The sequence below is a fragment of the Paenibacillus planticolens genome, assembly GCF_013141725.1.
GTDB lineage: Bacteria > Bacillota > Bacilli > Paenibacillales > NBRC-103111 > Paenibacillus_E > Paenibacillus_E planticolens.
In genome coordinates this window covers 56,423-170,555 of the sequence record NZ_WHNZ01000015.1, presented here as the reverse complement: position 1 = coordinate 170,555, position 114,133 = coordinate 56,423, and the positions used below count along the sequence as shown (strand labels likewise).

The following is a 114,133-nucleotide window of genomic DNA, read 5'->3' as shown; positions in this document are numbered from 1 at the left end:
GGTTTCTCTCTACTAGTCTACCACAAAAATCGACAGGCTTGGTATCTATCCGAGAGAAAGATAATTTTACCTAAACTAAGAAAAACCGTCAGTTTATCCTTACCTGAGGGTCTTATTCGTTAACGGAACATTCGGATTGTTGTTTATGCTTGCTGCCCCATTCTTTCATTAGCAAAATAATCGGCGTCAAGGTTTGACCGAACTCCGTTAATGAATATTCCACTTTAGGAGGCACTTGATGATACACCTCTCGATGAACAATGCCGTCTCCTTCCAGCTCACGCAGCTGTAAAGTCAACATTCTTTGTGAAATAGATGGACAAATTCGTTTGAATTCATTGAATCTTTTGGTCCCGTCGATCAAGTGATAAAGAAGTACGCCTTTCCATTTGCCACCGATAATATCTAATGTATATTCAACCGGACAGCCGTCCTTATTCTCCGTGCTGCCATGGCCATTTACACGATCGCGCATAATTGTTTGACGCCTCCTTAGTATACAAATTGATACTACATCACACGAATGTGCGTACTTCCTATTTTAAAACGAATGAGCTACACTGACAACATAGCAACTATTGTAATAGGAGATGATCATTTGACTTCCAAAGAAACAATGAAAGCCGTTGGACTTTACCGCTATCTGCCTATTGAACATCCGGAAAGCCTCCTAGACGTAGAAATTGAAAAACCTGTACCCGCAGGCACGGACCTGCTTATCAAAGTCAAAGCCATCTCCGTGAATCCGGTAGACACCAAAGTACGTGCTCCCAAAGAGAAAACGGAAGCCGCACCTCGTATTCTGGGGTGGGATGTTGCAGGCATTGTGGAACAAACCGGACCGGATTGCACATTATTCCAGCCGGGGGATGAGGTGTATTACGCCGGCAGCATAACGCGCCCAGGTGGGAACAGCGAGTTTCATCTCGTGGACGAACGCATCGTCGGCACGAAACCGAAATCGCTGGATTTCGCCGAAGCCGCCGCACTGCCGTTAACAGCTATTACCGCTTGGGAAGCGCTGTTCGATCGGCTTGGCCTGTCACGGAATCAGGAAGAGAATGCAGGCAAATCCATACTGATCATCGGCGCTGCCGGGGGCGTAGGCTCCATTGCCACGCAGCTGGCGAAGCTGGCCGGACTAACGGTTATCGGAACGGCTTCCCGCCCCGAATCGGCGCAATGGGCGAAGGAAATGGGAGCCGATCACATCATCTCCCACTATGATGCTTTCTTGGGTCAATTGAACGCCATCGGTTTTCCAGGCGTGGATTATATTTTTTGCTTAAACAGCACAGGTCTCCACTGGCAGAACATGGCCGATGCCATCGTGCCGCAGGGCACCATTTGTTCCATCGTAGAAACGGACCAGCCGTTGAATATGAATTTGCTGAAAAACAAGAGCGTCGCATTCGCTTGGGAGTTCATGTTCACCCGTCCGATGTTCCAAACAGGGGATATGATCGAACAGCATAATTTGCTGAACGAAGTTGCCCGGCTGATCGATAACGGAACACTGCGTACAACAGTGACTGAACGCCTAACGCCGATCCATGCGGCCAACCTGCGCAAAGCGCATGCGATGCTTGAAGCAGGACGCACGGTGGGCAAAGTTGTTTTAGAGCATTTTGAGGGTAAATAAACAAGCGGGGTTGCCTCAATCCGAAGGCGAAGGAAGTTAACTGGAAAATCTCCCTCTAAATGGCTCGAGTGATGACCTCGCAGGGATAATAGAAGGAAAAACTCCCGTTAATTTGACCGGTCTTCGTAGATTCTCACGAAATCGGTGCAAATAGAGGGAGTTTTTCCTGTTAAATCGATCTGACAAGCTTCTACAGTCAAATTAGAGGGAACTTCTCCCATTATTTTGACCATAGAAGCATACCCGCACAAGGGGCTGTCATATAAATCATGGAAATGACTGGGACAGCTTCTCAAGTGATCATCTACGCCCCAATACCCAGATCGGGTGGCTTTGCTTACCCCTTTCGCATAGGAGAAATCATTCCGATCCGAGACTCCTGTCCACGCTCCCAACTGAATCCTCCCCATTCATGGCAGGATTTAATTGCCTGGCAATCGCCAAGTCCAGCAGCCCCCGCTCCGTTTGCCGCTCTTCCAGGCTTTCCACCCATAAACGTATCAAATCGTTCATCTTGGCTGCGCTTTTTACCGGAATTTGATGCTTCGCATCCTTAAAGAAATAGAGCGAGCTATGAGGCAGCCCTTCATGTAGCAAGTTTGCATATCGATGAAACGAGCCGTCCTTCTGACCGTAAATCAACAGCACCGGGTGCTGAATATTCCCGAGCCGGTTCGTACAAGTATAGCTAAGCGCTTGCTGAAAATACGTACACACATTGTCAGGCGTATCGCTTTGTGAACTCTCGTATAATTGACGGGAGATCGACGCATTGTCCGCATTCCCGTTGGTGATCGCTTTGACCAATAGCTTCATAAGCAGATCGGAGCCGGTCATATGACAAGCCATCCACGCTCTGATTTTGTTATAGACATCCGTTAATTCCGACATGCCGCTGACCACGATGCCCCCCAGAAAACGTTCAGGGTGCTCCAGCAGCGCTTCCAGCACGACCATTCCGCCTGTAGAATAGCCGCACAGAAAAGCTTTCTCAATCCCCACATGATCGAGCAGCATCCTAATATCCTCCGCCACTAGTGGTATGCTGACCGGGCTCTCCGATGCCTTGCTGGACCCGTGCCCGCGAATGTCAAAAGTGATCACCTGGAAGTGCTGGGCTAACTGCTTTTTTTGATAAAAGAAAACCTCTGACGTCAACAGAGGCGAGTGAACAAACACGATCGGGGTGCCGGTTCCTGAAATCTCATAATTCAGAATCGTCCCGCTTAAATTGGCAAAAGGCAAAGTCGCATCCTCCGTAAGGTCAAGTTTCAAGAACTTCACCTTATCGTGACCAACTCTGCCTTCTTTTATGACTTCAGAACATTTTGAAACCTTTGATACGCAGCGTTTTGATAGCTGATCCGCTAAGTATAGCGCCAACCAAACCGCCGATGGCCGGAACGATATCCACAACCGTGAAGCTCTCACCGCTCGACAAGAAAGACGCGGAACCCATCGACCCGTAGATCACAACTCCGATAATCAAAGCGATGAACGCATAGAGCGGGAACCACGTGGTCTTCATCAGCATGTTCAAAATAAAACCGATTCCAAAAAATAACACCATCATTAAGACAGTGGCGATAATCATTTGCAGCAACGTCTGTTCCTCCCTGGTAGAAACGATTCCTTTTCTTATTATTGTAATCCACCAAATGGCACAGGTAAAGTGTACACAAATTGAACATTTATTTCTTCACCCTTTGTTCATTTGCCCTTTCTCCATGAATTGGATACAATGTAGGGGATATTAGCCTTGAATGGAGGAACACTCATGAGTGAAGCCGTACAAACGCTGGAAGGCTGGTATGCGCTCCATGATTTCCGTCTGATTGACTGGAACGCATGGCATGCCGCAACCCCGCAAGAGCGTAAACATGCAACCGAAGAGCTGAATACATTCCTATCCGAATGGCAGCAAATTGAGAACGATAAACTAGGCAGCACTGCCGTATACAGCATCGTGGGTCAGAAAGCTGACTTTGTTTTCATGCAATTGCGCGAAACGCTTGAAGAACTGAACGATCTGGAAAATGCTTTTAATAAATCCAGCTTCGCCGCTTTTACAATCCCGGTATATTCCTATGTTTCTATCGTTGAATTAAGCAGCTACCTAGCTAAGCCCGGCGTCGACCCTTCGGAAGATCCAGAGATCCAAGCACGCTTGAAGCCTGCTCTGCCTAAAGCGAAGCACATCTGCTTCTATCCGATGAACAAGCGTCGCGAAGGCAACGACAACTGGTACATGCTCCCTGCGGACGACCGCAAAACTATGATGCGCAGCCACGGCATGATCGGCCGTACATACGCGGGCAAAGTGAAACAAATCATCACAGGCTCTGTCGGACTGGACGATTGGGAGTGGGGCGTAACGCTGTTCTCCGATGATCCTTTGCATTTCAAAAAGCTCGTTTACGAAATGCGTTTTGACGAAGTGAGCGCACGTTTCGGCGAATTCGGCGATTTCTACGTGGGCAATCTGCTTACACCTGAGAAATTCACTAAACTCATTACTGTTTAAAATAAATTAAAAAAGAAAGCCTGCTCTTCACAAGAGCAAGGCTTTTCTTTTTGTTTATTCCTCATCCTCGTCGTCACGAAGCGCAGCGGCAAGTTCGGCTTCCATCTGCGCTTTGCGTGCGAGATACTCTTCCGTATCGCGGTCACGCTGACGACTCTTTTCCTTCAACCGTTCAATGGCCGGAAGTATGAGAATATCGATTTCTTTTTGTACAACGGCTACATGATCGTAACGTTTCTCAGCCTCTAGAAAGTGGCCGACCTCGATCAGTGCGTTGTAACGATCCAGTTCATCCCGGGTAAGAAGTCCTCTTACTTGGACACTGCAGTGCCGCATGGCGATCCCCCCGTTTACGAATGATGACTAGAAACGCCCTTTGCGAATAACGAGCGGAATTCCGCCAATAATGTAGAGGTATCGCATATCAACCACTTTTTTCATCATGGCTGCCACGTTGCCTTTGAGTTTGCGGGAACCAACGATACCGATCGCTTGGCCTTTGCCTAGGGATGCAACCGTACCTTTGTTGGAGAATTTGAAAGTTTTCATTTGCGAACCGCGAATGGAAGCAATCAGGTTATGAGCGACAGCTTCACCTTGCTGCATCGCGATTTGCGCTGTTGGAGGGAATGGTCTGCCTTCATCGTTCATGACGATGGAACAGTCGCCTACAACATAGATATTGTCGAATTGAGGGGCCCGCAGGAACTCATCGACTTTAATTCTGCCGCGCATCGTTTCAAAACCGGCTTCATCCAGCATGTGGTTACCGCGGATACCGCCTGTCCATACAACCGTAGCAGCTTTAATAAACTCATCGCCCGCGATAAGAACACCTTCCGGTGTGCATTCTTTAATCGCTGTACCGATTTTGAACGTGATGCCTTTGTCTGTCAAAACTTTCATCGCGTACTCAACCAGCTCCGGATCAAAGCCCGGCAATGCGGTTGGAGCCGCTTCAATATTATAAATCTTCACGAGGGAAGGATCGACGTCGAACTCTTTGCAAAGCTGTGGAATACGATCTGCAAGCTCACCGATGAACTCAATACCGGTAAAACCGGCTCCACCGATAACGAATGTCAGGTAATCCTTACGATCCGGCTCACGCTTGTACTTCGCGAATTGATACTCAATGTGCTCGCGAATAAAGCGGACGCTGTTAATGCTGCGAATATTGAGCGCATTTTCTTTAAGTCCAGGGATACCGAACGTTTCAGCTTCGCCACCAAGACCGATAACTAGGTAGTCGTAAGAAAGCGTACCGTCTTCGAGAATAACTTTTTTCTCATGCGGACGGATTTGCGTAACAGTCGATTTCACGAAATCCACTTTGAACTCGTCGATTAGTTTCAAAATGTTCACGCGTGCATTTTCAGGATTATCCGTCCCTGCCGCAGGCATATGGAGATGCGTGGTAATGTAATGATAATCATGCTTGTTAACGAGTGTTACATCAGCTTCATTGTAATTTAACTCTTTTTGCAAACGAATTGCAGAAAGAATCCCGCCATACCCGGCTCCTAGAATAACGATTCTTGGTATTCTACTCATGTTTCTCTCACTTCCATATCCGATTTTATTGTCCCATGGTTTCTCTATCTTGTGAAAAATTACACAAACAGCTTCAAAGGTGGTATATTGCTTCTAGTTTGCACTCACACGTAGTGATTTATGATGAAACAGAATGAAATTCGTCACAACATGGTAAACCGATTCTCATGATATAATATAATTTTAATTAGTAAAGATCAAGTGCTATTTTGGCTTAAAATCAAGCTTACAGCCCATTCTGGCTTGTCCAACCATTGTAAGCATTACTTATCATATTTATAAGCGAATTATATAAAGAAATCACACTTTTCTGTTTCCTTCATTTAAAGAGACGTTTATAATGAAATAATGATTGTGGCAATTCTCAGAATTATCGCACATCAAAGGAAATGAATCGGAGGAGTTTAATCATGATCGAGAGAGAAACTAATCAAGACATCGTCGATATTATCGTCATCGGCGGTGGCCCGGCCGGTATGTTCGCATCCTTCTACGCGGGTATGCGTCAAGCATCCGTGAAAATTATTGAGAGCATGCCGCAGCTTGGCGGACAACTCGCTGCTCTATACCCTGAGAAGTACATTTATGACGTAGCCGGATTCCCTAAAGTAACGGCGCAAGATTTAGTCAATAACTTACTCGCTCAAATGAAACACTTTCCAATAGATGTATGTCTGGAAGAGAAAGTACACCAAGTTGTCAAGAAAGAGGAGCGTCTCTTTGAGATCACGACGGACAAAGGCACTCATACGAGCCGTGCAGTTATTATTACCGGCGGAGTAGGCGCATTTGAACCACGTCGTTTGGAACTTCCGGAAGCTGCGCAATTCGAGAAAAAGAACCTTCACTATTTCGTAAGCGATCTGAATGCTTTCGCCGGTCAAAAAGTAGTGATCAGCGGCGGCGGCGATTCCGCGGTAGACTGGGCGCTTATGCTGGAGCCGGTTGCTGAGAAAGTAACGCTTATCCACCGCCGCGATAAATTCCGCGCTCACGAACACAGTGTCGATAACCTGATGAAATCCAAAGTAAATGTCGTAACGCCGACAGAAATTACGAAACTTCATGGCAGCGACCGTATTGAGCAAGTCACGCTCAAAGATATTAAATCCGGCGAAGAAACGGTTCATGATGTCGATGCCGTTATTGTAAACTTCGGATTCGTATCCTCCCTTGGACCGATTGCCGAGTGGGGCCTTAACATCGAGAATGGCTCGATCGTCGTTGATTCCAGAATGGAAACCAACATTCCGGGTATCTTCGCTGCCGGGGACATCACGACATATCCTGGCAAATTAAAATTAATTGCTGTTGGCTTCGGCGAAGCACCTACGGCGATTAACAATGCTAAAGTTTATATTGACCCGACGGCTAAACTTTCACCAGGACATAGCTCGAACTTGAAATTTTAATCAATCTACATAAAAAGGGGTATTCTATTCCTAATCTTCGGATTAGGAGGAATACCCCTTTGTCTTATATATGTCCGGTTTGCAATGGCTTGCAGGAATTAACCACCGAATGCCCCGTGTGCTCGCATGCTATGTGTGATGGCGGGAGACTAAGCGACTACCTCGGTCCCTACTCCCCATATCGGGAGATTGACGGGCCCTCGATGTCGGATTCGGACAGCACACTATCGGGTCATGATGATCAATGCCTTCATTTGCTCAATTGCCCCGATTGTTCTCACAGTTTAACTATCCAGGTACAATATCTATGAAAATGCGCTTCTCGTAGATGATCAATACGTTCACAAGCTCTAATTCAGAGGAGTTCCATCCTTGATGTAGACTTGCAGTTTCAAATTCCGTCTCTGAATTTCGGCGAGCAATAAATCAACAAAATCTGATTCTAGTCTTAAGTCTAGTGCTTTGTAATAAGAGTCGATCAATGTTTCGTCGCTAATTTGTCTCACTGAAATCACCTTTATTCTATAATTTGTAATTATATTATCATGGGGTTAATAATAGAACAACTGTTCCTTTATCCACAGAATAGTGTGCATATCCTGTGGGTAATTTGTTGATATCCCTCCTAAACGTTATAAAAGCTTGGGGGATATTGTGTATAAAGTTATACACACGCTTGGCAGCCCGGCATTCGATAAAAAAAATTGATCACTATTTTCTTACAAAACGTTGTAAAACTTAATGTTCCCTTCATATAGTTCACAAATTTGAAAAGAAATTTTAATCGCCAGTTAATATTCATCGCTTACAATGTTAGTAGAAAGTTAAATAAAGGAGTGATTGCCATGATCGTCTATGATATTGTACTGAATGGTGAAATCAAAGAAACGATTAAGCCCAAGAAGAACCGTTTGAAAGAAATCTATTCGTTTATGTTAGAGCAAAGCAAACTTATGAAAGCTAAATATGGCGAAAACGTCAAAATTAAAGGCCGCATCGTGTACTAGGAATCTTTCCCCGTCACATGCGGCTCTTTTTTTTTCAACTATGTTTCTTAGATTAAGCCTTTACGATGCAGCACCGTTAACAATCGGTAAAAATCATAGCTTCCATCATTGGGGGTATCGATAAGACCCGCTTTTACCGCCGCGTCCACCGCACCCTTGGCCCATGCCGGAACTTCTTTCAGCGACGCTTGCCCCTCTAATGCGCTTACTCTGGTTTGTAAGGCTGCTATTTGCGCCTGCAGTTGCTCTAACATTTTAATAACCTCCTCATCATACCGCGTTAATCCGTTGCTTTGAATCAAACTATTCAGCTTGCTTGCATAAGCAGTATCCGTGGCGTATCCGCTGTTTTGCAAAGCTTGCGTTTGTTCTCCTGGACTTTTGGCATTACGAACAGTTACATAACGTGAAGACTGAAATAGCAGATCTTGATCCCTAAACCCTGCTACAATCGTAGGATACGCGCGGAAATCACTAGGCACGTTGTCGTAGCGCGTTCCGTTTATGATTTCCCAGGTTAATGCCGAAACCCGGTCACCCTGCCAATATGGCGTAAGCACGCCGTTGCCCACCTTATAACCCACCAAATTGTTCCACGCATTCACAGTTCCACCTGTCTCCAAAATCGCCTGTGCGATGCGGACTGAAGGGAAAATCGGAGAATTTTCCAAGCGCAGCTTTACAGCAATCGGCACAACGAGCTCGATAAATGCTTGTCTGGTTGCCATACACTCACCCCACTTCCTAGTGTAAGCTAGCATACTCTCAATCTATTTTATTCTTCTATGAGAAAAAGGTTCCACTTATATGATTCAAACCCACTTTACTTTTACCTTACGTTAAGGTTTATTAAGTGAAGGGAGGGTTGATTTTATTATGAAAATCAAAGAATTAGCAGCTAAACTTAACATTTCTCCAAGAGCCATTCGCTTTTATGAACAAAAAGGGCTGATCTCTCCGCATAAACAGGAGCACAATTTATATCGAACATTTACGGAAAAGGAAGTATGGCGCTTACAGACGATTATTTCCTTAAGAGAAGCTGGGATGACAATCGAAGACATTAAAGCAGCATTGCCTCAAGCTGACGAAGAAGACCAAGAAGATACCGAACAACTGCAATATTATTTGGAAATGCAGCGATCCATCATCTTTTCCCAGTGGCTGGAGCTGAAACAGATCATTGAAACAACCGATACGATGATCGATCTTTTGAAACATCAACCAACCCTTCCTTTAGACGGTATTTTCCTGCTCGCCGAGGGATCCAAAAGGTTAAGAGAGACCAGGAAAAATTGGAGCGACAAATGGAATTTCGACCATCAAGCCCAAACACATGACAACAATGTTACTAATAATGATAGAGAATATAAGGACTATGAGAAAGCTCTTCAACTAACGGCTGACTGGGTGGCTCCAAAAGCAGGCGAACGAGGACTGGACATCGGCACGGGAACGGGGAATTTAGCGGCAAAGTTCCTAGATAAGGGCATTTCAATGGCAGGTATCGACCAATCCAAAGAAATGCTAAAGCACTGTGGGCGCAAACATCCTCAAATGGAGCTAAAGCTTGGGAACTTTCTTGCGATCCCCTATTTGGACGGACAGTTTGACTTCCTTGTAACCAGCTTTGCCTTGCACCATATTTCCGATGAACAGAAAGTGCTGGCTTTAAGCGAAATGCGCCGCGTATTAAAGCCGCACGGTCGAATATGCATCACGGATTTGATGTTCGTTAATGAAGCGCACAAAGAACAGTACATTGCTGATTTAGAGCAACTAGGCAAGAACGATGACATCCAAATGATTCAAAATGAATACTACGCGATGAGTTCCCTACTACTGAACTGGTTTGAAGAAAACGGTTATATCACAAAACATAGACAACTGAATGAGTTGTTGACTATTGTTTATGCGGTTCCAATTCGATAAATAAATGCTTGACCTTCTCCTTACGTTAATCCTTACGATGTTTATGCAGCGATAACTTAAGGAGGAAATGAAACAATGCCCAACCATGAAGAAATTTATCAATCACAGGCGGAAACTTATGATCTGCTCATTTCTAAGCAGCCCAGTCTCTTGGATGTCATCGAAGCCATTCAGCCAGTTGAAGGCCTGGACATCCTGGATCTGGGAGCCGGCTCAGGGAGACTGACCTGTGTGCTCGCTCCAAAAGCTAAATCAATCTTAGCGCTTGACGACTCAGAAGCCATGTTAAACGTAACGGCAGCTAAGCTTCAAAAAGCCGGCTTGCACAGCTGGAGCACCCAGGTTGCCGATCACCGGGCTCTCCCAGTCAGTTCGGGCAGCTATGATTTAATTGTATCCGGCTGGAGCATCTGTTATTTAGGAAGCACAAACCTTCCTGACTGGGAACGGAATATCCGGCAGGTGATGGCGGAGATCAAGCGCGTTCTTCGCCCTGGCGGCAGCGTTATTATTTTCGAGAACTTCGGAACGGGTTCAACGGCTCCCAATCCGCCGAGTTTTTTGCAGGCCTATTTTGAAATGCTTGAAAAGGAATTCGGTATGTCCCATACGTGGATTCGGACTGATTATGATTTCGATAGCTTGGAAGAAGCTGAGCGGCTGAGCAGATTTTTCTTTGGGGATGATCTAGCTGACCAAGTTGTGCAAGAAGGATGGCGGCAGCTTCCGGAGTGCGCAGGAGTTTGGTGGCTCCGCTAGAGGGTCTCGGCGGTAGAGGGCCGGAGTCGGGGACTGCTTTACGGGGCTGTAGAGTGGGAGGCGTTCGGGGGATACGGGTACAGCGCTACAGAATGAGTGTACGGGGGACTGCTTTACACGGCCATTTAGCGCGGGGTGTTTGGGGAACTACAGGGCACTATTTGTACGAAATTGGCCTTCTTCTCGCTCTGGGGGAAACTACAGGGCCTTATTTGCCTCAGGAGCCCTCCTTTCTGCCGAAAACGGCAAAATAGAGGACTGTAGTTCCCTTCCACCTGCGAAAACCCTGTTTTCGCCAAAATAGCGGACCACAGTTCCCTCTACTAGCTCGCGCATACCGATAGCTGCAAATAAGACGCAATAAAGAGTTACCCCCGAGTGGTCTACTCCAGAACGGATGGATTTATTCAAAACACACCAAAAAGGGCAACCTCCCGGTTACCCCTACAATAAATGAATGCTTCTATAGGACTCAATTCATCTCTACTCGGTTCCGATTAACCATAGAACGATTCAAGGATGCTTTTCACCAATAAGAACGGAAGAACACCAATTGAGATAAAAGCATAAAAAAATCCTTGCAGAAAATTTTTGAATAGTTTCACAAAAATCACTCCTATCATTTTCGTCTAATTTGTGAACTACATCAAGTATACTCCTTCTGCAAGAGAGAAATATGAAAATAAGATTAATTCTTTAACACCTCGTCCCGAAAAAATAACATAGAAAAAAAAGAGAGCAGCCTTAGGCCGCTCTCAAATTTTCTTTAAGCTTCAACTTTATCGTCGCACTTCTCAACCAAGCCCTCTTCGTCCTTCACTTTGAAGGAAGAGCCGCACCCGCAGGATGCTACGGCATTCGGGTTATTGATGGAGAAACCACCGCCCATGCCTGCATCCGTATAGTCGATCTCAACGCCGTACAAATATTTGGAGCTATCTGCGTCCACCACAACCTTCAGGCCGTGAATGTCAAATTCTTTATCATCATCCTTCTGATCATCATCGAAGCCCATGCCGTAAGAAAAGCCGCTGCAGCCGCCTGCTTTGACGCCTAGTCGCAAGAACAGATTCGGTGATGCTTCAGAAGCCAAAAGTTCTTTAATTTTATCTGTCGCTGATTCGCTAATGTTAATCATAACGGAAATCCCTCCTTGATGTTCTCCTGCAAGGAAAACTGGCATTATTCATAAGTTTCGTAATGCTTACTATCAAGTATACTCCTATTCAATGCATTGCTCAAGGGCATCTGCATAGACATTCCAGCCATTGTTGCCATAAGCTTACTGCTTCCGTTGTAGCGCATAATATTGCAGCAGTAACTGATCCAGCTTTCGACTGGCTTGCTGTACATCAGGGTGCAGGAAACCATATTCAGTGCCTAAGGTCACCATTTGGTCTCTAAGCTGTTCGATAGCTATATCCAATCGTTCCTGCGGTTCGGTCACAAAATATGTTAGCACGATATAATCACCTTTTAACCCTACGTAATCACATTGCAATAGTATACAGGAATTTGTTAATATTGGGAATAATATTTTTGTGAATCTGCCAGCAAAACTTGTAGATTAATAAGATTGTCAATTTATGTCCATGTTCATCATATTGCCCCCTCCCTACGCGGAGGTTTATAATGGTTAGGATAGTTTGTACGTATGGTAACACAGTAGAGTGATTTTGAACTATTAGGAGTGAGCTCCTGAACCGAACTGGCTGACAGGTATGCGAGCACTCACACCGCAAAGGCGCATGTGATCATCTTCAGATGGATGCGTCGATTCTGTATGAGCTTTATTTTGAATTCATAGGAGGAAAAATGATGAGTGTTATTACCACGGATCCGATCAAACGGATGGCGGAAATCGCCGATAAAGTTGAGCACGGTCAACGTCTGTCGTTGGAAGACGGATTGTTCTTGTACGAATCGGATGATCTTCTGAGCATAGGACAAATGGCAAACAAAGTAAATACACGATTGAACGGGAACAAGGTTTATTTTGTGCAAAATATGAGTTTGTATTTCACGAATGTGTGTGAGGAACATTGTGCTTTTTGCCATTTCCGCCGCGATGAAGGCGAAGAAGGTGCGTACACGCTAACGCCAAGCCAAATGCTGGATTATGTAGCGGAAAACTTTAATCCGGAAATTAGAGAGTTTCATATCAGTCAAGGGCATAACCCTCATCTGCCTTTTGAATATTACGTAGATTGCATTCGCCAATTGAAAAATGCCTACCCCGATGTGACGATCAAAGCTCATACCGCGGCAGAAATCGAGTTTTTCTCACGGATTAGCGGACTAAGCTACCGCGATGTTTTGAAAACATTGATGGATGCAGGTCTGTCTACACTGCCTGGAGGCGGAGCCGAAATTCTAACGGAACGCTACCGTTCCAAAATGAAAGTGGAAAAAGCCTCTTCAGAGGAATGGCTGGACGTTCACCGCAATGCCCATTTGCTGGGAATGAAAACACACGCTACGATGCTGTACGGTTCGATTGAAACCAAGGAAGAACGCATTCGTCATATGATGCTTCTTCGTGAACTGCAAGACGAGACGAACGGTTTCTTGGTATTCATTCCAAACTCGATCCAACCGGCCAGCAAAAATGCAGGCCTCAAAAGACGCGTACCCGCATGGGACGAGTTGAAAACCATCGCCATTAGCCGGTTGATGCTGGATAACTTCCCGCATATCAAAGCCTATTTCATTAATATCGGTACCAAATTGACCCAGCTCTCTTTCACCTTCGGTGCTTCTGATGCACACGGAACGATCGTGAAAGAAAAGATTTCGCACGCAGCCGGCGCGCTTTCCCCGGAAGGTCTTACAAGAGACGAGCTTGTCTGGTTAATTCAAGGGGCTGGACGCACTCCGGTTGAACGTGACACCTTTTATAATGAAATTAAAGTGTATTAGTTATACTAGAGAAGAGAGATCAGTGGAGAAGGGATACCTAGTGTTATGAAAAAGTTTGTAATTCTCGGAGGAGGTTATGGCGGTCTGACCATAGCCTTGAACATGCTGGAGAAAGATTTACCGGAGGATACTATCCTGGAAATGGTTGACCGCAGCCCTTTTCAAGGACTAAAAACGGAATATTACGCGCTTGCTTCAGGTACGATTGCAGAAACGCATATCCGTGTTGCTTATCCGGAAGACCCTCGTTTGCTGCTTACTTACGGAGAAGTGTTGGCAGTAGATTTGGAGAAAAAGGAAATTCGTTTCGAAGACAGAGAGCCTCTCACGTATGATTGGCTTGTAATCGGGCTAGGCTGTGTAGATAGCTATCATGGCATTATCGGGGCTAGTGAGTACTCCTCCAGCATTCAAACGCTGGCACAGACCCGCGCCACATACCAGCGCATTAACAACATTGTGCCATACGGCCAAGTATCCATCATCGGTGGCGGATTAAGCGGCGTGGAGATGGCTTCTGAATTAAGAGAAAGCCGTCCTGATCTGAACATTCGACTGATCGACCGCGGGCCAAGTCTGCTGTCTGCCTTCCCAATCAACCTGCAGCAGTATGTCCGGGAATGGATGATTGAGCATCACATTGAGCTTCGGCCTAATGTTTCCTTAGTTCGTCTGGACGGCGGAGATTTGTACAACGGGGATGAAATCATTCGAACAGATGCTACAATTTGGACAGCGGGCATTCAGCCGAATCCAATTGTTGAAGCTTTGAATGTTCCCAAAGACCGTCAAGGCCGTATCTTGTTAAACGAGTATCACCAAATCCCGGAACATCAAGAAGTTTTCGTTGTCGGTGACTGTGCCTCCCTGCCATTCTCGCCAAGCGCACAAGCTGCGCAAGCGCAAGGCAAACAAATTGCCGAAGCGATGCAAGCGATCTGGAAAGGCGAGACACCGCGACTTGGTAAAATTAAGCTCAGAGGGACACTCGGTTCACTAGGTAAAAAAAGCGGATTCGGCATTATGGGCAAACGCACGCTGATGACGGGGAAAATCGCTCGTATGCTAAAAAGCGGCGTCTTATGGAAATCGAAGCGTCACTTCGGTTGAGTCAGTCACTTAACAAATCGTACATCGCTTCAATTTCTTTAATTTTCGCCAGGATGAGTTCGTGAAGTTGGTCTGCGCTTTCCGCGGCAACGATCTCGCCATTCAAAAGAGCATAAGGCTCCATGTAACACTGTCCGCAATTGCCAAGACAGCCGTATTCAATGACATCGTAGTCGGGATTTTGTTCTAAAGCTTTCATGACTTTCTCGGTACCATTGTGCATGTTGCTTGCGCAAAACTCTATGATAGGTCTCATAATAAAAATTCCACCTTATGCGATATATTCAAGTTGAAAACCATTTTCATTTAATCATTATTGTAATATAATATATAAAGAAAGGAGATGAATCAAATGTCTGAAAAAACAAAAGAAGCTATTTATGATGAAGTCCTTGAGGTTTTAGATAAACTTCGTCCTTTTCTACAACGTGATGGCGGTGACGTGGATCTCGTTGACGTAGAAGACGGTATTGTGAAACTAAAACTGATGGGTGCTTGCGGAAGCTGCCCGAGCTCAACGATCACGTTGAAAGCCGGTATCGAACGCGCATTGGTTGAAGAAGTTGAAGGTATAACAGAAGTCGTGCAAGTGTTCTAATACGACTATATCATAAGAAAGAGCTTACCTCTATGGTAAGCTCTTTTTGCTACGCTAAGCTATTTGCGCTGATTGAGCACCGGCAATGGCTGAATCGGATCCAACCCTCCGGATATATCCATAATGTTGCCCGTAATAAAATCAGATGCCGGCAGACACAGGAATTCGATGACTCTGGCCACATCCTCGCCAGTCCCCGGTCTACCCACCGGCGTCTCGCCATCGACCTCCAGACGGGCCTCCTGCATCGTCTGTTCTTTATGCTTGCCCCGAATATCGCCCGGACAAATCATATTAACCGTAATCCCATGGCTGGCTTCTTCTTCAGCCAACGTTTTCGTAAAGGAAACTAAGCCCACCTTCGCTGCCGCATAAACGGCTCGATGCGTCCAGCCTCTGGCTTCGGCCGCTTTTCCAAAGCCAAAATGGATAATGCGCCCCCACCGCTTCTCCCTCATCATAGGCAGAACCAAATGGTCGAGCTCCATGACGCCGAGCAAGTTGCCGCGCATCAAATATTCAATCTCATCCACGCCGTAGTCGGCAAAAAAGCGCCGCTCCCTGAAAAAAGGTCCCGCATTATTCACAAGAATATCAATCGGGCCAAGCTTAGACGCCGTATGCTCCACCATTCGTGCGATATCTTCTCTTTTAGCGACATCGCCTTGAACCGCAATACTGCGGACGCCAAGAACTTCCAAGTGATGGACGAGCTCAGCGGCTTCCTTCTCGCTATTTACATAATTGACAGCGACTTGACAGCCCTGTTTAGCCAAGGTGATGGCGGTCATTTTGCCGAGTCCTTTCGCACTGCCTGTAATAAGAACCGTTCGGCCTCTTAATTCCATGGTCCTCTTACCCCTTTGCAATACTAGCCGTAATATAAGAGAAAGCTATTGATAAGGTTCGGCACACCATTTCAAATCCCTGCTGGAGATCGGCAACATTTGATTTTACATTTTCAACATGGATGCGATCGCCGGGAAAAGGTTCCTTCTGCATCAGATCGTCCAGCATTTCAGCGTTAATATAGTGAATTTCCATATTTCGTTGATTGCGCAGCCGGTCGAGCGGAGATTTATAATCCATTTTAAGATTGTACAGTTGAACCTCCAGCGCGCCTTGAATCCTTTTCTCATGCATCTGCCGCAGTACGGTAAAGTAGGAATACCGCGATTTCAGCGCCTCTGTTTTCAACTCAAATAAATCATTCATGAACGTACCCAATTTGTCCAAAATGGAGAACAGCCGAATAAAAGCATTTTTGAAAAAGTATACAAAAAGACGATACGCTTCCATCTCCTGCGGATTCATGTCCTCCAGGAAGGCTTTATCGATATGTTCGGCATAACGCTCACAACAGTATTTGCTCTGCTCCAGCTCATCGAGTGCGTCAATGAATCCTTTGCTCCAAATCGCTTGCCGGTGATACTTCGAATAATCCGCAGCGGCTCGGCGATGCTCCTTCGATTCCAGATGATCGATGAACGCTCTCACCGCATTGCCGGCTTCCAGCAGAAGCCCGCTGTCTACCCGTCTTGGTTCATGGAACAAAACTCGCAGCATAGGTACCCCCCTTATTAAATGCTTGCCGTCTCTCTATTTTCACAGCTAAAAAGGAAATAGCCTTCTCTGCAAGAAGGCCTCCTCTCCCGCCAAAGCAGCTCTGCCTTGCTTCCAAGGGGCCAGCCCACCGGGGCTTATGCTTTGCGGTCATATAACGTAAGTACGCATAAATAACATAGAAATCCGAACATACAAGCAACGATAACAGCATGCACCATGCCGGTAAACAAATAAGCGACTTCGTTCCCCATCGACCAAGTGACCACAGCCCCGCTGATGACTTGAAGGGAAACAAGGATGAGTGACCATTTGCTGCCAAAACGCAATTTATCTGAGCTCGAGTAATAACGCTTCGCTTGCAAGTATAGAAACAGAATACATACAAACAGCAGCAAAGCCGCTATCCGGTGAGTAAAGACAATGCCGGTGGCGCCGCTAAGCTCAGGAATGACTTCTCCGTTGCACAAGGGCCAGCCTGAACATCCGCCTGAAGAAACGGTATGACGGACAAATGCACCCAGATAAACAACAACGTAGCTGTAAATCGCCGTTATCCAGACGAGCGCTTTAAAGGAACTGCGGATGGTTGTATCTCTTTGAAATTGACCCCAAGGTGTAAACACAAGCGCGAGCAGCAAGGAAAACGCAAAGGCCAGAAGGGATAAACCGAAATGCAGCGCCAATACAAGGGAAGACTGAGGCCAAACGACGGCCATTGCTCCCATGGCAGCTTGGACCAACGTCATCAACACGGTCCCCGAGATGAAAATTTTCGCATCTTTCCGTTTTACATAACGAAACACTAGAATGAATGTGGCAATCAGAATGAGCGTCACGATACCTACAACCAGTCGATGGCTGTATTCGATAAAGGATGATATCGTATGCGCCGGGACGAATTTCCCATGACACAGCGGCCACTCGTCTCCGCAGCCTCTGCCTGCGTCAGCCTTTGTAACCAAGGCGCCCATTGCAAGAATGAGAAACATGCCGATGGCGGACAAATTCGCTAGCCTTTGAATCAGTTTTTGCATGATTGCACCTACTTTTATGTCGTGACTTCCGTAGATCTTGCCCGAATGAAGCTGGTTCGATTTCAATTATAGCTTTAAAAAGTTGGCAAATCCATTCGCAATTGTTACAAAGCTCCGAAACCACCGCGGAACGGCCAAAGTCGTGGCAAAGTTGTGATATTCCGGTTGTTTTAGCAAAAAAACGACTCTGCTTAGAGCCGTTTCTTTCACTTTATTCTAAGGAGCAAGTGCGCCGGATACCTCTAGGGCCCGGTCTAGGAACTGCTCAATTTCTTCACGGGTTTTGCGTAATTTGCTAACGAAACGTACGAGTTCTTTGCCCTCGCGGAAAGCGATAAAGCTTGGAATGCCAAGAATGTTCAACTGCTCGCACAAGTCGGGCACCTCGTCACGATCCAGTTCAACAAAGGTGATACGCCCCGCATAAGCCTCTTCCAACGCAGGCATGAAGGGATTGATATAGTGGCAGTCTTTGCACCAGGTTGTTTTGAAGACGGCAATGGTTAGCGCGGACTGCGAGATTTGTTCTTGAAAAGCTTGTTCATTTGAAATTTTTAACATAGGAGCACCTCACTGCTTAGGAATTTATTAACTTATAGCATACCCTAAATAGGGTGTCAAGATATACGGCCCAGCAATAATAACGGGTTTTTGACGTTAATATCTCCTTATTTTATAGGAACCCGCCTATTGTTCGAATCCATTCCGCGTTTGTCCATTCCGCAGGTATATATTGGCACATAAGCATAAGAAGGAAAGAGTAAATAGATACGGACCCGTACTGGGAGGGATAAGATGAATCATCTGCAAAGTAAACTAGGGACAAAGAAAGAATCCAATGAATAACGGGTTGCTTCGGAATATGGCGTGCTTATTCTTATTTGGGTCACTTCTTATTCTCCTTCAAACGAATAACTATACGCTGTTAATTTTATGGGGAGTATGCACCGGGCTGCTTTCCATTTATTTGCCTATGAGATTTATTTCAATAACGGTACTTTTGGGATTCGGATTCTTTATATATCTGTTTGTGAATTTACATTGGATTACCTCTGCTCATCCTGAGGAACTGCACATTTTGTTGAACAGGTTGTCGTTGATTTGTATCATCATTCCGTTGTTTGCCTTCTCTCTGATTTCCAAAATTCCTTTTATGCATTATTGGAAGAAACCGCAGTGGAATAGAGAGATTCACGTCCCTTTGATATGGGCGGGTTTCCGCCAAACTAAAGTAAAATTGTTTCTTATTATCGCGATAATTATTACCTTTTTCACTTTTTTGCCATTTGTAATTCTTAATGGCTGGAATTCCATGCAAGAAGCTTGGTTATTCGCTCTAATTTTTGCCATAACAAACGCGTTGTTTGAAGAAGTCATCTGGCGAGGAACTCTGTTAAGCCGGTTTTCCGAACTTTTTGGGGATAAATGGGCCGTTATTATAACCAGCTTAGGGTTTGGATTACAGCATTATTCCTTAGGATTCTCCTGGGCTGTATGTATCGCTTTTTCTATTGGAGGCTTTTTTTTCGGAGGAATTACAATCAAATCGAACAGCATCGTCCCTGCAGTAATTCTGCATTTGTCCATTAATGTCCTTATGGTTTTTAGCGGTTTGTTTTAATACCTAACCTATATAAAAGGAGTGAGAATTGAAGTGAATACGAAGAAAAAGGGATTTACAGACAAAGTTATTTTCATTCTTGGACTAACACTAGGGAGCGTATTTGCATTTGTTCTTGTGGTTGGCGTCATTGTTGCGATATTTAAATTTTATTTGGACAGCAAAAAACAACCTGCTCAAATTCATGCCATCCCGTTAGTTGATGAGCCGGAAGTGGAGCTGTTTGGCGAAATAACAAAACGGAACACTCCTTTAACCGAGGGTGAGCAACCATCGACTTAATATCCTGTCTCATTTTTCCAGAAGGAGGTGAAGCATATGTCAAAGGGAAATCAAGACTTCTCAAAAATTTTCAGCGAAATTCAGCGAGAATTCACTCATTTCGCCAGCAGCTATGCAAAAGCGGTGAAAAGCGGTGCGAATACGGTTGGGAAACAAGTCATAGATGCCGTTGATAATATGGATCAGCCGGCTAATATTGTTGCATCGAAATTGATAGCGGCTGTTAAAAGCGGTGTGAAAAATGCCGGAGAACAGATGATAAATTCAGGAATTGATTACGTCAATCACATGAATACTAAAAAGAATAAAGAGTAAACAAAATAAGGAGTACCTCCCCAAATCTTGAAGTGCTCAGCAAGCTGCCAAACACCAAGATGAAAGGATGTTCTCCTGTTTTATCATTGTTTATCACGAAGAGCTGACTTGCCTTAAACGGTGAATGACGACATCCGGATTAAAATATTCAAGCATTTGAATCCCCGGCTTAAGTCCGAAATAAATCGAGTATCGCTTGTAAGGTACTTTTTTGCAAAGGTCAGGAAAACGAAGCTGAATTGGCTTTTGGAACAGATCAACCGCTTCTTCCCCGCTTTTGAGCCCGGAGTCAAGCACTTTTCTAAACGATTGCAAACCGATTGTGCTGATTGATTTACCAATTCCCTCCTGCTTGTGCGCTATCTTCTCAAATAAAGTAAGCGGCACATTCTTCGAATATACAACAGCAATGTTGTGAGAAACGATAAAACGGCTCTTATCGCTTATCAAGATAGATTCTCTAATATAATATGGCGCACCGGAGGACTCGCCCAAAAGATCGGCATGCACTTCATTGATTTGCTCTTGCCGAATGACTGTAATGAGCATTTTTTCATCCAATAATGTTTCCAGCAGATCCGTTGTCCTTCCGTCCGTCACCAAAAGCATATCAAATATCAATCCCTGTAAAAAATCCAAGAGCCCTTCCCCGTCCTGCGAGTTCATGTCAATAGAAGTAATGTCTGTCATTCGCCCACCTCCATTAACCCAAATGTTTGTGCTCCTGAGCAACAATTAATGATATAAGCCTGAATGAAGGAGCCCCTTCCAGAACGTATTAAACTCAGGAATGTTTAGTTGTTGATTCGCATCCGAGAGTGCGGCCTGAGGATCAGGATGCACCTCGACCATGATCCCATCGGCTCCTGCAGCAAGAGCAGCCTTTGCACAAGCTAGCAGAATATCTTTTCTGCCTGTTGAATGCGTGACATCTACGAGCACAGGCAGATGGGTCTCCTGCTTTAAAATCGGAACGGCAGAAATGTCGAGCGTATTTCGAGTCCATTTTTCATAAGTACGGATACCTCGCTCAATCAACATGACCTGATCATTCCCGTGATACAAGATATACTCTGCCGCATAAATGAACTCTTCCATTGTTGCGGAAAGGCCGCGTTTCAATAGGACAGGCATATTGCATTGGCCGACGGCTTTCAGCAGATCGAAGTTCTGCATATTACGGGCGCCAATCTGAAAGATATCGATGTAAGGGGCTGCTTTTTCGATTTGTGAAGGAGTCATGATTTCGCAGATACTCACCATATCGACTTCATCTGCCACTTCCTTCATGATTTTCACCCCTTCTTCACCGAGGCCTTGAAAATCATACGGTGATGTTCTCGGTTTGAACGCTCCACCGCGCAAAACGGTAACACCAGCATCCTTCAAAGCGGCCGCAACCGTCAGCAGCTGATTTTTGGATTCTATTGAACATGGACCGGCGACCATGATATGCGAAGAACCGCCGATTTCGATATTTTTGACACGGATGATCGTATCTTCACTCTTCGATTGGCGGCTTACGAGTAATTTTCGGCGAGTCGTTGCTTCCTTTTTCACTTTCGGGAATGATTGGATGATCTCCTTAAATAAGTGCATGAGCGTTTCATTATCAAGGGGGCCAGGATTATTGGCAACAAGTTCAATGAGAGTTTGCTGTACGTTGACCAGATCAGCTTCAGTCATGCCTAGTGTTTCCTTTTTGTAATAAAGTTCACCAACCATACGCGCCCGCTCGCTTAGCAGTTGGAGCAATTGCAGGTTTAAACCATCCAACTGAGTTTGTAATCGTTGCATTTCTTCACTCATGGCGCTCACTCCCTTTTAAGCTTTTGAATATATACCGGTTTAATCGATGGAACGTTACTTACCAGATCGGCGCGGTTGAGCAGCGCAGTGTCATTAATGAACTCTACGGTAACAGGCACTTGCAGCATATGACATAATTGAGAACAGATATCCTCTTTCGACCATTGTCCTGCATGATGCGAATCCAGGAGAACTTGCAGCCCATTCTCTTGCTCCAATACCTTCCAAGCATCGGGAACAGGAGACAAGGAATAGATGGCTTCCTGGATATCAAACGCATCTAAAATCGTATCACCCAGGCGAATTCGATCCTTACTCCTGCCATAATGCTTCAACGTGTCCCCGGAACGGCCGCAAGCACACAAGGATGGCTCGACAGAGATAATATCTTCATTAAAGTATCGCAGCAGTGGAGAGCCCTGAAGGGAAAGCGTTGTAATCGCCGCAAATCCCTTTTCCCCTTGAGGAGTTGCACCTCTGCCATCATCTTGCAGCACTTCCACAAAAAAATCCTCTTCCACGATGTGCATCGTGCCACAACTACACATAGCAGCAATATTCGCAGTTTCAGTGGATCCATACATATTAAATACCGGTACGCCCCAGATCTTTTCGATATGCTCTCTGCGCTTGTCGCTCATCAACTCTCCTGCAACACAAATGGCTCTCAGAGCAGGAAATTCCTTGCTTGGATCAGTACCGACTAGACGCGCTGTTTCGGCCAACAGCTCCATTTCGCGAGGAAGTCCAGCCATGACAGTGACACTCAGACGCTTCATAAGATTCAGCACTCTGGGATATGGCGTAACAACCGTACGTGAGCTTGCGGGAACGACCCCGGCGCCCGACTGCCAGGCTGCTTGCTGCATTAAGAACGCGGGGAGTGCCATCGCATATGGAAAGCGGATCAATACAAGATCTTCATCTGTCAGCTGAACACCGCATTCCTTAATTTGTCTTCCGCCTACCGTCAAATCCTCATAGGTGAACCAGGAAGCGGAGGGTTCGCCTGTCGTTCCGGTTGATTCGTGGTATTGCGCGACCTCTTTCATTTCAACGGCTAGGTGTCCGAAAGCCCCGGCTTGCAGAAGATCATTTTTGGTTGTCAAAGGCAGTGTTTGTATGTGGTCTAAACCAAGAACATTGAGTTTATAAGAGGATAATTTTTCCTTGTACAGAGGCGAATTGGTAAGACGTACTAATAACTCCTTGAATTTTCGCTCCCGCTCCCTATTCTTGTCAGTCATAAAGGTACCTCGCCTTCTATTTCTCCGGTTTTGACTCATGCAATACCCTAATCGCTTTGCCAAACGTGCGCGGGATATCGTGTTTAATTTCAACCTCGCAGTCAACTCCCAATCGCTCAACCATATGTGTGCGGACCTTCGCTGCTAGTTGTTCGTCGGTTAAATTCGTGCGAAACGGCTCAGCTTCGATCTTTAACACTCCCTTACTCAGCTTGAATTGATACCACAAGCTCACATCCGGAATCTCCATAAGGAAATGTTCGATCAAGAACGGCGAATAGTCCACACCCCCCAGATTGAGCATGCTCTCCATTCTGCCTCTCAATTGCAAAACATCCAAGGTACATCCGCAAGCGCATTTAGATTTTTGCAATAAGCCGATATCCCCGGTACGATAGCGTACCATTGGCATTCCTTCGCGCAGAAGGGTCGTTACGATGATCTCCCCCGTTTGACCGTAGGGGAGCTTTTTCTCTGAAACGGGATCAATAACTTCTACTTTTACATGTCCTTCCATCACGTGGTACCCTCTATGCTCACTGCATTCAACACCGACTACCCCGCATTCCGTCGAGCCGTAGAAAAATGACACTTCACATCCCCACCATTTTTCCAGCCGCTCGCGAAAGGTGTAAGAGCATCCTTCACCCGTAAGCACAATTTTTTTCAAACGAATATCCTCACCCAGTTTAATGCCGAAGCGTTCGCTTTCTTCCGCCAAGAGTGCTGCATAGGAAGGGGTTGTAGCCAGGACTGTAGCTTTATATTCCTTCATCAATTCCAGTGACTTATCAACGGGAGCCATGTATCCGCCTTTTCCAAGCGAAAGGATCGCTGTCCCGAAGGCAAATTGGTACAGACGCTGAAATCCAAGACCGGGCAGTGCAAACTCGTAGGGCAACGCGATTGCTGCGACATCCTCGTCTGACTCCTTGAACAATTCCAAATATTTGGGCAGCAAATCGTATATATACTGATCAGCCAACGTATAGGAAGTGTAGATCGGCTTTCCTGATGTTCCGCTTGTGAGGTGAACTTGACCGATTTCTTTTGGATCAATGCATAAGATCTTCTGTTTATCTCCGCGTATGACGTTCTTCTGGAGAAGCGGTACAGAAGCTAACTGTTCGAGATTTTCGATTTTGGGTTCCGTAAAGCCCGCTTCGTCAAGCTTTGAACGATAATATTCGTTATGATGCCAGACATGAGCAAGCGTAGCGTTAATCGCTTTTAACTGATAGTCTTCAATTCGTTCCCGAGGCAGCTTTTCAATGGTTATCCCTTCATCATCCAACTGCTTGAAAAAATCTTTGAATTGTTCTAGATGAGATGAATGCTCGTCAATAGAAACTGTCATCTTATGGGATTGAAATTTCATAAAAAAGCCCCCCTATCCATTTTCCATTGTGAATACACTTCCTACGAGTAAATCGTTACATTTACTATGTGAGAAACGACCCAGGTCACAAAAAAACGATTGAAACTATCAATCGTTTTTTCTTTGAACTCAAATCCCTGTTAGACTTGAGCCTGCTCGTTCTCCCCTGAATTCTCTCTAGCTTTATTAGCGTTTTTTCTTGCTAATTTCTTCTCTGCTTTTTGAGCTTTCTTCTCTTCTTCGATTTTTTCTTCTGCTAATTTCTTCTCTGCTCTTTGAGCCTTTCTCTCTTCTTCGACTTTTTCTTCAGCTAATTTCTTCTCCGCTCTTCGAGCCTTTCTCTCTTCTTCGATTTTTTCTTCAGCTAATTTCTTCTCCGCTCTTTGAGCCTCTCTCACTTCTTTACTCAATTTCTCATCAGCCATATGCTTATCCCTCCTTCCTTCCTATTCTTTATAAAATGCAAGAATGGATTGGCTTGACTCTGGCAAACGAACATTTTTATAGAACTAAGTCTTTCATCCATACCTCTCTGTGCAAGGATTACATATTATATCAAGTATAATTCGTTAAAAGTTTTGGGGAGGGGGTTAATAGGTGTTGCTCTACGGATTGGAGAAGGATCAAGATTTTCAATATCTTGACACAAAACTTCTGGTAAGCTGTCCAGCCAGCGGTCCGGATATGGGAGGATTATGGTTGCTTGACTTTAAGCATAATTCCTTAAAAAAACTGTATACCGGCAGTTGTTTGGGAATGACATGGGTTAATGAAAGATTAATCATGACAACGGACGACAATCAAATTATTGCTCTGAATGATCAGTTCCAAATCCTTTCGAAAACGAAACACCGGAATCTCGACTTCCACGGTATTGCAAAGTTTAAAGACAAAGTCGTCCTGATCGCAGAAACGGCGATAAATGCAATCGGCTGCTACGAGGCAGATACTTTCATGCGATTAGGAGAAATTCGATTCAATACGGTAGATAAAGACATCCATCATATCAATGACATTTGGTTAGAAGGCAATACCTTATATGTTTCAATGTTTTCTACCCATGATAAATGGTATCTAGACCCGACGAAAAAAAGAGGCGGAATTGTTGCCGTCGACCTCTCTGACTTTCAGCCCGATCAGCAACTCTATGTAAACCCAGCGAATCATCTTGTAGTTGAGGATTTATATATGCCCCATACGGTAATGGTGCATAAAAACCAACTAGCTTATTGCGATTCCATGACGTTTCGTGCCATCACTGGTGAACAGACAATGATTCAAGCAGGAGGCTTTACACGTGGACTAGCAATAACGGATCATACGGTCTTTATCGGGCAAAGCAGAATGAGACATGTTCTACGAATACCCCATGAGTTCTCAAACTGCAGCCTAGAAGGCGGAATCTATGTCTACAATCCCGAATTTAGAATCTCCCGTTTCGTATCGCTTCCGGCGCAGCAGGTATATCAGATTCTAATCATTTATCCGGAAAATCGGCAGGAGGCAAGTGCAGATGGAAGATGACATCACACATAAGAAAGATTTCAAAGAAGCCATAAAGCTTCTCAGTAAAGGGGTAGACGGAGACAAAAAAGCAGCGAACAGCGCATTTGAGAAGTTCTCAAAGCTCCGTGAGATCAACCCTGACAGTGCAATGCTTGAAGCCTACTACGGCAGCTCTGTAGCTCTTGTCGCTCGAGATGCCGTTCATCCTTTGGAAAAAGCGGATAAAGCACAAGAAGGATTGGATGCCTTGAATCGGGCAGTTTCTCTGGATCCGCAACGGAAAGAAATCCGGTTGTTACGCGCGAATGTTTGTGTGCGGCTGCCGGAATCTTATTTTCATTGTTCGAAAATGGCGATCGAGGATTTCACTTTATTGCTGAATCTCTATGAAAAAGATGCCAGTTACCTTCCCCAAAAGCAAGTTAGTGAAATTCTGAAAAATCTAGCTGAAGCCTACTATAATGTCGGTAAACCGGTCGAAGCACAAGTGGTCTTGCAGCGTCTCGCCAAACAGAACTCGAAGAATAAGTAACGGATAGCGCCGTAAAACCAAATACACGAATTCAGTTCATCATCTTACCGCAGAGAGGATGCAATCCATTGACAAACGAAATCCCAAAAAACGTTAAAGTTTCAACCTTAAATGACATAGCCGTATCAGAGGAAAAAAATGTGCTTTCTCCCGCAGCTGCGTATACGGAGAGACTCGACCATGCCATTAGTCTGTGGAGGGATGGCGCGGATGGCAGTGTAACCGCCGTTCAAGAAGCAAACCGCATGCTAGAACAGCTGCGTTTGGATTATCCGGGCAACCCGCTTGCAGATGCATACCATGGCAGCACAATGATTTTAACCGCTCGTGATTTAACGAAGCCATTGGAAAAGTTAAGATGGTCGAAAAACGGATTGAAGCTTCTCGACAAAGCAGTGGCCGCTGCTCCTCAGGACGGCATGATCCGTATGCTTCGCGGTAAGGCCGCGTACATGCTGCCAGAAAAGCATTTCCAACGGACGCAAACAGCGATTGAAGATTATGTCTTTATCATCAATCAGGAGCTCCACCAAGAGGGCTTTCTTGAAACTGAAGAGTATTCGAAACTGATCTACGAACTCGGAGACGCGTACTACCGGATCGGCCGGAACCAGGAAGCTGCCGTTTACTGGAGAAGACTGGAACAGCAAACGCAGGATCCAAAATATCGAGATCTCCTTAAGCAAAAGCTGCAATCCTTAGAAGGTAAACCTGCAATTGAATTTATTCAAGAAAACGTTAGCCCTACCTCAATTTTGGTAGGCAATCTAGCTCAAGCCGCAGGCACCGCACTCCAGCGCTGGGCTAGAAACGAGTCGGAAAAAGCAAGGAAGGAACGAGAGAAAAAGGAACGAGAGAAGCGGGAAAAAGAGAAAAAGGAACGAGCGAAAAAGGAAAGAGAGAAAAAGAAAAAAGATGAAGCAAGGCGCAGACGTAACAAGAAATAACAGAGCTTCCGAGTGAACCTATTTGTCCGAGAGGAGGTGAAACGCATGTCAAACGATCGCAATTTTATGAAAGTAATGGTTAGAAATGTAGGGAAAGAGTCCAGACTTCTCTTGGAGACTGCTTTGAGAAGTGGAGCTACGAATGTTGGCAAACAACTTTTAGATGCATCGATTGATGTAAATCAGCCTTCCGATATTCTTTTCGATAAGGTGCTTACTGCTCTTAAGAACGGTGCCCATGCTGCTGGTCAGGAAGTGATGCTATCGGGATTGAATCGCATTAGGGCATTCAATTCAGCGGAGTCTGCACCAGATTCAGAAAAATGAGTTGAGCAACTCTAGCTAATAAGCGTAGGTTGGTAAGTTCTACATGGAAAGGCCCTAAGCCTGTTGGCTTAGGGCCTTCTCCGGTTTCTTAAGTGCTACCGTTTCTAACAAGTTGTATCATTTCAGCAGCTCCTATATGTTGAGGGTCACGAATTAAAGCTTCTTCCAGCGCATAGATTGCTTTCTCTGGCTCATCCATTTTGATATAGCTTTCGGAGAGAGAGACCCATACCTCTGCATCATCCATTCCTTGGCCGATGCAGTAGAGAAATTCTTCAGCAGCTAAGGCAGGATCTCCTCCAAGCATATCCGGCGTATTTAATAATCTTGCGCCGTTCATTCTTCTGGCGAGCGGGAGTGTCGGATCGAGTTTGAGAGCAACTGCGATCTGGCTTTCCAACAACGCGAACAACTTCATTTTATCCACCAAGCTCCAAACGGCTTCGATTTGACGTCCATAAACTGCAGCCAGCCAAGCATGCACTTCCGCACTGCCGGGATCTAGTTCTGCCGCCTGCTCGATTATTTCCCGCGATTGCTCGAACTCGCCGTTCTTGAACTTACCTAAACCGCGGTCAAGTATGTCGCGCGCTACCGGCTTCATGGAAGAAACCTTCAGTATGCATTCATCCCTATCAAACTGCGCGCGTAATTCTCCAAATCCCCGCTCCCGCTCGTTCTTGGGCATCGCACACGCTCCCTTCAAAGTGATCCAAGCCTACTATTCAAACGTGTTACCGTTCATAAGGAGCTAAACGCGCTTGACTTCAACTTTCATACTAAAAAGTTAAAAGTCCGCATAATAACAGCAATTCAATACAATGTTAAAGGATTTCACAATGGCTAACAATCGACAACTGCCTAGTTGCGTCAAAAAGAGAACCCAACATTTTGAGCATAACGATAAACGAATATCATTTACATTATTAGTAAAAAGTGATATCATATAAATATCATAACAATATTTAAATGATGACTATCCAACTGGAAAGGGTGTTGCTTGCATGAAAGAAACCAAAGCATGGTCCATCAATGGATTTCTTGGTATTTTGTTATTTATTATTGGCGGAGGGCTTGGGATTCTACTCCTTACGCAGGAACGTTTTGTGCCAGGGGTGATTCTCATTGTACTGGGAATTATTTTCGTTTCGACGATTACGGCTGTTCAGCCCAATGAAGCTTCAGTCATTACTTTCTTCGGAACCTATTTAGGCACGATCCGTAAGAGCGGGCTATGGCTCATTGTCCCTTTTTCCAACAGAAAGAAAATATCCTTGCGGGTTCGCAATTTTAACAGCGTCAAGCTGAAAGTTAATGATATCGAAGGAAATCCCATTGAAATCGCGGCTGTCGTCGTATTCAAAGTCGTCGATACGTACAAAGCGCTTTTCGATGTGGACAGCTACGAGAAGTTCGTTGAAATTCAAAGTGAAACCGCGCTGCGCCATGTTGCCAGCAAGTATCCGTATGACCGCTTCGACAACGATGGCTATTCACTAAGAGGAAATGCCGATGAGGTTGCCGCCGAGCTTAGCCTTGAGCTGCAGCATCGCCTTTCTGTGGCAGGCGTCGAGGTCATGGAATCGCGCCTGACTCACCTGGCGTACTCAACGGAAATCGCCAGCTCCATGCTGCAGCGCCAACAAGCTTCTGCTATTTTGTCCGCCCGCCAAATCATCGTAGACGGTGCCGTCGGCATGGTTCAGATGGCCATCAACCGCCTCGAAGCCGAAGGTTTGCACCTCGATGAAGAGAGGAAAGCGGCCATGATCAACAATTTGCTGGTAGCGATTGTATCGGACCGCGCGGCAAGTCCGGTCATTAATACCGGCACGCTGTACTAACGGGCTTCGCTATGGCTCCTAAAAAAAACTTTGCGCTCCGGCTCGATCCTAAGCTCTATGAAGCTTTGGAGCGCTGGGCGGAGGACGAATTCCGGAGCGTCAACAGCCATATCGAATATTTGCTTCGGGAATCACTTCAGCGCGCGGGCCGTTTGCCGCGGCCAAATGCGAGTCAGCCTCCTTCGGAGAACTCGGTTGAATAAAGGTTAATTCTAGCTATTAGCAAGCAAAGTAGCTGTCCCCAGTCATTTCTATGACTTGTGGGACAGCTACTTTTGTAGTTATGCTTCTGTGGTCAAAATAAGGGAGAAACTCCCGCTAATTTGACTGCAGAAGCATATCAGATCCATTTAGCTGGAAAAACTCCATCTATTAGCAACGATTTCAAGAGGATCTATTAAATCCGTTCAAATTAACGGGAGGTTTTCCTTCTATATTCCCGGGGAGGTCATCTTTCGAGCAATTTAGAGGGAGATTTTCCTGTTACTTGTGGGACAGCCTTTTATTATTTTACCGACATACCATCGAAAATTAGATTGTTAGCTTCCAAATCATCTTTGCAGCAACTACGCCTTGATAGACAATTTTTCCTGTATCTAAATCTACAGCAATTAAAAACGGACTTCTGTCGCCGTACAAATTCACATAGAGCCGGTTATCAGCTAACTGTTTCGATTGAACATGTAGCCCAACTTAAAAAACCATCTCAAAAACTTGAGATGGTTTCCTTTCTATGACCTACACGACAACCGTAATCGTCGGTGCAGAAATCGTCGGCTCAACCGTAATCGTAGAGCTCGCCGATGAGAAATCGGCCACTTCGAGAACAACTGGCGTACCGGCTACAGCTTGTGTTGTCGCTAATACCAAGGATGCCGTTGTGAGAGTGGACAAACCACCTTCTTGCAGCACACCGTTGACGTATACATTGTAGTATCCATCTGTCGGCGGTGCAGGTAGTGCCACAACCGGGTCGCCATTATCATCAAAGAAGCTTGCCGCCAAAATCGTTGTATCCGTCGTAATCATACCTGACGTAAGCGTTGCATTAAATCGCGTCACAGCGGGATCTACTGTTGTTTCAACCGTACCTCCTGTCGCTACCGGTGCGGTAGCTGTGGCGGTCACATAAAGTTTGATCAGAGACGCTGCCATCATTTCACCCCCTTCCTTAACCACTATTTATAGACACGGATGCTCTGTACAATGATGGGAACTCCTTTTTCCGGAACATCTTCTGAGGTTAAAGTCAATGAGCCTGTACGTATGCGGTACAGGGTGCGGGGCTGCAGGACTCCGTTTACGAACACTTGTCGATAGGAGGTGATTTTTGGGCTGGGAATGCATTGAAACCCATATCCGGGGGTCTGATCTTCATTCGTGTACACCCTTTTCTCACCATCGGAGACGGCATAAAAGAAGTAGGTTCGCGCTGAATATTTGATCTCTCGGTGTTTGATTTTTTTGGCCGGTCGCTTCTTTCGCCGTTTTGTCGCGTATTTATGACACGAACAACTTGTCACATGCAAATCGAAACAGATGTGAATCACCCCGCAAACGTTCGCTTCAGATGCTTCATTGTATGCAGGAGCCAATCCCAATAATTGGATTTTATTCTCAGGGTCTTCCCCCATTTCTGTTCATCGAAGCCATATTCCGGTTCCAGTTTCACATAGCTGTGCGTGAATGAGCCAACAATAAGGGAAGCAGACAGGTAACGCTCGAGGAGGTTAGGATGATGAGAGCAGCAAGTTTAGACGCCATTCCCTTGTCGAAAGCCATCGTAGAACGATTGGAACAGGACTTAGCCAGGCAGTTATCGCTGCTTCGTGGCGGTGTAGAGCCATTTCCCATCGCTTCTGACGAGAAATCGCTTTTGGAGCACATCCGTACGAGGACCCGGCAGGAGAACCGAAATAACGTGACGCGCACAATGGCCTATTGGGCCTGCTACCAGGCAAACCCTGAGCTTCACTGGGCGCTGCTTGCCCACATGGTTTCCCGGTGCGGCGGCTGGAACATGACCGATCTCCGAGGCGATCTTCTGCCGCATCTCATCGACGCGGACCAGGCTGAGCATTTGTTTGCTTTTCTGGAGCGTGCCAATGGCCTTATTTTTCAAGATGCCTATCCGCAGTTGCTGCTTTACGGGGAAAGTAAGAAGCGAAAGAAAAACCTGTTTCACCTGCTCCCCCATTTAAATATCTCCATGTGGATGGTGCCTGTTTGGGATGAATTTTGGACGAATCAGGACTCCGCCGCGCTGACGATTGCCCTTATTGTGAATGAACAAAACTATATCGAACAGCGCATTGTTCAAAAGGAGCATTTTCAGCAAACCGTTCTGCATAAAACGTTTTTTAAAAGCCAAGGATGGCTGCAATTGAATCTAGTCGGCTTTCCCTATTGGTCCTTGTCTACGCAAAGGGACTTTCCCCAGCCCCGTTTGGCCGGACTCATTCTCGAAAACTTCGCCGACTTAACTGAGCGCATCGAATTCGGCAAAAGCCTTTATGCTCTGCTGTTCGGAGTTCCTGAAGTGCTGCAGGGTGTATTGCGTTTTGCTGATGCAGCACAACACACCGGTTCGCGTTCAGACTACTGGCCGCACTTATTTACTCCCATACAAAAAGCCTCTCCCGATTATCCTTATCAGGAGAGGCTGGATGGCTGCTTCCTCAAGAAAGGAAGCCTGCCTTTATATAGTCCTGCACTTGCGGCTGCATGGCCGGATAGACCGCTGATGCCTGTGGAGCCTGGCGACTGGTTTCAGGAGGCCAGCAAGCCTCTGACGCATATGCGTCCCATCGCAGTGCCTCAGCCCTATGATGTAACACAATCCATGTACGCAGGGCTTAACAAGATTGAACTCGCCATTCTGGCTGCGCAGGCTATGAACGTCCGATAAGACGGCTTGCTTTGCCAATCAGCTTCTGTATAGGCGCTGGAAAGTTCTTCACATCGTCCTTCGTAACAACTCGCGTAAGCATCAGCATCAGCGGGTATAAGGCAGCTGTGAAGCCACACACTAGCACCGCATTGATGCCTTCATTGATCCGGTACAAGCTTGTTGGCTGCACATACGTATGAGTCAGCCATTCAGCCGCGATACCAAGACCGGCAATGACGACAATCGAAATCGTCAGCCCCACGAAGCGCCTTCCGAGAATCGTGAAGCTCACCTCTTTGCGCAGCGTGCGCAGATTGAGCCATGACATTGCGATAAAGCAAAGTCCTGTGGAGCCGATGATGCCATAGATGCCAAGCCACGGAGCAAGCAGGAAACTTCCTGCCAGCTTAACCGCGATACCGACGCCAACATGAAGCATCAGCGGTTTCATCCGCCCCATCCCCATCAATACCGCCCCTGAGGTCTGCATAACAATTTGGAACATAGCGCCTAAAGTGAGCAAGGAGATCATATAAGGCCCATGACTCATACCAAAGGCTGTATCCTCATGGCCGAACATAAAGAAATCGAGCGGACGAGCCGCAATCGCGATAACGAGCACCGCCGGCAATCCGGAAAGAATAGAGAGCTGAAGCACCCTTGTCGTCTGATGGCCGACCTGCTTCATATCTTTGCGGGAGTAAGCTGCCGAGATGATCGGAACGACCGATTGACTGAGCGCGATGGCCAAAATAATCGGGATCCCCGCCAGGGATTGCGCACGCCCTCCGATAATACCGACCAACCCAAGCGCTTCGCTTCGGCCAATGGTCCCCTCTAAGAGCGGGATGATAATCGACGTATCGATCGCATAAACTAAGGTCACCGTCACGGAGAAAATGACGATAGGAATCGACAGCTTCAGCAGGCTGCGATAAATCTCGCTGTAACGCGCCGGCGATGATGCCAACGCATGTCCGGCAGCCATTTCATTAGCTGCGGCGCGAGACACATTTTCCTTCAGGGAAGCGGCATCTCTGCGTTTGAGCTTCATCGCATAGTAAAGCATAACGGCAAGTGCTGCGATTCCGCCCATCACCCCGCCGAAGGATGCTCCCGCTACTCCCCAGCCTAAGCTGATGTTTAATAAAATAAAGGCCAAACCAATCGAGGTGACCAATCTGAATATTTGTTCCACCACTTGTGATACCCCATTGGGCATCATGTTTTGTCTGCCTTGGAAGTAGCCGCGCATAATCGCAATTAGCGGAAAGAACAGCATCGCCGGAGCGATGGCGCGAGTGGCCAGCGTAGCATCCGGTCCGCCATGTGAAATGTGTTCCGCATAAATAGGCGCAAAAACATACAACAGCGCAGTCATGAGCACGCCCGCAACAATGGCAAACCAAATCGCCGCTCGATAAATGCGCTCTGCTTCCGCAGGACGGCCGATCGCGTATTTCTCCGATACCATTTTGCTTAGCGCGCTGGGAATGCCCGCGGTTGCTACAACAAGGAGAATGGAATATAAATTAAAAGCTATGGAATAACTGCCCATTCCTTCTTCATGCAGCAGGTGGACCAGCGGAATACGCTGGAAAACGCCGAGAAACCGCGCTACAAGCGCGGCCACGGTGAGAATGAGCGTCCCTTTTACAAGAGAATCTTTGGTTTCCTTCGTCAAGTTCGTTCCTACTCTCTAATCCCGTATTCAAACCAACATCCTGTTCAATTACAAAACCCATATTAAGAAAAGAATAATCATCGCCAGCTGCAGCACGATTTTGACGGCACTGCTTGCAAAGAAACCGACGACGGAACCGATGCCCGCGCTAATGGCTTTTTTCCAATTGGTGCCGATGATGATCTCTCCAATTACTGCGCCCAGGAAGGGACCGATGATTAACCCAAAGGCAGGTATGACAAAAGGCCCTATGATCAAGCCGATTGTGCTCCCGATCACTGCCGCTTTCGAGCCCCCAAACTTCTTGACTCCCATAGCACTGACTGCATAATCCGCAACCAAAATAATAATGACAATTAGGGTTTGCGTTGTCCAGAACACCCAGCCGAACGGTTCAAAACTTACTAGCCAGCCATAAATGAAGAACGCCGCGTATATCGCTAGAACACCGGGCAGAATTGGATATACCGCGCCTATCATGCCTACGACAAATAATAGAATGACCAAGCTCCAGGCTAAAGCGATCATATGCTCATCTCCGTCCGTGATTGTTCTGGTTTAGAGTCTTATTGCGTCTGCAGCATATACGTCTGTATGATTTTGGCAACTGCGCTTTCTTCATTCGTTACCGTCGTAATATCCGCAATCCGTTTCACTTCATCCTGTGCATTGCCCATAGCAACACCAAGACCCGCTTCGCGAATCATCGTGATATCATTCTGGCTGTCCCCCATCGCAATGACTTCCGACATCTGAATGCCCAGAAGCTGGCAGACGGCCTCCACACCGCTCGCTTTGCTGATGCCGAGAGGATTCAACTCAATATTCGAAGGATGGGAATTGGTGATTTCCAGCGTTCCCCAGCTCTCTGCGACCTCGCGAATCCGCTGCAATTTCTCCGCATTTTCCGTGAAAAATCCGAACTTCAGCCACTCGCTGTTCGCGATGTCGAAGCCTTCGCGCTCGCGGTTGAAGACGCCTTCGACCGAGTACGCCCACCACCAGCAGTCATACTCTCCAGCCAGCTTATGCAACCGGCTGACGGTTTCCGCAGGAAGCAGCGTCCTCCGAAGCAGCTTGTCCGGCTTTTCCCACACTTCGCTGCCGTTTACCATCACCATGGGTGTAGACAGTCCCAGTTCCTGAATATAAGGCATCGCGCTTACGATGCCCCGGCCGGTCGACATGATGACAATTTTGCCGGCCTCCGTTGCTTTCCGTATAGCGGCTTGATTCTCCGGAGATATTTTCTTTTCCTCATTCAGCAAGGTGCCGTCCATATCGAGGGCGATTAACTTAAAAGGTCCCACGTTCCCCATCTCCCGTCTATCCTTATGTCGTCATTCGTTGACCTAGTAGGCAGCGAGCACTTTCTTAGGCAGCTCTTCCATGAATGTCATATGCCAGAGGGCAAAAATATAGATCGTCCAAATACGGCGCGCATAATCGCCCTGCCCGTTCCGGTGCTTCTGCAGCATACGTTCAACCGTGTTCATATTTATATAATCTTCAATCCCGCTTGCTTTAATTTGCTCTAACAGCACATCGCCCATCGAACCTTGCATCCATTCGCGCAAAGGTACCGGGAAGCCCAGCTTCGGACGATTCAGGATCGGATCCGGGATGATGCCTTCCATCGCTTTTCGGAAAATATATTTCGTCGTTCCACCCGCAATCCGGTACTTCGCCGGTATGCGGCGCGCCACCTCGAATAGCTCCTTATCCAAGAAAGGAACCCGCAGCTCAAGGGAATGTGCCATCGTCATCTTGTCCGCTTTCATGAGGATATCGCCTGGCATCCACAGATTCATGTCGATGTATTGCATGCGGCTCACCGGGTCGAGATGTTTCGTCTTGTTGTAGTAATCTCCAGCGATCTGCACCGGATTCTTATATGCCCGCAGCATCTCATGATCGAGGCGCAGCACTTCCGCTTTCATATCCTCCGTGAAAATCTTCGCGTTGCCGAGGAAGCGCTCCTCCAGCGGCGTCGTCCCGCGCAAAACATAGTTGCGCCCCTTCACGCTGCCGGGCAGCATCCGGGCGAAGCGGTTCAGCATGCGCTTGATGCCGAGCGGCAGCTGATCGATCGGCCGCAAAGACTGCGGCTCGCGATAAATGCGGTAGCCGCCGAACAGCTCGTCCGCGCCTTCGCCGGACAGCACAACCGTCACGTGTTCACGCGCAAGCTGCGCCACGTGATAAAGAGCTATGGCCGAAGGATCGGCGACAGGCTCGTCCTGGTGCCAGATCGCCTTCGGCATTGTGCTGAAGAAGTCATCCTTCGTGATGACTTTGTCGTAATGCTCTGTCCCCAGCGTCCTAGCCGTTTGGGCGGCGATCGGCGTTTCGTTGTTGGCTCCTTCGAAGCCAACGGAGAACGTGCGGATCGGCTCGATGTTCCGCATATGGGTGGCGATAGCCGTGGAGTCGATCCCGCTGGACAAGAAGCATCCCCGCTCCACGTCACTGACCATGTGGTGCTTGACGGAGTCTTTCAACGTTTCGCGGATTTGCTCCACGTAATAGTCAAAAGGACGTTCCTCCGGCTCGAACATCGGATCCCAATACTTATGTATCGACATTTCACCGTCGAAAGTAACCTTCACATAATGAGCTGGCGGCAGTTTATGGATACCGTGAAACATCGTGTTAGGCTCAGGCACATACTGAAAGGTCAAATAGTTCAGCAAGCTGTCCGTATGGATCAACCGGTTCATGCCGTCCGCAGCAAGCAAGCTCTTAATTTCAGAGCCGAACAAAAACTGACGGTCGTTGACATGATAATAAAACGGCTTAATGCCGAAATGGTCTCTCGCTCCGAACAGCTGCTTCTTTTTCTTGTCCCAGATGACAAATCCGAACATGCCGCGCAAATGCTTGACGCATTCCTCTCCAAACTCCTCATAAAGGTGAACAATCACCTCTGTATCGCTATGCGTGCGGAATTGATGCCCGCGTTCCTGCAGCATTCCGCGCAATTCTTTATAATTGTAAATTTCTCCGTTAAAAATGATCCATACGGAGTCATCCTCATTGGCTAACGGTTGATGTCCTTCTTGAATATCAATAATGGACAACCGGCGAAAGCCAAGACCAATCCGATTATCCGTCCAAAACCCGGAATCGTTAGGTCCCCGATGCACTATCACATCTGTCATTTGCTGCAGCATTGCAACCGTTGGTTCTCTATCTTCAAAATACATTACTCCCGTTATCCCACACATGGTGAAACTCACTCCTCCGCACCATTCATCAAACTATCTCTTTCTCGACTACCGATACATTAGTATACCATATCCGTCCGTCATACTGGAAATAGGATGAAAGTACGTAATCAGCCCTCTGTCATAGGAAAATGAAGGTAATGATAAGTCTTTTTAATGAAGCCGTTAATCGCGTCGTTTTCATGTTCCACCCCACCTTTCTTTTCTCCGTGCACAAAAGTTTACCACATGCAACTTTCGGGGTAAAAGAAGGTCTTCCCCCTTACATCAGCATATGCTTAAGGATGGAGAACGGTGCAATAGTTTGGAGTGTGGAATCGGGGGCACCAGTAACTGGTGGGCTTTTTGATCATGGCCTTGCGATTGGAGGGAACTATGATCCGTTATTTCTCCAATAAACTGCCATTTGGAGTTTGAGTGGGAACTATGATCCGCTATTCGGTGGTATTCGGCTCAAATGTTAGGATTCCGAGCGAATAAGACCCTGTAGTTCCTCCTAAACGGTTGAAACGTCGTTTTTCGCTCAAATAGCGGACTTATAGTTCCCTTTCGCGAAAGGAACTAGCATAATCTGATTACTGGGTGGGGGGGCGGTGGATCGGTGCCTACGTGTTGCGGGGTTGCGGGGTTGCGGGGTTGCGGCGTTGCGGTGTTGCAGCATTGCGGCGTTGCAGGGGTCTGGGGGTCTGGGGGTCTGGGGGTCTGGGGGTCTGGGGGTCTGGGGGTCTGGGGGTCTGGGGGTCTGGAGGTCTGGAGGTCTGGAGGTCTGGGGTCTGGGGTTGCGGGGTTCCATCTTTCCGTCTTTCCATGTTTACATGCTCTCGTGCTTCGGTGTCTCGGTGACTCGGTGTTTCCCTACACCACTGTTTCCATGTCTAATGGCTCGGAATCCCAGTATCTACGCATCTAAGCGCTTCAGTGTCTCGAGCGTCTCAAGTACATACCTCCCCTGACCTCCTACCAAGGCTCCTTCCCGCCGCCAAACTTCGTCTAAATACCTTCGTTGGCAGACGAAATTGACCTAAAATCCAAGAGCAACTCATAAAAACCTCCAAACCCACTTATTTAAAGTGGGTCTGGAGGTTTTTGCATAAGTTCCTCTATTGGTTGAACTTAGTAACCTGCATTTTGTACATCAAAATTGCCAAGGAAGCCGCGTTTTATATCGTTTACCTGTAAAAAGTACAGGTAATTTCACTGCAAAGCAGCGAATCCACGATTTCCATAGAAATTACATGTAGGAAATGCAGGTAATCCCGTAAAATACGCTCCGCACGCCAAATTTACTGTATGTTTTACAGTTAATGCTCTCGGAGCTGTTCTTACAAGGCCTCTTGCAAGGCCCTGCCCACCTACCAAGGCTTCTTCCCGCCGCCAAGCTTCGTCAAAATGCCATCGTTGGCCGCATCGTACGCCTGAAAGATTTTGGCCGCAATCGGGGAGGCTCCATAGCGCCCGTATCCGCCTTCCGGCACGACGACCGCGACGGCCAGCTTCGGATTCTCCACCGGCGCGAACGCGATGAACACGGCGTTGTCGATCGTACCGCCGGAGACCGCTTGCGTCGACGTTCCTGTCTTCCGCGCCACGTTATACGGCAGCTCCTCGATGCCCTCGGCGCCGCTCTTCATACCATGGATGATCGTATTCCAGTCATTTTTGGCAAACATAGCAGTAGAGTCATCCAGCACTTCAGGCTCCACTTTCTTAACTAGTTCGCCTTCGAAGCTGCGAATTTCGTCTACGAACAACGGCTTCATCCGTTTGCCGCGGCTGCCCAGTGTGGCAGCGAACTGCGCGAGCTGCAGCGTTGTCGTTTTCTCGTTCTGTCCCCAAGAAGCATAGACCATGGCAGACTGATAACTGTCTTTCTTGGCGTTCTTGGTAAAGTCATTGGAACCGGCATTTTCGCCGGGCAAGCCGCTTCCGGTTTTGACGCCTATGCCGAACTTCGCTAAATATTCCGCCCACTTGTCGGTTACCGCGGGATTTTCGCCTCCGTATTTCGAATAAAACGGGATGCCGACTTTGGCCGACATGTACGTATTGGACGAATGTTCGATGGCGCTGGAGGCATCTAAGTTTCCATATGCCGTTTTACCTGAGTTAGAAATTGAACTTGTAGAATTGGCCTTACCAAAAGTAAAGGTACCCGAATCGTAATAATATTGATTGGAAGGCGTAATCAATTTTTCCGTTAAACCGATTAACACCGACAAAGGCTTAATCGTGGACCCCATGAAGACGATCGACGAAGGATGTTTCGGACGCTCTTTGTCTGTGTATTTCGGATACGCGGTTGTAATCGACCCATTGGCAATATAAGATCCTATGTCATCGAGAGTAGCTTGCGAAATGCCGCCCGTCCAATCGTTCGAATTGTAATCAGGGAAATTGGCCATAGTGACGACGCGCCCTGTATCCACTTCCATAGCAACCGCATAACCGGCCTGCGCATTCACCCCATACTTGATATAAGAATCATTACGGGCATAAGGGGAGTGCAGAAAATCAAGCTGCTCTTTAATCGCTTTTTCAGCGGTTTTCTGAATGTCCTTATTGATGGACAAATACAAGTTATTGCCCTTGGTTGGCTTTGTTACGGTCGCTCGGCCGATAATTTTCATCGCGGCATTAACAGGGTAAATTTTGGACCCGTTTTTCCCGCGAAGCTCGTCTTGGTACATGCGCTCGATGCCATCGAAGCCTACATTTTCGGTATCGAGATATTCCTTGCTGTTCTCGTTATCTTTGTACATCTCTTTCGCTTTATCGGTGGAATACGATTTCAGGTATCCAATTAATTGCGGAGCAATCGTCGTTGTGCCATCATCGTCCAATTCATAGGTCCGGATGCTTTCCTCCGTTACTTCCAACCACTTGAATTCATCCCGGTGCTCAAGCAAATACGCGATTTCTTTATTGGACAAATCGGTCTTAATTTTCCGCGGAACCCAGTAATAACTGGGATCTTTCACTTTGTTCTTGTTGATATCATAGCCAAGGTCCATGGCCAGCACGATGTCCGCGGGTTCCAGCTTTTTGGAATCCGGTTTGCCGTATTTATCGAAAACGTCCGTTTTCAGCCTAGTAGCCATGCGAATAACTTCATCTTTATCCTGCTGAGACGGCTCAATCCGGAAAAACAAGGACTGCACGGGGATGGTATAAGCAAGAGGAGATTTCGTTGAATCATAAATGTTGCCGCGGATAGGAGCAATCTTATTGGTCTGATTCGTATTGGTATTCTCAGCCGCTTTCAAATCTTTGGCTTGAACGAATTGTAAAATGGCCAAACGCACGATGAGTACGGAAAATAATAAGAACGTAACAAAGAAAAAGATATTGATCCGAAACGAAAAGTGCCGTTTCTTGGTGATTTCTTTTTTCTTGGGATCATCCATTATGGATGGCTTCATTCACACTCAGATCCTTTCTTACACAATTGCTTGTTGTTCTTCAAAAAGCTCAAGCAGGGATCTAATACCCCTCCCGGTATGGTAGTCATAACGAATAATGCGGACCGCATCGATACCGACTTGAGACGGCGCCCAAACGTCATTCGTTTCATGATCGCCGATATACAGCACGTCTTTCGCTGCTAATCCCGCCTTCTCTAAGGCTAACTTAAAAATCGCCGGATCCGGCTTCTCGAGGCCAACCTCTGTCGACACAAGCACAGGATCAAAATAGTGTAAAATCCCTTTATCCTCTAAAATAGCTTTCAACGTAGGCGCAAAATTGCTAATGATTCCAATTCGAAAGCCACCGGCTCGAAGCCGTTCCAGAAAAGGCTTAACATCCTCAAATAACTCATAATACTCGGGCGCAGTATAGATCTCGTACAATTCATGACAGCATTTGAAGATCTCTTCCTCTGTCCACTCCTCATGGATGCCTAGTTTATGAAGCACGTATTTATATAGATTGACCCAGAATTCACGATCTGACTCTGGCGAACACACAATGAAATTATCCTGTTTATTCACATAATAAAAAAGACGAAAAGCTTCTGTAAAAAGTTCACTGATGATAGCCTCATCACGGTCAACGGACCGGACTTGCAAGTACTGCTTCAAAATCGTTTGGGCTGCAGGAATCGTTAATAGCGTGTCCCCAGCATCTAAGTATATCATAGGGTATTCATGAATGGGTTTAGACATACGGACTCCTTCATCCTCTCAAAATAATACCTTATTAGTTTACCACATTTACTTATAGATGAGAAAAACCACGAAAGATCTCCTCAAAAATGGTTCACATGCTTAAGCAAATAAAAAAAGCCCCCCTCAGATCTCCGAGAGAAGGCCTCCTTGCTTGTATAAGCTTGCCGTATAATTAAGCATCTTTAATATGCGTCTGGTCAAAATTTGGCGGATTGAACCAGTTTCCCCCACTGGCCACCCAAGTGGAATCGAGCGGCACCCAGCGATTGGACTCCTTCAGGTACACCTCATTCCAAGCGTGAGGTCCGTAGCTGCCCTGCCCGTCATAACCAAGGCCCGTTACAACCTTCACATCCAGGCCTACGGCTCTCGCCATTTGGGCATACAGTCTTGAGTAGTCGATGCATACGCCTTCTTTGGTATTGAACGTATCTTCCGGCGTCTGTTCCTTCCAAATGCGCTGTTCTTCATACAGCTTCACCTTATCCCAATCGTAATGGACCCTGCTGCCGACCCAGTTGTAAAGCAGCTTCGCCTTCTCCTCGTCCGTCGATCCCCCGGCCGTTACTTCTTTGGCTGCATCTACGATATTGCCGGGAACCTTCGCATCCAGAACTTCATATTTCCGTTGTAAAATGTTTGTGAATTCCTGCTCCACCGCGCGGGTAAACACCGGCGCCTTGTCGGCGATGAAATCGCCCGTGAAGGGAGAAATCACTTCCTTCGCCCCTTTTTGATACATCTGTGAAGATTCAATGTACGGCGCGATCATGGAATGCGGGAATAAAGTCACGTAAATAAACAGCACGGCGATGAGAATAAGAGCTCTTGCAAAACCTGCGACAGACCCTATGGCACCGCCGGAAATCGAGGAGAGAATCGAACTGCTGCGCTCCCGATAAGGATCGCGATGGGCCAGCCATCGACCGATCAACGGATCAATCAACAAATTCAGGAACTGTTTCACAATCAGATAGCCGAGCAGGAACAAAACGCCGAAACGCAGCAGCGGGAAATCACGTATGCTTGTTATAGCTGTATAATACGCTTGTTTAAGCGCGCTAATCTCTACGGACGGTACTTGCAGATTTTGATCTTTCAACCAGGTTTGAATCCATGGCGAAACGAGCCCAACACCTTTCCACGCAACAAACATGGACACGATGACGACGGCCGCCTCCACGAGCATGGAGAGCAGATGTTTGGCAGACCCGGACCCGCCCCGGAAAATACCTTGTAAGACGGAACCTGCAAAAGTGAGCACAATCACAATGGATATGAAATTGATTGAACTGGCTTTGAGCCATGTAATATCCGTCATGACCGCTCACCCTCCTTCGTATTAACCTTTTCTATTGCCCTGCGTTTTTCTTCGCCTGATCGATAAAAGCATTCAGCGCTGCATTCGCATTCATCTTGAATGTTTTGCCAAGAAAGGTAACTTGCACTTCATCCGATCCCGCTTTGCCTTCCACTTTCAGGCTCTTCGTCGTAACGAGAAAGGAACCGTCAGGATTTGCTTTGAATTGCGCTTCTTTCGCTTCGGCAGTCAACGTGCTGATCGCTTTATCTTTGACCTCATCGCCAACCTGGGCTACGACGCTTGCCCCAATATCCTTTATTTTATCCGTATAACTTGATCCGTAAACGATGAGGGCGCCGACAACGGCAATGACAACAATCCACTTCACGACAGTTTTCACAATCCCTATAACGATAAATAAAACAATAATAGCAGCTACAAGTAAATACCAACGATCCTGTGCAAATGTAATCCACTGATCCAAATGAACCCCTCCTATTTATCCAAAAGTCCCTACCTATCATACTACAGGGAATCCTTAGTCTTCATCTCTTTTTTTCCTTAGCTGCGCTAATTTCCGCTGAATCTCTTCTGTTTGATCGACTCTGCCCCGCGTTTTGCGAAAGGACTGCCGCAGGCGGAATACTAGAAAAACAGCAACACATGCGAGTAAAACAATCACATAAGCATCCATAACTTCCTCCCGTTAGAATTGTGTCATTTGCGCCGAAAGGTCATATCCATCGGACGAGCGGCGTACATCTTAAGAAAGAGACAAGACTATCTAACGAGGTGGTGAGCACATGCGCACAGCCCTTTGGCTGTACTTATTTATGTTTGTTGCTTTTTTTGATTTGCACGCGCAGTACCCGATTCTTTCTCCTTTCGCCTTATCCTTAGGAGCGGCACCTTCCTTTATTGGGCTAATTATGGGCGTATACTCGATCACGCATTTACCGGGCAATCTTATGGCTGGCTATGGCGTGGACAAATACGGCAGTAAATATTTCATCGTCTTTAGCCTGATTGTAGCAGGGATCATCTTACTTTTTCAATCCAACGTCAAAGATCCGTGGCACCTGCTTTACATTCGTTCCATTAGCGGCTTCGTGCTCGCCTTCTTATCCCCGGCCTGCCTGTCGTTGCTCGCCCGCATCGCCAAAGACAGCATCCAACAGAGCAAGCTGATGGCAGGGAACGGTCTAGTCCACACGTTGGCATCGGTTGTTTCCCCAGCGGCAGGAGCTGTTCTTGTTGCCAAGATCGGTTTTACAACATCCTTCTCCGTCCTTGGCTGGATCCTTATTGCAACCGGCGTCTTAGCCATATTCGGCGTCAAAGAAAAACAGCTGCTGGGCCAATCCGCCGGCAAACTTCCAACCCTGGACCATCACGGCCACGGCATGGTAAACGATCACTCCGACCTGCCGGCCGGGCTGTCGATTCCTTGGCTATTTTTTCTTATTCCAATGGCGCTCTCCTGCTCGCAAGGTATTTTGTTTTTTGAGCTGCCGCTGATGGAGTCTGCACGAGAATCGATCCTTACATCCGGCGTCTTTTTTACGCTAATCAGCTTAGGCGCCTTGCTAAGTATTTCCTTCTGGTTCCTGAACAAAGTTGCGCCATTTATCCGTACGGTTTGCGGAAGTTTATCGCTAGCGGCTGTATTTTTCGGATTAGCGATCCAGTGGCCGATCCCGCTGACGGTCTCACTCTTCCTTATTGGCATGGCCAAAGGCGTTATTTATCCGGCTCTCGCTGCCTTGCTTGCCAGTATCACCAGCAGCAACCGATATGGGCGTGTCTTTTCCTTGCTTTCGATCTCTTATTCCGTTGGCGCTTTTATCGGTCCAATGCTGGCCGGTCAGCTTCGCGACCATATTTCTTCTTATTTCATTGCATTTTTCGTCCTTATGCTGGCCCTTTCCCTATTGCCTCTGCGTACGTTTAAAACGCCTGTTACGACATAACGCTGCATATGCCCCGCGGCTTGAGAAGATCAAGCCGTCTTTGTGCTGTCAATCCCTGTCATTTCCCGGGAAATGGCAGCGTATTATTTGCTCAATCGTCGAATGGAATCCTTGGATCGCATGCAAAAACGGGTTATACTACAAAAAAAACCTGATGGAGGATATCCCATGTCGATCACTATCATTGTAGAAGGCAAAAACGACAAAAGCCGCTTGAAGCGCGTGGTTGATGAGAGCGTCCAGATTCTTTGCACCTTTGGAACTCCCAGCTCGCAGACCTTGGATGAATTAAGAAAGAAAGCCGGAGACAAACAAGTTTATTTGTTTACGGATAATGACGCTTCCGGCAAAAAAATCCGCTTCCTCCTGCGGGATACGTTTCCGGACTCCGAGCAAATTTATACGCGCAAAGGGTATGCCGGCGTCGAAGGAACGCCCGAAGATTATCTCATTCAGCAATTAGAAAAAGCAGGCCTGGAGGAGTATATTATATACCCGTCGCCAGATCCTGCTTTTGAATAGTTAATGCGATTAATTATTTCTCTTTGGACAAGGTAGCCACATCTTTGACAATATGGTCGGCATCCAACTCCGGATTGCTCGCATCGTAATAATTCCGCAATTTCCCTTTTTTATCAACCAGTAAAATAGCATTGGAGTGAGAGAAGTTTCCGTCCTTCTCCTTAATCACCATAATCCCGAAATCCTCTGCAAGCTTATGGACCTTCGCTTCTTCGCCGCGGAGGAACATCCATCCGGTTGGATCAGGCTTAGATTCGAACTTGGCTCCGAATTCTTTAAGCACAGCGGGCGTGTCCCGGTTGGGATCTACCGTTATAGAAATGATTTCGGATTTCGTGCCGAATAACTCTTTTTTCTTCAGCTCGTCCTGTACTTGTGTCAGTAAAAAGGTTGTCGGCATACAAACGTCGGGACAGAAGGAATAGAAGAAATAAACAAGCCTTACTTTGCCGTCCGTATCAGCGGAAGCGACTGTTTTCCCATCCAGGTCCTGCAGTTGAAAAGATGGCGACTGCTTCATGGCCGTTAATCGTTGGTCCGGCTCGCTGCTGTTCGCCCAAAGCTTATAGGCAAAAGAAGCAATCATAGCAATCAAGATAGCGCCCAGCGCCAGCTTGAACCAATTTTTCTCAAAAAAAGTACTCATCGTTGTCATCCGTCCCCAATTCTAGCTAATCTTCACAGTATCAATAACCATGAGGATCGATAAAAGTGTTAAATACATAATAGAGAAAAGAAACATACGCTTAGCCCACTGCACTTCAGCCTCACCTGTTGCCTTGAAGCCCTTCACACTCATGAACACCCAGATCAATCCGAGAATCGTGGAGCCAGCCAAAAAGAGATAACCCACATATCCGTAAGCCGTTAGCATAACGGTCACCGGCACAAGCAGAACCACATAGCGAACCATGGAAATCTTCGTTACGTAAGATCCTTTCACAACCGGTAAAAGCGGGAATCCAGCGGCGCGATATTCTTCCATACGGCGAATGCCCAGCGCCCAGAAATGCGGCGGCTGCCACAAGAACAAGAAAAGGAACACCAGAATGGCGCCTAAATCAACCGTGCCAGTAACCGCACAGTACCCGATAACCGGCGGCGTCGCGCCGGAAAATGCGCCTACGAACGTACTCCATACAGAGGTTCTTTTGAACCATGCCGTATACAGCCATACATATAAGAACAATCCGATTAATCCGATCAAAGTTGCCAATGGGGAATGCGCTCCAAAGTAAAGAACAGCCAACCCGATCGTTCCCAAAATAATGCCGTACCATAAAACAACATTAGGTCCCAGTCTTCCGCTTGGCAGCGCTCTGTTCTGCGTGCGCTCCATTTTGGCATCCATCTCACGGTCCAAATAATTGTTCAGCACCGTACCGCCAGCCATTACAAGCGCTGTTCCGAGCATCGTCATAATCAGATGCATCCAGCTTACGTCCCAGTGCGCGGCCACCCAATAACCGGCAAATGCGGTCATTAAATTGGAATAAATAATGCCCGGTTTCACCAAGCGGTAAAAATCTTTTAACGTCACAGGTTCTGCAGATGATGTCTTATTGGCTGCATCTATGGCTTCGTTCCCCAAAGAACCTTGTGGTGAACCGGCAGAAATGCTTTCATAGCTTGCTTGATTTTCCAAGTTATTGCCCTCCTCTATATCGAGCTTCCGAGCTAATTGATTGATGAACACATTTATCATACCAACCCCTACACCGTTTGACAATGAAGTGAGGGCAGTTGTCATGATATTGTCGATTCTCCTTCCAGTATGCGTGGAAAAGAAACTTGCCATTCTCTCCCAACAAAATATTAACCATTCCCAATGAGAAAGAAAAGCTGAACACTGAATGGCATCGTATTAGCACCAAATAGGGAACTGCGTTCCGCTGCCGCTCGCAAAATGCGAATGACGAAGAGGCGGTCCCAAAACTTCAACGTTCGGCCCTTTCCGCCTACTTTAACGCAGAAAAACGACGTCTCAGCTGACACATCGGGGGAACAAGGGGCTGTTCCCCATCTTTTAGCTTGTTTAACAGCGTTAACTTCAGCGTTCCACCTCTCCGCCTACTTTAACGCTTAAAAACGACGTCTCAACTGACACATCGAGGGAACCAGGGGCTGTTCCCCACCATTTAGCTTGTTTTACAGCGTTAACTTCAACGTTCTGCCATCTCCGCCTACTTTAACGCTGAAAAACGACGTCTCAGCTGACACATCGGGGGAACAAGGGGCTGTTCCCCAACTTTTAGCTTGTTTTACAGCGTTAACTTCAGCGTACCACCTCTCCGCCTACTTTAACGCTGAAAAACGACGTCTCAGCTGGAAAAACGAGGCGTGGTACACTAACTGGAGAATCTCCCTCTAAATTGCTCGAAAGATGACCTCGCAGAGAATATAGAAGGAAAAACTCCCGTTAATTTGACCGGATTCAGTAAATTCTCATGAAATTGGTGCAAATAGTTGGAGTTTTTCCGGCTAAATGAATCTGACAAGCTTCTGGAGTCAAATTAGAGGGGAATTTTTCCTTTATTATGACCACAGTAGCATAACTGCACAAAAGGCTGTCCCACAAGTCATAGAAATGACTGGAAACAGCCTCTTTGGCTAAACCCATACGTTCGAGCATGAGGAGGGAGTTGGATATGGGGCTTGAAATCGTGTTTCTTGAATTTGTCATATTTCGTACGGGTGGGCGGTTTCAAGTGCGGGGGAGTTTTTTGCTCGTGGAAATACGAGGTGAAGGAATCCTGAGTCGCATCACGCTTCGGACACAGCGGCCGTTATATTCGTGAAAAGCGTCGCGTCTCTCTGCTAAAGGACACCAGAGACTTTATTTGCCGATTTCGGGACATAATCAGTCCCCAAGTGAGCAAGTAACAGCGTTGATGTCCGTTACATGTTCGAAGAGTCCTTATCCATCGAATAAGGGCCACTCTGTCCGTTGGCGAAGACAAAGACTGCGCTAACACCAATTCGACCGGCTGAGCAAGCAGCCTCCCAAAGCTTTTGACTCCCTAACATGGAGGACTCCCCCAACAGCTATTTATTAATCATTAACGGGGTTAAGGCTAACAAGCTGCGGCGCAATTCATGCCAAGCTTGGGCAAGAACATGCTGCAATTTCCACGCATGCCTCCCCATCACCGTGACGATCATCCCGTGCTTATAAGTCAGGCTGGCTCCAATACGCACATCTTCCATGCCATTAAGCTTCTCCAGACGGGCCAACAGGTCACCCAGATGCTGCTGTTTCAAACGATCTGAAAAAACATACAGATTACCCAAGTGTGTTTCCTGCTCCCAACTCCCCGGCGCCGTAAGCTGCATCGTCTGGGGTTCAACCCTCTGGTTCTGATAATAGATCAGCTCCGTGCCATACCATACCTTCATACGATTCGTATAAAGCGAGTACTGAAAAACCTCCCCGCGCTGCGTTCGTCCCGGACATAGAATGTCCGAAATCATGCACGCGGCCCCTGGTGCAAGATGCAGCTCCGTTTCCGAGAAGAAACGGGCATCCTTGTACAGCATCAGTGGCTCGGGGATGTATTCCAGCAGCGCACCTGTTTCTACATGCAGCGATTGGCGCTGCGAGCTGCTCTGCTGCGCTAAAGAAGGGTGAACCTTCGTGAACGATTGGTTCGTAAGAAAAACACGTGCGCCCTCCTCCAGGCGCACGTTGATTTCGTAATGGTCCCCGGACATCAGTCCTGGGGAGCAGTCCATCATATAAACGCCCAACTGTTCCACGGGCTGGTCACCCGTTAACGTTCCGTTCTCATAGCGGAACGTCTTGGCGATTTTGAGCGGGGAGGCGTGATATTTGCGGACGAGCTGCGTAATGCCGCTGCGCACGGCAAATGCTGCCGTGATCTCCCCGCTCACGCTAGGCATGGGCGTACTCCTGCTCCACCCATGTGACGATATCGTCCAGCCCAGTGCCGCCCATCAAGTTGGAGAAAATATACGGACGGTCGCCGCGCATCTTCTTCGTATCCGAATCCATGACTTCCAGGCTGGCGCCTACGTACGGGGCTAAATCGATTTTGTTAATGATGAGCATATCCGACCGCATGATGCCGGGACCGCCTTTGCGGGGGATTTTCTCCCCTTGCGCAACATCAATAATATAGATGAAGCGATCCACTAATTCCGGACTGAATGCCGCAGCCAAGTTATCGCCGCCGCTCTCGATGAAAATAATATCGAGATGCTCAAAACGCTGCTCCAACTCTTCAATCGCTTCAAAATTCATCGAAGCATCCTCACGGATTGCCGTATGCGGGCATCCGCCTGTTTCCACCCCGATAATACGTTCCTCTGGCAGCGCCTCGGAACTAATAAGAATACGGGCGTCTTCCTTCGTATAAATATCATTCGTAATCACCGCGATGCTGTAGCGGTTGTTGAGCTTGCGGGCCAGACGTTCTACCAAGGCTGTTTTGCCGGAACCTACAGGTCCCCCGATGCCAATGCGCATGGGGCGGGTCCTATCGACAGATGGCTTCTCCCAGTGATGATGATGATGACCTTGTCCTTGACACATAGCCATTCCTCCTAGAATAAATTTGCGGCGCTTTGACAGGCCCGGTATGAATTAAGACATGAATAATCGCGAATACAGCGTTTCGTGCTGCATCATCGCCAGCTCTGCCGCAGGCGAATTCGTGTAAGCTTCCATGGGATCTAACTGTGCCACGCGCGGCCACTGGCTTTCGATCAGCGGAATCACCTTGGAAAGCAGCATTTGGCCCTGAGTCTGCCCCATGGACATAAGTCGGAGCGCACTATTGATGCAAGTCATCACGCAGCTGTACAAATATCCCTCCACGGCCCGATCCAGCGGCACGCCAAGGTGATAGCTCACCCATCCGTGAACAAGGGGATGATTGGCGCTGCACCGATCGGCCTTGATTGCTTCATCTAAGGGCTTCCAATTCAGCCCCGGGTACATGGCGCGCGATAGTTGAAGCAGCCTGCGCCCCATCTTTTGAACGCCGCTTCTCGCTTCACTGGATACCCGCTGCACATGCAGCATGTGGTCGAGGGCCCAAAGCCGATCCCATTCCCCTTCGGGTATATGCAAGTAGGCCGCTTTAATCACCATCGCATCTGCCGATGCCCAGCTGTGGAGGAGCATGGTGCCGATATAAGCTTCGAGCTCGTCGACAGTTTCCAGCCGTCCTTGCTGAACGAGTGTTTCCAAGCCAAAGGAATGAGAGAAGCCCCCGATCGGCAAAGCCGAATCCAGCAGCTGCTGGTAAGCAAGCCAGTGAAACCCCGAGGATTTTTCCGCTTGGTGTGCAGTTGTTCCTGCTTCCATTCCATCCATGTTCATCACCTGCATGTTTTAAAATAAGAAATATAATTGCGCCATCGGCAGCTCCGTCGCCGGCTCGCACGTAATGGCTTCCCCGTCCACTTTGACTTCATAGGTTTCCGGATTTACTTCTATAGTCGGTGTGCCATTGTTATGAATCATGTCTTTTTTCGAAACAGCGCGGCAGCCTTTCACAGGTTCAATCCGCTTTTGCAACCCCAGCTTCTCCGCTATGCCCTTGTCCAAAGCTGCTTGGGAAACGAACGTAATCGAGCTTTGTGTCAATGCCTTGCCGAAAGCCGCAAACATCGGCCGGCCGAATACCGGCTGCGGCGTTGGAATGGAGGCATTCGGATCGCCCATTTGCGCATAGGCAATGCTGCCGCCCTTGAGCACCAAATCCGGTTTAACCCCGAAAAACATCGGGCTCCAAACGACCAAATCGGCGAACTTCCCCGGCTCGATAGAACCAACCAGATGCGATACACCATGCGTAATCGCAGGGTTAATCGTATACTTAGCAATGTACCGCTTGATGCGGAAATTGTCGCCCTCTGCAGTATCCGGTGCCAGCGGCCCCCGTTGTTTCTTCATTTTATCCGCCGTTTGCCAAGTGCGAATGATCACCTCGCCAACCCGGCCCATGGCTTGGGAGTCCGAGCTCAGCATGCTGAACACGCCGAGATCATGCAGAATATCCTCCACGGCAATCGTTTCTGGCCGTATCCGCGAATCAGCGAAAGCTACATCTTCCGGAATCCGGCTGTCCAAATGATGGCAGACCATGAGCATATCCAAATGCTCCTCAATGGTATTGATCGTGTACGGCCGCGTCGGGTTGGTCGAAGACGGCAGGACATTCTCTTCGGCAGCTGCGCGAATAATATCCGGCGCATGCCCTCCGCCCGCTCCCTCTGTATGATACGTGTGAATGGTACGACCTTTAATGGCCGCCAGCGTATCCTCCAGAAATCCCGCTTCATTTAATGTGTCAGTATGAATGGCAACCTGAACATCATATTGATCGGCCGCTTCCAGACACGTGTCGATCGCTGCCGGTGTTGTTCCCCAATCTTCATGCAACTTCAAGCCGATGGCGCCGGCTTCGATTTGTTCAACTAACGGTGCCAAGAATGAGGAATTGCCCTTCCCCGTGAATCCCAAATTCATCGGAAAAGCTTCCGCAGCTTCCAGCATGCGCTGCATGTGCCAAGCACCGGGCGTACACGTTGTTGCATTCGTGCCTGTCGCCGGTCCTGTACCGCCGCCTATCATCGTCGTCACTCCGGAGGACAACGCTGTTTCGATTTGCTGCGGGCAGATGTAATGGATGTGGGCATCGATTCCCCCGGCCGTCACGATTTTCCCCTCGCCGGCGATGACCTCCGTGCTTGCTCCGACAATCAGATTCGGATGCACGCCATCCATAATATCCGGATTGCCTGCTTTGCCGATGCCGACGATATGTCCATCCTTAATCCCGATATCGCCTTTCACGATGCCCCAATGATCAATAATGACAGCATTCGTGATCAGTGTGTCCAGCACGCCTTGATCCCGGGTGGCGCCGCTGGATTGTCCCATCCCATCCCGTATCACTTTGCCTCCGCCGAATTTGCATTCGTCTCCGTAGACTGTGTAATCATGCTCAATCTGCGCCCAGAGCTCAGTATCGGCCAATCGAATGGCATCGCCTGTCGTAGGTCCGAACATGAGAGCGTAGTTCTTACGGTCTATTTGACTCATCCGCTTTTCCCTCCCATGCCTGCCATCTTTCTCGCGTCTCATCCGGCATCCGGTCTTTAAGTGCGGGGCCCCTGGTCAAGTTGTTGAGCCCATAAGATCGTTTGGCCCCGCCCAACTCGACCAATTGAACCGGCTTTTGCTCGCCGGGTTCGAATCGGACCGCCGTTCCTGCGGGAATATCCAAACGCATACCGAAGGCAAGCTCTCTCGGAAATGCCAACGCCCGGTTCACTTCAAAAAAGTGAAAATGCGATCCCACCTGAACCGGACGATCGCCTGTATTCGTGACAATGATCTCCACGGTTTGTCTTCCTGTATTCATTTCGATGCTGCCCTTGCTTATTCGGTATTCTCCCGGAACCATCTTCTCGCCCCTTTCGATTCATCGTGTCCTTCATTAGGTAATGGGTTCGTGAACGGTCACCAGTTTGGTGCCATCCGGGAACGTAGCTTCTACCTGAACCTCATGAATCATTTGAGGAACGCCTTCCATGACCTGCTCTGCTCTCAAAATAGTCGTACCGAAGGCCATCAACTGAGCTACCGTCATGCCGTCTCTTGCGCCTTCCATAATCTCAGATGTGATCAATGCGATGCTCTCGGGATAATTCAGCTTTACGCCTCTGTTCAGCCTTCGCCGCGCCAAGTCTGCGGCTACTGTAATGAGGAGCTTTTCTTTCTCACGCTCAGTTAAATGCACATGATCACCTCTTCAAAACCGAATAATGTTAATCCTTTACACTCATTATATTCGGGTATTTTATGATTGTAAATCTTATATGTCATATATAGTGACATCAATCACGAAAAAAATCGCTGGAAAATTTCTGATTTGCACATTTCAAACAAAGATTCAGCATTTCTCTGTGCATGGATAACAAATTAAAACCGATTCATGTCATATACATTGACATAATCCTTTTGCCCACTTTATCATAGGCGGTGTAATCCAAATCTTGTTAAGTAAGGGAGTGGGAAGGAAAATGAGAGAGCTAAGAAACAAAGGGAAACTCACAGCCGCTTTAAGCATGGCCTTGATATTGGTCATAGCTGGCTGTGCAAAGTCGGAGCCTACTGCATCCACTGCAACAACTACACCTATGGCAACTAAGGCGGCAGAAGTAAAAGCGGAGTCGAAGGATGAGACTGTACCTGTTGGTATTCTTCACTCTCTGACGGGCACGATGTCCATCAGTGAAGTATCGGTAAGAGATGCGGAGCTGATGGCGATTGATGAAATCAATGCAGCTGGGGGACTCTTAGGCAAGAAACTTAAGCCCGTCATTGAAGACGGCGCATCCGATTGGCCTACTTTTGCAGAGAAAACTAAGAAGTTGCTGCAGAAGGACAGTGTTGTCACAATCTTCGGTTGCTGGACATCTGCCAGCCGCAAAGCGGTTCTTCCGGTCGTCGAGCAAAACAAAGGACTGCTGTGGTATCCGGTTCAATATGAAGGTATTGAATCCTCTCCTAGCATTTTCTACATAGGCGCAACAACGAACCAGCAAATTATCCCCGCAGTAACTTGGCTCCTCCAAAACAAAGGCAAGAAATTCTACCTCCTTGGCTCTGACTACGTCTTCCCGAGAACAGCCAACAAAATTATTAAAGAGCAGCTGAAAGCCGAAGGCGGTACGCTTGTCGCAGAAGAGTACACTCCGCTCGGACACACCGATTACAATACGATTATTAGCAAAATCAAAAAAGAGAAGCCGGATGTTGTTTTCAACACGCTGAACGGCGACAGCAACGTAGCCTTCTTCAAGCAATTGAAAGACGCAGGCATCAGTGCCAAAGACTTAACAACCATGTCTGTCAGTATCGCCGAGGAAGAGGTTCGCGGGATCGGAGCCTCAGTTCTAGATGGACACTATACAGCTTGGAATTACTATCAAACAACGGATACGCCGGAGAATAAGAAATTCGTCGCCGCCTACAAAGCGAAATATGGCAAAGACCGCGTGACCGATGATCCGATCGAAGCCGGTTATACAGCTGTGTACCTCTGGGCTGAGGCCGTCAAAAAAGCAGGCTCCTTCGATGTAGAGAAAGTAAAAGCCGCCGCCAAAGGCATCGAGTGGAATTCACCGGAAGGCAAAGTCACGATTGACGGAGAGAACCAGCATATTTCCAAAACAGCGCGTATCGGCCAAATTGGCGCTGACGGGCAAATTAAAGAAGTATGGAATTCCGGTCAAGCGCTGAAGCCCGATCCTTTCCTCAAAACGTACCCGTGGGGAGCCGAAGTAACCAAGAAATAAAGATCTCGTTCTTGAAGCCAGGACCGCCTTGCGGCAGTCCTGGGTTTCCTTATTTCACTCGGGGTTCATTAGGGGGGAAGCAATGCCATGAGTCTGCTGCTGCTTCAATTATTCAACGGCCTGAGCCTAAGCTCCATCCTGCTCCTGATCGCCATCGGGCTCGCCATTACATTCGGCCTTATGAATGTCATGAACATGGCCCACGGCGAATTTATTATGATCGGAGCTTACATGGCCTATCTGGTCCAGCACTGGTTCCAGAAATTTCTGCCTGCCTCGGCTTTCGGCTGGTATTTTATCGTTTCTCTCGCCGTCGCCTTTGCCGTCGCCTTTCTCATCGGTTGGCTGCTGGAAGTGTGCCTTATCCGGTTCATGTACGGCAGACCGTTAGACAGCCTGCTAGCAACTTGGGGCGTCAGCTTAGCTTTACAGCAGGTTGCCAGATCCATCTTCGGCGCACCCAATGTCGCGGTGAAAGCTCCCGATTGGCTGGAAGGCGGACTTCATCTCACGGCTGATCTTATCCTTCCATACAAGCGGCTCTTCATGATCGCCCTGGTCGCCCTATGCATCTTCGTCATCTATATGTACTTATACCACTCTGCCGGCGGCAGGCGGATGAGAGCCGTCATGCAGAATCGCCAAATGGCTGCCTGCCTCGGTATTTCGACACGCAGAGTCGATGCGCAATCCTTCGCCTTCGGCTCCGCTATGGCCGGCATTGCCGGATGCGCCTTAACGCTCGTTGGACCTATCGGACCGACGATAGGCACTTACTATATCGTGGACGCCTTCATGGTTGTTGTGCTTGGCGGAATCGGGAAGCTGATCGGCACCGTTGCCGGAGCCTTGGGGATCGGCGTTTTCAATACAGCCCTTGAATATACGACAAGCGCTACGCTTGGGAAAGTACTCGTCTTCACACTCATCATCGCCTTCCTGCAATGGAAACCGATGGGACTTGTGACGATCCGTTCAAGATCCCTAGACTGAAGAAAGGAAGTGGCCTCTTCCATGCTCTTAGCCGGAAAATCCAAGATGAAACTGCTGGTTTATACCGTTTTTTTGGTCGCGATGGCATTAGCGCCGCTGTATTTGTCCGATTTCCGCCTGTCGCTTCTCGGTAAGTTTCTCGCTTATGCCATTATTGCCATGGGCATTGACCTCATTTGGGGCTACACCGGCATTTTGAGTCTCGGCCACGGCGTTTATTTCGGACTTGGCGCCTACTGTATGGCCATGCATCTGAAGCTCGCCGCGAGTCCCGGTCAGCTGCCTGATTTCATGTCCTGGAGCGGCGTAGAAAGCTTGCCCTGGTTCTGGATTCCTTTTCACTGGGCAGGAGCAGCCTTTCTGTTAGCCCTCATCATACCTATGATTGTCGCCTTCATTCTAGGCTATTTTACGTTCCGCAACCGAATTAAGGGGGCCTTCTTCTCCATCTTGTCACAAGCGCTTGTCATTATTACGGTTACGCTGTTTGTCGGCCAGCAAGGATACACGGGAGGAACCAACGGGCTCACCAACTTTGATTCTTTTTTAGGCCTAAACTTGCAAGCACAGTCAACGAAGCTGTTCTTTTTCTATCTCACCTTAGCCGTGGTTTTCGTCGTCCTGCTTCTCTGCACCCTGCTCGTTAGCAGCCGCATGGGCAACATTCTCACCGCCATTCGCGACGGAGAGAATCGCGTACGCTTCATCGGATACAATCCCGTAACGTACAAAGTATTCATATACTGCGTATCCGCAGGATTGGCCGGACTGGCCGGCGTGCTCTTCATCCTGCAAGAAGGGATCATCTCCCCTGCGCAGATGGGGATTGTCCCCTCGATTGAAATGGTGCTTTGGGTCGCCATCGGCGGGCGCTCCACGATCGGAGGCGCTGTTCTCGGGGCATTGGTAACCAACGCAGCCAAAACCACATTCAGTGAAGCCTATCCGGCCTGGTGGCCCATCATGCTCGGCGCCATGTTCATCATTGTCGTGCTTCTGCTGCCCAAAGGCATTGTCGGCACGATTGCCCATTACACGGCTAATTGGAAGAAGCCCCTGCTGCCTAAGCCGATTTCTTCCTCGCAAGAAGCCAGATAGCCATTCAGAACAATTTGTTGATGAACAAAGAAGGAGGAACATCCCATGCTCGGACAATTAGCAGAGCAACAACCTGTACCCGGAGCAACTATACTGAGCGTAAAAGGACTTGAGGTAAGCTTCGACGGATTCAAAGCTTTGCGCAATCTGGACTTTTCCTTGGCATACGGAGAACTTCGGTTTCTCATTGGCCCAAACGGAGCCGGTAAAACAACGCTTCTGGATGTCATTTGCGGGAAGGTAAAGCCTTCGCTGGGCCATGTCTACTTCAAGGATTCTATTGATCTTGCCAAGCATCAGGAGCATCAAATCGCACAGCTTGGCATTGGACGGAAGTTCCAGGCGCCATCTGTCTTTTCAACCTTAACCGTATTTGAAAATCTGGCTTTGTCGATGAAACAAAAGCGCGGCCTGCTTAGCGCCCTATGGGCCAAGACGACAAGCGAGCAGCGGGATCGCTTGCACCAAAGGCTGGCCATGATCGGACTGCAGCACAAAGCCAAAGAACGAGCCGGCTCCCTTTCTCACGGGGAGAAGCAGTGGCTTGAAATTGGTATGCTGCTCATGCAGGAGCCTGATCTCCTGCTCCTTGACGAGCCGGCTGCGGGAATGACCGATAGCGAAACGGAGAAGACCGGCGAGCTTCTACATCAAATCGCGGCCAACCAAACGATCATCGTGGTCGAACACGATATGGCGTTCGTTCGTCAATTTGCCAAAACGGTCACGGTGCTACATGAAGGCACCGTCCTTCGCGAAGGCACGATGCAGGACATTCAGAACGACGAGAAGGTCGCCGAAGTTTATCTGGGAAGGAGAGTGGAGCGCGGTGCTTAATCTTCAGAACATCGAGGCAGGCTATGGAGAAAGCATGGTCGTTCGCCATGTGAATTTGCTCGTAAAACCGGGACAGATCGTTTGTCTTATGGGACGAAACGGAGTCGGAAAATCAACGCTGATGAAGAGCATCATGGGGCTCATTAAGCCTAAATCCGGTTCAATTCAATATAACGAACGAGATATCACGTCATTCCCTCCGGATCGGCGGGCGAAAGCCGGCATCGGCTACGTGCCGCAAGGCCGTGAAATCTTCCCTCAGCTGACCGTTGAGGAGAACCTGATGCTAGGCCTGGAAGCAGCGACAGACGGGAGAAAGAAGCTACCCGACTCTCTCTTCGACACCTTCCCCGTGCTGCGCCAAATGCTTCACCGTAAAGGCGGGGATCTCAGCGGCGGTCAGCAGCAGCAGTTAGCCATAGCCCGCGCCCTGGCTCCCGGTCCGAAGCTTCTGCTGCTGGATGAGCCTATGGAGGGCATCCAACCTTCCATCGTTATGGAAATCGAAGCCATTATCGAAGCCATTAAACGAAGCAGGGAAATCGCCGTCTTATTGGTCGAGCAAAGTTTGGAATTCGCAACAAGCATCGCAGACTATTACTATGTCATAGACCGGGGCACTGTCGCCGCCGAAGGTCATGCCGAGCAATTGAATGAAGAGCAAGTCCGAAAGCACTTAACGGTATGATTTTTAATGCGAATGCTCACCCTACTATAGGAAGCTGGATTACTTGACCTAAGCGATTAGGCTGCAAGTACCGTCCGGCTTCCTTTTTTTCTTGGGACGATAATAAAATTTTATTACTTTGAACTAGACGGCACAAAATGGATAATGATAACATGTCTATATAGGATCGAATGTTGCGTCCGGCATATCGAGCACCGAGCCTTTTGAAGGAAAAGGAGGGGAACGTTTATGTCTAAGGTTTTAATTATTGAAGATGATTTAAGTATTGGTGAAATGATGTCTATTTATTTGTACGAAGAAGGCTATCAAGTCAAGCGAGCGGAAAACGGCCGTCAAGGAGAAATCCTATTCCGAGAGTTCAATCCGGATGTAATCGTTCTTGATATCATGCTGCCTGATGTTGATGGGATCCAGCTTTGCACATCCTTCCGGACCTCATCTAACATCCCAATTCTCATGGTTTCAGCGAAAAGCGAAGTTTCCGACCGCATCAGGGGTCTGCAAACAGGGGCGGATGATTACTTATGTAAACCCTTTTCCATGAGAGAACTTGCGGCAAGGGTACAAGCTTTACTACGGCGTTCAACTGCATTTGCACACGTAGCGACAGCCGCTGCGGATGCCTCCACCGATCAAATCGTCCACTTGGATCTCGAGAAACGTTGTCTTTATGTCCAGCACAAATTGATTGAGACCACATTCTCCGAATTCGAGATTATGAAGCTATTATGGCAAAATCAAGGCCGTGTATTCAGTCGAGAAGAGCTTTTGAACCGGGTTCGCGGTTTCGATTCCTATGTAACTGATAGAGCTATAGACGTACATATCGCAAACCTTCGCAAGAAAATAGAAACCGATCCGAAAGAGCCCAAATATATTAAAACGGTTTGGGGTGTCGGTTATAAATTTTTACTGAATTAAGCTCCCCTCCGGAGCTTTTTTTATTTTGAAAAGGGAACGGAATTTAGTCACCAAATAGGCGGATGCACAATATGATGAGGTGTATGCTACACAAGAAGAAAGCTTCCACAAGGAAAGCTCCAAGGAGGATTTACAGTTATGTTGAATAACCCTTACAAAATTGGCAACCAAGCGCAAATGCCATCATTCGGGGGAACTCCATACCCGGCCTACCCGGTTCCGACAGCGGTCACGAATAAAATGGTTCCCATGCAGCCCAGCGGCTCCATGCTGCCGCCTGCAGGAGCCGGCTTGCAAACAGGCGTAAACGTGCCGGGCCTTCCGATGGAAGAGTCATACATCGAAAATATTCTTCGCTTAAACCTCGGCAAAATGGCCACCCTCTACATGACATACGAGAATAACTCGGAATGGAACGCCAAAATTTTCAAAGGCAGATTGGAAGCCGCAGGACGCGATCATATTATCATCAGCGATCCCGCAACTGGCATGCGTTTCTTGCTGCTCATGGTCAATCTGGATTACATTACGTTCGACGAAGAGCTGAATTACTCCTATCCATATGCACAGAGAAGATAATAGGTTCCGCCAAAAACCGCTAATCCGAACAGGAGCAGCGGTTTTTTTATCATGTTTAGGCTATCGGTGAAAAATGCCACATATGCAGCTTCCGCAAGCCGCCTTCAATCCACTCGTCCCATGTGCCTTGATCCTCCCCGCTTCCCGTCAATCGTTTTTCCTTCAAAGCGGTATACTCCTCATAGGTCATTTCATTCCAGACTTCTACAAACAGCCCCGGTTGATCTGTTCCTTGGAGCAGCTCCAAACGCCCTTCCCTCTGCTGCCATTCCTGCATATAGATGAGAAAGGAGTCCCGGAAATCGGGTTTTATGGTATACTCTACAAAAACTTTAGACATTTTTAGATCTCCCTCTGATTTATTTTTTGCTCCAAAATGGTAAACTAATAAGAAGACGGAATATGACCTTAGGAGGAGAAACCCACTTGGACACAGGTACACATCTTGTTATTGGCTTAGGGTTAGCAGGACTGTCGCAGATTGATCCCAGCGTCTCCGCGGATTCAGCGGCTACCACTGCTGTCTTCATCGGAACCGTCATTGGTTCACAGATTCCGGATGTGGACGGGCTGCTTCGCTTCAAAGGCAACGCCACGTACATTCGCAATCATCGCGGTCGGTCCCACTCTTTGCCGGCCTTACTCATTTGGACGCTATTGATCACCGGAGCACTGGCTCTTTTCTTTCACGGAATCTCGCTGATGCATTTAGGCATGTGGGTGGGGATCGCGGTTTGTTTTCACGTTTTCAGTGATTGTTTCAACACATACGGTACACAAGCTGTTCGCCCTTTTTCTGAAAAGTGGGTATCGTGGAACATCATCCACATCTTTGATCCCTTTATCTTTTCGAGCCATATCGCGGCCATCTTCATGTGGTCCTTCCACGTCGCAAGCCCGAAACTAATTTTTCCAACGCTGTATGGTCTCATCGCCCTTTACTACATTTGGCGTACACTTGACCATTACATCGTAGAAAAAAGCCTTTATCGAAAAGATCCTACTTTTCAGCACGGCGATCAATACACACTTATTGTAACATTCAACCTCTATGTCTGGAATGTCGTGAAACGAAGAGCTGACGGCACTTACCAACTGGGCGAGCTTAAAAATGCCAAACTGAAATGGCTCGATACCGTGAAATGCGACGATCATCCGGCCGTTGAGGCATCCAAACAAAATGAAGATATTCGGGCTCTGCTCTATTTCTCTTCCTTCACCTGCGCAGAAGTCAAAGAACATCGCTGGGGCTATGAGGTTAGATGGGCGGATGTGCGCTATCGCCACCGCAAGCAATATCCGTTCGTAGGCGTTATCCACATGGATCACAATTACAAAACGCTCGACTCCTACGTAGGCTGGGTGAACGATACCAGACTGGAGAAGAAGCTTCGGGTGGATCTTTATTAAAAAGAAGAGGCGCGTTCGATAACGCGTCTTTTCCAATGTTTGTTTGCACGAAAAAAGCCCAGAGGTTTTTTAGGCCTCTGGGCTTTATATTGCAACAATCGGGAAAAGCTATTAACGAGCGGGCCGTTTCCTAGCTGCGGAAGCCGGATTGACCAGCCAACGTTTGCTCAGCGATTTGCACCAGACGACGAGTAATGTTACCCCCGATTGAACCAGCATCGCGAGTAGCCATATAACCCATGTAACCGTCTTGAGGAATTTGGATGCCCAGTTCTTGAGCTACCTCATATTTCATTTGATTTAAAGCTGCTGTAGCTTGTGGAACTGCCAGTGTGTTGCTGCTACGAGATTGTGCCATAAGGATCAGACTCCTTTCAGTCAGCTATGTTCTTTGATGTATTTGCAAGCTTGCAAACATAGTATGTGGAGGAAATGAATTTATATGCACAGCGAACAAAAAAGTTTAGAATAAGAAGACAATGTTCAAACTTCTAGAAAGTAGGTCACGTTCATGAGTAAACCGCTCGCACTTCTATTTGCTGTTGTCGGCACACTGCTGCTGGCTACCATCTCTTTATTTATCGCTCTTCGGCAGCCATGGATGATCCTCGTTTGTTCGATCATCGCATTAGGCTTTATCGGTTACGGCTTTGCCGTGAAGGCAAAGATTCGCAGAAAAAATTCACGGCCGTAACTTGACCGTCTGCACAAAAAAGAGCTCGAACACCAGTTGTTCGAGCTCTTTCGCTTTCTTCATCAAATATTGTCGAGCGAAAGCCACTCGAATGAGTTACCAAACAAAAAAAAGCTGTCCCTGTCATTTCTATGACTTATGGGTCAGCCTTTTGTGCAGCTATGCTTCTATGGTCAAAATAAAGGGAAAACCCCCCTCTAATTTGACTTCAGAAGCTTGTCAGATCCAATTAGCCGGAAAAACTCCCTCTATTTGCACCGATTTCGTGAGAACCTACTAAATCCAGTCAAATTAACGGGAAGTTTTCCTGCTATTTTCCCTGTGGGGTACCTTTCGAGCAAATTAGAGGGAAATTTTCCCGTTAGCTCCCTTCGCCTCGTCACTTTCTTTTAGATAACTACGAAGCCCATCCGTTTCTTCACTTCAAGCAGCGTTTGGTCAGCTACCTCTGCGGCTTCCTGCGCGCCTTTTCGCAAAATGTCGAAAATTTCTCCCGACTTGCGAATCTCATGGTACCGCTGCTGAATCGGCTCGAGGACAGCTACGATCTGTTCAGCCAGATCTTTTTTGAAAGGACCATAGCCCTGCCCGTCATATTTGGCCTCGATCTCAGCTACGCTCATCTCCGCAAAGTGCGAGTAGATCGAGATCAGGTTGCTGACTTCAGGCTTATTCTGCGGATCATACTTCACTTCACGGCCGGAATCTGTAACAGCACGGCTAAGCTTCTTACGGATGACTGCCGGATCATCCAGCATGGCGATGTAACTGCCCGCATTCGGGCTGCTTTTGCTCATCTTCTTGGAGGCATCGTCGAGCGACATGATTCTCGCACCAATCTCAGGCATATAAGGCTGCGGCATCACGAACATATCGCCAAAACGGTTGTTGAACCGATTAGCCAAGTCACGCGTAAGCTCCAAATGCTGCTTCTGGTCGTCCCCGACCGGGATCAGATCGGCATTGTACAGAAGAATGTCAGCCGCCATCAGAGACGGATACGTAAAGAGACCGGCACCGACGGATTCCTTGCCTTCCGATTTATCCTTAAACTGCGTCATGCGTTCCAGCTCGCCCATGTGCGTCAGCGTCGTCATAATCCAGCCGAGCTCCGCGTGTGCGTGAACATGGGATTGCAGGAAGATGGACGCTTTATTCGGGTCAAGTCCTGCGGCAATATAAAGTGAAGCGATCGATTCCGTTTGTTCCTTCAGCGCTGCCGGATCCTGCGGAACCGTAATGGCGTGCATATCCACGACCATAAAATAGCAGCGGTGCAAATGCTGCAGCTTGACATAGTTGCGAAGAGCGCCGATATAATTGCCAATCGTCAGCTGGCCGCTCGACTGCATGCCTGATAATACTCTTTTCATTGTGTAAGTCCCTCCAAATTGTATAGTGTGTTAGCTTGCGAACGGGCGCGTTTGTCAAGGTAGATGCGAAGCAAAAGTATAAAACTTATACTTTCTTATCTACTAAAAAAGACAACAAAAAGGCCTCTCCCCGCAAGGGACGAGAGACCGTGGTACCACCCTAATTTGTCCGTGCATGCAGCATTGCCCACACAGACCTTCAGGCTCTTGTAACGGAGAGCAGCCGTTTGGCATACTTGACAGATGCGGATGTTTATCCGGCCTAGGTTCCGGCAACCCTCATCCTGTGTTCAGCCTCAAGCTCAAGGATCCATTCGGTTTGATCGTTTCACCGGTTCGCACCAACCACCGGCTCTCTGAGAAACGGGAGACAAACGTACTTGTTCCTGTCATCGCTTATTGATTTTATATAATTATACACCTTGACTTTTCAATGTCAACCAAGGTCTTTGTCCTATCTCGCCATGCATGGACATAGGATAGGTAACATACTATCCTTCCATTCACGGACAGAGGGGGGTCAACGAATTGTCATCAACACTGTACCGGTGGAGTCTTCCGGTCTCCACGGTGATTTGCGCATTTCTGCTCATCCTTATTGTAACGACGAGAGAGCCTCCTCCGATTGGGCTGATTCTGACAGATACCAGGCTCGTCTTTGCCGCCTTTATGGACATTTTTCTCGACGCCCTCCCCTTCATGTTCATGGGTGTCCTTCTCTCTACCGTCGTTGAAAACTTCATTCCTGAAGCTTTCATCCGGCGAATGACACCTAAGCATCCGCTTGGAGGCGTCCTGTTTGCCTGCGCGCTGGGAATCATGTTCCCGCTCTGCGAATGCGGCATGATTCCTTTCGTTCGCAGGCTCATGCGCAAAGGCATGCCCGTGTACATTGCCGTCATCTTCATTCTCGTCGGGCCGATTCTGAATCCGATCGTTTTCGCCTCGACCTTCATGGCTTTCCGCAGCGAGCCGGCAATGGCTTATTCGCGCATGGGGCTCACCTTTGGCGTCGCGTTAATCGTCGGGCTTCTGCTGACGCGATTTTTGAAGAGCAGCCCGTTACGCCACGCGCATAACCATGACGCCCATCATCACCATGATCATGATCACAGCCACAGCCACGACCATAGCCACGATCATGAACATCATCACGGCCACCATCACGCACATGGTGACGGCCGGTTGGCCACGATGCTCAGTCACGGCACATCCGAGCTGTTCGAAATGAGCAAATACTTAATGCTGGGCGCATTCTTAACCGCTTTGATCCAAACCTTCGTCGCCCAAGACAGTTTATCCGAAATTGGCCAAGGCACTCTAGTCTCTCACGTGTTTATGATGGGCTTTGCCTATTTGCTCTCTCTATGCTCTACGACGGATGCCTTCGTGGCCGCTTCTTTCGCCAAGACGTTCTCTCCTGGCTCCCTGCTGGCCTTCCTCGTATTCGGTCCGATGATCGATGTCAAAAGCACGCTGATGCTGCTCTCTATATTCAAAGCGCGCTTCGTGCTCACGTTATCCATCGTCGTTGCTGTAACGGTTTTCACAGGTTCTTTGCTTTTTATGCACTTCTTTTTGTGAAAAGACATATCAAAAAACGGCCAGGGCAATTTAGCCCTGGCCGTTTAACATACTAACATTTAGATTTTCAAAATCGCTCCGGCACTTGCATTCGTCACCATTTTGGTGTAGCGCGCCAAATATCCGGTACGGATTTTCGGCTCGAACTCTGTCCAGCTTTCGCGGCGCTTCGCAAACTCTTCATCGCTGATTTGCAATTCGATTTTGCGGCCATCCATATCCACATCGATAATGTCGCCGTCTTGTACGAAAGCAAGAGGTCCGCCCTCAGCCGCCTCAGGAGACATATGGCCGATGGAGATACCGCGGGATGCCCCGGAGAAACGTCCGTCCGTAATCAAGGCAACTTTCGCGCCGAGACCCATACCGACGATTTGGGATGTAGGAGCCAGCATTTCCGGCATACCAGGTCCGCCTTTCGGTCCTTCGTAGCGGATTACGACAACATGGCCTTCTTTCACTTTGCCGTTAGCGATGCCGTACAGCGCCTCGTCTTGGGAGTTAAAGCAGATCGCAGGACCTACGTGACGTCCGCCTACGGATTTATCTACCGCTCCGACCTTCACGATACTGCCTTCAGGAGCAAGGTTTCCAAACAGTACAGCAAGTCCGCCTCTTTCGCTGTGCGGGTTGCTAAGCGGACGAATAACGTCCGTATTTTGAATTTCGCAGCCAGCGACGTTCTCACGCAGCGTTTTGGCGGTAACGGACAGACGGTCTCCGTCGAATGCGCCCGGCTTTTTCAAAAGTTCATTAATAACCGCACTGACACCGCCGGCTAAATGCACATCTTCAATGTGATAGTCGGAAGCCGGAGCGATTTTGGCAAGGTGAGGAACGCGCTCTGCCACTTCGTTAATACGCGCAATCGGGTAATCGATGCCTGCTTCAGCAGCGATAGCCAGTGTGTGAAGCACGGTATTTGTGGAACCGCCCATCGCCATATCAAGCGCAAACGCGTTGTCAATCGCTTCAATTGTCACGATATCGCGAGGCTTGATGTCTTTCTCGATCAATGTCATCAATTGCTTCGCGCAGTCTTTCACGAATTGCTTGCGCTCTTCGGCAACAGCCAGGATCGTACCGTTCCCTGGCATCGCAAGGCCAAGGCCTTCTGCCAAACAGTTCATGGAGTTGGCTGTGAACATGCCGGAGCAGGATCCGCAAGTCGGACAACCGTATTGTTCAAGCTCTTCCAGACCTGCTTCATCCAATTTACCAGCTTGGAAAGCTCCTACGCCTTCGAATACGGAGGACAAGGAAATGGATTTACCGTTTTTATCTTTACCGGCTTTCATTGGGCCACCGCTGACTAACATCGTAGGGATGTTAACGCGAAGCGCACCCATGATCATGCCAGGCGTAATTTTATCACAGTTAGGAATACAGATAAGACCATCGAACCAGTGTGCGTTTACAACCGTTTCCAAGGAATCGGCAATAATTTCACGGCTTGGCAAAGAGTAACGCATGCCGATATGACCCATGGCAATACCGTCGTCAACACCGATCGTGTTAAACTCGAAAGGAACGCCGCCTGCTTCACGAATCGCTTCCTTCACAAGCTTTCCAAATTCTTGCAAATGAACATGCCCGGGAATAATGTCTATATAAGAGTTACAAACCGCAATAAACGGCTTGCCGAAATCTTCCTCTTTCACACCGGCTGCACGCAGCAAACTGCGGTGCGGAGCGCGGTCGAACCCTTTTTTAATCATGTCGCTACGCTGTTTTGGATGAGCCATTCTCTATTCCTCCTAGATTACAATTCTTTTGTAAAAACAATGAATCTATCATATCATACTTTTCGTCAAATTTCTTCCTTTAGTGTACTGACGCGTCAATGTAAAAGCAAGAGCTTATTTTCTGCCAAAATCAGCCTTGATTTCTCCCCACTTCTTCGTATCCCATTTCACGATTTTATTCGTATAACTGTTGGTCCGCAGCCACTTCAACGCCCGGTCCACAAGCGTCCAAATCTCCTCCGTTGAGGCATCCCGGACCAAATTGGTCGAAACTTCCTTTTTACGAATCCAGCTTAAAGCCGTCACGGAATCCGTATAAATGGTTTTGCTGCTGCCCTGCTTCTTCAGATACGCCAATCCGTGCACAATGGCAAGGAATTCACCCAAGTTGTTCGTGCCCTTGGCAATAGGACCTTGATAAAACAAAATCTTGCCGGTTCGCGTATCGACGCCCTTGTACTCCACAATGCCCGGATTCCCGGAGCACCCGACATCGACGGATAGACTGTCATAGTCCACTTCCGGAGCGGTCTCAGGGGTAGCTGACTTGCCCCCGGAAGCAGACGCCGCTCCTGATTTCCCTCCGAAATTCAGCGATTTCTGCCAGCCCTTTTCCAAAGCCTGACGAGCCTCCGCTTCTGATTCATACGATTTAAATCTCGCTTGCGGATACCCTTTCGTCTGTGCCTGACAATCGGCCCACGATCGATAGATCCCGGGTTGATGCCCCACCCAAACGACATAATATTTCACTGCTGCCATCCTATTCACTCCGTCGTTGTTGATGTAATTGATGTACGAGCCCTTCAACCACTTTCACCGTATCGGCAAAATAGGGCCTATAATCCAAACCTTGGATAAACGCCAAGTAGGTTTCCCCGATCTCTAATACCTGCTTCCTGTAACGATCGGCAGAGATGCGGTGGGTCTCGAGTTCGCGGTACGTCCCGTTGGTGCGCTCTTCAACGGATATGAGCTCCACTTCTTCGTCCGGCAAATGATGGACGACGAACGAAAATCCTCTGCACTCCGGATCTCCGCAGCCGCATACGAAGAAAGGCATTTGCTCCCATTGATCGGGCGGGGCAAACCGATTCGGCGCCGTGTCATGCAGCGCACTGTATAAGAGCGCAGGGAGCCCTACATCGATGCATAGCGGCTCTTCGATAAGAAGGCTGTCTTCCACCGCCATGCGGACATCCGCTTGTATGATTTGCAAATCCTTATCCAGGGACCAGCCCTTTACCGATAGTTCAAACATCATTCCGCCTCCGATCTCCCGTTGCTTTTCTTATTATAACAAAGACTGTCCGATCCTGCTTTTCAGCTTTATATGCGCTTGGTGGAAATTTCCAGAAATCAGCATGAGTATTATTTGCAAAAGAGATTATACTACCTATTACTGGAGGTGATATCAGATGGCAGGACAATCTCGCAGCAGCAACACTTTAGTTGTTCCACAAGCTACAGCAGCTTTGGATCAAATGAAATTCGAAGTTGCTCAAGAACTAGGTATCCAGATTCCTCAAGACGGCTACTATGGCTACATGACGTCCCGTGATACAGGCTCTATTGGGGGCCACATCACACGTCGACTTGTTCAAATCGCTGAACAACAGCTAGCAGGCAGCAGCGCTAACAGATTCAGCAGATAACAACCTCTCCTATACTTAAACGAACGGGGGCTTTCCTTCAAGTAGCCAGTCTACTGAAAAGGAAGCCCTCTTTTTTGCGTCTATACAAAAAAAGACTGCTTGCAATAAGCAGTCCTCTCATTTATTAAGGCTTGATATCGTAGATCTTGTACAAATCATCCAACATGATATTCGCCGCTTTCACACCGCCGGCTGTATTCCATGTCGCGTCATTGACTTTCACTAATTTATTGTTTTGCACCACTTTGAGATTTTTCCAGAGCGGGTCATTCATCCATTCCTGCTCTTGCTTCGTCCCTTTGCCGTCACCGGTCTCATACGTAAAGTAGAACACGCGGTCTGCCGCATCAAGCTCAGTCAGGCGTTCCTTGGTAATGTCTTCAAACGATTTCTCATCGCTTTTCGCATCCGAACGGTCAAAACCGATTTGTTTGAAAATAACGCCGGTAAACATATTGCCGTAGTAGTATCGCGTTTTGCCACCCATGAAACGAACGACAGCGACTTTCTCTTTCAGCTTATCGCCTGCTTTGCTTTTGAAATCGTCAATCCGTTTATCAAAGGCCGCGATAATTTTATCGCCTTCGGCTTTCTTATTTAAGGCATCGGCATATAGAGCGAAGTTGCTTTTCCACTCACCGCGCAATGTCTCGGAATACACCGTTGGAGCAATCGCTTTAAGTTGATCGTACACTTTCTCATGGCGCATTTTGTTCCCAATGATTAAATCGGGCTTCAAGGATGCGATTAACTCCAGGTTTGGCTGTGACTCCCCGCCAACAGTTGTAACACCTTGCATATCAGCTTTAATATGGTCAAACCATGGACTTCCATAGTAGGATTCGACGGCGCCGACCGGTTTAATGCCTAGAGCTAATAGGGCTTCTGTTCCTTCATTCGTCAAAATAACAACACGCTGCGGGTGCGCAGGTACAGCGGTTTCCCCCATCGCATGCTTAATCGTACGAGGACCTTCCGACTTTGCTGTTTCTTGCGGTGCTGCGGACGCTGCTGGCTGTGAGCCCGGCTTTTCCCCACACGCAGTTAAAACAATGGATACTACAAACAGAATGGCAACAAGAGTCCAAGCTCTTCTTAGTTGTTTACTTTTCCCAAACATCTGACTATGTTCCCTCCACACGATCTATTGATGATAACGATTATCATTATCTAGCCAACCTATCGTACTCGGTTTTAGAAAATCTGTCAATCGAAATTGATAATGATTCTCAAAATCGTTGACTTCAATTGCCGTTCTCATTAAAATAAATGAAGCAGCTAATAAGGAAGCAGGGCAATCATCATGGATTATTCAAACAAAGAACGTCAATATCATTTGTATAAAAGTATCGGACTGCTCGCAGCTCTCCTCGTGCTTGCCGGGCTGATGGTTTGCAGCGTCAGGTTCGGTCTGCGCTCCTATTCATGGGCCCAGGTCATGCAATCTTTCGATCATGCGGCGAAGCCTTCGAACGAGGCTATCATTATTCAAACCGTGCGTATTCCAAGAGCTTTAATCGCCGCACTCGTTGGCGGAAGCTTGGCCGTTGCAGGGGCGCTCATGCAGGCAATGACAAGGAACCCGCTTGCATCACCAAGTATTTTTGGCATTAATTCAGGCGCAGCCTTTGCCATCGTGCTATCTGTCGGATTTTTCAATGTGTCCAGTCTCTCGCAGTTCACTTGGATTGCTTTTCTGGGCGCTGCCGTGAGCTCAGTTCTTGTCTATGGACTTGGCTCATTGGGCAAAGACGGCTTAACCCCTATGAAAATTACGTTAGCCGGCTCGGCCATGACGGCCTTCTTCGCATCGCTTACACAAGGTATCCTGCTTGGAAACGGTAAAGCATTTGACCAAGTTCTTTATTGGCTTGTCGGATCGATCGAAGGCAGGACAATGGCTATGCTTCAATCCGTCTATCCGTATATCCTGATCGCATGGGTCTGTGCGTTTCTTCTTTCGCCGCACATCAACATCTTGTCCATGGGGGACGATGTGGCCAAAGGGCTCGGACAACGCACGATTTACGTGAAATTCATTACCGCCATCGTCATTGTTGTATTGGCCGGAGGCTCTGTCGCCGTCGCAGGCCCGATTGTTTTCGTAGGCATCATCATCCCGCATATCGTCCGGTTTCTTGTCGGGATCGATTATCGCTGGGTCATTCCTTACTGCGCTGTTCTTGGCGGTATTTTGCTCGTGGGCGCGGACATCATTGCCCGCTTCATCGTCATGCCGAAGGAAGTTCATGTAGGTGTAACGACAGCCATTCTTGGAGTTCCCTTCTTTATTTACATTGCTCGCAAAGGGGGACTGCTGAAATGAGTCATTCCAATCGATATGTCACGCTTCGAAGCAAAAGCTTCTCTTATATGGTCAGTAAGAAATCAGTCCTTGTAACCCTGTTATTACTCTTGTCCGTCATTATCGTCATGATTCTAAGTACTGGAATCGGCAGCATCTATATCAAGCCCGTAGAGGTCGTACGTGCCGTATTCGGTTATGGGACTGATCCCAGCAATATGATTGTCAGATCGTTGCGACTGCCTAGGGTGATAGTGGCCGTTTTGATCGGCGCATCGCTCGGCGTTGCGGGCGCCATCCTGCAAGGCATCGTTCGAAATCCGCTAACATCGCCGGATACCATCGGCTCAACAGGTGGGGCTACGCTCGGCGCGGTTTCCTTTTTCTTCTTTTTCTCTGATAAAATCAGCATTCACTGGCTGCCTGTTGCCGCTATTCTCGGCGCTTTCGCCGCCACCTTGCTGGTCTACTTCTTCTCATGGAAAAATGGCATCACCCCGCTTCGGCTCGTCCTGATCGGCACAGGCCTTACTGCGGCAATGAGCGCAATCTCGTATCTGATGATGATTTCCGGACCGATCATTCTCGCGAATCAATCCTTAACCTTCATGACAGGGAGCATTTACGGCGTCTCGTGGCAAAAAGCCGTATATCCGCTTCTTCCATGGGTCGGAATCCTAATCCCGGTAATCTTCTTGTATGCGCGGCATATTACCGTACAATCCTTAGGTGAAGACATCGCCCGGAATGTGGGAAGCAGCGTGCAGCGCCAGCGCTTTCTGCTCATTATTTTGAGCGTAGCACTGTCCGGCGCTGCAGTAGCCTTTGGTGGGGCCATTAATTTCATCGGCCTCATGGCTCCTCATATTGCCCGCAAGTTCGTAGGACCAAGCTTCGGCTCGCTGATTCCCGTTTCCGCGTTGACGGGTTCCTTACTCCTGCTTCTTGCGGATCTGGCTGGACGTTTCGTGTTCAAGCCGCTCGATATTCCGGCAGGCGTTTTCACAGCAGCCATCGGAGCGCCTTTGTTCATCTACGTCTTATACCGCAGCAGAAATCGCGGATAATGCTCTCGATAAACAAACACCCCGGTCATAGAGATGACTGGGGTGTTTGCTCGTATAGGATAAGTGCTAAATCGTTTTGGCTAAACTAGCCATATTATAATTGCTTTCGAACGTGATACTTGCCGACAACATATTGTGTCTGACTGTAAAATCGAAGAAGATCTCACCATGTGTCCAGCTCTTCTTCCGCTTCAGCGACTCCAGCGCCATCTGCCGAAAAGCTTGATACTGCAACTCGGTTAGCCCCTTAACCGCCGTCTCCGGCAGCACGCCGTCCTTACTTTCAAACGGCAGATGCTTCACACCGAATTTACCGATTTCATTGTTGCGGATATGAACAAATACCGTACCTGAACTCACATGGGACAATTCATCCCTAATCCTCCTAAACACCAAATCAATCTGTCTTGCAAGTGACATTGAATCCAGACTCATCATTTCCCTCCCTAAAGATATAAAGTTTTTACTTATTATGTAAATTATCAATGTAAACCTATTATATCTATACTTTTTACATAATTCAACAATTTATTTAAATATTCGTGCAATTTTTACTTTTCTTAACATTTTCTTAATATTTATCCCTATATGTATACGAATGCGAACGATATTTGTCGAATTGGTGTAGAATGTTTCCAGATTCAATGGTATAATTTTCAAAAATAGTTCATTATTCCTGCTTAGACAACAAATTTCGCGAGGAGTCGGTCAGATTGGATAAAATGTCAACCCTATCTTTTAGAAAAAAGTTACAGTTAGGCTGCTATGCACTGATTGGATTAAACTGTGTATTTATGCTTGTTCTTACATTTTCTACAGAGTGGAACCGCTTACTAGGAATTATTTTCCTGATTATCCTTCTCGCCTTAAGCTACCCCTTCATTAAATGGTTTGAGAACCAATTGACGGAGCCTGTAGCCGACTTATCCCGGATTGCGCTTAATATTTCCAAAGGCGATTTTTCCCAAAAAGTGACGGTTACCTCTGATGATACCCTTGGCCAGCTAGGCCAATCCTTTAACAGAATGATTGATAAGCTCCGTGATATTCTTCGGGATACCGGCTCTATTTCCAAACAAGTTTTTCAAACAAGCCGTGACATTTATTCCAAAAATGAAAACTTCCGCACGGTCCTGGAACAAGTCAGCATTTCAGCCCACGAGCTGGCTGCAGGCGCCGGACAAATCTCAGAAGAAGTATCCGGTGTTTCAGTTACCTCCAAAGACATTGAGGGGAAGATTGTCAACTACGCAGGATCTGCCAAAGAAATGAAACAGCGCTCGGATCAGATGATGACCCTTGTGGAGAAAGGCCGCACCTCCGTTGAAAGCCAGGGGGTCGGAATGAAGCGCAACGTGGAAGTGACACAGCAAGTTTCCGAAACTATCGATTTGTTGGCTCGTCAAGCGGCTGGCATCACCAATGTAACCCGCGCCATTTCGGAGATTGCCGAACAAACGAATCTGCTGTCCCTTAACGCCTCCATCGAAGCGGCCAGAGCAGGCGAACACGGCCGGGGATTTGCTGTCGTCGCACAGGAAGTACGCAAGCTTGCTGAAGAATCCACTTCCCTTACCCGTGAAGTATTCGGTTTCGTGAAAACCATCGAGCAAGGCATCCAGGAAGCTATTCGCAGCATTCAAGTCAACGAGGATGTCGTTAAGAAGCAGACCGTGCTGATCGGTCAAACGGAAATCGTATTCTCCCAAATTGTCGACAGCGTTGGCTTTATTTCGGAAGAAATCACACGTTTTGCGGAAGAAAGCGAACAGATGCTGGTCAGCTCCGAACAAATCGCGGCCGCCATGGAAAATATCTCGGCTATCACCGAGGAATCCGCTGCCGGTACGCAAGAGGTTTCGGCATCCATGAATGAACAGATTGCTACCGTACAAGGCATCGTCTCCCAAGCTGAGGAAATGACACGTGTCGTGACACAGCTGCAGCAGACGATTCAAGTGTTCAAGCTATAAATCTACGAATGGTACCGGTTCAACTTGAGATCCGCCTATGTCACAAAAGGGATGCCCTCATGTAGATCATTCTACATTCAGGACATCCCTTTTCTCTTATACCTTAACCTTATCTTCCGTCAGTCTCATGAATTCCTTCACATCTTGAACAGCCATATCGACGGCGCTTTGCCAGAAATCCGGCTCCGTCAAATCGACCCCGAGATGCTTCTGCGCAAGCTCTTCCACGTTCATGCTACCTGTGTCTCTAAGCAGAGAGATATACTTATCTTCGAAGGCTGCGCCTTCTTGCACGGCTCTCGCATAAATACCGGCACTAAACATATAGCCGAATGTGTAAGGGAAGTTATAGAAAGGCACATCGGTTGCATAGAAGTGCAATTTGGCTGCCCAGAAATGCGGATGATAGCTGCTTAACGCATCTTTGTAAGCAAGCTTCTGAGCATCCACCATAAGCTCATTCAGGCGCTCCACGCTAACGAGACCTTGACGTCGTTCTGCGTAGAAGTTCGTTTCAAAAATGAATCTCGCATGGATATTCATGAAGAAGGCGATAGCCCGCTGGATTTTGTCTTCAAGCAAAATCATGCGCTCTTCGTCGGTAGAAGCGCTCTTCACAACCGCGTCCGCAACGATCATCTCTGCGAATGTAGACGCCGTTTCCGCGACGTTCATCGCATACTCTTGCGCGAGTGCCGGCATATCCGTCATCACGTGCTGATGATAGCCGTGGCCGAGCTCATGCGCAAGCGTTGAAACGTTGTTCAGCGTGCCGCCGTACGTCATGAAAATACGGGTCTCCCCAGCGATCGGGAATGACGTGCAGAAGCCGCCAGGACGCTTCCCAGCGCGATCCTCAGCTTCAATCCAGCGATTCTCGAATGCTTGCTCCGAAAAGGCCGCCAGCTTCGGACTGAAGCGCTCGAATTGCTGGATGATGAGACTTGCGCCTTCATCGTAAGAAATTTTCTTGGAAGAGTCGCCAAGCGGAGCATCGACATCCACCCACGCCAATTTCTCGACGCCAATGAGCTTCGCTTTACGGTTCAAGTAGTCAACGAAAATCGCTTTATTGCGGTCAATAACATCCCACATCACATTCAGCGTTTTCTCTTCCATCCGATTGATCGCCAGCGGCTCTTTATGTATGCTGTTCCAGCCTCTGTATTTGTACACTTGGAGACGGAACCCAGCCAAATGGTTCAGCGCCTCTGCGCAGTAATCCTCTTTGTCCGTCCAGGCCTGTTCCCATTTCTCGAAAAGCTCCAGCCGTTCTTCACGGTTCTCAGTGTGCAGCTTGTTAAATGCTTGACCTGCCGAAAGCTGGGCGGTCTCTCCGTCAACCTCCACCGGCATACGGAATTGACCAACGGTCGAATTATACAAGTCGCCCCACCCATGATAGCCGTCTACGGCCAAATCATTAATTAAAGCTTCTTGTTCAGGCGGCAGTTTTTCTTGTGCCAAGGCACGGCGTTCATGCAGCGGAAATGCAATAGCTTGGAACGGCTCTTTCTGCAGTATCTCCGACCACACTTCATCCGGAATGCCGGTCAGCACTTGATCGAAATGCGTGAGCGATGACAAATGTTCGGCGTATAAGCTTTTGACTTGACCGTTCAATACCGGCGCTTTCTTATCCTTCTGATTATCGGCGAGCAGACAGCCTACAAAAGAATCCGCCTCATGAATATGTTTCAAATTATGCTGGAGCAACTCGACCAGCTTGGCAAGGCCGTCTGTATCTTCTGCTTGCTGTGGCGATGGCGTGCTCCGCACCTGCTCCTGAAAAGCCGCAATCGAAGCTTGAAGCTCTTTCAGGTGAGCTGCGAACGCAGAAGACTCGCTTCCGCCAGGGAAAAAAGTGTCTAAATTCCATGTTTGATTAAGAGGTAAATGAAGCAAAGCTATCACCTTTCCTTTCCATCTTTTATTAAATCATAAACGGCGCATCAGGAGCAATCATCGTAATCTTATTCATTGCTTCTAGGTAAAAAGTATGATTCAATGAAATATAGTTCCTGCAAAAAAATCGGAACAGGATGGTGTGATCAACTACAATGAAACCGTTACAAATATCTCCAGAAACAGCCGTCAAGCTTGCTGAACAGCTTAAGGTGCCGTTGGAACATCTCATGCATATGCCACAACATATTTTACTTCAAAAATTAGCAGAGCTCGCGAAATCTTCCGCTTCGGAACAAAGCGAACCGGAATCGAAGTAAGCTAATGCTGTTTCCTTTTGCAAACACATGGCCTTATGACATTGTTATGAAGGACGTTTATGTGGCCGAATGTCCGTTTTGCCATAGCCCCAATGTGCTGCTGCCGCTGAAAGTCCACGAACTGAAATCCATTCACGAAGGCAAGAAAAAGCTGCTTGTATTCCCCTGCTGTCATAACAAGCTGACGCTCGTCGACACAGACCGCGATTATATATTGGCGGACACCGCTATACGAACGAAACAATCGTAGCTTTCAAGCGCAAGGAGTAGAAAGAGTTCCTATGAATGAGTATCTCGTTCCTTTGACAAGTGCATGCACGTTAATTACGCTGAATTACGTGGCGATGAAAGTTCGCAGCAAGATGCTGGCCGATTCCTTCGAGCAGCTTCTTGCCCCTTTACTTACCGGCCTCGCTTGTATCATCATGATGTTGGAACCTCTGCCTGAGCCGCTCGGTTTGATTGATTTACGCTCCTTGCCCATCTTCATGGCCGGCCTGCGATATGGGCTGCCGATTGCCCTGCTGTCAACGGTCTTACCGATGGGTTTCGGCTTCATTTCGCATGAAAGCCATGTGTGGTTCAACATCGCCCAAGATCTGTTAGCCCCTGCGCTCATAAGCTCCTTGTTTCATAATAAAGAATATCAGAGCGGCTTCTTGGACATTCCTATTCGTCATGGGCTTCAAATATGCACTTATGTCTTTCTCATGCGTCTGCTGATACACGGACTTTTCATAAGCGGATTGTCCTGGCTGTATATGGGGGATCAGCTTTTTATGCTGGCCATCATCTCCGCAACTTTCATCACGGTTATCATGATGGTGAATGACGAGAATAAAAGCTGGCGGATGCAGCGCCAGATGGAGCTGCAAGCCAATCAGGACAACCTAACCAAGCTGCCGAATCTGCGCAGCTTTATGCCGATTGCGAGCAGTGCGCTGCTCAAACGGAAAATGTCCATCATGATGATTGATCTGGATAATTTCAAACAATATAACGATCTCTTCGGACATCTGGAGGGCGATCAGCTGCTCAGAGAAATCAGCCATGTCCTACGCCATCATATCCATGAAGAGGATTACCTTGCAAGATATGGCGGGGAAGAGTTTATTCTTCTCTGCACGGAGTCGGACCCGGTCCGGCTGGGCTTATACGCACAGCGATTATGCTTTCTGGCTGCTGAAGCATTTCAAGATAAGAATCAGTCGATCGCAGCCCCCATTACCATCTCAATCGGCATTTCTACCGCGGAATCCACCCAGTCCGAATTGACTCAATTGATCTATGAAGCGGACCAAGCCCTTTATGAATCCAAACATCAAGGGAAAAATCGCTACACCCACTACACTGAAATCCAAGCCCTTAATCAAAAAATGAACGCTTAACTATGCAAGGGATCGCAATTTCCCATCACATAGACAAGCGTTCATTTGATTTAACTCACAGTTCTTAAGTAGCTTGTTTCATTTCCTCCGGCAGCTCCATACGAATCGCCAGCATATCTTCGCGGGTAACGACCCACTGCTCACGGCTCGCGCGAATCATCGCGGCATCCATAATCTTACGGTCATTGATAATGCGTGAAAACCATTTGACCGCCTCATTGAAATGGCCCAATCTGCGGTTGAGTTCGCCCATTAAATACATCAGCCTGGCATTATTGAGTTCCATACCTTCATTCTCATATACGTGAACGTAGGCGTCCAGTGCAAAGGCCAAGAATCGCTTCTCTTGCTCCCAATCCCCTTTGGCTCTGTACAGCCATGCCAAATGGTGTAGAAGTCCTGCAATAACACGGGATTTCTCCTCTTTGATCTGCGCGCTGAGCAAGGCCAGCTTATAGCTCTGAATCGTTTCTTCCCACGTTCTTTCTCCGCTGTAACTGCGCACCGACCAGTTCTTCGCGACTCTCTCGTAAAAGGTTTCCCGTTGAGCCGGTTTCCATTTATCTGAAAAGTTTTCGGTATGCGCATAGCCGCAGTAAGGACAGATCCTCACCACATAGTAGTCGGGGTTGATATCCTTATAATGAACGCAGAAATCGGCGTCTGTTTTACTCGCTTTTTTGAAACTGGGGCGAACCTTCATCGATTTGAAGGAATTGTCGCAATAAGTACATTTCACTGAAATCTCATACAAAGGTTCAACCATCTTGAAACCCCGCCTCATTTCTGAAAAAGTGTGGGAAAGAAGAACTATTCATCTTCAGGTGTGTTCACAAAGTGATAAGCGGAGCCTTTCAGCCGTTGCAGCAAAAAATCCCGGAGCTCATCCGGCAAGCCGACTTCCTGCATAGCTTCAGCCATGCAGCCTAACCATGCATCCGCACGTTCCACTGTAATGGGAAAAGCCATATGCCTGGCTCTCATCATAGGGTGCCCATGGACATCCGAATACAAGGTCGGACCTCCGAAAAATTGGCTTAAAAACATATATTGTTTATCCATAACAGGTTCGATGTCGGAGGGGAACAACGGTGCCAACAAGGGATGATTCTGTACTTTCGGATAGAATGCCTCCACAATTCGGCGAACCGTCTCTGCTCCCCCCATCAATTCAAAAAGCGTACTGCGATCTTGCTCTGACATGGTGAAATCCTCTCTGCTCGTAATGACTTAATAATATTCTACATCCTCATCACCTGTAGGCATGAGCGTTTCGCGAATGACAAACACAAACATGCAAACAGCCAATCCGGCAATGACACCTGTCATTTGAATCACTCCCGTTGCCTAGGATATAAGACTAGTACTAGTCCTATTTTACCATAAAACCGTTCTCATAACAGTACCAAAGTCTAAGTTTTTTGGGCCGGCATGTATGTCCCATCCCTCTCATATAGTTGAGGAGGAGGTGTAAAAGTTCCATGGAGAAACGAAACTTTACCGCGGCGTTACTCATGGCTTTTGTCGTTATAGCCATTATTCTATGCTTATTTGCGTTTCCTCATGCCGGCCTTCAGGCAGCCTTACGCGGTGTTTCCATCTGGTGGGATGTGCTCTTTCCCGCACTCTTTCCCTTCTTCGTGATCTCCGAAATTCTGCTTGGCTTTGGCATCGTTCATTTCTTCGGCACACTTCTTGATCCGATCATGCGCCCCGTGTTCCGTATCCCAGGTATCGGCGGTTTCGTCGTCGCTATGGGCTTCGCAGCCGGCTACCCTGTCGCCGCCAAATTGACCTCCCAGCTGTGGACGCAAAAACTCGTGAACCGCGAAGAGGGGGAACGGCTCGTCGCATTTACAACAAGCTCTGACCCGATCTTCTTGATCGGAGCTGTTTCCATAGGCTTCTTCCATGATGCCTCATTGGCCATCATTCTGGCTGTAGCCCATTATGGAGGCTCCCTCCTGATCGGGCTTATCATGCGATTCCACGGAAGGAAAAGCCCGTCTACCGAGCAAAAGAGCGCCGGTAAAGGCAGCATGTGGAAGCGCGCATTCGATTCCATGCACACGGCGCGCTTATCCGATGGAAGATCGATAGGCGAGCTTCTCAGTCAATCCATCCTTCACTCGTTCAATTTAATTTTCGTCGTAGGTGGACTTGTTGTCTTCTTCTCTGTCGTATTGACGGTCTTAACCGAAGCTAGCGTCATGAACGCGATGTACCTGCTTATCGATTCCATCTTGCGGTTTACGGGACTGCCCCTTGAACTTTCTCAAGCTGTCATGAACGGCCTGTTCGAGGTGACGATTGGCGCGAAGGCTGCGGGGAACGCTCCGGCGGCGCTAGCGCTGTCCAGCAAAGTCGCGATCGGGGCTTTTATCTTGTCCTGGGGCGGCATGTCGGTTCATGCGCAAATTGTCAGCCTGTTGAGTCATACCAACTTACGCTATATGCCTTTTCTCATTGCGCGAATGATCCACGCCCTGCTCTCCGCAGCGATTGTGCTCGTTATTTGGGAGCCTATGCAGGTCTTCCGAGGCTCAAAAGCTGTTTTCCTGCCGCAATACGATCCCTCTTCTCCCGTTCTCAGCTATCTCAGACTGCTGCTGCCTGTGAGCGGAACGGCCATCCTGGCTGCTTTTACAGTCATTGCGGGGCTCTTTGCTGCATATTCCTTACTTAGACTCGTGTATGAAAAGGCTGGAGGAACAAGATAATATGGGTAATTACAATTCTGATCATAAAGGGAGTGAACATCCAGATATGCAAAACGCCATCCTCAAAGTAGCAAAACCGTTGCCGCCTGCGATTGAGCGCTTGTCTGAGCTGGCCATCAATTTATGGTTCAGTTGGAACCATGATGCCTTGCAGCTTTTTGCACAAATGGATCCTGTAAAATGGGCTCAAGCCGGCCATAATCCGGTTCGCCTCCTTTACGATTTGGACGATGCCAGGCTCGATGAATTAAGCAATAATGCGGAGTTTCTAACTCAGTATCGACAAGTGATGAGCAAATTCGACGACTATTTGAACGGTCCCACCTGGTTCCAAAGACAACACGGAGATCGCGGCTATGTGCAGGTTGCCTACTTCTCCGCCGAATTCGGCTTTCATGAATCTTTGCCGATCTATTCGGGAGGCCTCGGTATTTTGGCTGGCGATCATGCGAAATCGGCAAGCGATTTGGGCATTCCGTTAGTCGGTGTCGGCCTGCTGTATAAAAAAGGGTATTTTACGCAAAAAATCGATGCATCCGGCGGACAGCAAAGCGAATTATTTGAGTACGACTTCGCCAAGCTGCCGATCGCGCCCGTTCTTCATGAAGGCGTTCACCGCACCATCTCAATCGATATGCCCGGCCGCGCCATCACCTTGCAGATTTGGCAGGTGCAAGTAGGCCGCAACCAGATCTATTTACTAGACGCCGATCATGAGGCCAACAGTCCGGCAGACAAAGAGCTCACCGCTCAGTTATACGGCGGGAATCAAGATACCCGGATCGCTCAGGAAATTGTGCTTGGCATTGGCGGCATTAAGGCGCTTCGCGCGCTGGGCATCTATCCTAATGTGTATCACATCAACGAAGGCCACGCGGCTTTCCTCGCCCTGGAGCGGTTAAGGGAGCTGCTGCATCTGGGTCTTCCTTTCCACGTGGCGGTGGAAACCGTACGCTCCGCTACCGTATTCACCACCCATACGCCGGTGCCTGCGGGGCACGACACGTTCTCGATCGGGATGGTGGAGCACTATCTCGGGCCGCTGTTTCATGAGCTGCCGCGCCATAAACAAGCCATTGTCACACTCGGACTTGACCATCACACTGGCCAGTTTAATATGACGCATTTGGCCCTGAATACAGCCGGACTGCGCAATGGCGTCAGTAAACTGCACGGGCAAGTATCGCGAGATATGTTCAAAGAATTTCACGGTCACATTGATGCTAATGAAGTTCCTATCGGCTCTATTACGAATGGGGTTCACTTGGATACGTGGACAGCTCCGGGTTGGAAAGAGCTACTGGATCGCTTCCTGCCGGGCACATGGCGGGAGGAGCAAAGCAACAGGCATCAATGGCAGCAAGTTGAGGTCATTCCCGACGAGTCCGTCTGGAAAGTGCATCAGCAGCTGAAAGATAACCTGATTCGCTTCGCCCGCCACAATTTGATGGAGCAGCGCAAGCGCAACGGAGAATCGGAGGAGCGCATTGCGGAAGTCAGACAGTATTTGAATCCTAAAGCCTTGACCATCGGATTTGCCAGAAGATTTGCCACATACAAGCGGGCAAATCTCATATTTAATGATTTGTACCGGCTGAAGAAATTAATCAATGATCCCGACCGACCGGTCCAATTCATATTTGCCGGCAAAGCTCACCCAGCTGATTATCCCGGTCAGGAGCTTATCCGTGAAATTTACCGCATTTCGCAAATGAAGGAATTCCAAGGCAAAGTCGTCATGCTTGAGAACTACGACATGCATATGGCCCGCTACCTCGTACAAGGCGTAGATGTCTGGCTGAACAACCCTAGAAGGCCCCTTGAAGCCAGCGGCACGAGCGGGCAAAAAGCGGCTATGAACGGGGTTCTTAATTTTAGCGTGCTTGACGGCTGGTGGGAGGAAGGCTACAACGGGACGAACGGTTGGGCGATCGGTTCAACAGGTTCTGCCGACTGGGCGGTGCAGGAGAAAGAAAATACGCAATCCATCTACCACATCCTGGAGAAAGAAATCATTCCCTTGTATTACAATCAAGGACATCTCCCTCATCAATGGATCAACCGGATGAAGCGCTCGATCCAATCGCTGAGTCCTGTGTATAATACACACCGGATGGTTCAGGATTATACGGAAGAAACCTATTTGCCGACAGCAGACCGGGCACGTCTGTTTGTCGCCAATCACTACGAGGTAGCGACGAAGGTTGCCGATTACAAGCAGTTTATCCGAAGTAACTGGTATCAAGTAAAAATCATCGGCATCGATGACCGTTCCGCCAAATTGTCGACCGAAGTGCCTTTAAGCGAAATCAAGCCGTCTACGAAGGAAGTTACCGCGCAGGTCCATTTCGGCCCCATTTGGCCGCAAGATACAGCCGTGGAAATCATTTACTATGAGGACAATGGAGAAAAATGGGAGCAGAGGATCATTGCCATGGAGCCTACGGGTGTGTTGGTGGAGCAAGTACAGAGCTATAAAGCAACGATTCCCGGACATCTCATCCACGGACCGCATTTTTCCATTCGCGTTCGGCCTGTTTCGACAAACTTTGCCCACTCCTTTGAGCTTTCATTAGTCACCAGCACGTTATCCTGGCAATAAATGTATGATTTCCCCGATAAAGCCCCGTTAGGGGCTTTTCTTATTTTCTTTTATAAATTATTATGAAAAGAGGACTTACGGTATGTGCATGCGTTCATGAATGCAAATCTAACCACTTGGTGATGCTATGGATTGGAATAAGGCACTAGAATTGGCATATATCGCACCGAATTCGGACTGTCATTTGATTGTTGTCGGTGAATGTAAAGATGGGCAGCCGTTCTGCTATGAAGATAATTTCTCCATTGATAAAATTGGTGTAGACTCGTTCACCGTTTGTTTAGAAGTTTCGGGACTGTTTCCATTCGACAAACTTGAACATGTTTCATTTATTGAATTTTCTTTTAAAGACCGCGGAATTTTATATTATACCTATGTTGAGTTTCTACAACTTGAATTAAAAAAGTCGATTTGTTACCTTACGCTCTCTATTCCCGAAGATATTCAACAGCATCAGAACCGACAGCACAACCGGGCAAAGCTCTCCCTTCGAACACCTATCACGCTTCAAATTGTCGGCATTCGCGGCTTATCCGCACGCAAGGGCGTCGCTTTCTCCGGACAGCTGCTTGATATTAGCGCGGGTGGTCTTTCTTTTGTTACGACGAACCGGCTTTTTTATCCCTTATTTCTGGAGTTCAGCTTCATTCTGTCAGGGTTTCCCGGGCCGATTACCGCCTATGGTGAAATTGTTAGGGTGACCAATTTCAGCAACGATTTATACCGTGTCGCTGCCAAATTTCGGCATACGCCAGAGTCCATCCTGCAAGAAATTGACAAATACTGCACGCTTCAATAGGAGGAAAACGATTGAAATACAACGTCATTGAACGAGGCGATGATATCTCCAAAGAGTTGACAGCGCGGTTCCATGCGCTCGCAGCCAAGCAAGGCATGCCCCGGGATGAAGTGAATCCCGACATCGTCCTTTCCATTGGCGGGGATGGCACGATGCTTCAAGCCTTTCATAATTACGTACATCAACTGGATCATATTGCCTTCGTCGGTATTCATACAGGACATCTGGGCTTTTTTGCAGATTGGAAACCGAATGAATTAGACCATCTCGCATCGCTCATGTTCAGTGTGAGCACCCCTGAGGAGCTTCATATTGTTCAGTATCCCGTTGTAGAAATCGAAATAACGACTGACAAAGGCGTGGAGACGCATCTGGCGCTCAATGAATTTACGCTGCGGGGCATCGAAGTATCGCTAGTTGCGCGTTTGCACATCAACGACGAAATGTTCGAAATGTTCCGCGGGGACGGTATCTGCATTTCCTCGCCAGCCGGCAGTACAGCTTATAACAAAAGCTTAGGAGGAGCGATGGTCCATCCATCATTGGAAGCCATTCAAATCGCAGAGATTGCTTCTATCAACAACAGAGTCTATAGAACGCTTGGCTCCTCTATGATTTTGCCAAAGCACCATCATTGCGACATTTATCCGAAAGCTCAGCAAAATATGCTGCTTTCCCTTGATCATAAGTACATGCAGCGCAATGATGTCGTTTCGATCCGCTGCCGTGTAGCCTCCCATGTCAAAGTGAAGTTTGCAAGATTCCGTCCTTTCCCGTTCTGGAACAGGGTTCGCGAAGCTTTTGTTGGATTAGAGGTAAAGTAAGTATTAAGAAAAACCGTCAGGAAAATCCTGACGGTTTTTTTGTGATTCTTTACTTACTGCTTCATGGGCTACTTCGACCATCCTATCCGTGGGAACTCCATTCCCTTATTTCGGCGGAAAGCGGAATTTCGGGCGCTGGAGGGGAACTACAGGGTCTTATATCACCCCAATGATCGAACAAACTGCTCGGATTGGTCGAATAGAGGAACCTAGTTCCCTTTCCCTTGCCTTAAGTGCTGTTTCTAGCCAAATAGCGCGCCCTGTAGTTCCCCATCTCCTCCAGCAGAGCATGGAAACCGGAGATTTCGCCGTCCCTGAAAAAAGACGCCATCCTTCTCTCTCGAGTTGGAGTGGCGTCCTTTTCGGTTTATGACGTGGTTGCCGAAGGTTCCGATGCTGCCTGATGCTGCTTATTGCCATTCACTTTCTCAATAATGAAATAGGCGCAGCCAAAGTTGCAGTACTCATTCAAGTAATCCTGAAGAGCGGCAATGGAAGTTTCCTTCGTTGCTTTAGGGTGGATTTCCTTAAAGAAACCTCTTAGCCTTAACTGGCTGTAACCCCAATCGCCAACAATATAATCATAACGCTCTAATACTTCGCTGAAGCGTTCTTTGAAAACTTCAAAGTTCCAGCCATTTTTATGGTCGGTAACGAGCTCATATGTTTTATTAGCAATATGAATCATGATGTTAGGAAGCTCTCCTTTCTATGATCCGTTCGTTGTCTAGACGTTCGATGCGGCTTGAACCTGTTCATGAGCATGATAGGAGCTGCGCACCAAAGGCCCTGACTCTACATGCTTGAACCCGCGCTTCATTCCCTCTTCTTTGAGGAGGGCGAACTGTTCCGGCGTATAATATTGGGATACGGCCAGATGTTTGGTGGACGGCTGCAAATATTGACCGATTGTCATAATGTCGCAATCAACCGCTCGCAAATCGTCCATTGTCTGCAGCACCTCATCCCACTCCTCACCGACGCCAAGCATAATGCTGGATTTGGTCGGGATCCCCGGTGCAATACGTTTGGAGCGCTGAAGCAGTTCCAATGAGCGGTGATATTTCGCTTTGGAACGGACGCGGTCTGACATGCGTTCAACCGTCTCCATGTTATGATTCAAAATATCAGGCTTCGCCTCAAGGACGACAGCCAAAGATTCTTCACGGCCCAAGAAATCGGGAATCAGTACTTCTACGGTGCACAGAGGTAATTTGCGGCGAATCGCTTTGATGGTTTCCGCGAAAATCATCGCGCCTCCATCCTGCAAATCATCGCGCGCAACAGAGGTCACCACGCAGTGACGCAGTCCCATCTGCAAGGCGGCGTCAGCCACACGTTCCGGCTCTTGCAGATCCAGCTCCGTTGGCAGACCCGTCTTAACCGCGCAAAACCGGCAGGCACGCGTACAAATGTCGCCCAAAATCATGAAAGTAGCGGTTCGATTCGCCCAGCACTCGTGAATATTCGGGCATCTGGCTTCCTCGCAAACCGTATGCAGCGTCTTGGAACGCATCATTGATTTTATTTCTTTGAAATTTTCATCTGTTTTCAGATTAATTTTTAACCAGTCTGGTTTTCTCTCTAATGGTTTTGTAGGCATTATATTTCCCGCCTTTTTTTTGGTTTCTCAATGTTGCTATTATATCATGAATGCCCGACAAAACAATCCACTTTGCCTGTCAGTTGTGATACACTTATCTGGATGGACCAAAACAGCTCAGCTTTTTACATATAGGCTGTATGGGAGGGAAGAAACATGAGCATACAAGAAATAACGCGCGAGAAGGACCGCAAGCTTGGCGAAATTTTAAGAGGCATGGGCCGTGTATTGATTGCCTTCTCCGGAGGTGTAGACAGTACATTTGTCCTCAAGCGTGCGCAGCAAGAACTCGGCGATCAAGTTCTAGCCGTCACTGCCGCATCCGAAACGTTCCCAACGCGGGAATTCGACGCAGCCGTTGAGCTTGCTGAACAAATCGGTGTCCCACTGTATAGAACAGAGGTCAAAGAATTGGAGAACGCTAATTTCGTCGCCAATAATCCGGACCGCTGCTACCATTGCAAAACAGGGTTATATTCACATTTGCAGCAATTAGCCAAAGAATTAGGTTACCCCTACATTCTGGACGGCTCGAATATGGACGATCTCGGCGATTACAGACCGGGGCTGCAAGCGAAGAATGAGCAAGGGGTCCGCAGTACTTTGCAAGAAGCAGGGATGACCAAGGACGAAATCAGACAGCTATCCAAAGAGCTGGGTTTGAGCACTTGGAATAAACCGTCTTTTGCTTGTCTGTCCTCCCGTATTCCTTACGGAACGCAAATTGAGAAATGGAAAATTGACCAGTTGGACGAAGGGGAGTATTTCCTGTCGCAGCTTGGTTTATATCAAGTACGCGTGCGTCACCATGAGAAAATTGCCCGGATCGAAGTCATGCCGGATGAGATACATAAAGTGGTGGAGCACCGTGATGCAATTTATGAAAAGTTCAGTAAGCTCGGCTTTACTTACGTAACGTTGGATTTACAGGGCTACCGAACCGGCAGCATGAACGAAGTACTGTCGAAGGAAACCAAAGAAAAGGTGAAAGAAGCATCCTTATGATGGACTTGGATAAGATTTTGAAGCTCGTTCAGACAGGTGATCTGGACGTCGAAGAAGCCAAAAGGCAAATCATCAAGGAAGGCAGCGGGGATGGCCCCGGCAACCTTGATCTTGGATTTGCCCAGCTGGACATCGATCGCGAGAAGCGGACCGGCTTCCCCGAGGTCATTTTCGGGGAAGGCAAGACCGCCGAGCAGATCGAGGCGATCTTCCGGCGGCTGACGGAGCACACCGACCGCGTGCTCGCTACGCGGGTCGACGCAGCCAAAGCCGCCCATGTTGTCGCTGCCGTGGAAGGTGTCACCTACCACGAAACCGCCCGGTCGCTCACTTGGTTCAAGCGACCGATGTTGAAAGTCCACGACGGCTACATCGCCGTCGTGTGCGCAGGCACCTCCGACCTCCCCGTGGCGGAGGAGGCCGCTCTTACGGCAGAATGCCTGGGCAGCCACGTCGAACGCGTGTTCGATGTGGGCGTAGCCGGCATTCACCGGCTCTTCCGCCGGCTGGAGCTCATTCGCGGTGCTAACGCGATTGTGGTCGTCGCCGGCATGGAAGGCGCGCTCGCCAGCGTCGTTGGCGGGCTCGTGTCCAAGCCGATCGTCGCAGTGCCGACGAGTATCGGTTATGGCGCGCACCTTGCAGGCGTGGCTCCCTTGTTGTCGATGTTAAACAGTTGTTCTCCCGGCATTTCCGTCGTGAACATTGACAACGGTTTCGGAGCAGGCTATTATGCAGGGCTCATTAACAAAAATATGTCGAAACGAGCGTGAGATCCGTACCATGCGTATTCTATATTTGGACTGCTTCTCCGGAATCAGCGGAGATATGACTCTCGGCGCTTTGGTTGATGCAGGAGCAGACCGGACTTATATTGAAGATGAGCTTACCAAAATCAAGTTGGAACCCTACATGCTGGAGTGGAAACGCGTCATTAAGCGTGGCATCTCCGCGCTGAAACTGGATGTGGTCCTGGATCCGCAGCATCCTCCAAAGCATCATCGCCATTATTCGGAAATTGTCAAAGTGATTCAAGAGGCTGGATTTAATGAGCGAGTTACATCCCTCAGCCTAGCCATCTTTGAAAAAATCGGCATCGCTGAAGCGAAAATCCATGGTATTCCAGTTGAAAAAGTGCATTTCCACGAAGTCGGAGCGATCGACTCCATTGTCGACATCGTGGGTGTAGCTTTGGCTATTGACTCCTTGCAAATCGAGCGCATCTTTGCTTCTCCTGTACCGCTGGGCTCAGGAACCATTCATATCGATCATGGGACTTATCCGGTACCCGCTCCGGCAACTTTGGAAATGATGCGCGGTTTACCCATCGCCTCTACCAACTTCAGCCTGGAGATGACCACACCAACAGGTGCGGGCATTATTTCCGGTATCGTTGACGAATTTTCCAAAAGCTTTCCTCCTATGATCGTAGATACAATCGGATATGGTGCAGGCACACGGGATTTGCCTAATCAACCCAATGTGCTCCGCGTCGTAGTCGGTAAAGTAGATCCTTTCATTGGGAAATGGCAGGTCGGCCATGAACACCTGGCTCACGAGCACAGCCATAGTCATGGTCATACGCATGATGATCACCATCACCACCATGATCATGATCACTCTCATTCACAAGCTCACCCGCACGCGCACTCTCATGACCATCAATAACAACAAAAACGCCTCTTCCTTAAAGCATTAGGAGGAGGCGTTTTTTTGCTGCTGCATGAACTGCAGCCTTGCTTCTTCGTAAACCATTTTCAAAGGCACGCTATACGCTTTGGCAACTTGTTCACATTCTTTAAACTCTGGCGCGAATTGCACTAGTTTCCCTTGGTGATAGCCAACTTTTATCGTTAGCAATCCCCACTTGGTTTGCACTTGTTGGAACTCTCTAGCCAGTCTATGACAGGAAGCATGCAGATATCGAATGCCCAGTGTCGTTGTCTCTCCAAAAATAACGTCCTCCATGACGGAGAGCCGTTCCTCTGGGACCAGCACATTCAGCATCATGCCCGGGCGCCCTTTTTTCATAATAATCGGGACCACAAACACATCGTTTGCACCGGCATCAAACAGCTTGTCCATAATATAAGAAACCCACTCCGGGTTCATATCGTCCAAATTCGCCTGAATCAACAGCATGCCATCGTCCACATGTTCTTCTCTGTGATTAAAATTCACGGTGCTCACCTCATACAGGCATCATAGCAAAAAACGGAGAACAACGAAAGATGTGGGGATAAACATCCTGCGTTGCGTACATCCTAAGTACGAACAATTCAGGAAGGACGATAGTGATGAAAAGCAAACCTTTTTGGTCGCGTGTTCTAATTTGTTGCCTCCTCCTATCAGCAGCCGAATCAGAAACACACACAAGCCTAGCTGCAACCCAAGCCGGAATCTCTGATCATTCACTTGCCCCATCTGCCGCTAAGGTTAACCCTAACCTGAACGCCGAGCGGAAGGAGCTGTTTGAAAAAACGAGTATACTTTCTGATATTCCCTGGTTCTATCTGGCAGCTGTTGATCAATACGAAAAAACAATGAATATCGTCAAGAAAAGACCAGTTCACAAAGGGATTACGAGTATTTACTTTCCTGAATCGGATTGGGCAGGCTTGCTGAACCCAGACCAGAAGGACACGAATCCAAACAGCATTTCCTTCTTCCACGGCTTCGGCCGGGACGGCTCGGGGGACGGGATCGCCGAACGAAATAACGACTTGGACATACTGGCTTCGATGGCCTTCCTGATGAGTAGAAACGGGACCAAAGAAGCAAATTTACTTATTAACTTATGGAATTATTATCAAAATTCGCGCAGTGTTGAACGGATTAAACAATTCGCTACCATTTATGCCACACTGGATACACTGGACCTTGGAGAGCATGCCTTCCCGCTGCCGGTAAGCGCAGATTACTCCTATCGCAGCACTTGGGGCGACAGCCGCGGCTGGGGAGGGCACCGCTCGCATGAAGGCACGGATCTTTTTGCCCGCTATGGCGTTCCTGTCAGAAGCACTTGTTACGGCATTGTGGAAGTGAAAGGCTGGAATCCATACGGCGGTTGGCGAATTGGGATTCGTGACACTAACAACGTTTACCACTACTACGCGCATCTCTCCGGTTTTCAAAAAGGGATCAAAGAAAACGACATCGTCAAACCCGGTCAAACCATCGGTTGGGTCGGCAGTTCGGGCTACGGCAAGCCGGGGACATCTGGGAAATTCCCGCCCCACCTCCATTTTGGCCTCTACCGGGATAATGGGTTAGCCGAATGGAGCTTCGACCCGTACCCCTCCCTGCGTAAGTGGGAGCGCGAAGATCGGAATAAAAAGAAAAAATAAGCCGCACTCTTAAGGAGTCGGCTCTTTTTGTGTGGTTTCTTTCGTATGAACCCCATCGTCCTTAGGCGTTGTTGTTCCGAGGTTCGGAATCTGAGGAAGCGACAGGCTGGGCGGTCCTGCACTCTTATTCCCTCCAACCGGATTACCTTTGTTATCATAGTAATAGGTTGGAACATCCCCTACGACTAGGGAATAAGAAATGGGAATTTCCGTTTCTACGATTTCCGTATCCGAATCAAAAGGAATAATGACCGATACTTCAGCAACAATGCGAACATAGACTTCAAATATCACCATATTAATCCCTGCATTTTGCGAACGCGTATTTAAATCAACCTTCACATTGCCGACCGGCAGAAACCTGACCGGAATATCAGGACCAAACGAAGAGAGGATCGCGCTATTCACAGCCTGCCCGACCGGTACGTGCTCGGATATGGATTGTAAATGATCAAGCTCGCCTTGCACCGTTTTTATTGTTTCCGAGGTGATGCGCATATGTTCATTATAATTCAACATGAATCCTGTAATCTTCCCGTTTTTGTCCATTTTCCAGTCAATTAGCTGCTCTGCATTCGTATTCCCTGCCACATGATCCGCAATAGCACTATTAATCGCCTGTGTCGCAATCTGTTTAATGCGGACTTTCGCTAAATTCATCAGCGGGGGTCTCAGGTTACGCTCAACAAAAATAAAAAACTGCACACAAAATAAGACAAAGATGAGGAGACTGATCAACAGCACCTTTTTTCGGTTCGATTTCCCTGTAGGTCTGCTTTTCCACCGTCGCCTTTGCAGCATCCCCTTCCCCCCTAGCCCCGCTTGTCATTAGTACTACCTTATGCGGACATGAAGTGAAAAAGAAGCTGCCCGGCACGACGCCGTTCCCCCAGGAAATATTGGCCTGCATCCCGCTGTCACATTTGTGGCAAGTCCAGATCCAGCCCCCATTGTGGGAACTATGATCCTCTATTTCCTAAATAATCGGCACTTTCGGGGGTAAGCGGGAACTATGGTCCGCTATTTTATCAATTTCCGGCAACTTGTAGGCTATTTGGGGCATATAAGACCCTGTAGTTCCGTCTCAGCCATAAAACCAGTCATCCAGTCAAAATAGTTATAATGAACGAAACCGACTGCCACTTTGCGTATACGTAGGTTAATTTTGAGAACACTGGGTGGTGTAAAACAATCCAGGCTCAAAATCAGAGCTAAACACAAAAGGAGTCGGTTTATTATGAGTATTACCATAAAGTATGTTGGTTTAGACGTGTCCAAAGATAAAATTGTGCTTGCCATTGCGAATGAAGGTCGAGATGAGCCCAGATATTGGGGAAGTATTGACCATACAAAAGAAGCCGTTCGTAAACTTATCAAGCAATTAACCAAAGAAGGCGACGTCAAGCTAGATGTTTGTTACGAAGCTGGGCCCACAGGATTCGATCTTCAGCGCTGGTTTCTAGAATTTTTTACCGAATGTAGTGTTGTTGCGCCAACCACCTTAACTAAGAATACACGGATAAAAACAGATAAGAGAGATGCCATTGGCCTTGCACAATTGTGGCGCGCCAGGGAGTTAACCCCGGTATACGTGCCCTCTGTAGAAGATGAGGCACTCCGCGACCTAGTCGAGCTCGCGAGGATGCAGTCGAAGATCAGAATCGAAGTAGACAAAGGTTAATGAAATTTCTACTCAGGCATCAATTGCTGCTTCCTAAAGGGAAGACTCCGTGGAGTCGTGCTCACGAAGAATGGCTAGATACGCTGCGCTTCGACCGAGAGTGTGAAGATATCGTCTTTCAGGAATATCGCAACTGTATCCAGGAAGCGGGGCAACGAATTTCGAGGTACGAGAAAGAAATGGAAAAACAAGCTGCTTCTAGTTCTCAAGCTCCCATGATCAAAGCCTTACAAGCACTTCGTGGAATCGCGTTAATCACAGCGACTACTTTGGCGGCGGAATTAGGAAAAATCGCGGGGCGTTTCGCTCATCCTGGGCAATTAATGTCCTACGCGGGATTAGTCCCGAGTGAAAAATCCAGTGGAGGCAGCAGATGGCAAGGTGGGATTACGAAGGCCGGAAACGCTCACGTTCGTAGAGTATTAATTGAAACAGCGTGGAGTTATCGCCACTCGCCCGCCATTTGAAGGGCCCTTCGGGAGCGGTTAGATGGTTTAGGTCCTGGCATACAAGAAATCTCATGGCATGCGCAAAAGCGACTTCATCAGAAATATAAACGCTTGTCCGCAAGAGGAAAACAGCGAGGCACGGTTGTAACAGCCGTTGCTAGAGAGTTGTTAGGATTTATATGGGCAATAGCAAAAGAGATGGAGGGGAGACAGAAGCCAACAGTTATTATTTGATCAAACGGTTTGGTCCGTTCAGGGTTAACATGTCTACACAAATAATTAAAAGGATGATGATGCCAGAAGTTTGATTGTCATAGATGAGTTACATTCTTTGGCTCGAAGGCAAAGTACTAAGCAAGGCAGAGAGCAAATCCGCGAGATCCGCTTGTGCAAAGCCGAATAAATAAGGCTTTATGCACGTCAATAGCTAGCAGGACTAACTCTCTGGTCGTATCTATTAACTTGTGAAAATCCACGTATATCAGCGTGCCAGCCGGCGCCAAACCCATTTTGCCTTCGTGCCAAGGAATGTAGACGTATGTGAGTCACTTCAAACAAAAAAAGAATGCAGGGAGCACGCCCCCTGCACCCCATTACTCGCCGTAAGGCAGGGTCCGGCATGATCAGCCGGACCGGAATCTAGTATGGAAAAACAGACCGCCTGTAAAGAAGAGCACTTGACAGGCTAACTTTCGTGATGCCTAAAAATGGAACTCCGTGCTAGGAGTTGCAGGTTTCGTTCATATCAGCACCCTGTAGTTCCCCAATTTGCCCAAGCGTAGAAACCACCCCCTCTTCGTCAAAAAAGCAAACTCTACTCACTCGTACCTGCAACTAAAGTCGATGGGTCTGGTGGGTTTGGTGGGTTTGGTGGGTTTGGTGGGTTTGGTGGGTTTGGTGGGTTTGGTGGGTTTGGTGGGTTTGGTGGGTTTGGTGGGTTTGGTGGGTCTGGTGGGTCTGGTGCTCTTAATGGGTCATTTGGGGCATATAAGGCCCTGTTGTTCCATCTCAACAAATAATACGAAAGGCTATCCCGTAAGCAGTGTTTACCGCTTCTGGGACAGCCTCTAAAGAGAAATGTTTAATATCGATCCATAATAAGCTGTGTTTTTAATGAATCCTGAGCTAGAAACCATCCTTTTGCCTGCAAATAGGCAATAAGCTCATCATGCTTGGCCGAGGCTGTCGCTTGGCTGCTCGTTTTGAAGGACGCTTCCACGACATATTCGGTTCCTGTGCCTGCCGCATTCAGAATTGGCCACACTTCAATATACAATTTTTGACCACTCCACGTACCGACTGAGCGCTTGGCAAGAACTGGGCCATAGATTCGCGACGATGACAGCTTGCTAGTCCCCCACCCGCTCGAAACCCAGTTATTAAATTTATCTGGTGCGTTATTGATTAGAAGACTGCGTGAATCGGCTTGATTAGGAAGATCCATACCACTATAACCCGATTTGCTGCCGCTTTTGGTTCTAGTTATGCTTAATGTTTTCTTCTGGTAACCCCATTCGATTTGAGCCTCATACCCGGTATCCCCAGAATTAAAGCCCTCCTGATTGGCTAACGTAAGGGCGCCATTGATGTCATCGCCGGTGATGGCATAGCGCTTCTTATAACTGAGTTCGAAATCATTCTCTCCCTCTGTCTTGCGAATACGCGGACTCCATCCGTTGTTGTAAATATCCTTGGCGTTCGTGTCCATAAACTGAACGTTCATCTTCGTTACGGTGTCCGGCATGCCAAACGCAGTCTTCACGCTGCTTGTGAGCTTGAAGTCCGAGCCCAGCACGACATTCGGATTAAGCAGCAGCTTGACCTCATAATCCGGCACCATGTTGCTTGCAGCCGATACGGACTGCGGCGCCCCGCCAAATCCAACCAGCGTGCTTGTTCCTACGACCATGGCCATGACCATCTGCAAAGCCTTATTCTTAAACATTAATTCATCTCCTTTAACCTTTTTGGTAAGGTTTCCCTTCCAGAAAAGAGCATAAAGAAGTTTTGTCATTGGATTGTCAGCCGGGCATGTGTTTTTTGTAAAAGTGTCTACTCGCTTTGGACGGAGTCGCGCAAATATTGGAAAAAGCTATCAAAGAATGATGAGCGAATCCGGTCTTCGTTATACGTGAAAAAGATGTAGCGTTTAAAAGGATTTTGAGGAATTTCACGATACACCAGCTCGTCGCGCTGCATCTCTTTGGCAATCGCCATCTTAGAAATAACCGAGACGCTATCGCCCGTTATGACGGCCTGCTTAATAGCCTCCAAGGAGTCCATCTCCATGACGGGTTTAAGTTCAATGCCTAAGCTTTTGGCCCATTTCAATGTCATGGTTCGCGTGCTTGATTCTTGCCCGTGCAAAATAAAGGGAACGTCCTGCAATAGCTCAGGATGAAGAACGGCGTGTCTAGCCAACCGATGCTGCGGGTTAAAGAAGAAAACCAATTCGTCTTCACATAAGGTTTCTCCAATGAGAGGCGCCCATTGAAATGGCTCAGCCGACATAATGCCGATATCAATTTCATGATTCAAAAGCATTTCTTGAAGGACAGGAGAGGTCCTGACCGTGAGGGAGATGGAGATGTGCGGATACCGTTTGGAAAAGGCGCTAAGTATGCTCGGGAGCACATACGTACCTGGCACATAGCTCGCTCCAATTTTCAAGTGTCCGCTCCCTCTCTCATCGAATTCCTTCACCACTCTCTCGGCTTCCTGTGCCAGGGCATTAATTTTCTTGGCATAATGGTTAAGGGATTGGCCCGCATCCGTCAAATGGACTTTCCCTGCTTTTGAATAAAATAGGCTGACTCCTAATTCCTGCTCAATGCTTTTCATATGAAATGAAACAGTCGGCTGCTTCAGCCCTAATTGATCGGCAACGGTGGTAATTCGTTTATGCTTATCCAGCAATTCGATAATTTGAAGCTTAATTAGGTTCCAATTCATTGTACGATTCTCCTTATCATTCATGCTCCCACCATTATAGAAAAAATCTATGAAGAATAATAGTTTACCAACAAAAACTTAACAATTGCTTTACCTTAAGTTGATACTCCGCTGATTTTGTTCGCCTAAACTAAGTTTAAGTTCCTAAGAACGGAAGGAAGCCTGAGATGACTTTACAACTTCGCGGTATCAACAAATCCTTCGGCGCCTCGCCGGCGCTTAAGGACATTCAACTAACCCTTGCCAAAGGGAAATTCACAACTTTGTTAGGTCCGTCCGGATGCGGCAAGACAACATTGCTCCGGATCATCGCAGGTCTAGAGTCTCCTGATGATGGTGACATTCACTTGGGTGATGCCTGTCTTTTTTCCAAGCAGCGCAGGATTAATCTTCCCGTTCACCGGCGAGATTTCGGCATGGTGTTTCAAGATTTTGCCCTCTGGCCGCATTTAACGGTCCTGGAAAACGTGGCATTCGGGCTCAAAGCAAAAGGCGACACCGCCAACTGGCGTCAGCGAGCAATGGAAGCTATTGATTTAGTTCAACTTGTGGGAATGGAGAAGCGCTATCCCCATCAGCTTTCAGGCGGCCAACAGCAGCGCGTCGCGCTTGCCCGGGCCATTGTTGTTCGGCCTCAACTCGTCTTATTCGATGAGCCGATGAGCGCATTGGATGCCCTTTTGCGGGAAGAAATGCGCACCGAGCTGATGAATCTGGTGCGAAACATCGGATTCACGGCGGTTTATGTGACGCATGACCAAACGGAAGCCATGTCCATGTCGGATGAAATCGTCGTTATGCAAAGCGGGGTCATTTTGCAAAAAGACGTTCCCGAAGTCATTTATCGCAAGCCTGCTCACCCCTTCACGGCCCGCTTTATCGGCAAAACGAATTGGCTGGAAACGGACAAGCGACTCATTCGCCCTGAGCACATCCGCTGGGAACGCTTGACGGACCAAGACCTAGTTTATTCAGGCGTGGTCCAAGCCGTCAGCTATATGGGGGAACGCTACGAAATCAGTGTGAGGATTGGTGATCATGATGTTTGGATGGCGTATCATCCATCACGTCTGACCATAGGAGAAAACGTAACGCTGTATATCTCACAAGAGCAGATCCATGAACTGTAGTGAATAGTAAAAAAACTGAGAGGGTGTATTTCCAATGAAAACGAAAATGAGAAAAAACTTGCAAATGAGTACTTTAGCTTTGATGTCCGTTCTAGTAGGCGTAGGTTTAACAGGCTGCGGTACGGCAAACAAGACTTCCAACGCAAGCCCAGCTGCAGCAACTCCGGCTGTTTCAACGGCCGCAACGGCGACACCAACGCCTGAAGCGAAAAAGCTAAGCGGAAAAATTGTTGTATACAGTGCAGGTCCTGCTGATCTCGCTACCAAAATTCAAAAAGGGTTTCAGGCTAAAACAGGTGTGGAAGTCGAAATGTTTCAAGGTACCACCGGTAAAATCTTAGCTCGTATGGAAGCCGAAAAAGCAAATCCGGTCGTTGACGTTGTCGTTCTGGCCTCGCTCCCTTCAGCTATTGGCATGACAAAAAGCGGACTAACCCTGCCTTTCAAAGAAGCTAAAAATGCCGACAAACTAATCTCCGACTACTCCGATAAGGACGGAAATTATTTTAGCTACAGCCTTTCGGCACTGGGCATTGCCTATAACACCAAAACCGTTACAAACCCTCCGAAAGAATGGAGCGATCTGACGAAACCTGAGTGGAAGGATAAAGTAAACATTCCTGATCCTGCTCAATCCGGTTCCGCCCTCGATTTCATGACCGGCTATGCGAATAAAAACGGCGATGCTGCCTGGGATTTATTTGGTAAAGTCAAAGCCAATGGCGCTATTATTGCAGGCGCTAACCAAGAAGCTATGGATCCTGTAATTTCCGGAGCTAAAAGCATCGTGATGGCGAGCGTTGACTATATGACTTATGCGTCCAAAGCGAAGGGCGAGCCTATCGATCTGATTTATCCGGCAAGCGGAACGGTCATCTCACCACGGCCGGCCATGATCATGAAAACGAGTAAAAATGTCGATAGCGCTAAAGCTTTCATTGAATATCTGCTTTCCGACGAAGCCCAAAAAATGGTTACCGATGCTTACCTGCTTTCCGGCCGCAGCGATATCCAAGTACAAGGAAGAGTAAGTGCGAAAGACATTCCTGCTATTAAAGTCGACTGGAACTGGATGAATGATAATCAAGCCGGTGTCACACAGAAATTCACACAATTGTTCAAAAAGTAAGCTCCGAACGGGGATGACGACCACATGATTTTCAAACGTACGGGGACGCTTCTGGCATTGCTGCTTCTGGCGATGCTGGTCGTCCTTCCTCTTTTATTTGTATTTTTCAAAAGTGTTTGGGTGAAAGGTTCCTTAGACTTATTGGCCCCTATTCGAGTCGTATTGGAGAAAGATTTGACCGGTGTATTCAGCCATTCTTTGATGCTCGGGATTTGGGTTGTCGTTGGAAGTACTTTGCTTGCTCTGCCCCTAGCTTGGATCATGGCCAAAACGCCGCTCCGCAAGCATCGCTGGCTGGATATTGTCCTGCTCATTCCTTTCATGACTCCGCCGTATATCGGCTCCATGGGATGGATTTTATTTATGCAGCCGCGCGGCTATCTCGAACAATTGTTTCCCGGTGCAACCTGGATAAGCAGCCATTTCTTTAGCTTATTTGGGATGGTTACGATTATGAGTCTCCATTTGTTTCCGTTCTTGTATTTGATTCTGCGTAATGCCATTCTCCAAATTGGCAGCAACAAAGAAGAAGCGGCCGCCGTGCATGGGGCAAGCTTCCTGTATTCGCTTCGCCGCGTCATGCTGCCGCTTGTTTTCTCTAGTTATGTCATGGGCGCTCTGCTCATTTTCGTCAAAACATTGGCCGAATTCGGTACACCGGCTACATTCGGCAGACGCATCGGCTATTTCGTGCTTACGACCGAAATTCAAGCCTCAATCTCCAGTTGGCCGGTAGATTTCGGCAAAGCAACCTCGCTGGCGTCCCTTTTGCTGCTAGCCTGTCTTGTGCTTTGGTACATACAGTCCGTTGTTGTACGCCGGAATTCTTATAACCTTGTCGGCGGCAAAGGCTCTCGTGACAAAATCGTCGGCTACCTCGGCTGGCAACGCGCGCTAGCCTGGCTCTATGTGGCTCTGCTTCTCGCCGCATCCATCGGCATCCCGTATTTCTCCATCATTTCGGCTTCGCTAATGAAGCTCCGGGGAGGCGGGCTGGCGTGGAACAACATGACGCTGCTTCATTACGGCGAGCTGCTCAAATGGGGCTCACCCAGCATGAAAGCGCTGATGAACAGCCTGGGGCTCGCCCTGCTCGCCGCCTGCTTAGCAGCCGCGCTTGGCACTTGGTTCGCCTTAACGATTGGCCGCGCCAAGCGGCTGCCGCAGCGCGTTACGGACATGTTCAGCCTGCTGCCGAACACGGTCCCTGATATGGTCCTGGTTGTCGGACTCATTATGTTATGGAATGCGCCTTGGATGCCGCTGCATCTCTATAACACCTACGGCATGGTCGTCCTCACTTACGTGGTGTTCTTCCTGCCGTACACCGTGCAATACGTCAAGGCACGCAACGGGCAGCTGGACGAATCCCTGCGGCAAGCCGGGCAAGTCTTCGGCGGGCAGCCCTGGTACGTGTTCCGGCGTATTGTCCTGCCACTGCTGCTGCCGGGTATTATCGCCGGCTGGATGATGACCTTCACCATCTCGCTCCGAGAGCTTGTCGCCTCGCTGATGGTGCTGCCGCCGTCCATGCAAACGTCGGCTACCTACATTTTCGCGCAATTTGAACAAGGTCAAATCTCGCTCGGCATGGCGATGGCCGTCGTTTCTGTCGGTCTTACAACCATCCTGCTGCTTATCGTGAACAACATGAATACGAACAGAAAGTGGAATGTGGAATGATGCAATTGAACGTATGGGGCGGTGCCGGCGAACACGGCCGCTCCTGTTATTGGATTGGCAATGAACAGACGAGCATTATGCTCGATTGCGGTGTAAAGCGTGAAGGATGCGGGGAATATCCGTTGATCGATCCGGACAGAGTCGCGGAATTGGACGCTGTTTTTTTATCTCATGCGCATGAAGATCACTCTATCGCAATCCCTTGGCTATACAAATTAGGATATTCCGGCAAAGTATGGACAACCCGAATAACTGCGCAGCAGCTTCCCTCTTATTATGCCGCTTGGGGGAACTACGTTAAACAGCAAGGCGGAGAACTCCCCTATGATGAAACGGATATCGCTCGTATCCAGTTTGCTTACATCGAAGATGAAGCTCCGCCCCGGCAATGGATCGAACTAGCCCCTGAACTTCGCATTTGTTGGGGACGAAGCGGACATATGCTGGGGTCGGTATGGCTGCTTCTGGAAATAGAAGGGAAACGTTTGTTTTATTCTGGAGACTACAGCGAAGATGCTCATCTGCTTGGAACGGATATACCAGGGGACCTTACGAACGGCAGTATTGCCTTAAACGGGGCGATTATCGATGCCGCTTATAGTACCGATACGGAGTATCAATCCGATAAGCTGGAGAAGCTTTTCTCTGCAGCCGAAGGGATTCTAAAGGAGGGTGGTCAGCTTCTGCTGCCCGTACCTGTTTGCGGCCGGGGACAGGATCTGCAGCTTCTTATGAAGGAGCGTTTCCCTGATACGCCGATTCGCGTCGAAGCAGAGCTTATTCAAGCCATGGAGCTCATGCTTGAGCACGCCAGCTGGCTGAAACCAGGCATGGAGAGTGTCCTCAGAGAGGCTTTAAGCAGCGGCTGCTTTGAAGTGATCCATACCGAAGATCAACGCCAGCGGCAATTGAACGAGGATCTGGCCCAATCCCGGACAGCCATCTGGTTTACGAGCGACGGGATGATGCAATCTGCCAAGTCCAGATGGTATTACGAGAAGTGGCGCAGGAAACTGGCGAACGGCATCGTGCTAACCGGACACGTCGCGATGGGCACGGTGGGGCAGCGGCTTCTGGCTATGAGCGATGAAGAGCGCGGATGCCAAATGAAGATGATTCGTTACAAAATACATCAGGGAATGCCCGATGTGCGTAAAATGGCGCAATCGTTGAACAGTCCGTTTAAGCTTCTCGTACATGCCCCAAAAAAAGAAACAGATGCCCTGCTTGAGCAGCTGGCATCTGAAGGTATTAAGTATTTACTTTCCGCTCGACCAGGCGACACGGTAAATCTGTAAATCACTTAGATTTCAGCTCTTCCATAAACTGTTCCCAGGAAGTTATCCGCGGCAAATCAAGCTGCCGGTTATAAGACCGGTCTTTCACATACGCCTTCACCGGCAATTGAGACAAGGTCGCGAGCACAGACGGTTTATCATCGAAATAGTAGTCCAGCTCCAGTGCCTCGATAATATGCACTTTCTCAGTATCGCTCATCCCGCAATAAAAATGTCCTTCCGTAACGGGAAATCCATTTTGAATAAGCCACTCTCGCGTGCGCTCCGTATGCTCTTTCGCTCTTGCCGTAATATAGTATACCTCGTGCCCCTGCTTAACTAGCTCATGTAGAAATTCACGTGCATGCGGAAAGGGAGCGCAGTCCGAGTAGTAAATATCATCGCGGAGGCTCATCCAGAGCTTCCCTCCCTCTTCTTTCGTCAACCCGAATGCTTCGTGAATCTCCATCGTCGTTAACGCATGAAACACGTCCAAACCAATATTTTGTTGCAATTTGCGATTATAGATATGAAAAGCATGTTCTCTTAAATTAATGAGCGTATCATCAATATCAAAACCAAATTTCACGCCTGCCTCCTCATTTCGCTGCTGCCTTTATTCCTTTAGTATAAGCCCAAACAGACTTGCAAATACGGAAGCTTGTCCTCTGGAAATGATGCAGCCGGGCAAATCCTCCACGCCTACGCCCAGACTTGTGAAGTCACAGGAGCTGAGATCAATTCCTGCCAGCTTAGCGCCCGAGAATTGAGCCCGGTCCAGCTTACAAGCTTCATACTGCACCTTCTGCAGCGTTGTCTCATAGAAATCGGCACTCAAGAGCGAACACTCTTGAAATGCAACTTGCCGGAAATTAGCCATTCGGAAATTAGCATAATCCCCCAAGCAGGAATCGAATAACACATTTCGGATGGTCGCTTCCGTCATATCCATCCCCATAATTTTGCAATTTCTAAATTCAGTCCGGTGAATCGTAGCTTGACCGAAATCAACATTGGATAAATCGCATTTCTCGAAAATAACATCCGTCAGTTCAATGTCCTTCATGGCAATTCGCGTAAAGGTTACATTGCGAAAAATAATTTTATCAAATGCAACTTTCGAAGCTTTCTGATTATCAATCGTACAATCGCTTATCAAGCCTGTATGAAAGCTGTCTTCCGAATCCATCCCTTCTTCGGGGAGCGATATCGATGGCAATTCTTTCGGCATTTTTGGTGCTTCAATCTTGGAAGTGCTCATTGGAATACTCCTCTGTCTGCTGGAATGAAGAAAAGTTAAAATATGATAACCGATGTCAGGCTCTGCAGCATGAAGAACAACGAACCCCATTTGCGTTTGATGTAATTCCGGCCCCGAAACAGCCTTGTTTTGATCGTTGTAACCGGTAAGTTCACTTCTTTACTAATGTCTTCTAATGACATATCTAAAAAATACTTATACACGATCAGAGTCTTATATTTATCCGGCAGATCACGTATCATTTGCTCCACTTGTTCGGCAGTTTCTTGCTCAATTAATTGAAGTTCAGGCGTTTTCTCACGGCTGGTTAACTTATCATAAAAAGGCAGCGCGTCTTGAAACGAATGCGGACTCGTATCCATGGACAGCTCCGACTTCTTTTTGCGTAACAAATCAATGGCCACGTTTTTACCGATGCTAAAAATCCAGGTAGAGAAATTTTTGCTCGTGTCAAAACGATGCGAATGCTGATACGCCCGAAGAAACGTCTCCTGCACGACGTCCTCCGAATCCGATTTGTTCCTCAGCATCCGAAAAGCCAATCGGTAAATCTTGTCCTTATACAGCTCAAGAAGCCGGCTAAATGCCTTAGAATCCCCTTGAGCCCACATTGTTGCAAGCTGACTATCGCTTAGTTGCAGCATGTTACAGCTCCTTTATCTTAACTACCGTCTTTTCGACTCTATCTTATATTCTACCAAATCGAATCAAAAAAAAGAAACCTTTACAGGTTTCATAGGTGACTATTTTTCGATAAATTTGGATATGGATTCCGCTTTTTCAGAGGCTGCCACGACAATGAGCACGACGATAATTCCAAAGAGTATAATCCCGCCTATCATCATGCTGCGCACCTTCTTTGAATAGTTTGATCGCCTTATTCAAAGATATGACGGGCAGCTTATTTTATTCGCCTTTATTCGCCCAGATCCATAATCATATATTTTTCAATATGACTGGCTAGCAGGCCGTACTTGGGCTCTTGGATGCCGACATGTTCGCCCAAAATCGACTTCACCGCTAAATAGGGGAAATTGATGCCGGATAAACACGTTACATGCAGTCCTCCGGACATTCTCGGGTTAATTTCGAGCAATTTGGGAACGCCCTGATTGTACTTGACTTGAATATTGTAGTTAAAAGGGATCCGGTATGCAGCAGCGATTCGATGCGCAATCTCGATCAGCTCCGGCACCTCTTCAAGCAAGCGCAGACGTCCGTCCGCTTTGCGGCGAGGTACGGCAGCAAGCAGCTCACCCGATGCTGTTGCTAAGCAGTCTATGCTGTATTCATGGCCACCTAGCAGTTCCATCACCATCAGGTCGTTAAAGCGATCCACTGTAGACAGAGCCTGATAGGCCTGATCCTTCGATAGATAGGGGGTCACTGTTCCAAACAGATCCTGCAAGGCGTTGCGCTCGTTGCTAATAATTCGGAAGCCCATGCCGCCTTCGGCATTGGTCGGTTTCATACAGACTTGATGGCCTGCCTGCGTGAGCGCGTCATAGGCGTTCATGAATTGTTCAGCCGTGTTCACAACATGATAGTCGGGAATGGCGAGGATATTTTTATCCCGAATGGCTTCATAGAATTTCTGTTTCTCCAACAGATTCTCCAATAGCGCCAGATCGCGGCAAACGGTGACCTTGGTGCCTGCCTTTTCAAACTCCTCCACATGCTTGGCAATCGCGTACATATGCAATCTCGGAATGAACACGTCAATGCCGTGCTTTTTACAAAAGTCCAGCGCGAACTCCACATAGTCGTCATCGTTTAGCACAGGCTCCGTATCGGCAAAATCAGCCGCCTGAAGGGCCATATGGCTGCGGTCTGGATGGGTCGCATACATTTTAAATTGCCTGCCATCCTCATTGTTGCGAATGCTGTTCATATAGTGATAAGCGACTGAAAACCAACGGTTAAACCATACTTTTTTCATGAGGACTCCTTTATCCTGAAGGCAGGATTATGCTTGTTATGAACAGCCTGTACATATTCTATAATTTCATCTGTCGCAAAAATGCCCGATTCCTCCGTGAACGTATATGCGCCTGTGCCCTGGAGCTGCTCCTGGCGGAACAACTCGCCATGCCGTGGAGCCAAGGAGTAATCAGCAAAATCTAGCAGAATCTGATCCAGCAGGGAGTCTCCCGATGCGACGATCTTCTCATCCCCGATGATCTGCTTCAGATGAGCGACGGCATCGCGTTTATTAACGGCTTTAGGAACGATGTAGACCTTTCTCCCCTGAATGGATGTCGTCCAACCCAGACGCTGCAGCTCCTCGCTCAGCTCGCGCATTTCCAGCTGCGGGATCTTATCGCGCTCTACGATGTGAGAGAAAAACAAATCATCGCAATAGGTGGAGGAAATAACCCAATCCGAATGAAGCACTTGATCCATAAGCTTCCGGACCTCTTCAACGTGGACGCTTGAGTCCTGCACGCGCGCAAGTATCGCCCTATGCCATTCAGGATCGGGCTGCCCGTTAAGGACAATATTTCCGCCATTGCTTGTAACGGCATAGGCAGGTTGCAGCATTTGGCTGATGAGATGAATGCGGTCATACTGTTTCAACGTCCGCGTTGTGACCGGTATGAAGGTAAGCTCCTTCATCAGGCTTTGGAGCCTATGATAAGAATTTGCTGACATATAAGATCTCACTTTACCGTCAATGAGTTCGGCTATGAGAATCCGGCTGCCCAGCTCTGTTGCGCGATCTTCCGGCTGCGAGTAAATCAGCGTCTGATCTAAGTCACTGGCAAATATCATTCGGCGTCTCCTTTCACAGACTTAATGATTCCGCAGCAGGAATACGTGAGCCCGGGGTACACTTCAACCGGCACTTCCCTCGCTTCGGCTAAATGCAAGATATGACGGATATTCGGGTTGTCCAACCTGTCGACTAGAATACGCCAAGGCACTCTGCGGAGCAGCACGCGCGTAGTCTCGCCAACCCCTGGTTTAATGAGGTTGATGTCCGCAACGGCGTACTCGTTCTGTATGGCTTGAATATCACGTAGTCCTTTCCAGGACATCGAAGGAGGCTGCTCGGTGAAGTCGACTGCAATCTGCTCCGCTTCTCTCGCGATCTCGGAGAAAAACGGTACGATTGCCGAAATAAAATGATTGGAGAGGTCCTGTTCCAACCACTCTTTATAAAACTTGGAGCCATGAAAATCATGCGGCCCGATTAAATCCTCCCGCATGACCGTTCGGCTCATCAAGCCGGATACCGGTGCGTTCAGGCAGGCGCTCGGAATCAGAAAGTCCTCCCTCGTTCCGAACATTTCGGCGCATTGGCCGGGATCGGCAAGCACCGCCAAATCATCGTCGAGCTTGATGCCATAGTCTCGATCCATTTTACTGCACGCTTCCGAAAGCACTTTACGGATAGCTCCCTTGCCCGTCCAGCCGTCCACGAACTGAAGCTTGGCACCGGGGTGCTTTTGGAGAATGTACATTAGCGCATTTTCGTCGATGCCTTTCCCCCGGATAATTGAAATACTGTAATGGGGCATGTCGGTTTGATGTATCTCCAGCAGATAACGGCGAATGAGAATACCCGCTGGCGTGCCTGCCCTGGCCAAAGAGACCAGAACCGTGTTCGCTCCTTTGTTGCTCCGAATCATCTCCGCCGTCGTACCGACAGCTAGGGCCACTTTCTTGGCCGATAGCCGCAGCGTTTCGTGATATAACGCCAGGTAATCCGCTGCAGGCTGCTGCTCGACCGGGAGCATTTCTGAATAATGCGTGCCGGATTGAATAGCCCGCTCCCTATCATCCGTTGATTGTTCAAGCGGAATCGCACTTAAATCCTTCAACAAAAAAGTGACATCTGACGCTGGATAGCTGCCTAACTGGACAGGCTCCTGGATAGGCCGGATTCGCCAATCTTCCATACTTCCCCCTCCTTCCATTCCACGGTTTGAGGAGAGAACATAACAAGATGAATCCGCTGCACACCGCGCGTTTTGAGAATTTGGCATATCGGGAGCATAGAAGACGGATCTGCTTCTCTTTCCATAAAGAAATAAAGATCGTCATACAGCCCTACCGGGATATTGTATAAGAAATGAGTAACCTCAGGATCTTCCGGTGAAAGATACGGATAACCTGATTTCACCGCATAACCTTCCCGATCAATCGTATGAATAGGACTTCTCGTCGTCGATTGATAGGAGACTCCCGCCCCCATTTCCGCTGCAATTCGCATGGGGATGTACATAAATTCTCCCGTGCCCACACAAAGCGTATTAGCTCCAACACGTGTCTGCCTTAATTGCTGCGCCGTCTGCGTAATGGCTATAGCTGATTGCTCCTCATCTTGAGGGGTTAGACCGAACCTGCCGCTGTGCAATAAATAGGGACGCTTGTCCGTAGTGGAATGGTGAACAAATAAGCGGTCCACGTAGATCACATCTACCGGAACGGTTGGATCGGCATCAGGAAGGGACGGCACTCCCGGCGTTAAGCTTTCGGAAGAACCGGAAACCTTCACTTCGCCTTTAACTAGGGAAAGCACATGAATGGAGATATCTAATTCCTGCTCCAGCCTCGTAAACTGTTGCTGATCCGACTCCGTTCTCCAGTCAAGCAAAGCAAGGATGTAGTACACCTTTTTCGGAAACTTTGCCTGCATATCTCGAATAATGTTGAGTGAGGTTTTGCCTGTCGTAATTTCATCGTCAATGAGGACAACCGTTTCGGCGTTCGTGAACAGCTGAGGATCTTTGGCATAGCAATAATGAGCGACTGCATGGGAGTGTTCCTCGCTGAAATGAAGGATAGATTCCGACTCTTCAATGATTTCGCGTGTAGTATGAATATAATGGCAATTAGCTCTAAAAGTCTGAAAAACGGCATGTCCGATAGCCGTTGCAGTCTCGGCAAATCCAATAAACAGAATCGATTGAGGAAGAGATAAGCGATGGGACATTACTTCATGATACGCTTCATAAGATTGGGAAGGATTGATAATTCCCTGCATTGCCAGCAATAATAAATGTCTAGGCATATTGCCTTGCAGCTCCTGCTGCAGCAGCAATCCCAGTGAAACCCCGCTCAATAATGACGTATATGGATTAACCGGAATATGCTTGCCTAGTACTTTACTCACAAAAAGAAATGAACGTTTCTTATTTATTCTTGCAGCCATTTCAAACAAGCGATCCAGTGGAATATCAAAGGGGTTGGAGGTGACATCGATTTGCAGTTCTAAGTCTCCTGCAATTTTATACGTACGCTCGGTCTTGGATGGACAATAATCCGAAATATTGTTGTTGTTCATGCAGCACCCCATAAATTTGTGATCGTAACATAATACGCCTTGCCCAGTTGAGATGAGGTTTGATTTCATTCATCTTATTGCCGTATTGACTCTTGATTACGCCATAGTCGCCATTATTTTTGGCAATGATGCTTGTGGCGTCGACATATTCTTCATGGGTTACAGTATAAAGAGACTGAACGGGTTTAATATGCGTAGGGTGAATGATCGTTTTGCCGATCAGGCCATTCTCTTTGTCCATGATGACTTCGCGAATCAAACCTTTCCTAGGGAAATATTCCCACACCGGACCCGAAATCACATAAGAGCTGTCCATGCGCCCAAATACATTAATAATATCGGACACGCAATCCCGAATTGGGGCAATATCATAGATGGTCATGTCCGGACTACGTCTCAAACCATATAAACTGGAGAAATCGGTAGCGCCGATCCTGACGTTAAGAACCAAATCCTTATACTTCTCAACAATTTCTTTGATCGCTTGAAGCGATGGATAACGGAATTCTTTATAAATAATAGCCTCTGACTCCAAAATGGGAAGACCGTATAACGTCGGGGAAGCGGACGACTTTTCATCATTATAATTTTCAAGAATTTGAAAATACGCCTCGCCATTCTCCGCCGTAAATTTCGGGAAAACAAAGCCTGTCAGAATGGCCACATTCTCCTCCAAGCGTTCTATTAGATAATTTAGTTGGTTTGCGCTTCTCACTCGGACGAATAATAACGGTAGATTATCCGAACGAAGAATGCCAAGTTCGATGAATGCGGCAAGCTTGTTCATTTGATGGATCAGCGATTCTTCCGCGGCATGTACTTCATTCTCGCCGACCGCATCTTCCAGATCGAAAATAGCGGAAACGAGGCCCTCAATTTTTCCAAAAGCAATATCTTCGGCAATTGTGGGGCGTGTGGCTGGCATGTAAAGGGCGGCTCCAACCGAGGAAGCCAGGATTTCTTTGTCTGAATGATTGTAGAAGGAGGTGGGAGGTAAATAAAATAAAGCTTTTTCTTCATCCGGCGTGACATAGTTAAAGTATCTCAATGAGATTCCCCCCTCTTCGGAATAAACAATCCCTCCATAGAGGAGGGATTGACTTTGTTTCATTTGTATGAATACATTTGTATGAATTAACTCGCAGATTTGGATTTATTTTTATTGCGCAGCAGGCTGAGAACAATCGTACCGCCGAATAAAGCGATGATTACGGAGAAGAAGAGAACATGGGAGATATGGAAACCAAAAGCGCCTGCGATCATCTTAAGACCGATAACGATAATAAGAATGAAAGCCGTTTTTTCCAATTCAGGAATTTTGTCAATCAGTTTTAAGAAGACTTGTGCCACGCCTCTCATCATGAGTACGCCCAAGATACCTCCAAGGAACAGTACCCAAACTTTCTCACTGACACCAAACGCTGCAAGCACGCTGTCCACGCTGAATGCAATATCCATCACTTCTACCGCCAATACCGTTCGCCAGAAGGAAAGACCTTTATTTTTAACTTCGCCATTCTCATCTTCTTCATGTTTCTTGAGAAAGAGATTGCTGATCGCGATCCAGAGAAGATAAGCACCGCCAAGTACTTTAATCCATGCAATTTGAACTAAGAAAGTACCCACGCCAATCGCTACGAATCTAAAAATGTAGGCTCCGAGCAGTCCGTAAAACAAAGCTTTTTTCTGCTGCTCTTTTGGCAGATGCTTAACCATTACGGCGAGTACCAGCGCATTATCGGCGGATAGCAATCCTTCCAAAATCACAAGCGTACCGATGATTCCCCAGTTCACGGGATCCGTTAGCGTGGCCGAGAGGACCTCCCAGCTAAAAAAGCTAGTAAAATTATTTATAAAACTTTGAAAAAAATCTGACATACCTTGCCCCCCTGTAATTGTCCCTAATTATTTACTGCCTGCAACCCATTTCATACCCCATCCGAATGCTTCATCCAGCTGTCTATGTCCGGAGAAGTACTGGACAAGCCGTTCGATGCTGAAAGTTTCGTTATTCTGATTACGAATAAGAGCTATGGCACACATGCCTTGACGATTGTCATGCTCGTTCAATTTCACCTCGATATCGGGTCCGCCATCCTGTTTAATGGACACGACGCCATCGGCCTCAGACCAAGTTGTCGCTCCCTCGTAAATGAACGTGAAGACGAGAATTCGTTCGAATTCTGTAAGCTTATTCCCGTTAATCCGGATATTTTCTCCCGTCTTCACGGAGCCTGTCCGATCATCACCGTCTAAGGCAATATAAGGTGCGCTGCTCAAAGAACCGAAACGGTTGCCAAGCGCCTGAATAACGCCTTTCTCTCCGTTCTTTAATTCATACAAGCATGCCAGATCCAGATCAATGCTTTTGCTTTTCCCGAAAAATCCGGTACCGCTCTTCTGATTCCAATTAAGATTAATCAATATTTCCCCGAGTCGGCCTGGCGGCTTCTTCTCTAAAGAAATGCGATCGCCCTTCTTCTTCAACTCAATCTTATTTAAATTGATCGGAGCTGAAGGGATGACCGGGGGTTTACTCGCTTCCGGGGGTGGCGTAATCTTTGGCAGCGGTTTCGGCTCAGAACTGGCCGTCGGTTCATCCTTGACCTCGATCCCAAAATTACCGCACAACGCCTTGAGGCCTCCCGAGAAGCCGGAACCGATCGCGCTAAACTTCCACTCCCCGCCATATCTATATAATTCTCCAACAACAATAGCTGTCTCAACGGAGAAGTAATTTCCCAGTTCATATCGCAGCATATCTTGCCCAGAGCTCGGATGAAAAATCCGTATATACGCCTGATTCACTTGACTGAATTGCTGCTTAAGCTTCTCACCCTCATAGATGGTGAGCGTTATGGCAATCTTCTCAACACGGGCCGGCACGCTCGAAAGCTGAACCGAGAATTGCTTCGTATCTCTTCCCTCAGAGGGTTGATTGATGAAAGTCACGCCGCTTTGGACGGGGTTGTTGTAAAATACAAGCTGCTCATCAGTCTCGACTTTCCCATTGGCTCCTAACAAAAATGCGGATGTATCCAGATCCAGATTCGCTGGCGCATTCCATCCGAGTCCAATACCAATCTGGGTTAATCCCGGATTTGTCTTTGTCACATCGGCCTTCTGGCCTTTGACCAGTGATATATGCATGGGGCAGTCCCTGTCCCTTCCGTCATTCATAATTGAAGGGTGATGCCTTGCTTGCACCACCCCAATGTATTCATTTTTTACTGAGCGTCAAGTCCATAATTTGTGCAGAGCGCTTGAAGACCGCCCTGGAATCCGCTGCCAACCGCTTGGAACTTCCATTCCTGCCCCAGGCTGTCCCGGTACAACTCGCAAATGACAACCGCCGTTTCAACCGAGAAATCCTCGCCTAAGTCATAGCGTAATATTTCCCGATCGGTGACCTCATCAACGAGGCGGACGAATGCGTTGGAAACTTGTCCGAAATTTTGATTGCGGCTAACCGCATCGTGGATCGTAACGGCAATCCCAATACGTTGAATATGCGCAGGAATTTTCGAGAAATCGACCTTGATTTGCTCGTCGTCTCCATCGCCGTCTCCCGTCCGGTTATCTCCCGTATGCTGTACCGAACCATTAGCTCCAACCAAGTTATTATAAAAGATGAAATCCTCAATGCCCTTAGCCTTATTGTCTGCATGAAGCATAAATGCGGAAGCATCCAAGTCAAAAGAATGCCCGCCGGAATATTTGTTGGTATCCCAACCTAATCCGATAATCGCCTTTGCTAAACCGGGATTAGATTTGGTTAAGTCAATCCTTTGACCTTTGGACAAGCTGATTGTCATATTTACAACTCCTTAGAGTTTTTTTAAAAGACTTAGTTTGTTTGTAAGCCGTAGTCGCGCGCTAGTCCAGCAAGACCGTCTTTGTAGCCGCTGCCGATAGCGCTGAATTTCCATTCTCCGTTGTTGCGGTACAATTCGCCAATAACAACGCCAGTTTCGATGGAGAAGTCTTCGCCAAGATCGTAACGGATCAATTCAGCGCCTGTGCTTTCGTTAAGAATACGAACGTACGCATTGGACACTTGACCAAAGTTTTGGCTTCTTGTATCCGCTTCATGGATTGTGATGCAGAAAGCGATTTTCTCTGTTTCAGCCGGAATTGCGCTCAGATCCACGCTAACTTGCTCATCATCCCCGTCTCCTGCGCCTGTACGGTTGTCGCCGTGATGAACAACGGAACCATTCGCATTTTTCGGGTTGTTATAGAAAATGAAATCGGATTCGGAACTTACTTTACCGGATGCATTCGCGCAGAAAACGGAAGCGTCCAGGTCGAAGTCTTTACCGCCATCATATTTGTTCGTGTCCCAACCTACGCCAACAACTACTTTCGTTAAGCCTGGGTTTGTTTTTGTCAGATCTACTTTTTGACCTTTAGATAATGAAATCGCCATGAGTAATGACCTCGCTTTATATAGTGGATTATGTGTAGCGCTTAACTAATTGACCGATCGTCGTATCGGAATAGCCTTCGCCAATCGCATTAAATTTCCATTCGCCGCTATGGCGATACATTTCACCGACGATCAGGGAAGTCCTGCCGGCATAGTTATCCGTTAAATTAAACTTAACCAATTCTTGGTTATTGGAATCATTCACAATTCGAATATAAGCGGATTGAATGAGACCGAAATCCTGCTTTCTATTGACACAATCGTAGATGTTTACGACAAAAATGATTTTACTGACATCCGCCGGCACTTGGTTCAAGTTAACCGAAATTGACTCATCGTCGCCTTCGCCTTCACCTGTACGGTTATCTCCGGAGTGAACGACTGAACCATCGGGACTTTGCAAATTCGCGAAGTACACGACATTTTTCTCTTTTGTCAATTTACCATTAGCATCCAATAAAATAACAGAAGCGTCGCAGTCAATCTCCACCGTTGTTTTCTTCGTTCCAAAAAAGCCCTTCTTCTCAATCACGGCAGGATCCCAGCCAAGACCTACAACGACCTTGGAGAGACCGGCATTTCCTTTTGTTAAATCGATTTTCTGACCTTTGACCAAATTGATAGTCAATCAGGCCACCTCCCTTCACGGCTTGTTTTGAAGAACACTCACTACTTTGATACGGATGAGTGCCCATCGCGTTTCACATGTTTCGATTAATTTTTCATCTTCGTTACATATTTTTACTACCAAGAACAATTTTATCCAAAATCCGCTAAAACGTAAACAAAATCATTCCCAGGTAAATTGGTTTAGCAATTGGCTTAATTGGACAAACAGATAATTATCACATCTAAGGAGCGTTCTTATGGATGCAAGTTTGTCGAATTCATCGGAAACTGTTTCCTCCTCACTCGATTATAACCTGCGAGCGCTGCAGATTATTTATAATAAATGTAAAGACGTTATATTTCATGGCTTCATCATCGGAGAAACGACTGGAGCATTCGTTATTTATATCGAAGGAATGGTCAATCTGGAAGCATTGGAACGAAGCGTCCTGACCCCTTTATTGCGTGAATCCGTCGAAGATTGGAACGATACGGAAAAAGAATTGTCATCGATTATTTCCATTTCGGACGTTAAGGAAATCTCGACAATTTCAGACATGATCGCCCATCTCTCCAAAGGAAATGCCGGACTTTTTATCGACGGACTGCCGGTCGGATATTCGCTCGGCCTTCCGCAGTGGGAAAAGAGGTCCATTGAAGAACCCTCGGCGGAATCCGTTATTCGCGGACCGCGCGAAGGATTTACAGAAACCATGTCCGTGAACACAGCCATGCTTCGCCGAAAAATTAAAAGTCCCTCCTTAAAAATGGTGTCATACAACATAGGAAGGCATACACAAACAGAAGTCATTATTGCTTACATGGAAGGCATTGCGAATAAGACGCTCATTGAGGAGGTTGAAAAACGGATCACGGAGATCGAGATCGACGGGATTCTGGAAAGCGGGTATATCGAGGGCCTGATTGAAGATCATCCGTTTTCGCCTTTTCCGCAAATTCAAGTGACGGAACGCCCGGATGTTGTTTGCGCCGCACTCTTGGAAGGACGCACCTCCATTTTAGTGGACGGAACACCTTTTGCCCTGATAGCACCGGCAACGCTGTTCACTTTTTTGCAATCGCCTGAAGACTATTATCAAAGATTTATTATTGGTACCCTCATCCGGTGGCTGCGCTATTTGTTTTTTTTCATAACCCTTTTACTTCCCTCTTTGTATGTGGCTATTTTGACATTTCATCAAGAGATGGTTCCGACATCGCTTTTGCTCAGTATCGCGAAATCCAGAGAAGACATTCCGTTTCCCGCATTGGTTGAAGCACTTCTTATGGAAATATCCTTCGAAGCGCTCCGCGAAGCCGGCGTCCGGCTCCCTAAACAGGTCGGCGCAGCTGTTAGCATCGTGGGAGCGCTCGTCATCGGACAGGCAGCCACGTCAGCGGGCCTGGTATCGGCTCCGATGGTCATGGTGGTAGCCATCACAGGCATTGCATCCTTTATGATGCCGCAGTACTCCACAGGCATTGCACTCCGTATGCTCCGGTTCCCGATCATGTTTTTATCGGGGATTCTGGGGCTGTTGGGACTTATGCTTGGATTCATTGCCATCGTGATCCACCTTTCCTCACTGCGGTCACTTGGCGTACCTTACCTTCAGCCGATAGCGCCTTTTAAAAAGAACGAATTGAAAGATGTGCTCGTTCGCGCTCCGATCTGGGCGATGCGCACCCGCCCTAAGTTTACCGGAAGGATGAATCGAACAAGGCAGCCGTCAGGACAGAAACCAGAACCGCCCAAAGGGGATGAACGCTCATGATTGAAAAAGGAAAAATATCCCCGCTTCAACTAGCTCTCCTCATGCACCCGACCATCGTGGCGACAGCCGCCTT

At 47.8% G+C, this 114,133-nt stretch carries 123 protein-coding genes and 1 other annotated feature (1 of these 124 only partly in view); of the genes, 54 read left to right on the top strand and 69 right to left on the bottom strand.

The window, feature by feature from the left end; genetic code table 11:
- Positions 1–112 precede the first annotated feature (112 nt).
- A complete protein-coding gene (locus tag GC097_RS07115; RefSeq protein ID WP_171682624.1) occupies positions 113–475 on the bottom strand; it encodes a winged helix-turn-helix transcriptional regulator in 363 nt (120 codons plus the stop codon).
- Positions 476–616: 141 nt separating this feature from the next.
- Here GC097_RS07115 and GC097_RS07110 point away from each other — a divergent pair, with 141 nt between their 5' ends.
- On the top strand, positions 617–1,642 hold the full coding sequence (locus GC097_RS07110; protein ID WP_171682875.1) for a zinc-binding alcohol dehydrogenase family protein: 1,026 nt from the start codon (positions 617–619) through the stop codon (positions 1,640–1,642).
- 360 nt (positions 1,643–2,002) lie between these two features.
- On the opposite strand, the gene GC097_RS07105 is transcribed toward GC097_RS07110, so the two are convergent.
- Complete coding sequence (locus GC097_RS07105; RefSeq protein WP_312875626.1) at positions 2,003–2,926, bottom strand: alpha/beta fold hydrolase; 924 nt, start codon at positions 2,924–2,926, stop codon at positions 2,003–2,005.
- A gap of 34 nt (positions 2,927–2,960) precedes the next feature.
- On the bottom strand, positions 2,961–3,245 hold the full coding sequence (locus GC097_RS07100) for a YuiB family protein (RefSeq protein ID WP_171682623.1): 285 nt from the start codon (positions 3,243–3,245) through the stop codon (positions 2,961–2,963).
- A 174-nt stretch (positions 3,246–3,419) separates the two neighbouring features.
- Between GC097_RS07100 and hemQ the strand changes: the two genes are divergently transcribed.
- On the top strand, positions 3,420–4,166 hold the full coding sequence (hemQ, locus tag GC097_RS07095) for a hydrogen peroxide-dependent heme synthase (protein ID WP_171682622.1): 747 nt from the start codon (positions 3,420–3,422) through the stop codon (positions 4,164–4,166).
- A 54-nt stretch (positions 4,167–4,220) separates the two neighbouring features.
- On the opposite strand, the gene GC097_RS07090 is transcribed toward hemQ, so the two are convergent.
- Together GC097_RS07090 and GC097_RS07085 are read right to left on the bottom strand one after the other, a co-directional pair.
- The gene (locus GC097_RS07090; RefSeq protein WP_171682621.1) at positions 4,221–4,502 is read right to left on the bottom strand and encodes a hypothetical protein; all 282 of its coding nucleotides are present in this window, start codon (positions 4,500–4,502) and stop codon (positions 4,221–4,223) included.
- A gap of 27 nt (positions 4,503–4,529) precedes the next feature.
- Positions 4,530–5,720, bottom strand: a complete 1,191-nt coding sequence (locus tag GC097_RS07085) for an NAD(P)/FAD-dependent oxidoreductase (protein ID WP_167062203.1) — start codon at positions 5,718–5,720, stop codon at positions 4,530–4,532.
- A 410-nt stretch (positions 5,721–6,130) separates the two neighbouring features.
- Here GC097_RS07085 and GC097_RS07080 point away from each other — a divergent pair, with 410 nt between their 5' ends.
- Positions 6,131–7,132, top strand: a complete 1,002-nt coding sequence (locus GC097_RS07080) for an NAD(P)/FAD-dependent oxidoreductase (protein WP_246294029.1) — start codon at positions 6,131–6,133, stop codon at positions 7,130–7,132.
- A 350-nt stretch (positions 7,133–7,482) separates the two neighbouring features.
- On the opposite strand, the gene GC097_RS07075 is transcribed toward GC097_RS07080, so the two are convergent.
- Positions 7,483–7,638, bottom strand: coding sequence for a sporulation histidine kinase inhibitor Sda (locus GC097_RS07075; protein ID WP_171682873.1), 156 nt, complete (start codon positions 7,636–7,638; stop codon positions 7,483–7,485).
- 339 nt (positions 7,639–7,977) lie between these two features.
- On the opposite strand from GC097_RS07075, the gene GC097_RS07070 reads away from it, so the two are divergent.
- Positions 7,978–8,139 (top strand): mechanosensitive ion channel protein MscL, encoded by a 162-nt coding sequence (locus GC097_RS07070; RefSeq protein ID WP_171682619.1) that lies wholly within the window; start codon positions 7,978–7,980, stop codon positions 8,137–8,139.
- 47 nt (positions 8,140–8,186) lie between these two features.
- On the opposite strand, the gene GC097_RS07065 is transcribed toward GC097_RS07070, so the two are convergent.
- Positions 8,187–8,867 carry a glycoside hydrolase family 73 protein gene (locus tag GC097_RS07065; RefSeq protein ID WP_246294027.1) on the bottom strand — a complete coding sequence of 227 codons (681 nt, stop codon included), beginning with the start codon at positions 8,865–8,867 and terminating at the stop codon, positions 8,187–8,189.
- A gap of 148 nt (positions 8,868–9,015) precedes the next feature.
- On the opposite strand from GC097_RS07065, the gene GC097_RS07060 reads away from it, so the two are divergent.
- Complete coding sequence (locus GC097_RS07060; RefSeq protein WP_171682617.1) at positions 9,016–10,071, top strand: MerR family transcriptional regulator; 1,056 nt, start codon at positions 9,016–9,018, stop codon at positions 10,069–10,071.
- Positions 10,072–10,146: 75 nt separating this feature from the next.
- Complete coding sequence (locus GC097_RS07055; protein ID WP_171682616.1) at positions 10,147–10,830, top strand: class I SAM-dependent methyltransferase; 684 nt, start codon at positions 10,147–10,149, stop codon at positions 10,828–10,830.
- A gap of 766 nt (positions 10,831–11,596) precedes the next feature.
- Here the strand turns inward: GC097_RS07055 and GC097_RS07050 are convergent.
- On the bottom strand, positions 11,597–11,968 hold the full coding sequence (locus tag GC097_RS07050; RefSeq protein ID WP_171682615.1) for a HesB/IscA family protein: 372 nt from the start codon (positions 11,966–11,968) through the stop codon (positions 11,597–11,599).
- A 144-nt stretch (positions 11,969–12,112) separates the two neighbouring features.
- Positions 12,113–12,292 (bottom strand): aspartyl-phosphate phosphatase Spo0E family protein, encoded by a 180-nt coding sequence (locus tag GC097_RS07045; RefSeq protein ID WP_312875625.1) that lies wholly within the window; start codon positions 12,290–12,292, stop codon positions 12,113–12,115.
- 353 nt (positions 12,293–12,645) lie between these two features.
- On the opposite strand from GC097_RS07045, the gene mqnE reads away from it, so the two are divergent.
- Positions 12,646–13,749, top strand: coding sequence for an aminofutalosine synthase MqnE (mqnE, locus tag GC097_RS07040; RefSeq protein ID WP_376768367.1), 1,104 nt, complete (start codon positions 12,646–12,648; stop codon positions 13,747–13,749).
- 45 nt (positions 13,750–13,794) lie between these two features.
- Positions 13,795–14,859, top strand: coding sequence for an NAD(P)/FAD-dependent oxidoreductase (locus GC097_RS07035; RefSeq protein WP_171682613.1), 1,065 nt, complete (start codon positions 13,795–13,797; stop codon positions 14,857–14,859).
- A gap of 1 nt (position 14,860) precedes the next feature.
- Here the strand turns inward: GC097_RS07035 and GC097_RS07030 are convergent, their stop codons facing one another.
- A complete protein-coding gene (locus GC097_RS07030) occupies positions 14,861–15,115 on the bottom strand; it encodes a YuzB family protein (RefSeq protein ID WP_171682612.1) in 255 nt (84 codons plus the stop codon).
- 96 nt (positions 15,116–15,211) lie between these two features.
- Here GC097_RS07030 and GC097_RS07025 point away from each other — a divergent pair, with 96 nt between their 5' ends.
- Positions 15,212–15,457 (top strand): NifU family protein, encoded by a 246-nt coding sequence (locus GC097_RS07025; RefSeq protein ID WP_157319629.1) that lies wholly within the window; start codon positions 15,212–15,214, stop codon positions 15,455–15,457.
- A 59-nt stretch (positions 15,458–15,516) separates the two neighbouring features.
- Here the strand turns inward: GC097_RS07025 and GC097_RS07020 are convergent, their stop codons facing one another.
- From GC097_RS07020 to GC097_RS07005, 4 genes are all read right to left on the bottom strand, one after another.
- Positions 15,517–16,305 (bottom strand): SDR family oxidoreductase, encoded by a 789-nt coding sequence (locus tag GC097_RS07020; RefSeq protein ID WP_171682611.1) that lies wholly within the window; start codon positions 16,303–16,305, stop codon positions 15,517–15,519.
- Positions 16,306–16,312: 7 nt separating this feature from the next.
- Positions 16,313–17,023, bottom strand: coding sequence for a Cthe_2314 family HEPN domain-containing protein (locus tag GC097_RS07015; RefSeq protein ID WP_171682610.1), 711 nt, complete (start codon positions 17,021–17,023; stop codon positions 16,313–16,315).
- Positions 17,024–17,157: 134 nt separating this feature from the next.
- Positions 17,158–18,057 (bottom strand): COX15/CtaA family protein, encoded by a 900-nt coding sequence (locus GC097_RS07010; RefSeq protein WP_171682609.1) that lies wholly within the window; start codon positions 18,055–18,057, stop codon positions 17,158–17,160.
- Between the two features lie 216 nt (positions 18,058–18,273).
- Entirely contained in the window at positions 18,274–18,618 is a 345-nt protein-coding gene (locus GC097_RS07005) for a thioredoxin family protein (RefSeq protein ID WP_171682608.1), read from the bottom strand.
- Positions 18,619–19,030: 412 nt separating this feature from the next.
- Between GC097_RS07005 and GC097_RS07000 the strand changes: the two genes are divergently transcribed.
- The 3 genes from GC097_RS07000 to GC097_RS06990 are packed head-to-tail and all read left to right on the top strand — an operon-like array spanning position 19,031 to position 20,275.
- Positions 19,031–19,678 (top strand): CPBP family intramembrane glutamic endopeptidase, encoded by a 648-nt coding sequence (locus GC097_RS07000; RefSeq protein ID WP_246294025.1) that lies wholly within the window; start codon positions 19,031–19,033, stop codon positions 19,676–19,678.
- A gap of 33 nt (positions 19,679–19,711) precedes the next feature.
- Positions 19,712–19,960: a hypothetical protein gene (locus GC097_RS06995; RefSeq protein WP_171682606.1), complete on the top strand. Its 249-nt coding sequence runs from the start codon at positions 19,712–19,714 to the stop codon at positions 19,958–19,960.
- A gap of 36 nt (positions 19,961–19,996) precedes the next feature.
- Positions 19,997–20,275, top strand: coding sequence for a hypothetical protein (locus tag GC097_RS06990; protein WP_171682605.1), 279 nt, complete (start codon positions 19,997–19,999; stop codon positions 20,273–20,275).
- 93 nt (positions 20,276–20,368) lie between these two features.
- Here GC097_RS06990 and GC097_RS06985 read toward each other — a convergent pair whose 3' ends face one another.
- From GC097_RS06985 to GC097_RS06965, 5 genes are all read right to left on the bottom strand, one after another.
- Positions 20,369–20,965 (bottom strand): 4-hydroxybenzoate synthetase, encoded by a 597-nt coding sequence (locus tag GC097_RS06985; protein ID WP_246294023.1) that lies wholly within the window; start codon positions 20,963–20,965, stop codon positions 20,369–20,371.
- A gap of 45 nt (positions 20,966–21,010) precedes the next feature.
- Positions 21,011–22,084 carry a bifunctional 3-deoxy-7-phosphoheptulonate synthase/chorismate mutase gene (locus GC097_RS06980; protein ID WP_171682604.1) on the bottom strand — a complete coding sequence of 358 codons (1,074 nt, stop codon included), beginning with the start codon at positions 22,082–22,084 and terminating at the stop codon, positions 21,011–21,013.
- A 5-nt stretch (positions 22,085–22,089) separates the two neighbouring features.
- Positions 22,090–23,331 carry a phenylacetate--CoA ligase family protein gene (locus GC097_RS06975; RefSeq protein WP_171682603.1) on the bottom strand — a complete coding sequence of 414 codons (1,242 nt, stop codon included), beginning with the start codon at positions 23,329–23,331 and terminating at the stop codon, positions 22,090–22,092.
- Positions 23,332–23,347: 16 nt separating this feature from the next.
- A complete protein-coding gene (locus GC097_RS06970; RefSeq protein ID WP_171682602.1) occupies positions 23,348–24,709 on the bottom strand; it encodes a phenylacetate--CoA ligase family protein in 1,362 nt (453 codons plus the stop codon).
- 140 nt (positions 24,710–24,849) lie between these two features.
- Entirely contained in the window at positions 24,850–25,134 is a 285-nt protein-coding gene (locus tag GC097_RS06965; RefSeq protein ID WP_171682601.1) for a hypothetical protein, read from the bottom strand.
- Positions 25,135–25,306: 172 nt separating this feature from the next.
- Here GC097_RS06965 and GC097_RS06960 point away from each other — a divergent pair, with 172 nt between their 5' ends.
- The 4 genes from GC097_RS06960 to GC097_RS06945 all read left to right on the top strand — a co-directional run bounded on the left by GC097_RS06960 (position 25,307) and on the right by GC097_RS06945 (position 28,021).
- Positions 25,307–26,233 carry a DUF4915 domain-containing protein gene (locus GC097_RS06960; RefSeq protein WP_171682600.1) on the top strand — a complete coding sequence of 309 codons (927 nt, stop codon included), beginning with the start codon at positions 25,307–25,309 and terminating at the stop codon, positions 26,231–26,233.
- Entirely contained in the window at positions 26,223–26,747 is a 525-nt protein-coding gene (locus GC097_RS06955) for a tetratricopeptide repeat protein (RefSeq protein WP_171682599.1), read from the top strand. Before GC097_RS06960 ends, GC097_RS06955 begins: the two co-directional genes overlap by 11 nt.
- A 68-nt stretch (positions 26,748–26,815) precedes the next feature.
- Positions 26,816–27,694, top strand: coding sequence for a tetratricopeptide repeat protein (locus tag GC097_RS33865; protein ID WP_216625679.1), 879 nt, complete (start codon positions 26,816–26,818; stop codon positions 27,692–27,694).
- Between the two features lie 45 nt (positions 27,695–27,739).
- Entirely contained in the window at positions 27,740–28,021 is a 282-nt protein-coding gene (locus tag GC097_RS06945; RefSeq protein ID WP_171682598.1) for a hypothetical protein, read from the top strand.
- 88 nt (positions 28,022–28,109) lie between these two features.
- Here GC097_RS06945 and GC097_RS06940 read toward each other — a convergent pair whose 3' ends face one another.
- Entirely contained in the window at positions 28,110–28,709 is a 600-nt protein-coding gene (locus GC097_RS06940; RefSeq protein WP_171682597.1) for a tetratricopeptide repeat protein, read from the bottom strand.
- A 316-nt stretch (positions 28,710–29,025) separates the two neighbouring features.
- Between GC097_RS06940 and GC097_RS06935 the strand changes: the two genes are divergently transcribed.
- Positions 29,026–29,865, top strand: a complete 840-nt coding sequence (locus tag GC097_RS06935; RefSeq protein ID WP_171682596.1) for an SPFH domain-containing protein — start codon at positions 29,026–29,028, stop codon at positions 29,863–29,865.
- Positions 29,866–29,876: 11 nt separating this feature from the next.
- On the top strand, positions 29,877–30,068 hold the full coding sequence (locus GC097_RS06930; RefSeq protein ID WP_171682595.1) for a type II toxin-antitoxin system antitoxin: 192 nt from the start codon (positions 29,877–29,879) through the stop codon (positions 30,066–30,068).
- Between the two features lie 535 nt (positions 30,069–30,603).
- Here GC097_RS06930 and GC097_RS06925 read toward each other — a convergent pair.
- Both GC097_RS06925 and GC097_RS35220 read right to left on the bottom strand, forming a co-directional pair.
- Positions 30,604–31,020: a DUF4183 domain-containing protein gene (locus tag GC097_RS06925; RefSeq protein ID WP_171682594.1), complete on the bottom strand. Its 417-nt coding sequence runs from the start codon at positions 31,018–31,020 to the stop codon at positions 30,604–30,606.
- A gap of 23 nt (positions 31,021–31,043) precedes the next feature.
- Complete coding sequence (locus tag GC097_RS35220; protein WP_376768366.1) at positions 31,044–31,499, bottom strand: DUF4183 domain-containing protein; 456 nt, start codon at positions 31,497–31,499, stop codon at positions 31,044–31,046.
- Between the two features lie 104 nt (positions 31,500–31,603).
- Here GC097_RS35220 and GC097_RS06915 point away from each other — a divergent pair, with 104 nt between their 5' ends.
- The gene (locus GC097_RS06915; RefSeq protein WP_171682592.1) at positions 31,604–32,773 is read left to right on the top strand and encodes a DUF2515 family protein; all 1,170 of its coding nucleotides are present in this window, start codon (positions 31,604–31,606) and stop codon (positions 32,771–32,773) included.
- On the opposite strand, the gene GC097_RS06910 is transcribed toward GC097_RS06915, so the two are convergent.
- The 9 genes from GC097_RS06910 to GC097_RS06870 all read right to left on the bottom strand — a co-directional run bounded on the left by GC097_RS06910 (position 32,757) and on the right by GC097_RS06870 (position 43,829).
- Complete coding sequence (locus GC097_RS06910) at positions 32,757–34,439, bottom strand: putative polysaccharide biosynthesis protein (protein WP_171682591.1); 1,683 nt, start codon at positions 34,437–34,439, stop codon at positions 32,757–32,759. The genes GC097_RS06915 and GC097_RS06910 overlap by 17 nt on opposite strands.
- 48 nt (positions 34,440–34,487) lie before the next feature.
- Positions 34,488–34,967, bottom strand: coding sequence for a DUF456 domain-containing protein (locus tag GC097_RS06905; protein WP_171682590.1), 480 nt, complete (start codon positions 34,965–34,967; stop codon positions 34,488–34,490).
- A 38-nt stretch (positions 34,968–35,005) separates the two neighbouring features.
- Positions 35,006–35,749 carry a Cof-type HAD-IIB family hydrolase gene (locus tag GC097_RS06900; RefSeq protein ID WP_171682589.1) on the bottom strand — a complete coding sequence of 248 codons (744 nt, stop codon included), beginning with the start codon at positions 35,747–35,749 and terminating at the stop codon, positions 35,006–35,008.
- 42 nt (positions 35,750–35,791) lie between these two features.
- Complete coding sequence (gene asnB / locus GC097_RS06895; protein WP_171682588.1) at positions 35,792–37,666, bottom strand: asparagine synthase (glutamine-hydrolyzing); 1,875 nt, start codon at positions 37,664–37,666, stop codon at positions 35,792–35,794.
- 1,352 nt (positions 37,667–39,018) lie between these two features.
- Positions 39,019–41,085 (bottom strand): peptidoglycan D,D-transpeptidase FtsI family protein, encoded by a 2,067-nt coding sequence (locus GC097_RS06890; RefSeq protein ID WP_171682587.1) that lies wholly within the window; start codon positions 41,083–41,085, stop codon positions 39,019–39,021.
- 18 nt (positions 41,086–41,103) lie between these two features.
- On the bottom strand, positions 41,104–41,802 hold the full coding sequence (locus tag GC097_RS06885) for an HAD-IA family hydrolase (protein WP_246294021.1): 699 nt from the start codon (positions 41,800–41,802) through the stop codon (positions 41,104–41,106).
- 202 nt (positions 41,803–42,004) lie between these two features.
- A complete protein-coding gene (locus GC097_RS06880) occupies positions 42,005–43,153 on the bottom strand; it encodes a transglutaminase domain-containing protein (protein ID WP_171682585.1) in 1,149 nt (382 codons plus the stop codon).
- Positions 43,154–43,184: 31 nt separating this feature from the next.
- Positions 43,185–43,619, bottom strand: coding sequence for a hypothetical protein (locus GC097_RS06875; protein WP_171682584.1), 435 nt, complete (start codon positions 43,617–43,619; stop codon positions 43,185–43,187).
- Positions 43,620–43,673: 54 nt separating this feature from the next.
- Complete coding sequence (locus tag GC097_RS06870) at positions 43,674–43,829, bottom strand: hypothetical protein (protein ID WP_167062290.1); 156 nt, start codon at positions 43,827–43,829, stop codon at positions 43,674–43,676.
- A 109-nt stretch (positions 43,830–43,938) separates the two neighbouring features.
- On the opposite strand from GC097_RS06870, the gene GC097_RS06865 reads away from it, so the two are divergent.
- Complete coding sequence (locus tag GC097_RS06865) at positions 43,939–45,105, top strand: MFS transporter (protein WP_171682583.1); 1,167 nt, start codon at positions 43,939–43,941, stop codon at positions 45,103–45,105.
- A 168-nt stretch (positions 45,106–45,273) separates the two neighbouring features.
- Positions 45,274–45,627 carry a toprim domain-containing protein gene (locus tag GC097_RS06860; RefSeq protein ID WP_171682582.1) on the top strand — a complete coding sequence of 118 codons (354 nt, stop codon included), beginning with the start codon at positions 45,274–45,276 and terminating at the stop codon, positions 45,625–45,627.
- A gap of 13 nt (positions 45,628–45,640) precedes the next feature.
- Here the strand turns inward: GC097_RS06860 and GC097_RS06855 are convergent, their stop codons facing one another.
- The 8 genes from GC097_RS06855 to GC097_RS06820 all read right to left on the bottom strand — a co-directional run bounded on the left by GC097_RS06855 (position 45,641) and on the right by GC097_RS06820 (position 53,399).
- The gene (locus tag GC097_RS06855; protein WP_171682581.1) at positions 45,641–46,273 is read right to left on the bottom strand and encodes an SCO family protein; all 633 of its coding nucleotides are present in this window, start codon (positions 46,271–46,273) and stop codon (positions 45,641–45,643) included.
- 21 nt (positions 46,274–46,294) lie between these two features.
- Positions 46,295–47,272 (bottom strand): heme o synthase, encoded by a 978-nt coding sequence (gene cyoE, locus GC097_RS06850; protein ID WP_246294019.1) that lies wholly within the window; start codon positions 47,270–47,272, stop codon positions 46,295–46,297.
- 1,400 nt (positions 47,273–48,672) lie between these two features.
- Entirely contained in the window at positions 48,673–49,527 is an 855-nt protein-coding gene (locus tag GC097_RS06845) for an urease accessory protein UreD (protein ID WP_171682580.1), read from the bottom strand.
- A complete protein-coding gene (gene ureG / locus GC097_RS06840; RefSeq protein WP_171682579.1) occupies positions 49,520–50,179 on the bottom strand; it encodes an urease accessory protein UreG in 660 nt (219 codons plus the stop codon). Before ureG ends, GC097_RS06845 begins: the two co-directional genes overlap by 8 nt.
- A 51-nt stretch (positions 50,180–50,230) precedes the next feature.
- Positions 50,231–50,980, bottom strand: a complete 750-nt coding sequence (locus tag GC097_RS06835) for an urease accessory protein UreF (RefSeq protein WP_312875624.1) — start codon at positions 50,978–50,980, stop codon at positions 50,231–50,233.
- Positions 50,981–50,983: 3 nt separating this feature from the next.
- Positions 50,984–52,699, bottom strand: coding sequence for an urease subunit alpha (ureC, locus tag GC097_RS06830; protein WP_171682578.1), 1,716 nt, complete (start codon positions 52,697–52,699; stop codon positions 50,984–50,986).
- Positions 52,680–53,063, bottom strand: coding sequence for an urease subunit beta (gene ureB, locus GC097_RS06825; protein WP_171682577.1), 384 nt, complete (start codon positions 53,061–53,063; stop codon positions 52,680–52,682). Before ureB ends, ureC begins: the two co-directional genes overlap by 20 nt.
- Before the next feature lie 33 nt (positions 53,064–53,096).
- Positions 53,097–53,399, bottom strand: a complete 303-nt coding sequence (locus GC097_RS06820) for an urease subunit gamma (protein ID WP_171682576.1) — start codon at positions 53,397–53,399, stop codon at positions 53,097–53,099.
- Positions 53,400–53,682: 283 nt separating this feature from the next.
- On the opposite strand from GC097_RS06820, the gene urtA reads away from it, so the two are divergent.
- The 7 genes from urtA to gerQ all read left to right on the top strand — a co-directional run bounded on the left by urtA (position 53,683) and on the right by gerQ (position 60,076).
- The gene (gene urtA / locus GC097_RS06815) at positions 53,683–54,960 is read left to right on the top strand and encodes an urea ABC transporter substrate-binding protein (protein ID WP_246294018.1); all 1,278 of its coding nucleotides are present in this window, start codon (positions 53,683–53,685) and stop codon (positions 54,958–54,960) included.
- Positions 54,961–55,047: 87 nt separating this feature from the next.
- Entirely contained in the window at positions 55,048–55,953 is a 906-nt protein-coding gene (urtB, locus tag GC097_RS06810; protein WP_171682575.1) for an urea ABC transporter permease subunit UrtB, read from the top strand.
- A 21-nt stretch (positions 55,954–55,974) separates the two neighbouring features.
- Entirely contained in the window at positions 55,975–57,051 is a 1,077-nt protein-coding gene (urtC, locus tag GC097_RS06805) for an urea ABC transporter permease subunit UrtC (protein WP_171682574.1), read from the top strand.
- A 45-nt stretch (positions 57,052–57,096) separates the two neighbouring features.
- Positions 57,097–57,888, top strand: coding sequence for an urea ABC transporter ATP-binding protein UrtD (urtD, locus tag GC097_RS06800; RefSeq protein ID WP_171682573.1), 792 nt, complete (start codon positions 57,097–57,099; stop codon positions 57,886–57,888).
- Positions 57,881–58,576, top strand: coding sequence for an urea ABC transporter ATP-binding subunit UrtE (urtE, locus tag GC097_RS06795; protein WP_171682572.1), 696 nt, complete (start codon positions 57,881–57,883; stop codon positions 58,574–58,576). Before urtD ends, urtE begins: the two co-directional genes overlap by 8 nt.
- A 228-nt stretch (positions 58,577–58,804) precedes the next feature.
- Positions 58,805–59,497 (top strand): response regulator transcription factor, encoded by a 693-nt coding sequence (locus GC097_RS06790; protein ID WP_171682571.1) that lies wholly within the window; start codon positions 58,805–58,807, stop codon positions 59,495–59,497.
- Between the two features lie 138 nt (positions 59,498–59,635).
- Positions 59,636–60,076, top strand: a complete 441-nt coding sequence (gene gerQ / locus GC097_RS06785; protein ID WP_246294016.1) for a spore coat protein GerQ — start codon at positions 59,636–59,638, stop codon at positions 60,074–60,076.
- A 55-nt stretch (positions 60,077–60,131) separates the two neighbouring features.
- Here the strand turns inward: gerQ and GC097_RS06780 are convergent, their stop codons facing one another.
- Positions 60,132–60,416 (bottom strand): hypothetical protein, encoded by a 285-nt coding sequence (locus GC097_RS06780; protein ID WP_171682570.1) that lies wholly within the window; start codon positions 60,414–60,416, stop codon positions 60,132–60,134.
- Between the two features lie 86 nt (positions 60,417–60,502).
- Between GC097_RS06780 and GC097_RS06775 the strand changes: the two genes are divergently transcribed.
- Entirely contained in the window at positions 60,503–61,486 is a 984-nt protein-coding gene (locus tag GC097_RS06775) for a metal-dependent hydrolase (RefSeq protein WP_171682569.1), read from the top strand.
- 130 nt (positions 61,487–61,616) lie between these two features.
- Here the strand turns inward: GC097_RS06775 and GC097_RS06770 are convergent, their stop codons facing one another.
- Positions 61,617–61,844 (bottom strand): alpha/beta-type small acid-soluble spore protein, encoded by a 228-nt coding sequence (locus GC097_RS06770; RefSeq protein WP_171682568.1) that lies wholly within the window; start codon positions 61,842–61,844, stop codon positions 61,617–61,619.
- Between the two features lie 153 nt (positions 61,845–61,997).
- Between GC097_RS06770 and GC097_RS06765 the strand changes: the two genes are divergently transcribed.
- A complete protein-coding gene (locus GC097_RS06765; protein WP_171682567.1) occupies positions 61,998–62,180 on the top strand; it encodes a DUF5325 family protein in 183 nt (60 codons plus the stop codon).
- Positions 62,181–62,569: 389 nt separating this feature from the next.
- Here the strand turns inward: GC097_RS06765 and trpS are convergent, their stop codons facing one another.
- A complete protein-coding gene (trpS, locus tag GC097_RS06760; protein ID WP_171682566.1) occupies positions 62,570–63,553 on the bottom strand; it encodes a tryptophan--tRNA ligase in 984 nt (327 codons plus the stop codon).
- A gap of 132 nt (positions 63,554–63,685) precedes the next feature.
- Positions 63,686–63,955, bottom strand: a binding site (T-box leader).
- A 126-nt stretch (positions 63,956–64,081) separates the two neighbouring features.
- On the opposite strand from trpS, the gene GC097_RS06755 reads away from it, so the two are divergent.
- Positions 64,082–65,137, top strand: coding sequence for a permease (locus GC097_RS06755; RefSeq protein WP_216625675.1), 1,056 nt, complete (start codon positions 64,082–64,084; stop codon positions 65,135–65,137).
- A gap of 59 nt (positions 65,138–65,196) precedes the next feature.
- On the opposite strand, the gene ilvD is transcribed toward GC097_RS06755, so the two are convergent.
- The 3 genes from ilvD to GC097_RS06740 form a co-directional block, all read right to left on the bottom strand.
- Positions 65,197–66,882, bottom strand: coding sequence for a dihydroxy-acid dehydratase (ilvD, locus tag GC097_RS06750; RefSeq protein WP_171682565.1), 1,686 nt, complete (start codon positions 66,880–66,882; stop codon positions 65,197–65,199).
- Between the two features lie 114 nt (positions 66,883–66,996).
- Positions 66,997–67,644 (bottom strand): ribonuclease H, encoded by a 648-nt coding sequence (rnhA, locus tag GC097_RS06745; RefSeq protein WP_171682564.1) that lies wholly within the window; start codon positions 67,642–67,644, stop codon positions 66,997–66,999.
- Between the two features lies 1 nt (position 67,645).
- Positions 67,646–68,143, bottom strand: coding sequence for a hypothetical protein (locus GC097_RS06740; protein WP_171682563.1), 498 nt, complete (start codon positions 68,141–68,143; stop codon positions 67,646–67,648).
- A 157-nt stretch (positions 68,144–68,300) separates the two neighbouring features.
- On the opposite strand from GC097_RS06740, the gene GC097_RS06735 reads away from it, so the two are divergent.
- A complete protein-coding gene (locus GC097_RS06735; RefSeq protein ID WP_171682562.1) occupies positions 68,301–68,537 on the top strand; it encodes an alpha/beta-type small acid-soluble spore protein in 237 nt (78 codons plus the stop codon).
- Between the two features lie 124 nt (positions 68,538–68,661).
- Here GC097_RS06735 and GC097_RS06730 read toward each other — a convergent pair whose 3' ends face one another.
- Positions 68,662–69,657, bottom strand: coding sequence for an ABC transporter substrate-binding protein (locus tag GC097_RS06730; protein WP_171682561.1), 996 nt, complete (start codon positions 69,655–69,657; stop codon positions 68,662–68,664).
- Between the two features lie 183 nt (positions 69,658–69,840).
- Here GC097_RS06730 and GC097_RS06725 point away from each other — a divergent pair, with 183 nt between their 5' ends.
- Together GC097_RS06725 and GC097_RS06720 are read left to right on the top strand one after the other, a co-directional pair.
- A complete protein-coding gene (locus GC097_RS06725; RefSeq protein WP_171682560.1) occupies positions 69,841–70,863 on the top strand; it encodes a FecCD family ABC transporter permease in 1,023 nt (340 codons plus the stop codon).
- Positions 70,860–71,909: a FecCD family ABC transporter permease gene (locus GC097_RS06720; RefSeq protein ID WP_171682559.1), complete on the top strand. Its 1,050-nt coding sequence runs from the start codon at positions 70,860–70,862 to the stop codon at positions 71,907–71,909. Before GC097_RS06725 ends, GC097_RS06720 begins: the two co-directional genes overlap by 4 nt.
- A 66-nt stretch (positions 71,910–71,975) precedes the next feature.
- Here GC097_RS06720 and GC097_RS06715 read toward each other — a convergent pair whose 3' ends face one another.
- A complete protein-coding gene (locus GC097_RS06715; RefSeq protein ID WP_171682558.1) occupies positions 71,976–72,344 on the bottom strand; it encodes an O-methyltransferase in 369 nt (122 codons plus the stop codon).
- A gap of 359 nt (positions 72,345–72,703) precedes the next feature.
- Here GC097_RS06715 and GC097_RS06710 point away from each other — a divergent pair, with 359 nt between their 5' ends.
- Positions 72,704–73,882: a methyl-accepting chemotaxis protein gene (locus GC097_RS06710; protein ID WP_312875623.1), complete on the top strand. Its 1,179-nt coding sequence runs from the start codon at positions 72,704–72,706 to the stop codon at positions 73,880–73,882.
- A 96-nt stretch (positions 73,883–73,978) separates the two neighbouring features.
- Here GC097_RS06710 and GC097_RS06705 read toward each other — a convergent pair whose 3' ends face one another.
- Positions 73,979–75,787: a M3 family oligoendopeptidase gene (locus tag GC097_RS06705; protein WP_171682556.1), complete on the bottom strand. Its 1,809-nt coding sequence runs from the start codon at positions 75,785–75,787 to the stop codon at positions 73,979–73,981.
- Between the two features lie 155 nt (positions 75,788–75,942).
- On the opposite strand from GC097_RS06705, the gene GC097_RS06700 reads away from it, so the two are divergent.
- Genes GC097_RS06700 through GC097_RS06690 form a run of 3 tightly spaced genes read left to right on the top strand, consistent with a single transcriptional unit; the run spans position 75,943 to position 77,495 of the window.
- Positions 75,943–76,107 carry a YycC family protein gene (locus GC097_RS06700; protein ID WP_171682555.1) on the top strand — a complete coding sequence of 55 codons (165 nt, stop codon included), beginning with the start codon at positions 75,943–75,945 and terminating at the stop codon, positions 76,105–76,107.
- A 7-nt stretch (positions 76,108–76,114) separates the two neighbouring features.
- On the top strand, positions 76,115–76,357 hold the full coding sequence (locus GC097_RS06695; protein ID WP_171682865.1) for a hypothetical protein: 243 nt from the start codon (positions 76,115–76,117) through the stop codon (positions 76,355–76,357).
- Between the two features lie 31 nt (positions 76,358–76,388).
- Positions 76,389–77,495, top strand: a complete 1,107-nt coding sequence (locus GC097_RS06690; RefSeq protein ID WP_171682554.1) for a GGDEF domain-containing protein — start codon at positions 76,389–76,391, stop codon at positions 77,493–77,495.
- A 64-nt stretch (positions 77,496–77,559) separates the two neighbouring features.
- Here the strand turns inward: GC097_RS06690 and GC097_RS06685 are convergent, their stop codons facing one another.
- Together GC097_RS06685 and GC097_RS06680 are read right to left on the bottom strand one after the other, a co-directional pair.
- Positions 77,560–78,261, bottom strand: coding sequence for a DUF2225 domain-containing protein (locus GC097_RS06685; RefSeq protein ID WP_171682553.1), 702 nt, complete (start codon positions 78,259–78,261; stop codon positions 77,560–77,562).
- 44 nt (positions 78,262–78,305) lie between these two features.
- Positions 78,306–78,698: a globin domain-containing protein gene (locus GC097_RS06680; protein WP_171682552.1), complete on the bottom strand. Its 393-nt coding sequence runs from the start codon at positions 78,696–78,698 to the stop codon at positions 78,306–78,308.
- A gap of 278 nt (positions 78,699–78,976) precedes the next feature.
- Here GC097_RS06680 and spoVV point away from each other — a divergent pair, with 278 nt between their 5' ends.
- The 4 genes from spoVV to GC097_RS06660 all read left to right on the top strand — a co-directional run bounded on the left by spoVV (position 78,977) and on the right by GC097_RS06660 (position 84,440).
- The gene (spoVV, locus tag GC097_RS06675) at positions 78,977–80,215 is read left to right on the top strand and encodes a dipicolinic acid transporter SpoVV (RefSeq protein WP_171682551.1); all 1,239 of its coding nucleotides are present in this window, start codon (positions 78,977–78,979) and stop codon (positions 80,213–80,215) included.
- A 46-nt stretch (positions 80,216–80,261) separates the two neighbouring features.
- Positions 80,262–82,817 carry an alpha-glucan family phosphorylase gene (glgP, locus tag GC097_RS06670; protein WP_171682550.1) on the top strand — a complete coding sequence of 852 codons (2,556 nt, stop codon included), beginning with the start codon at positions 80,262–80,264 and terminating at the stop codon, positions 82,815–82,817.
- Positions 82,818–82,944: 127 nt separating this feature from the next.
- Complete coding sequence (locus tag GC097_RS06665) at positions 82,945–83,616, top strand: PilZ domain-containing protein (RefSeq protein WP_171682549.1); 672 nt, start codon at positions 82,945–82,947, stop codon at positions 83,614–83,616.
- Positions 83,617–83,627: 11 nt separating this feature from the next.
- Positions 83,628–84,440, top strand: a complete 813-nt coding sequence (locus tag GC097_RS06660) for an NAD kinase (protein ID WP_171682548.1) — start codon at positions 83,628–83,630, stop codon at positions 84,438–84,440.
- A gap of 367 nt (positions 84,441–84,807) precedes the next feature.
- Here GC097_RS06660 and GC097_RS06655 read toward each other — a convergent pair whose 3' ends face one another.
- Both GC097_RS06655 and lipA read right to left on the bottom strand, forming a co-directional pair.
- Entirely contained in the window at positions 84,808–85,128 is a 321-nt protein-coding gene (locus GC097_RS06655) for a YutD family protein (protein ID WP_171682547.1), read from the bottom strand.
- A 39-nt stretch (positions 85,129–85,167) separates the two neighbouring features.
- Positions 85,168–86,046: a lipoyl synthase gene (lipA, locus tag GC097_RS06650; protein WP_312875630.1), complete on the bottom strand. Its 879-nt coding sequence runs from the start codon at positions 86,044–86,046 to the stop codon at positions 85,168–85,170.
- Between the two features lie 153 nt (positions 86,047–86,199).
- Here lipA and larE point away from each other — a divergent pair, with 153 nt between their 5' ends.
- The 3 genes from larE to larC are packed head-to-tail and all read left to right on the top strand — an operon-like array spanning position 86,200 to position 88,716.
- Positions 86,200–87,048 (top strand): ATP-dependent sacrificial sulfur transferase LarE, encoded by an 849-nt coding sequence (gene larE / locus GC097_RS06645; RefSeq protein ID WP_171682545.1) that lies wholly within the window; start codon positions 86,200–86,202, stop codon positions 87,046–87,048.
- Positions 87,045–87,821: a nickel pincer cofactor biosynthesis protein LarB gene (gene larB / locus GC097_RS06640; RefSeq protein ID WP_171682544.1), complete on the top strand. Its 777-nt coding sequence runs from the start codon at positions 87,045–87,047 to the stop codon at positions 87,819–87,821. Before larE ends, larB begins: the two co-directional genes overlap by 4 nt.
- Before the next feature lie 10 nt (positions 87,822–87,831).
- Positions 87,832–88,716, top strand: coding sequence for a nickel pincer cofactor biosynthesis protein LarC (gene larC / locus GC097_RS06635; protein WP_171682543.1), 885 nt, complete (start codon positions 87,832–87,834; stop codon positions 88,714–88,716).
- A 27-nt stretch (positions 88,717–88,743) separates the two neighbouring features.
- Here larC and larC2 read toward each other — a convergent pair whose 3' ends face one another.
- Positions 88,744–89,229, bottom strand: a complete 486-nt coding sequence (gene larC2 / locus GC097_RS06630) for a nickel pincer cofactor biosynthesis protein LarC2 (protein WP_171682542.1) — start codon at positions 89,227–89,229, stop codon at positions 88,744–88,746.
- A gap of 116 nt (positions 89,230–89,345) precedes the next feature.
- On the opposite strand from larC2, the gene GC097_RS06625 reads away from it, so the two are divergent.
- The gene (locus GC097_RS06625) at positions 89,346–90,395 is read left to right on the top strand and encodes a M23 family metallopeptidase (protein ID WP_171682864.1); all 1,050 of its coding nucleotides are present in this window, start codon (positions 89,346–89,348) and stop codon (positions 90,393–90,395) included.
- A gap of 9 nt (positions 90,396–90,404) precedes the next feature.
- On the opposite strand, the gene yunB is transcribed toward GC097_RS06625, so the two are convergent.
- Positions 90,405–91,196, bottom strand: coding sequence for a sporulation protein YunB (gene yunB, locus GC097_RS06620; protein ID WP_246294014.1), 792 nt, complete (start codon positions 91,194–91,196; stop codon positions 90,405–90,407).
- 436 nt (positions 91,197–91,632) lie between these two features.
- On the opposite strand from yunB, the gene GC097_RS34150 reads away from it, so the two are divergent.
- Both GC097_RS34150 and GC097_RS34145 read left to right on the top strand, forming a co-directional pair.
- Positions 91,633–92,076 (top strand): IS110 family transposase, encoded by a 444-nt coding sequence (locus GC097_RS34150; protein WP_246294012.1) that lies wholly within the window; start codon positions 91,633–91,635, stop codon positions 92,074–92,076.
- Positions 92,076–92,543: a transposase gene (locus tag GC097_RS34145; RefSeq protein ID WP_246294010.1), complete on the top strand. Its 468-nt coding sequence runs from the start codon at positions 92,076–92,078 to the stop codon at positions 92,541–92,543. The genes GC097_RS34150 and GC097_RS34145 overlap by 1 nt, the downstream gene beginning before the upstream one ends.
- Positions 92,544–93,606: 1,063 nt before the next feature.
- On the opposite strand, the gene GC097_RS06610 is transcribed toward GC097_RS34145, so the two are convergent.
- Positions 93,607–94,470, bottom strand: coding sequence for a hypothetical protein (locus tag GC097_RS06610; protein WP_171682541.1), 864 nt, complete (start codon positions 94,468–94,470; stop codon positions 93,607–93,609).
- Between the two features lie 107 nt (positions 94,471–94,577).
- Positions 94,578–95,477 carry a LysR substrate-binding domain-containing protein gene (locus tag GC097_RS06605; protein ID WP_171682540.1) on the bottom strand — a complete coding sequence of 300 codons (900 nt, stop codon included), beginning with the start codon at positions 95,475–95,477 and terminating at the stop codon, positions 94,578–94,580.
- A gap of 167 nt (positions 95,478–95,644) precedes the next feature.
- Here GC097_RS06605 and GC097_RS06600 point away from each other — a divergent pair, with 167 nt between their 5' ends.
- From GC097_RS06600 to GC097_RS06585, 4 genes are read left to right on the top strand one after another with little or no spacing between them, the layout of a single operon-like run.
- Entirely contained in the window at positions 95,645–96,607 is a 963-nt protein-coding gene (locus GC097_RS06600) for an ABC transporter ATP-binding protein (RefSeq protein WP_171682539.1), read from the top strand.
- 34 nt (positions 96,608–96,641) lie between these two features.
- The gene (locus GC097_RS06595; protein ID WP_171682538.1) at positions 96,642–97,736 is read left to right on the top strand and encodes an ABC transporter substrate-binding protein; all 1,095 of its coding nucleotides are present in this window, start codon (positions 96,642–96,644) and stop codon (positions 97,734–97,736) included.
- A gap of 24 nt (positions 97,737–97,760) precedes the next feature.
- On the top strand, positions 97,761–99,419 hold the full coding sequence (locus tag GC097_RS06590; RefSeq protein ID WP_171682537.1) for an ABC transporter permease: 1,659 nt from the start codon (positions 97,761–97,763) through the stop codon (positions 99,417–99,419).
- Complete coding sequence (locus GC097_RS06585; protein ID WP_171682536.1) at positions 99,416–100,717, top strand: MBL fold metallo-hydrolase; 1,302 nt, start codon at positions 99,416–99,418, stop codon at positions 100,715–100,717. The genes GC097_RS06590 and GC097_RS06585 overlap by 4 nt, the downstream gene beginning before the upstream one ends.
- Position 100,718: 1 nt before the next feature.
- Here GC097_RS06585 and GC097_RS06580 read toward each other — a convergent pair whose 3' ends face one another.
- From GC097_RS06580 to GC097_RS06520, 13 genes are all read right to left on the bottom strand, one after another.
- The gene (locus GC097_RS06580) at positions 100,719–101,285 is read right to left on the bottom strand and encodes a 5' nucleotidase, NT5C type (protein ID WP_171682535.1); all 567 of its coding nucleotides are present in this window, start codon (positions 101,283–101,285) and stop codon (positions 100,719–100,721) included.
- 27 nt (positions 101,286–101,312) lie between these two features.
- Positions 101,313–101,957 carry a pentapeptide repeat-containing protein gene (locus GC097_RS06575; RefSeq protein ID WP_171682534.1) on the bottom strand — a complete coding sequence of 215 codons (645 nt, stop codon included), beginning with the start codon at positions 101,955–101,957 and terminating at the stop codon, positions 101,313–101,315.
- Between the two features lie 35 nt (positions 101,958–101,992).
- Entirely contained in the window at positions 101,993–102,601 is a 609-nt protein-coding gene (locus GC097_RS06570) for a sigma-70 family RNA polymerase sigma factor (RefSeq protein ID WP_171682533.1), read from the bottom strand.
- A gap of 272 nt (positions 102,602–102,873) precedes the next feature.
- On the bottom strand, positions 102,874–103,896 hold the full coding sequence (locus tag GC097_RS06565; RefSeq protein WP_171682532.1) for an ATP-grasp domain-containing protein: 1,023 nt from the start codon (positions 103,894–103,896) through the stop codon (positions 102,874–102,876).
- The gene (locus GC097_RS06560; protein WP_171682531.1) at positions 103,893–104,729 is read right to left on the bottom strand and encodes an HAD family hydrolase; all 837 of its coding nucleotides are present in this window, start codon (positions 104,727–104,729) and stop codon (positions 103,893–103,895) included. The genes GC097_RS06565 and GC097_RS06560 overlap by 4 nt, the downstream gene beginning before the upstream one ends.
- On the bottom strand, positions 104,726–105,859 hold the full coding sequence (locus GC097_RS06555; protein WP_246294008.1) for a cysteine protease StiP family protein: 1,134 nt from the start codon (positions 105,857–105,859) through the stop codon (positions 104,726–104,728). The genes GC097_RS06560 and GC097_RS06555 overlap by 4 nt, the downstream gene beginning before the upstream one ends.
- The gene (locus tag GC097_RS06550) at positions 105,814–107,247 is read right to left on the bottom strand and encodes a phosphoribosyltransferase family protein (protein WP_246294006.1); all 1,434 of its coding nucleotides are present in this window, start codon (positions 107,245–107,247) and stop codon (positions 105,814–105,816) included. The genes GC097_RS06555 and GC097_RS06550 overlap by 46 nt, the downstream gene beginning before the upstream one ends.
- Positions 107,192–108,295: an HpcH/HpaI aldolase/citrate lyase family protein gene (locus GC097_RS06545; protein ID WP_246294005.1), complete on the bottom strand. Its 1,104-nt coding sequence runs from the start codon at positions 108,293–108,295 to the stop codon at positions 107,192–107,194. The genes GC097_RS06550 and GC097_RS06545 overlap by 56 nt, the downstream gene beginning before the upstream one ends.
- Before the next feature lie 86 nt (positions 108,296–108,381).
- Positions 108,382–109,125: a MeeY/MeeF family manganese export membrane protein gene (locus GC097_RS06540; protein WP_171682528.1), complete on the bottom strand. Its 744-nt coding sequence runs from the start codon at positions 109,123–109,125 to the stop codon at positions 108,382–108,384.
- Between the two features lie 27 nt (positions 109,126–109,152).
- On the bottom strand, positions 109,153–110,397 hold the full coding sequence (locus GC097_RS06535) for a TerD family protein (protein ID WP_171682527.1): 1,245 nt from the start codon (positions 110,395–110,397) through the stop codon (positions 109,153–109,155).
- Positions 110,398–110,474: 77 nt separating this feature from the next.
- Positions 110,475–111,062: a TerD family protein gene (locus tag GC097_RS06530; RefSeq protein ID WP_171682526.1), complete on the bottom strand. Its 588-nt coding sequence runs from the start codon at positions 111,060–111,062 to the stop codon at positions 110,475–110,477.
- Positions 111,063–111,094: 32 nt separating this feature from the next.
- Positions 111,095–111,676 (bottom strand): TerD family protein, encoded by a 582-nt coding sequence (locus GC097_RS06525; RefSeq protein ID WP_171682525.1) that lies wholly within the window; start codon positions 111,674–111,676, stop codon positions 111,095–111,097.
- Between the two features lie 28 nt (positions 111,677–111,704).
- Positions 111,705–112,304: a TerD family protein gene (locus GC097_RS06520; RefSeq protein WP_171682524.1), complete on the bottom strand. Its 600-nt coding sequence runs from the start codon at positions 112,302–112,304 to the stop codon at positions 111,705–111,707.
- Positions 112,305–112,542: 238 nt separating this feature from the next.
- On the opposite strand from GC097_RS06520, the gene GC097_RS06515 reads away from it, so the two are divergent.
- Positions 112,543–114,060, top strand: a complete 1,518-nt coding sequence (locus GC097_RS06515) for a spore germination protein (RefSeq protein ID WP_171682523.1) — start codon at positions 112,543–112,545, stop codon at positions 114,058–114,060.
- Positions 114,057–114,133: the start of a GerAB/ArcD/ProY family transporter gene (locus GC097_RS06510; protein ID WP_171682522.1), read on the top strand. Its footprint extends 1,012 nt past the window's final position; 77 of the gene's 1,089 nt are visible here — the first part of the coding sequence; its start codon is at positions 114,057–114,059; the stop codon falls past the right edge of the window. Before GC097_RS06515 ends, GC097_RS06510 begins: the two co-directional genes overlap by 4 nt.

Bases quoted from the DNA above. Each gene is read 5' to 3' on its own strand.
- GC097_RS07115 (WP_171682624.1), bottom strand. From the start codon at position 475: ATGCGCGATCGTGTAAATGGCCATGGCAGCACGGAGAATAAGGACGGC.
- GC097_RS07110 (WP_171682875.1), top strand. From the start codon at position 617: ATGAAAGCCGTTGGACTTTACCGCTATCTGCCTATTGAACATCCGGAA.
- hemQ (WP_171682622.1), top strand. From the start codon at position 3,420: ATGAGTGAAGCCGTACAAACGCTGGAAGGCTGGTATGCGCTCCATGAT.
- GC097_RS07090 (WP_171682621.1), bottom strand. From the start codon at position 4,502: ATGCGGCACTGCAGTGTCCAAGTAAGAGGACTTCTTACCCGGGATGAA.
- GC097_RS07085 (WP_167062203.1), bottom strand. From the start codon at position 5,720: ATGAGTAGAATACCAAGAATCGTTATTCTAGGAGCCGGGTATGGCGGG.
- GC097_RS07080 (WP_246294029.1), top strand. From the start codon at position 6,131: ATGATCGAGAGAGAAACTAATCAAGACATCGTCGATATTATCGTCATC.
- GC097_RS07070 (WP_171682619.1), top strand. From the start codon at position 7,978: ATGATCGTCTATGATATTGTACTGAATGGTGAAATCAAAGAAACGATT.
- GC097_RS07065 (WP_246294027.1), bottom strand. From the start codon at position 8,867: ATGGCAACCAGACAAGCATTTATCGAGCTCGTTGTGCCGATTGCTGTA.
- GC097_RS07060 (WP_171682617.1), top strand. From the start codon at position 9,016: ATGAAAATCAAAGAATTAGCAGCTAAACTTAACATTTCTCCAAGAGCC.
- GC097_RS07055 (WP_171682616.1), top strand. From the start codon at position 10,147: ATGCCCAACCATGAAGAAATTTATCAATCACAGGCGGAAACTTATGAT.
- GC097_RS07050 (WP_171682615.1), bottom strand. From the start codon at position 11,968: ATGATTAACATTAGCGAATCAGCGACAGATAAAATTAAAGAACTTTTG.
- mqnE (WP_376768367.1), top strand. From the start codon at position 12,646: ATGATGAGTGTTATTACCACGGATCCGATCAAACGGATGGCGGAAATC.
- GC097_RS07035 (WP_171682613.1), top strand. From the start codon at position 13,795: ATGAAAAAGTTTGTAATTCTCGGAGGAGGTTATGGCGGTCTGACCATA.
- GC097_RS07030 (WP_171682612.1), bottom strand. From the start codon at position 15,115: ATGAGACCTATCATAGAGTTTTGCGCAAGCAACATGCACAATGGTACC.
- GC097_RS07025 (WP_157319629.1), top strand. From the start codon at position 15,212: ATGTCTGAAAAAACAAAAGAAGCTATTTATGATGAAGTCCTTGAGGTT.
- GC097_RS07020 (WP_171682611.1), bottom strand. From the start codon at position 16,305: ATGGAATTAAGAGGCCGAACGGTTCTTATTACAGGCAGTGCGAAAGGA.
- GC097_RS07015 (WP_171682610.1), bottom strand. From the start codon at position 17,023: ATGCTGCGAGTTTTGTTCCATGAACCAAGACGGGTAGACAGCGGGCTT.
- GC097_RS07010 (WP_171682609.1), bottom strand. From the start codon at position 18,057: ATGCAAAAACTGATTCAAAGGCTAGCGAATTTGTCCGCCATCGGCATG.
- GC097_RS07005 (WP_171682608.1), bottom strand. From the start codon at position 18,618: ATGTTAAAAATTTCAAATGAACAAGCTTTTCAAGAACAAATCTCGCAG.
- GC097_RS07000 (WP_246294025.1), top strand. From the start codon at position 19,031: ATGAGATTTATTTCAATAACGGTACTTTTGGGATTCGGATTCTTTATA.
- GC097_RS06990 (WP_171682605.1), top strand. From the start codon at position 19,997: ATGTCAAAGGGAAATCAAGACTTCTCAAAAATTTTCAGCGAAATTCAG.
- GC097_RS06985 (WP_246294023.1), bottom strand. From the start codon at position 20,965: ATGACAGACATTACTTCTATTGACATGAACTCGCAGGACGGGGAAGGG.
- GC097_RS06980 (WP_171682604.1), bottom strand. From the start codon at position 22,084: ATGAGTGAAGAAATGCAACGATTACAAACTCAGTTGGATGGTTTAAAC.
- GC097_RS06975 (WP_171682603.1), bottom strand. From the start codon at position 23,331: ATGACTGACAAGAATAGGGAGCGGGAGCGAAAATTCAAGGAGTTATTA.
- GC097_RS06970 (WP_171682602.1), bottom strand. From the start codon at position 24,709: ATGAAATTTCAATCCCATAAGATGACAGTTTCTATTGACGAGCATTCA.
- GC097_RS06965 (WP_171682601.1), bottom strand. From the start codon at position 25,134: ATGGCTGATGAGAAATTGAGTAAAGAAGTGAGAGAGGCTCAAAGAGCG.
- GC097_RS06955 (WP_171682599.1), top strand. From the start codon at position 26,223: ATGGAAGATGACATCACACATAAGAAAGATTTCAAAGAAGCCATAAAG.
- GC097_RS06945 (WP_171682598.1), top strand. From the start codon at position 27,740: ATGTCAAACGATCGCAATTTTATGAAAGTAATGGTTAGAAATGTAGGG.
- GC097_RS06940 (WP_171682597.1), bottom strand. From the start codon at position 28,709: ATGCCCAAGAACGAGCGGGAGCGGGGATTTGGAGAATTACGCGCGCAG.
- GC097_RS06935 (WP_171682596.1), top strand. From the start codon at position 29,026: ATGAAAGAAACCAAAGCATGGTCCATCAATGGATTTCTTGGTATTTTG.
- GC097_RS06930 (WP_171682595.1), top strand. From the start codon at position 29,877: ATGGCTCCTAAAAAAAACTTTGCGCTCCGGCTCGATCCTAAGCTCTAT.
- GC097_RS06925 (WP_171682594.1), bottom strand. From the start codon at position 31,020: ATGGCAGCGTCTCTGATCAAACTTTATGTGACCGCCACAGCTACCGCA.
- GC097_RS35220 (WP_376768366.1), bottom strand. From the start codon at position 31,499: ATGGGGGAAGACCCTGAGAATAAAATCCAATTATTGGGATTGGCTCCT.
- GC097_RS06915 (WP_171682592.1), top strand. From the start codon at position 31,604: ATGAGAGCAGCAAGTTTAGACGCCATTCCCTTGTCGAAAGCCATCGTA.
- GC097_RS06905 (WP_171682590.1), bottom strand. From the start codon at position 34,967: ATGATCGCTTTAGCCTGGAGCTTGGTCATTCTATTATTTGTCGTAGGC.
- asnB (WP_171682588.1), bottom strand. From the start codon at position 37,666: ATGTGTGGGATAACGGGAGTAATGTATTTTGAAGATAGAGAACCAACG.
- GC097_RS06890 (WP_171682587.1), bottom strand. From the start codon at position 41,085: ATGAAGCCATCCATAATGGATGATCCCAAGAAAAAAGAAATCACCAAG.
- GC097_RS06885 (WP_246294021.1), bottom strand. From the start codon at position 41,802: ATGATATACTTAGATGCTGGGGACACGCTATTAACGATTCCTGCAGCC.
- GC097_RS06880 (WP_171682585.1), bottom strand. From the start codon at position 43,153: ATGACGGATATTACATGGCTCAAAGCCAGTTCAATCAATTTCATATCC.
- GC097_RS06870 (WP_167062290.1), bottom strand. From the start codon at position 43,829: ATGGATGCTTATGTGATTGTTTTACTCGCATGTGTTGCTGTTTTTCTA.
- GC097_RS06865 (WP_171682583.1), top strand. From the start codon at position 43,939: ATGCGCACAGCCCTTTGGCTGTACTTATTTATGTTTGTTGCTTTTTTT.
- GC097_RS06860 (WP_171682582.1), top strand. From the start codon at position 45,274: ATGTCGATCACTATCATTGTAGAAGGCAAAAACGACAAAAGCCGCTTG.
- GC097_RS06855 (WP_171682581.1), bottom strand. From the start codon at position 46,273: ATGAGTACTTTTTTTGAGAAAAATTGGTTCAAGCTGGCGCTGGGCGCT.
- GC097_RS06845 (WP_171682580.1), bottom strand. From the start codon at position 49,527: ATGCCTAGCGTGAGCGGGGAGATCACGGCAGCATTTGCCGTGCGCAGC.
- ureG (WP_171682579.1), bottom strand. From the start codon at position 50,179: ATGTGTCAAGGACAAGGTCATCATCATCATCACTGGGAGAAGCCATCT.
- GC097_RS06835 (WP_312875624.1), bottom strand. From the start codon at position 50,980: ATGCAGGTGATGAACATGGATGGAATGGAAGCAGGAACAACTGCACAC.
- ureC (WP_171682578.1), bottom strand. From the start codon at position 52,699: ATGAGTCAAATAGACCGTAAGAACTACGCTCTCATGTTCGGACCTACG.
- ureB (WP_171682577.1), bottom strand. From the start codon at position 53,063: ATGGTTCCGGGAGAATACCGAATAAGCAAGGGCAGCATCGAAATGAAT.
- urtA (WP_246294018.1), top strand. From the start codon at position 53,683: ATGAGAGAGCTAAGAAACAAAGGGAAACTCACAGCCGCTTTAAGCATG.
- urtB (WP_171682575.1), top strand. From the start codon at position 55,048: ATGAGTCTGCTGCTGCTTCAATTATTCAACGGCCTGAGCCTAAGCTCC.
- urtC (WP_171682574.1), top strand. From the start codon at position 55,975: ATGCTCTTAGCCGGAAAATCCAAGATGAAACTGCTGGTTTATACCGTT.
- urtD (WP_171682573.1), top strand. From the start codon at position 57,097: ATGCTCGGACAATTAGCAGAGCAACAACCTGTACCCGGAGCAACTATA.
- GC097_RS06790 (WP_171682571.1), top strand. From the start codon at position 58,805: ATGTCTAAGGTTTTAATTATTGAAGATGATTTAAGTATTGGTGAAATG.
- gerQ (WP_246294016.1), top strand. From the start codon at position 59,636: ATGTTGAATAACCCTTACAAAATTGGCAACCAAGCGCAAATGCCATCA.
- GC097_RS06780 (WP_171682570.1), bottom strand. From the start codon at position 60,416: ATGTCTAAAGTTTTTGTAGAGTATACCATAAAACCCGATTTCCGGGAC.
- GC097_RS06770 (WP_171682568.1), bottom strand. From the start codon at position 61,844: ATGGCACAATCTCGTAGCAGCAACACACTGGCAGTTCCACAAGCTACA.
- GC097_RS06765 (WP_171682567.1), top strand. From the start codon at position 61,998: ATGAGTAAACCGCTCGCACTTCTATTTGCTGTTGTCGGCACACTGCTG.
- trpS (WP_171682566.1), bottom strand. From the start codon at position 63,553: ATGAAAAGAGTATTATCAGGCATGCAGTCGAGCGGCCAGCTGACGATT.
- ilvD (WP_171682565.1), bottom strand. From the start codon at position 66,882: ATGGCTCATCCAAAACAGCGTAGCGACATGATTAAAAAAGGGTTCGAC.
- rnhA (WP_171682564.1), bottom strand. From the start codon at position 67,644: ATGGCAGCAGTGAAATATTATGTCGTTTGGGTGGGGCATCAACCCGGG.
- GC097_RS06740 (WP_171682563.1), bottom strand. From the start codon at position 68,143: ATGTTTGAACTATCGGTAAAGGGCTGGTCCCTGGATAAGGATTTGCAA.
- GC097_RS06735 (WP_171682562.1), top strand. From the start codon at position 68,301: ATGGCAGGACAATCTCGCAGCAGCAACACTTTAGTTGTTCCACAAGCT.
- GC097_RS06730 (WP_171682561.1), bottom strand. From the start codon at position 69,657: ATGTTTGGGAAAAGTAAACAACTAAGAAGAGCTTGGACTCTTGTTGCC.
- GC097_RS06725 (WP_171682560.1), top strand. From the start codon at position 69,841: ATGGATTATTCAAACAAAGAACGTCAATATCATTTGTATAAAAGTATC.
- GC097_RS06720 (WP_171682559.1), top strand. From the start codon at position 70,860: ATGAGTCATTCCAATCGATATGTCACGCTTCGAAGCAAAAGCTTCTCT.
- GC097_RS06715 (WP_171682558.1), bottom strand. From the start codon at position 72,344: ATGAGTCTGGATTCAATGTCACTTGCAAGACAGATTGATTTGGTGTTT.
- GC097_RS06710 (WP_312875623.1), top strand. From the start codon at position 72,704: ATGCTTGTTCTTACATTTTCTACAGAGTGGAACCGCTTACTAGGAATT.
- GC097_RS06700 (WP_171682555.1), top strand. From the start codon at position 75,943: ATGAAACCGTTACAAATATCTCCAGAAACAGCCGTCAAGCTTGCTGAA.
- GC097_RS06690 (WP_171682554.1), top strand. From the start codon at position 76,389: ATGAATGAGTATCTCGTTCCTTTGACAAGTGCATGCACGTTAATTACG.
- GC097_RS06685 (WP_171682553.1), bottom strand. From the start codon at position 78,261: ATGGTTGAACCTTTGTATGAGATTTCAGTGAAATGTACTTATTGCGAC.
- GC097_RS06680 (WP_171682552.1), bottom strand. From the start codon at position 78,698: ATGTCAGAGCAAGATCGCAGTACGCTTTTTGAATTGATGGGGGGAGCA.
- spoVV (WP_171682551.1), top strand. From the start codon at position 78,977: ATGGAGAAACGAAACTTTACCGCGGCGTTACTCATGGCTTTTGTCGTT.
- glgP (WP_171682550.1), top strand. From the start codon at position 80,262: ATGCAAAACGCCATCCTCAAAGTAGCAAAACCGTTGCCGCCTGCGATT.
- GC097_RS06665 (WP_171682549.1), top strand. From the start codon at position 82,945: ATGGATTGGAATAAGGCACTAGAATTGGCATATATCGCACCGAATTCG.
- GC097_RS06655 (WP_171682547.1), bottom strand. From the start codon at position 85,128: ATGATTCATATTGCTAATAAAACATATGAGCTCGTTACCGACCATAAA.
- larE (WP_171682545.1), top strand. From the start codon at position 86,200: ATGAGCATACAAGAAATAACGCGCGAGAAGGACCGCAAGCTTGGCGAA.
- larB (WP_171682544.1), top strand. From the start codon at position 87,045: ATGATGGACTTGGATAAGATTTTGAAGCTCGTTCAGACAGGTGATCTG.
- larC (WP_171682543.1), top strand. From the start codon at position 87,832: ATGCGTATTCTATATTTGGACTGCTTCTCCGGAATCAGCGGAGATATG.
- GC097_RS06625 (WP_171682864.1), top strand. From the start codon at position 89,346: ATGAAAAGCAAACCTTTTTGGTCGCGTGTTCTAATTTGTTGCCTCCTC.
- yunB (WP_246294014.1), bottom strand. From the start codon at position 91,196: ATGCTGCAAAGGCGACGGTGGAAAAGCAGACCTACAGGGAAATCGAAC.
- GC097_RS34150 (WP_246294012.1), top strand. From the start codon at position 91,633: ATGAGTATTACCATAAAGTATGTTGGTTTAGACGTGTCCAAAGATAAA.
- GC097_RS34145 (WP_246294010.1), top strand. From the start codon at position 92,076: ATGAAATTTCTACTCAGGCATCAATTGCTGCTTCCTAAAGGGAAGACT.
- GC097_RS06610 (WP_171682541.1), bottom strand. From the start codon at position 94,470: ATGTTTAAGAATAAGGCTTTGCAGATGGTCATGGCCATGGTCGTAGGA.
- GC097_RS06605 (WP_171682540.1), bottom strand. From the start codon at position 95,477: ATGAATTGGAACCTAATTAAGCTTCAAATTATCGAATTGCTGGATAAG.
- GC097_RS06600 (WP_171682539.1), top strand. From the start codon at position 95,645: ATGACTTTACAACTTCGCGGTATCAACAAATCCTTCGGCGCCTCGCCG.
- GC097_RS06595 (WP_171682538.1), top strand. From the start codon at position 96,642: ATGAAAACGAAAATGAGAAAAAACTTGCAAATGAGTACTTTAGCTTTG.
- GC097_RS06590 (WP_171682537.1), top strand. From the start codon at position 97,761: ATGATTTTCAAACGTACGGGGACGCTTCTGGCATTGCTGCTTCTGGCG.
- GC097_RS06585 (WP_171682536.1), top strand. From the start codon at position 99,416: ATGATGCAATTGAACGTATGGGGCGGTGCCGGCGAACACGGCCGCTCC.
- GC097_RS06575 (WP_171682534.1), bottom strand. From the start codon at position 101,957: ATGAGCACTTCCAAGATTGAAGCACCAAAAATGCCGAAAGAATTGCCA.
- GC097_RS06570 (WP_171682533.1), bottom strand. From the start codon at position 102,601: ATGCTGCAACTAAGCGATAGTCAGCTTGCAACAATGTGGGCTCAAGGG.
- GC097_RS06565 (WP_171682532.1), bottom strand. From the start codon at position 103,896: ATGAAAAAAGTATGGTTTAACCGTTGGTTTTCAGTCGCTTATCACTAT.
- GC097_RS06560 (WP_171682531.1), bottom strand. From the start codon at position 104,729: ATGATATTTGCCAGTGACTTAGATCAGACGCTGATTTACTCGCAGCCG.
- GC097_RS06555 (WP_246294008.1), bottom strand. From the start codon at position 105,859: ATGGAAGATTGGCGAATCCGGCCTATCCAGGAGCCTGTCCAGTTAGGC.
- GC097_RS06550 (WP_246294006.1), bottom strand. From the start codon at position 107,247: ATGAACAACAACAATATTTCGGATTATTGTCCATCCAAGACCGAGCGT.
- GC097_RS06540 (WP_171682528.1), bottom strand. From the start codon at position 109,125: ATGTCAGATTTTTTTCAAAGTTTTATAAATAATTTTACTAGCTTTTTT.
- GC097_RS06535 (WP_171682527.1), bottom strand. From the start codon at position 110,397: ATGCATATATCACTGGTCAAAGGCCAGAAGGCCGATGTGACAAAGACA.
- GC097_RS06530 (WP_171682526.1), bottom strand. From the start codon at position 111,062: ATGACAATCAGCTTGTCCAAAGGTCAAAGGATTGACTTAACCAAATCT.
- GC097_RS06525 (WP_171682525.1), bottom strand. From the start codon at position 111,676: ATGGCGATTTCATTATCTAAAGGTCAAAAAGTAGATCTGACAAAAACA.
- GC097_RS06515 (WP_171682523.1), top strand. From the start codon at position 112,543: ATGGATGCAAGTTTGTCGAATTCATCGGAAACTGTTTCCTCCTCACTC.